This is a genomic window from Paraburkholderia rhynchosiae (genome assembly GCF_002879865.1).
GTDB lineage: Bacteria > Pseudomonadota > Gammaproteobacteria > Burkholderiales > Burkholderiaceae > Paraburkholderia > Paraburkholderia rhynchosiae.
In genome coordinates this window covers 224772-339026 of the sequence record NZ_PNXY01000003.1, presented here as the reverse complement: position 1 = coordinate 339026, position 114255 = coordinate 224772, and the positions used below count along the sequence as shown (strand labels likewise).

Sequence of the window (114255 nt, the reverse complement as noted above, 5' to 3'; positions counted from 1 at the left end):
GTCGATTCGTGGATCGACATGAGCGTGTTCGAAGGCGCGCTGCGCGACGACCTCGATGAGAAGGCACCGCGCATTGCCGCCGTGCTCGATCCGCTGAAGCTGATCATCGACAACTTCCCGAAGGGCCTGAGCGAGCCGTGCAGCGCGCCGGTCCATCCGCATCATCCGGAGCACGGCGTGCGCGAGTTCCCGATTTCGCGCGAGCTGTGGATCGAGCGCGATGACTTCACCGAGGCGCCGCCGAAGGGCTATTTCCGTCTCTTCCCCGGCAACAAGGTGCGCCTGCGCTACGGCTATGTGATCGAATGCACGGGGGCTGAGAAGGACGAAAACGGCAACATTGTCGCGGTGCATTGCAACTACTTCCCGGACAGCAAATCGGGCACCGAAGGCGCGAACAACTACAAGGTCAAGGGCAACATCCACTGGGTCAGCGCGGCAGACGCATGTCCTGCCGAAGTGCGCATCTACGATCGCCTCTTCAAGGAGCCGCAACCGGACGCCGGCGGGCGCGATTTCCTCGATGCGCTGAACCCTCAATCGAAGCGCGTGGTCAGCGCCTATCTGGAACGGGGCGCGCACGGCGCGCTGCCGGAACAGCGCTATCAGTTCGAGCGCCACGGCTACTTTGTCGCGGACCGAGTGGATTCGCAGCCGGGCAAGCCGGTGTTCAACCGGATCGTCAGCTTGCGCGACAGTTGGGGTAAGCCAGCGTAAGCGGCTACGGCTTAACAGCATCCGTGGCCCAATTGGGCGGTTGACCATGGCGTGTATCCGGTTCATCGGATGCACGCCTTTTCGTTGCATCATGTTGAATCACGCTCAGTCAGCAGGAGCAGCGGCGCGTCATGCGCGCCGGTTCGGGAGGTCCCATGACATACGCAGTCCGCGGCGCCGGCGCGGCAAGCAACGCGACAACTAAAGCGACCACCAAAGCGACCACCAAACATGACACCGCCGGGGCCACGCGCGCCGCGCGCTTTGTCACGCGCACGCGTTGTGCGCTCGCTGCGCTGGCTGCGTTCGGCGCGGCATCGCTCGCCTGCCCTGCTCATGCGGATGAACTCACCGGGACGTTGAAGAAAGTTCACGACGACGGCGTGGTCGTGCTCGGCGTACGCGAAGCGTCGATTCCGTTCTCGTATTTCGACGGCACGCGCACGGCGGGCTATTCGCAAACTATCGCGCTGCAGATCGTCGATGAAATGAGGAAAGCGCTGCGCCTTCCGCAATTGAAGGTGCATGAGATCACCGTGACCTCGGCGAACCGCACGCCGATGCTGCTCAATAACCAGATCGATCTGGAATGCGGTTCGACAACCCACACGATCGAGCGCGAAAATGTGGCTGCGTTCTCGAACAGCTTTTTTCAGTACGCGGTACGAATGATCGTGCGCAAGAACAGCGGCATCACAGACTTTCCCGATCTCGCCGGCAAAGCGGTCGTGACAACTGCGGCCACGTCCGATGAGCGCCTGCTGCGCCAGTTGAATTCGCAAAAACATCTGAACATGCGCATCACCAGCGCGCGGGATCACGCGGAAGCCTTCGCGGCCGTCAAGGAAAACCGCGCGGCCGCCTTCGTGATGGACGAGCCGATCATGTATGGTTTCAAGGCGACCGATCCGCATCCCGACGACTTCGTGGTGACCGGCACGCCGCTCGGCTACGAAGTCTACGCGTGCATGTTCCGCAAGGGCGATGAGCCGTTTCGCCAGCTCGTGAACGGTGTGATCGCGCGCGGGCAGCTTTCCGGTGAAGCCGAACGCCTGTACAAGCAATGGTTCACGCGGCCGATTCCGCCGCACGGCATCAATCTGAATTTTCCGCTCTCGGAGCAGAACCGCGCGCTGTTCGCCCATCCGAACGATCACGCGCTCGACTAGCCGCGCGAGCCGCTGCCAACTCCTGGCGCTTCACACCGCTACAGCGACCGATGCAATTCCGAGAGCGAAAGCGTGGTCTGGAAGAGCCGCGTGAGACTGCGGCTCGCGTACTTTTCCACTTCGTCGGGTGCGGTCCAGCGATAGGCGTCCATCTCGGGAATCAGCTGGCCGTCCGAGCGGCGCGGGAACAGCGACGTGCAGGTGCAGTGACTCAGATCGAGTTCATCGGCAGTGGCGCGTGCCGCGAACAGATGCAAATCTTTATCGCGCCGGTAGACGAACAGGCCAAGGTCTTTCAGCCGCTCAGGCCCGATCGCGACTCCGGTCTCCTCGACCATCTCGCGCAACGCCGTGACGTGCGGCGCCTCGCCTTCCTCGCCATGGCCTTTCGGAATGTCCCAGTGCGACGTCTCGGTCGCGTGCGCGAGCAGCACGCGGCCATCGGGGTCCAGCAGCACGATGCCGCACGACACTACTCGCGTACTCATCGCCGCACCGGGCACGCTGGACGCACGGCTTCGAGCCGCGTGCGCGACCCGTCGGTGCGCGTCTTCACGACTCTTTGCATGCTCAGCGCTTTTTCTGCAATTGCCACGCGCCGTTGCCCTGCTTGCAAAACTGCGGGCGCAGGCTCATGGACTGCCCCTTTGCATTGAGCACCACGCCAAGATCGCGGCAGGTGCGCTCGCCGTCCTTCGACGTGCTCGCGAGCGTGATGGTCGCGTCGATCTTCACGCTATTGCCGCTGCCTTCATTGACCCAGGTCGTGCTTTCGCCGTCCTGCTTTTCGTCCAGTGCGGTGGACACGGCTTTCTTGATGGAGTCGACGTCGCGCTGCTTTATGTAGCTGATCGGCGTGTCCCTCAGAAAACCGAGATTCGCCGCTTGCGCACCGAGCGCCGCGCCAAGCAGCAGACCGGCTGCAGTCAGGTGACAGATGGCACGGGTTCGCATCGACATGAAGGGTTCTCCTGAAACGTTTTCGGGCGGTCTTGAGCGCGCTGATTGCCGCTCGTGATCTGGACCCCAAAAGCATAGCATGCCCATTCGACACAGCCAGGCCGCCGCGGCGCTCAGACGCAAGGGGACCGGGCAAAAAACACCGTAGATGATCATTCGCATGCGAGAGGCGGTCGCCACGAGTGCCGTTGCTATTTTTAGGATGGCTCCCATATCGCCGGGCACAACGTCTTCTTAAGATTGGCCGTGTTGCGCTTTCGCGCTGATCCACTTCAAACGCCCAATCATGGACCTCTCTGTCACGCTCGAAACCCTGGCCGTCATGCTCGCTCTGATTTGCGTGGTGCTCGTTCCGATCGCCATTCGACGCGATCCCGGTCTCGCGCGGCCCGTCGTACGGATCGACGGATTTCGCCGGCCTCGTTGGCCGAATCTCGTGACGCGCGCTGGTATCGCCTGCCTGCTTATCTCGTTTGCGCTGCTGCTCACCGATTGCTATTGCATCCTGGCCGGCGCACGCATCTGAAGCGCCCGATCCGCGTCAAGCCGTATTGCGTCACATCCACTTCAATCGCATCAAGCCCGCGTCACAACCCGGCCACGCATTCCCCAGTCACTCGCGCCTCTCACGAGGCCGCTTCGTCAGTTCCCCGCCTTATAACCATCGGTGAGCGTATTCAGAAACGCCACCACGTCCTTGATCTCGGCGGCGTCAAGCGCGGGTTTGTCGCCCGGCTTGCGGTCGAACGGCGGATCGGTATTCAGATTGGTCCAGTAACGCTGCGGCAGATCGTCGAACTTCTGCACCTTGCCTTTCGACACCGGATAGAACTTCTCCGGATTCGTGTCGCGCTCGGCATAGAAATGCAGCACCTGTTCCAGCGAATGATAGATGCCGTTGTGGAAGAAGCTCTTCTTCAGCGCAACGTTGCGCAGCGTCGGTGTACGGAAGATGCCGCAGAACTCGGCGCGCCCATTCAGATCGGTACGCTCCGGCCCGCATGCGCCGAGATCGTGGAACTGCGGATCACGGTTCACGGGCAGCGCGCGATTGCGCGGCACGCCGATCGCGATCAGGCCGAAGTCGCTGAACTGCGGCGGCGCTCCATCCAGCGTGCGCTGGCTGATGTGGCAGCTCGCGCAATTACCCTTCTTCTCGTTGTTGAACAGTTGCAGGCCGCGAAGTTCGGCTTTCGTTAGTTGCGCTTTGCCGGCCAGGTACGCGTCGTATTTGCTGCTGTACGGATAGAACAGTTCGGGCGTCTGCTCGAAGGTTTCTAGCGCTTGCAGCACGGCTTTGAAGGTCGCGTCGTCGCTGTCGAAAATGTGTTCGCCGAACGCCGCGCGGAAGGCGTCGGCATACGGCGCGGCCTTGACCGCGGCGGTGACCTTCGCCGGCGAACTGCCCATTTCAAACGACGACAACAGCGGAATGCGCGCCTGATCGCCACCGCGATCCACGCGGCCGTCCCAGGTCAGGCCGCCGGTCGGGCCGGCATCGACGCTTTCATCGCCTTCGTCGTCCGACTCGTGATAGTGCTCCGCGAACGCCGGTACCGATTGCAGATACTTGAGCGTCGGCGCCGCGCGCATACCGGTGCGATGCATATCGCTGCCGCCCAGTTGCACGGACAACGAGTTGGCCGGTGCAAACGCATGATCGGGGCTATGGCACGATGCGCAAGCGAGCTTGCCCGAGCCCGATAGCGACGGATCGAAGAACAGTTGCTTGCCGAGCGCAGTCATCTGCCGGACGGATTCGTAGACTTGCGCACGCGATTGACCACCGCTCGGTGGGTCCACATGCGCGGCGACCTGCACGACAGACGCCGTCGCACTCGCACTTGCCCCCGCATCCGCAACACCAGCGGATGCGCCGGAATCGCAACCAGCGGGACTCAGGCTCAAGACTGCAGCCGTCAACGCAAGCGCCATCGGGCAGCGACGCTCCGCCACACGCCCCACCGTTTTCCGTATCCCCGAAAGACCGAGCCGCATATGAGTGGTGTGAATGTGCGATATGGAAGTCCGCGAGCGTATTTCATGGATATGTCGTCTAAATGACATTCAGCCGACAGAAATCGCGGCCCCGAAGCGATCCGTAATGGATACATCTCTCTGTCAAATTCCATCGCCACACTTTCGCGGGCGGCCATTGCGGTATGGAGTGCATGCGGCCGGTCCCCAACGCGAGAGAGAGAACCCACATAAATGAACAAGAAACTGATCTGCGCGGCGCCGCTGGCGATCGCAGCAGCGTTAAGCCTATATGCATGCGGCGGCAACGAGATCACGCAACCGGACGTTACGTCCATCAAGACGGTCGTCGTGATCTACGCCGAAAACCGCAGCTTCGACAACCTCTACGGCAACTTCCCGGGCGCTAACGGCCTGCAGAACGTGAGCGCCACGAGCGCCAGGCAACTGGACCGCGACGGCACGACGCTCGCGACGCTGCCGCAGGTCTGGAACGGTCTCACGCAAACCGGCGTGACACCGGTCGTGACGCAGGCCATGACCGCCAGCCTGCCGAACAGCCCCTTCGCGATCGACGACCCCAAGGGTTTCAACACGCCGATCACCGCGACGACACGCGATCTGTATCACCGTTTCTATGAAAACCAGATGCAGATCGACGGCGGCAAGAACGACAAGTTCGCCGCATGGGCGGATTCGGGCGGCCTCGTGATGGGTCACTACACGCTCAATGCCGACAAGCTGCCGCTGTGGAAGATCGCGCAGCAATACACGCTCGCCGACAACTTCTTCATGGGCGCGTTCGGCGGCTCGTTCCTGAATCACCAGTGGCTCGTATGCTCGTGCACGCCGACCTATCCGAACGCGGACAAGAGCCCGGCGGCCGGCTCGATTTCAGCGGTGGAAAGCGACGGCGTGACGCTGAAGCTCGCGTCGAACTCGCCGGCTTCGTCGCTGAGCGGCCCGCCGAAATTCGTGCTGTCGGGCAACCTCACGCCTGACTTCTATGCGATCAACACGATGCAGCCGCCGTATCAGCCGAGCGGCAACAAGGCCGCTTCGGGCGGCGACGCGAATTTCGCCGATCCGAGCGCGGCGACCACGTTGCCGGCGCAGACGCAGCAACACATCGGCGATCTGCTGAATAACGCGAATGTGTCGTGGGCATGGTACGGCGGCGCGTGGGGCGCGGCGTTGTCGGCGGCGCAGAACGGCACGTCCAACGTGATCTACGGCGCGAACCTCACGGCGCCGAACTTCCAGCCGCATCATCAGCCGTTCAACTATTTCGCCGACCTTGCGCCGGGCACGTCGAACCGCTCGCAGCACCTGCGCGACGGCGGCCTTGGCGGCTCGGAGTTCATCAAGGCGATCGACAGCGGCACGCTGCCGCAAGTGACGTTCTACAAGCCGCAAGGCAACCTGAACGAGCACCCCGGCTATACGGACGTCGCATCGGGCGATCAGCACATTGCGGACGTCATCTCGCATCTGCAGAAGAGCCCGCAGTGGAACAACATGCTGGTGGTCGTGACGTACGATGAAAACGGCGGCTTCTGGGACCACGTCGCGCCGCCGAAGGCCGACCGCTGGGGTCCGGGCACGCGCATTCCGGCGCTCATCATCTCGCCGTTCGCGAAGAAGGGTTTCGTCGATCACACGCAATACGACACGACGTCGATCCTGCGCTTCATCACGCACCGTTTCTCGCTGCCGACGCTGCCGGGCATCGCGGCGCGCGACGCGGCGCTCGTTGCCAACGGCAGCAAGCCGATGGGCGATCTGACGGCCGCGCTGAACGTCAGGCAATAAGCGCGAGTCAGTAGACGCAAGCGGACTCAAACGGTAAGCAACAGCCGGCCTCGCGGCACGGCTTTCGACGGGCAGCTTCGGCTGCCCATTTTTATTGGCGCGCGCCGATCATGGCCAGGCTGCTACCTCAAGCCGTGGCAAGCCGCGGCAAGCCATCGCCAGCCGCGTTACTTGCTCAAGGTCCGATACAACTCGTTGGCGCGCGTCAGATGCGCGCGCATCGCTTCGGACGCCTCATCGCCGTCGTGTTTCGCGATCGCGTCGACAATGCGCTGATGCTCGGCCAGCGTCACTTCCTCGGCACCGGGCGCACGCACGAGCGGCCGATAATATTCACCGGCCCAGCGAAACAACGATTCGACGATCGACGGAAAAATCGGATTGCCGCTGATCTTCGCGATCTCGCGGTGAAATGCCATGTCGCGCTCGATAAACTCTTCGAGATTGACCATCGACGCGCGATGCTGCGCCACGCTCAATTGCAGTCGCGCGACATCTTCTTCGGTTGCGCGTTCGGCGGCCATGCGCGCGGTGCCGGTCTCAAGAAAGAGGCGTGCGTGCTTCAGGTGCTCGAGCATGTCCGGATGCGTGCGCAACAGATGCATTGCCCCGCCCGCGAGTTGCCCGATCAACCGGTCCGCTGTCGGCACGACGACGCGCGCCCGTTCGCCATGCACGATCTCGACGATGCCCGAACGCTCCAGCGTTTGCAGCGCCTCGCGCACGGCGGGCCGGCCGACGCCGTAGATTTCCATCAGCTCACGTTCTGACGGCAACTGCGCACCGGGCGCGATTTCGCCCGAGCGAATTCGCTCCATCAAACGGTCCACAACTTCCTGATACAACTTGCGACGCGGGATGATCTCGCCCATTACGTTTCTGCAAAAGCTTCTGGTGTGATGACAGTACCATACACCGGTCGCGCCTTGCGTGAAAAAGCACGGAGCTGTAGCAGACGATTACCGGCCGGTCTCCCGGCCCACCCTTACCGTGCCGAAGAACGCAGCGCCGCCGATCTGCCCGCCCTTCAGCACGATTTCAAGACCGTCGCGGCGAGCCGAACCAGACCACGCTCGACACAGCGGCGCGCCGGGCGCGAGCCCTGCCGCGACGCTCAGCGCATCGATGCCCAGAGTGCTCGCGACCTCGCCGGAGCTGTCGCCACCGGCCACGACCACGCGCCGCAGTTCGACCCGATCCAGCAACTGACGCATCACTTCGGCCAGCGCGCCGCCGACTTTGCGCGCCGCTTCCAGCCGCGACAGGCCCGCATCGTGCGCAATGGCGTCGAATGCCTGCACGGCCGGATCGTCGGGGCCTTCCGCGCTGTGCACGATCACGCTGTAGCCGCGGCGAATCGCATCGGCGGCGACGTCGACGGCACGCTGAATTTCGGCGCTCGCCGTGCGCGAATCGAGCGCGCGCGGCAGGTCGAGCCGTTCGACGTGAAAGCCGTTAGCGCGCGCCCACGCAATCTGCGTTGCCGTGACGGGCGAGCAACTTCCGCTCACGGCGGCAATCTGTTCGACCGGCTGCGCGACAGGCAGCGAAGGGGTCGCCGGCAACCAGCCGCGCGTGCGCCAGTACGCGGCAAGCGCATATTGCAGCCCCGACGACGACGCGCTGAACACACCCTTGCCGCGCTGCTCCCAGACAAGCCGCCCGGCTTCGATGAGCGTGTCGTCGTCGAGCACGTCGATCATCACGACGGGCGTATCTGCCGCGCTCAACGCCTCTACGCGTGCGGCGCCCTCGCCGGCACGCAGTTGCAGCATGTCGATGAGCTCGATGCGCCGCGAGGTCTGCCGGCCGAGATGCACTCGCAGATCTGCCTCGTGCATCGGCGTGGCCGGATGGCGCGACATGGTCGGATGACGGTCGAGCCGGTAACCGATCCCGTCGACCGCGGCAAACAGATTGCCGAACATCTGATAGCGCTTTAGTCGCGGCGCGCCGATCACCATCGGCGACCACTGTGCGGGCATCGCCTTCACGCCGATGTCGATGGCCGCGCCAATCGAGCCGAGTTCCGGCGACGAATCGAACGTCGAGCAGACCTTGTACTGAAGAACAGGCGCGCCAAGTGCAGCGAGACCCGCGAACGCAGCGGGCAGCACATCGCGCATCCACTCAGGACTGCGCCCGCGCGACGAACCCGCGAGGCCGACGCAGCGCGCATCCGGAAAGCGTGTGAGCAGATCCGGCGTCGGCGTGTCGAGGCACAGGACGGTCGGCACGCCGGCCGCGGTCATCGCCTCCATCGCGTCCGTCGAGCCCGTGAAGTCGTCGCCGTAATACGCGAGCAGCAAGCCCTCGCCCAATGCGTGTTTCGCTGGATCGGTCATGGCGGCGCTCATTTCCAGAAGCCGAGCGCCGCGCGCAGCGACGGATGACGTTGCGCATGGCGTTCGAGCGGCACGCCTTCAATCGCCGCGACCCATGCTTCGCGCAACGCGTCGACGCCCGCCGCGACGCCCTGCGGATGCCCGAAGATGCCGCCGCCCGCCGTGTGGATCAGATCGGCGCAGCCAATCGCGGCGTAGGTATCGGCGGCCTGCAAGCCCGTCTGGCCGGAGCTGAACACGGGCATCGCGGGCATCGGCGCTTCGGGCATGACGGGCGCGAGCACGGCGCGCGCGGACGTGATGACGCTGTCGTCGGATTCGCTGAACTTGTTGCGCAAGCCGTTCACGTGCATATGATCCGCGCCCGCGAGACGCCACAGCATTTGCCACGGCGCATAGTCCCAACCCAGCTCGGGACAGCGCGTCAGATAACCCCAGCCCGCGCGGTGCGCATGAATCGGCACCTGTGCATGACGCCGCAGTTCATGCAGACCGACAAGCCCGACAGAATTGAGCACGGCCATCACGCATGTGCCGCCCTGTGCGAGCACGAGGTCGTGGCGCCGCCGCATCTGGTCGAGGTCGCCCGTCACGTTGAAGGCCACCATCACCTTTTTGCCGGTGCGATCCGCGTGCTGATTGACCACGCGCATCACCGCCTTCACGCGTTCGTCGAATGGACAGTGGGAGCCGTCGGCCTGAAGCTCGTCGTCCTTGATGAAATCGATGCCGCCATCGATGAGCTCGCGAACCTGCTGCGCGGTCTGGTCGGGCGACAGGCCCACGCTCGGTTTGATAATCGTGCCGATCAGCGGACCGTGCGTGACGCCGCTCAAGCGGCGCGTGCCTTCAATGCCGAAGGCCGGCCCCGGATAAGCCGCGGCGAACGACAGCGGCAACTTCAAGCCAGTGAGCCGCAGCCCCGACACCTGACGCAGCTCGAACAGATTGCCCGCGATAGTCGACATCAGATTCGGCAACGATGGGCCGAAATTTTCGATGGGCCATGACAGTTCGAGCGTGCAGCGCGTATGGCGATTCGACTCGATTCCGCCCGTAAGACTCGCACGCTCCACCGTCTCGAGAATGTCGAGCCGCTCGACGCGCGCGCCCGAACGCGCCTTCAGTCGCGGCGTCTCGGTCGGCAGCGCGACGAAGGTGCCGCTCGACTGTTCGCCCGCGATGATATCGGCGGCTCGTCGCGGGTCATCGCCCGTTTCGAGCCAGTAAGTCGCGTAGATGCGCTCGCTCACAATGCCATCCTTGTTGGAAGTGACCTCAATGAAGTCACAGAAGTCCACAGACGTCACAGACGTCACAGACGTCACGACAGGATCAGGTAATCCGGCGGATGCTCTCCGCGATCTCCTCGCGCTCGAACACGCCCTTCCAGTCGTCGCGCATCAGTCGCGGCTTGCCGAACTCGATTGCCTTGTTGCACGCATCGGAGAACGCGCCGGGAATCTCGTTGAAGATCACCGCGCTCAGGATGTTCATGTGGCCGAGCAGGAAATCGCGTGCGGCCTCTTTCGGCACTCCGCGCTTTACGGTTTCCTCCATTGCTTCGCGCATCACGTAGAGCAGCGTCGCGCAGATCGTCTCCGAGAGACCGGGTTCGAGCAGCGCCATCTGATCCACGCTCAAACGATACGAACGCAGAATCGGCTGATAGATCGTCTTGGCGACGTCCTCGCCGAGGTCGAATGCCGATTCGGGGCCTTGCATCAACGCGCTGGTGATCGACTGCTTCGCATACGCGCCGCCGAAAAAATCGCGCCGCGCTTTCGGATCGGACTCGTCGTTGAAGATCAGCGGATGGCACGGGTGCGCGACGAAATACGTCAGGTCAGGCCGATTCGGCAGATGGCCCGCGAACGGCGCGGCGGCGTCGAGCGTCATCATCATCGTGCCGGACGGCAGCTTCGGCGCGATGTCATGGCTCAGCTTGCCGATCAACGTGTCGGGCACGGCGAGAATCACGACCTGCGCGCCGTCGATCGCGGCATCGACCGATACGCAATCCACGTCCAGTTCGTCCTTCAGCCGCTGGCGGCCCGCCTCGCTCACCTCCACGTGCGCCACGCGATAATCGGACTTCAACAGGTTGCTCGTCAGACGGAAGCCCATTTTCCCGCCAGCGCCAATCAATGCGATTTTCTCTTTCATTGTCCTATCTCCTTCGAAGGGTTCCGTGTCTCGCGCGACGCTCAGCCCGCGCGCGGGTCGAGCGCGACCGATGCATGTTCATCGACCGCTCGTGGACGCCGCTCGCCGCAGAACGCAAACGCCAGCACCGCGCTCAAGAGCATGAATGCGCCGACGACGAACATCGGCGCCTGATATGAGCCCGTCGCATCCTTCATCGCGCCCGTCACATATGGCGCGACGAAGCCCGCGAGGTTGCCGACCGTGTTGATCAAAGCGATGCCCGCTGCGGCAGCCGCGCCGGACAGAAAGCGCGCCGGCAGTGCCCAGAAGTTCGGCAGCGCGGAGAAGATCGCGCAGGCCGTCACCGCAATCACCGCGATACTCGCCGACGGCGACTTCATGAAGAGTGCGAGCGGAATGCTCAGTGCGCCGATCAATGCCGGGATGCCGATGTGCCAGTTGCGCACGCCGCGCTTTGTCGCACTGCGGCTCCAGAGGAACAGCGCTATCGCTGCAGGCAGGTATGGAATCGCCGTGATCAGACCTTTCTGGAACACGTTGAAATGCGTGCCAAATCTGCCTTCGAAACCGCCGATGATGCTCGGCAGAAAAAACGCGAGCGCATACAGGCCGTAGATGAGTCCGAAGTACATCAGCGAGAACATCCACACGCGACCGCTCGTAAGCGCCGCACCCGCATGGTGACGATGCGCTGACGCATTGGCCTCGCGCATCCGCTGCTCCGCTTCGAGTTCGCCGGTGAGCCACTGCTGCTCGGCGGACGTGAGCCAGCGCGCTTCGGACGGCCTGTCGCTCAGATAGAACCAGGCCACGATGCCGACGACGATCGCCGGCAGCGCGACGCCGAGGAACATCACGCGCCAGCCGGCGAGGCCGAAGAGCCCATGCGCGTCGATCAGGAGCGCGGCAAACGGCGCGCCGATGACGATCGTCAGCGGTTGCGCGAGATAAAACAGCGCGAGGATGTGGCTGCGATGACGCTGCGGCACCCACGTGCTGAGAAAGAGGATTGCGCCGGGAAAGAAGCCCGCTTCGGCGACGCCCAGCAGAAAGCGCAGCGCATACAAGCCCGGCACGCTGCTCACCCACGTGAACAGCAACGCGACGATGCCCCACGTCACCATGATTCGCGCAAGCCAGCGGCGTGCGCCGAATTTATGCAGCGCCAGGTTGCTCGGCACTTCGAGAAAGATGTAGCCGATAAAGAACACGCCCGCGGCGAAGCCGAACTGCGCCGCGCCGAGTCCGAGATCCTTCGTCATGCCGTTGGGTCCGGCGAACGAGATGGCCGTGCGATCCAGAAAGTTGATGAAAAACATCAGGGCGACGAACGGCACGAGCCGCATCGACACCTTCCGTATGGTCGAGCGCTCGAGCTGGCTGGGCCGATCAGGCTGAGCGGCTGGCATTGCAGTGCGCATTGCGTCCTCCGACGTGACTCGCACAGATCACACATGTGCCGTGCTGGTGTGATGAGTAGACCACGATGATTAGGAAGCAGGCACTGGGTTTACTACCGAGAGTACGCAGATCGGGCGGCGGCTGGCTTCTTACGCAGTACCTGCGCCCCCTTTGCCGCTCGCACCGCGGTTCAGGTGGAAAAGCGCAAACGGGGAAGCGTGATGGGGCTGAGCGACTGAAAACGACTCGTGCGCGAGCCATGGAGCGCCGGCGGCTCGCTGCGTCGACCGTTCGTGGCGGTGCAAAAACGCCTGCGAATGCGGCAGCCAGGGCCCATAAAAAAATCCCATCGCCGTTTGTTTTGGCAGATGGGATTCTTGGTATGCAGGCAATGGCGCGGCGGGCGAGGATCGAACTCACAACCTCAGGTTTAGAAGACCTGTGCTCTATCCAATTGAGCTACCGCCGCAATAGGCCGGGCCCGGATTATAACCGATCGTCTCCTGCCCGCCAGAACGCGGCGGGCACGTTCGGTGTCAGACCGGTTGCGGGTAAAGCGCGAACCAGCCGAGGAACACTACGCCCGCGATTACACAGTACACGCCGAACGAAGCCAGACGCCCGCGGCCTTCGAAATAGCGCATCAGGAAACGCACGCTGAGATAGGCGGCGATGGCGGTCAGGACGCCGCCGAGCAGCGCATCCGCGAGCTGACCCGGTGCATGGAACAGCTTCGGCAATTCGAGCAGTCCAGCCGCGAAAATGATCGGCGTGCCGAGCAGGAACGAGAACTCGGCGGCCTTCTCTGCGGTGAGACCCGCCGCATTGCCGGCGATCATCGTCAGGCCGCTGCGCGAAAAGCCCGGAATCAGCGCGCCGACTTGCGCGAGACCAACCAGAAACGCCTGGCGGAAGCTCATCTTCTCCGGCGCCTGATGCGCGCGCGAGCGTTGCAGGCGGTCGCCCACCCACAACAGCACGCCGTTTACGATCAGCGCGATCGCCACAATGCGCAGGTCGTGAAAAATCCGCTCGAGCCGTTTCTCCAGCAACAGGCCGACGATCCCCGCCGGAATCGTCCCGATGATCAGCGCCCACATCATGTGCGCGTCGTCATTGCGGCGGCCGCCGACCGCAGCGAAGAAACCGCGCACGAGCGCACACCAGCGCTCGCGGAAATACCACAGCAACGCGAACGCCGTACCGAGATGCAAGGCGACGAGAAACGGCAGCAACTGCGGCGCATGTTTATCGATATGCATGCCGAACAACGCGGGCACGAGCAGCGTATGACCGAGACTGCTCACCGGAAAGAGTTCGGTGACGCCTTGCAGCACGCTCAGGAAGATCAGAAACGACAGGTTCACGCGGCAGTCCTTGTAAGGAAGATGTCGGGGACAGCGCGCGGCACAACGAACGATCCGGCGCGTCAAAAAGCGCACCGATTATGCCTGGCTGCCAAGTCAGCGCCAAGCGTTTGGGCCACAATCGGGGAAATATTGACGCGGTGCGTGACAACTGGAAACGCTTGTTACGCGAGCGCAAATGAAATGGGCCGCTCCCGAAGCAGCAGCCCTTTCAATCGTCTGACGGCAAGGCGCGGGATTGGCGCGCTCAGAAGGCGCCAAGCTTACGAAACCGCCAGCGGCGTATCGCGCATGTGCCACGCACCCATGCCACGGCGCCTGTTACGACGCCCGTTGCACACAGCGCGGCAAGCGCGCCGAATCAGCGGTCGAGTTTGTAAAAGAAGTACACCGTGCTGGCCGTGAACATGCCGAAGAGAGCGACACCCATTGCCATTGCGAGATCCATAACGCCTCCTGAGCGATCTCGCCCGGCGGTCAATTTCACCGGGCAGTGAGACGGATTATCGGCAAAAACGGCCTTCTTCCGACACCCGCAATTTCCCGAGAAGGGTTTCCCCGTAGCGTAAAGCAGAGCAAAATCGTCGCTTCGGCTAGCGCCGCGCGGGCCGTTTTGCCCGCGCACGAGCCGCACCCGAGACCGCTGCACGTCCACCGCCGAGCCGCCTTAATTGCGTTCATCAACTCTCTCATCACGCCATCAACCATGCCTCTTTCACCGCAGCAGGACATTCTCGAGATTGCCCAGGACGCCTCCGTGCTCCGCTTCGCGCCGCAAGCCGGCGGCCGTCTGCTTTCGTGGATCATCGACGGCGAAGAGGTGATCCATTGGCCCGAACACGCCGACTGGAGTCAGCCCGCGCGGATTCGCGGCGGCAATCCACTACTGTTCCCGTTTCTCGGGCGCCATCGTGTGGACGGCAACATCGGCTATTGGCGCGACGCCAAAGGCACGGTCCGTGAACTGCCCATGCATGGCTTCGCACGCGACCTTCCCTTCGACGCCCATGCCGATGTGCACGGCGCCGGTCTGCGCCTCGTGCTGACCGATAGCGAGGCGACGCGCGGCGGCTATCCGTTCGGCTTCCGCTTTGAAGCGGCCTACACGCTCATCGACGCGCACACGCTCGAAGTCACGCTGACCACCACCAACACCGGGCACACACCGCTGCCTTATTACGCCGGCCATCACTTTTACTTCACGCTGCCGCATACGCAGCGAGGCGAGACAACGCTGGAAATGCCGCGCACCGAGCGGCGCTTCCAGCAGGCGGACGGTTCGATCAGCGCCGCCGAGCCGGGCGAAGCGCGTTACACGCTCGATGAAGCGCGCATTCACGACCGTTTCAATTGCCTCACCGGCACGCCTCAGCAACCCGTTCGGCTGATCGCGCCGGGCCTTAACCGCGTCATCACGATCGACCTGCAACGGCCCGGCTCGGTGCCCTGGTACGCCGTGACGACGTGGACCGAAGCGGCGGAGTCGGACTTCTACTGCGTCGAACCGTGGCTCGGCCTGCCCGACGCAATCCATAATGGCATGGGCCTGCGCTGGCTCGATGCGGGCAAAACCGAAACGGCGGCGCTGCGCGTCAACGTCGCCAAACTAGCCTGATTGCGGCTTGGCAGAGGTGCGGTCAGGCGGCGCGCACGCGTCGCCCCGACTCGCGTTGCATAACGGGCGCGTTGCCGTTTTTTCGATGCTGCAACGCAAAACCGTTAGAATCTGACGCTTTGTATCTACCTGCGGCGTGATCGGGATCGGCGCGCGGCAGCGCTTTGCGAGGTCCAATGCTGGAAACAACAAGAATGATCAAACGACTCGTCTGCGTGTCGTTGGTGGCGCTCATCGCCGCGTGCGGGTCGGCGCCGGTGGCGCCGGGCTTTTATCGGGTCGAACGGGGCGACACGCTATCCAAGATCGCGCGTAGTCATCGGCAATCGGTGCAAAGCATCGCGCGCTGGAACAACCTGAACAATCCGGACAGCCTCGAGATCGGGCAAGTGCTGCGCGTCGCGCCGCCCAATGGCGCGGCGTCGACGAGCGGCGCCGTGCGCAGCGGCAACAGCAACAGTAACGGCAACCCAGGCGCGAGCGCTTCGGCAACACCGCGTTCCGCGCCCGACGACAGCGCGTCCTCGTCCGCGCCGGCTTCGTCGATTTCGCTCGTGTGGCCCACGAACGGCAACGTGATCCGCACCTTCGACGGCGCGAACTCGAAGGGCATCGACATTTCGGCTGCGGCGGGCACGCCTGTGGTGGCGGCGGCGGGCGGCACCGTGGTGTACGCGGGCAACGGGCTGCGCGGTTACGGCAACCTGCTGATCCTCAAGCACAACGCCGAATATCTGACCGCCTATGCACACAACCGCGTGCTGCTGGTGAAGGAAGGCGAATCCGTCGCACAGGGCCAGAAGATCGCGGAGATGGGCGATACGGATACCAATCGCGTCATGCTGCATTTCGAACTGCGCTATCAAGGGCGATCGATCGATCCGTCACGTGCGCTGCCGGCTCGCTAGAGCGTCTGCGGCTCGCGGTTCGCGCGGCGGTCGGCGCTTGCGGTTAGTCCGTGCGCGTGCCGTCGCATCGGGAGGACGGGGAACCCGGCATGCTATAAACGCTCAATTCGACACACGTGGCCCCGCGCCACGTCTTTCAAGTCATCTGTAAGGGAATCTGCAATGAAGAGCGCATTGGCGTCCGTCGCAACGGCCGCGGCGATCGGTGTTGGCCTGCTGACACTCGGCAGCCTGGGCGGCTGCTCTACGACCACGACCATGACCTATCTGCCGAGCGGCGACACCGGCTTTGCGATCAACTGCAGCGGCAGCGACGCCGGCACGAGTTGGGCTGAATGCTACAAGCGCGCGGGCGAAGTCTGCGGCAACTACGGCTACGACGTCGTATCGAAAGATGTGGATAACGGCGCCACGTCGGGCGGCACGGTCGCCGGTATTTTCGGCGCGAACGTGAAGAACCGGTCGATGGTGGTTCGCTGCAAGCAGTAACCCACCGGTACACGCGCCGTGAGATCGGCACCGTTTCGACTGACGGCGCAGCCGGCGTCCCGAGCGCAGTTCGATGCACGCGGCGAAGGGAAGCAGCGCGCCGGATGTAATTGGCCACAGCACGGCGAAAATGATTATCCAGATCATAACGGCGCAAAGACGAAGTAAGACTTTATGATCCGCGCGGCGTGTGATCCGCAGTGACCGCGGCTAAAAAAACAACGCAAAAAAAGCCCGGCGCGAGGCCGGGCTAACGGGGGTTCGGCGCATATCGGCAAAGGACCGGTTCACCATGCGCCAGAACGAAATTTAACAACGCGACTTTACAAGCGCAATGCATTAATTTTCAGGTAAATGTGATGCGGCGTACGGATTCCGCATTAGGTGAACTAAAAGCCTCATGAATAAACGGCAGAACCGGCTGCATATTCACGCGCCGCGCCTTGTCATTGCAGAAATTCCAGACGTCCTGATACACCGGCAAACCCAAGCGGGGCAATGATCTCGCCAATATCCCACCTATTAGGCTGACAATAATAACCGGCTCAATTTTAGTCTCGGGACTAAGCGCCAATCTGGCCTTTCACACGCCGAAAATGCTTTGTGCGCCACCGCACTATTCCGCTCAGATAATCGTTTTCGCTGCATTCGCACGCCCGGGTTTATTCGTCGGCCGAAATTCGCGCATAGCGAATCACGAAGCAGCTTCAAATGAGACGACGAATTACCACACTTATAATCCGTTCGTTTTATCCGCGCCTTAAATCAGATGTTAGTCATTCGTGCCGTGACGCACAAGTCCGACGAAAGCCATACTCCCCCGCCCACTTGCATTCCGCTTTACATCACCCGCAACCCCAATTCGGTGACGAGCACCGCCGCCTGCTGATGTGAAATTGTCGCGCCCTTGAAAAGCGCCGCATCCACGAGCCGCACGCCGCTTAGATCGACTTCGCGCAGATCCGCGCCGTCGAAGCGCGCGCCCTTCAGATGTGCGTCCTTCAGGCTGCCACCATCGAAAATCGCTTCGCGAAAATCGACACCTGCGAGATCGGCGTCGGAGAAATCCAGCTGATCCAGCGTCGCCTTGCGAAACGACAGGCCACGCAAATGCGCGCCGACCAGCAAGGTTTCGACGAAGCTCAAGCCGAGCGCTGTACACCCCTCGAAGCTGGCGCCCGTCAGCTTGCAGCCGTGGAACGACGCCGACGCGAGCTTGGCGCGCCGCCAGCCCGTGTTGTTCAGATCACTCGACTGAAACGCCGCATCGACGAGATCCGCCGACGCGAAGTCGGCCTGCCGGCCACGGCAACGGACCCAGCGCGTTTGCGCGAGCGTCGCCCCGAAAAAAGAAGCCTCGACAATTGCGCAGCGATGAAATTCCGCGCCGCGCAAGTCGAGCCGCGACAGGTCCGCGCCTTCGAAGTCGCAATCGGTGAAGACGAGCGGTGCGCCGTTTGCAGCAGCGCTCGCCGCGCTCGCCAGGATCAGGCGCTCAACGTCGGCGCGGTTGAGTGTGGCGTCGGCCACTTCGTGAGCTTGCACGCCCGGAGCCGGCGCCGTTGAATCGAGTGACATGAAGGTTCAGAATGAATCGGATCTATTGTGAAGGACCCAAGGGTACCGGAAGGCGCGCCGCGCGGGCGGCTCGCACCGATGGTTTATAGTAACGGCCCGCCCAGAAACCGCTTACGATGACTTCCCACGACGCCACCCAGAGCCCCCTCTACGCCCAGCTCCTCGCGGAAACCGCGAAAATCGGCTGGCCAGAACTCGAACGCTTCTTTGCGCGCGGCATGCTGCTGCGCGTCGCAAGCGACCTCGATCTCGTGAGCGTCGCGGAAGCCATCGCCAGTGACGACACCGCGCAGGTCACGCAATGGCTGTCAGCCGGGCTCGTCGAACGCGTGCAGGCGGAAACCGCGGCGGATTTCGCCGCGCGCGATCCCGACCTCTGGGCCGTGGTCGTCTCTCCTTGGGTGTGCGTGCAGGAACGTCATTGAGCCACGCCACGCCTGCCGGCGACGCGGCGCTTGCCGTCCCTGTGCGCTGGCACCGTCGAGTGCTCACGCTCGCGTTTCCAATCGTCCTCGCCAATCTCACGCAGCCGATTCTCGGCGCCGTCGACACCGCCGTCGCGGGGCATTTCGAAGGCGCGTCGTATCTCGGCGGCGTGGCGCTCGGCGGGCTCTTCTTCAACTTCGTGTTCTGGGGCTTCGGCTTTCTGCGCATGGGCACGACAGGCCTTGTTGCCCAAGCGCATGGTTCCGGCGATGACGCCGGGCTGCGCGATAACGTCGTGCGGGCGCTGTTGTTGGCGGCCGCGATCGGCGCCGCGGTGCTCGCGCTGCAAATGCCGCTGATCGATTACGCGCTGCACATGATCGGCGGCAGCGACGCCGTGCAGCGCCATGCCCGCATTTACTGCCACGCGCGAATCTGGGCTGCGCCGTTGGCGCTGGGCAACTACGTGGTGCTGGGCTGGCTGCTCGGCACGCAACGCGTGCGGCTCGCGCTGCTGTCGCAGGTGTTCATCAACGGCGTGAACATCCTGGCCGTGTTCCTCTACGTGTACATGTTCGATTGGGGCGTCGCGGGGATCGGTGCGGCCACCGCGACGGCCGACGCGCTCGGCTTCGTACTCGGCGCGGCGCTGCTCTGGCACGGCAGGCCGCGCGGCCTCCCGGCACTGAACCGCCATGCGCTCCTCGACGCAACGGCGCTCCGGCGTCTGGTCGCGCTCAATCGCGACATCTTCGTGCGCACGCTGTGCTTGCTGCTGTCGTTCGGCTGGTTTGCACATCTCGGCGCGAAACAGGGCGACGCCACGCTCGCCGCGAACGCGCTGCTGCTCAACTTCCAGACCTTCATGGCTTACGGTCTCGACGGCTTCGCGCATGCCGCGGAGGCGCTGGTCGGCGCCGCAATCGGTGCGCGAGACCGGCATGCCTTCGTGCAGGCGATCAAGGTGACGGCGCTGTGGTCCGCGCTCGGCGCACTCGGCTTCACACTCGTGTATGCGGGCGCGGGCTCCTGGATCGTCGAACGTCTGACGGATCAGCTCGCCGTGCGCGCCACCGCCGATCTCTATCTGCCTTGGGCAGCGCTTTCGCCGGTGATTTCGGTGGGCGGCTATGTACTCGACGGCGTGTTCATCGGCGCGACGCGCACGCGCGAACTGATGGCGTCGATGGTCGTTTCGTTCTCGCTCTTCGTGGGCGCGTCGTGGGCGCTGCTCACGCTGTACGGCAATCATGGCCTATGGGCCGCGATGCTCGTTTTCATGGCCGCGCGCGGCCTGACGCTTGGGCGTTATCTGCCGGAACTCATCCGCGGCCTGCCTAGCAGGGGCGGCGTGAGCGCATAGGCGCTGATCGTCCACCGCTCGGCGCTACGCCTTGAAACAAGCGCATACATATCGAGCATGAACGCGGCTCTAGAATGCCTTCAGCCCTCGCACTCCGCGCGAACAGTCTGCGTGGGTCAGGAGCGCCGGCGTGCCCGCGCCGACGCTTCGCTTCTCCGCTGACGCTCAGCGCGCGACCGGCGCGGGCACCATGGCCGGCGGGCGGCTGTCGGTGGGCACGCCGTGATAATCAGCGGGATCTTGCGGCGGACCGGCACGGCCGCTGGACGAATCGTTCGCACAACCGGCGACACTGGCGGCCAACAGCAACGCAATCATTGAAACGCGGAACATAGACGATAGTCTCTCTAACAAAAAGGGAATGCAGCCAGCGGAGCGCCGGCGCGCGGAAGTCTACTCGCAACGCGCATTCCATGACGCCGCGGCGCACACTCGGCCCTGCCATTTCGTGATGCGTGACCTACTATGAAGTCACAACCGAACGTCAAAGGAGACTGCCATGGACGCTGAATCGATTGCGGGTCTGGTCGGACTCGGAATAGGTCTCGCCGTGTTGCTCGCACTCTCGATCTTCGAAACGAGGACCTATCGACGTGAACACGGTGAAGGCATGCTGCATCACTGGATGACTCATCAGCACGTGCATATGCCGCACTGGATGCGTCGCCGGCACTGACACGACGAGCGGGTTCTTCGTTCGCTTGCGCGTTTTCCCGCGGCTGGTGGCCCGGGGGCTGTTGCGTCGCGCGCGTCACGTTCTGGTCGCGTCTTTGCTCCTTCCTGTTTGTCCGCGTGCTTCGGCGGGACTCTGGTTCCACTGTGCTTTCAGGGCGCACCGGCACTTCCTGACACGGCTGGGCATGGGGGTTGCTGAATCGGTGGCTGCAAGGAGCGCGCACATTTCGGGTCGCTTGTCGCGGCAAGCAATGTGCGCCGGATCAACCAGACTATGCGGCCCAGCATCCTTCGGGGCCGGACAGGGAGAACTTAAATGACGATCGGAACCATCCTGCTCATCGTGCTTATCCTCCTGCTGATCGGCGCGCTGCCAACCTGGCCGTACAGTAGCGGTTGGGGCTACCGCCCGACCGGCGTGCTCGGCGTCGTGCTGATCATCGTGATCGTATTGCTGGTGATGGGACGCATATAGCGCTGGTTGTTTTCGCCCCGGCGCAATTCGTGATTGACTCTGGCACCTATTGCCACGTAGAATCTCGGATTCGTCGGAGCGTAGCGCAGCCTGGTAGCGCATCTGATTTGGGATCAGAGGGTCGTAGGTTCGAATCCTATCGCTCCGACCAACGAAAAGCATCACAAACCCGCGTAGCCTTCGGCTTCGCGGGTTTTTGCTTTTTGGGGCCGGCGCCCGGGACCGCGATCTGCTAGTGCAATAAAAACAGCAATAAAAACAGCAATAGAAGCGGCAATAGAAGCAACGGACCCAACGGGCAAACCAGGTCCATCCACTTGCAACCCGACGCGCCCACATGCGACAGTGCGCCGTGGACACTGACCGCCAATCTCCGTCCACCACAACGCGCCACTACGCCACTACTCGCCGCACCCAGAGTCAAGGAGCCACGCATGAATCTGATTCTCTGGCGTCACGCCGAAGCCGAAGAGGTTGCCGCCACGGATCTTGGCCGCGCACTCACCACTCGCGGCCGCAAGCAGGCGCAAAACGTCGCGAAGTGGTTGCGCACGCGTCTACCCGACGATGCCGTGATACTCGCGAGTCCGGCCGTGCGCACCATCCAGACTGCGGAGACGCTGAGCGATCAATACCGCGTCGTGCGCGAACTCGCGCCGAACGCGAGCGCGCGTGACGTGCTCGATGCCGCCGGCTGGCCCAATGGCATCGCCGAAACGGTGGTGATCGTCGGCCATCAACCGACGCTCGGCCACGTCGCCGCGAAGCTGCTCGGCGACAGCGACGCGAGCTGGCCGCTCAAGAAAGCCGGCCTCTGGTGGATCGCGAGCCGTGAGCGCAACGGCGACGAGCAGGCGGTGCTGCGCGCGGCCATGACGCCCGATCTCGTCTGATCCGATTGACGAGTCGCGCCCGCACAACACCGGCACGACATCCGCGCGACATCCGCACAAACGCTCGCACGACGCCGCGCCAACCTCAGCATGCTCGCCGCATGACATAACGGGCGGCGCGCGTCCAGCTTACAGGCAGTCATCCAATCGTCACGTCTTTGCCATGCGAGCGTCATCGCGCGTTACTACATTGGCGAAAAAAGACTCATCCTTTTTTCGACCAGGACCCCCAATGCGAGAACTGCCGACGCCTACCCTGCCCCTCGCTTCGCTCTTCGAGTCGCGTCGCCTGCCCCGCGCCGAAGAGACGGTCACCGCGCAACATCGTCTGCGAGTCACGTGGGCTCGCACCGACGAAGATCTGCGCGAGGCGCAGCGTCTGCGTTACCGCGTGTTCGCCGATGAAATGGGCGCGCGCCTGACAGGCCCCGCGGGTCTCGACGTCGATTCGTTCGATTCGTACTGCGACCACCTGCTCGTGCGCGATCTCGACACGCTGAAGGTGGTGGGCACATATCGCGCGTTGCCGCCGCACCAGGCCGCGCGCATCGGACGCCTGTATGCGGAAAGCGAATTCGACGTCTCGCGTCTCACTCACCTGCGCGCGAAGATGGTCGAAGTGGGCCGTTCGTGCGTGCATCCCGACTATCGCAGCGGCTCGGTCATCATGTCGCTGTGGGCCGGGCTCGCGGCTTACATGAAGCACAACGGCTACGAGACGATGCTCGGCTGCGCGAGCGTCGCGATGGCCGACGGCGGCCACTATGCGGCGAATCTGTACTGCTCGCTGCGCGACAGCGCGCTGACGGCGCCGGAATATCGCGCGTTTGCGCACACGCCGCTGCCCGTGGATGAATTGCAAACCGGCGCCGAAGTCGCCCCCCCGCCGCTCGTCAAGGGGTATCTGCGTCTTGGCGCAAAGATTTGCGGCGCGCCGGCGTGGGATCCCGACTTCAATACGGCCGACTTCCTGACGTTGTTCCGCCTGTCCGACATCAACGCACGCTACGCGCGCCACTTCCTTGGCGATGCCATGCCGCGTTAAGCAAGCTCGAACGCTCTCCCCGCAAACAAGAAAAGCCCTGTAAAACAGGGCTTTTCTTCGTGTGTCGCTCGACTCTCCTCAGGCGCGAGCAGATCGAAAACCGCCATGCGTCACTCGTCCGTATAGACCACTCGATACGGAATGCCAACCTTTTCCCACTCCGCCGCTTCCTGAATCAGGCTGTAGTCAGTCAGCGGATTATTGGCGACCCACTCATTAGGCAAGCGCACCTCGTAACCGCCGTTGACCTGCGCGACGGTGATGCCGGGCAGGCCGACATCCGCGCGCCGGCGGCACAACAGCGCTGCGAGCCGCAGACAGAACAGCAGCGGCCACTCGACTTCACGCGTTTGCGACAGTTTGCCAAGCTTGCCCGCATGACCGAGCACGAGCGCCGCGAGCCGCGCCTGGTCGGTGCGCGAAAAGCCCGGCATGTCCGCGTTGCTCGCGATATACGCCGAATGCTTGTGATACGCGCTATGCGAGATCGACAAGCCGATTTCATGCAGCGCCGCTGCCCAGCCGAGAAACATGCGATTCTCGACGCGCCGTTCTTCGTCGGGCTCGGTGAATTGATTGTAAAAGCGCACGGCAAGTTCGCCGATGCGCCCGGCCTGCGCGCGATCCACGCCATAACGGCGCATGAAGCCTTCGGCCGTAACGGTGCGCATGTCTTCATGCTGCGAACGGCCGAGCAGATCGTAGAGCACGCCGAGACGCAATGCGCCGTCTGTCGTATCGACGTAATCGACGCCGAGTTCGTCGAACACCGCGATCATGATCGACAGACCGCCCGCCAGCACCGGAATCCGGTCGGCCTTCAACGCGACCAGCTTCAAACGATTGACGTTCTCCGCCTTGATCAACGCGCGCTTCAGCCGCTCGAGCCCACCGCGCGAAATACCGTGCGTGACGCCTGCATCGTTGAAGCCGTTTGCCTCGACCAGTTCGGCGAGCGCGCGCGCCGTGCCCGACGAACCGATTGCCTGCTCCCAACCCGTCTTCTTGTATTGGGCGGAAATGATCTGGATCTCGCGGCCCGCGGCGAGTTCCGCCTGACGCATCGTGTATTCGTCGACGTTGCCCGCCGGGAAAAATGCGCGGCTATGGCTCACGCAGCCGATATAGAGACTCTCCATCTTGATCGGCGTGTAATGCGAACCGATGATGAATTCCGTCGAGCCCCCGCCGATGTCGACCACGAGCCGTTTGCCCGGACTCGCGGGCACAGAGTGTGCTGCCCCCGCGTAGATAAGCCGGGCTTCCTCGCGCCCGGCAATCACTTCAATCGGAAACCCGAGCGCCGCTTGTGCCTCGCCGAGAAATTCGCCGGCATTCTTTGCGATGCGCAGCGTGTTGGTCGCGACCGCGCGCACGTGGTCGGGATGAAAGTCGCGCAGCCGCTCGCCGAAACGCTTCAGCGCGTCCCAGCCGCGCACCTGCGACGCGCGATCGAGCATCTTGTCGCGCGACAGACCGGCGGCAAGCCGCACCGGCTCCCGCAACGCATCGACCTGATAAATCTGGCTGCCCGCGTCGGTTTCCTCGACCCGGCCGACGATCAGCCGGAAACTGTTCGAACCAAGATCGACGGCAGCAAGGAGTTGTGGGGTATTGACCATCGGGTATGCGGACTCCATGCGCGCGAGCGCGGCAGCGGTGGATGCGAGCAAGGCCGGACCTCCACCCGAAGCCCCAGGCGCCTTGCGGCCGGCCGCGCGGTTCAAAGACGCCATTCTAAGCGTACCGGAGCTCACGATGTCACCTCGCGGAAATGGGGGTGCCCGATGCTCCCATACAGACTGCGTCATATTGACGACAGGCGAGGAATACAGCGTAGAATTTATAACATCGAGAATGTCATAACAACGTCATCATACTGTGAGAATTTCCGAGCGTCTTTCCGCCTCCCTATCTGACATTCCATTCTCGCTGCCGATGTCCATCCGCTACCCCTTATTGAATCGCGAGCTGGGCATTCTGGGTTTCAACGAGCGTGTGTTGGCGCAAGCCGCCGACCCCGCCGTCCCTTTGCTCGAACGCCTGCGCTTCATCTGCATCACCAGTAGCAATCTCGACGAATTCTTCGAGGTCCGCATGGCCGGACTGCAGGAACAGATGCGCGACAACCCCGGCGCGCTATCACCCGACGGTATGTCTCTTCAGCACGTCTACGACCTCGTGGTCGAGCGTGCGCAGAAGCTCGTGCATCGGCAATACACAATGCTGCATGACACGGTGCTGACCGCGCTCGAAGCGGAAGGCATCTATTTTCATGGCACGGAAGCATGGAACGAAGCGCAGACCGAATGGGCGCGCAACTATTTCTTCGACGAACTGCTGCCGGTGCTCACGCCAATCGGTCTCGATCCGGCGCATCCGTTTCCGCGCGTGCTCAACAAGAGCCTGAACTTCGTCGTCGAACTGGAGGGTAAGGACGCGTTCGGCCGCCAGGCGATGATGGGCATCGTGCAGGCTCCGCGCGCGTTGCCGCGGCTCGTACGCATGCCGCAGGAACTGTCGGGCTATCCGCATGGTTTCGTGCTGTTGAGCTCGCTGCTGCAACGCTTTGTCGGCGAACTGTTTCCTAACCTCGTGGTGCGCAGTTGCAATCAGTTTCGCATCACGCGCAATAGCGAGCTGTTCGTCGACGAAGACGAAATCACCAATCTGCGCGTTGCGCTGCAGGGCGAATTGCCAGCCCGGCATCTGGGCAACGCGGTGCGGCTCGAAGTGTCCGCGGAGACGCCCGCGCACGTCGTGCGGCGCCTGCTCGACGAAAGCGATCTGACCAACAAGGACTGCTATTACGCGGACGGCCCGGTCAATCTCGTGCGTCTCATGCAATTGCCTGAGATGGTGGACCGGCCCGATCTGAAGTTCGTCCCGCACATTCCGGCAATTCCCGCGCCGATCGCCAACAGCGCCAGCATGTTCGACGTAATCGATCAGGGCGACGTGCTGCTGCATCATCCGTACGAGAGCTTTCAGCCAGTGCTCGAACTGCTGTTGCAAGCGGCAAAAGATCCAAATGTGATGGCGATCAAACAGACCATTTACCGGACCGGCACCGACTCACCGCTGATGGACGCGCTGATGCAAGCCGCGCGCAACGGCAAGGAAGTCACGGTAGTGGTCGAACTGCTCGCGCGCTTTGACGAAGAGACGAACATCAACTGGGCCTCGCAGCTCGAAGCGGTCGGCGCGCACGTCGTGTACGGCGTGGTCGGCCACAAGTGCCACGCGAAGATGATGCTGATCGTGCGGCGCACGACGGTGGGCGGTAAGACGACGCTCAAGCGCTACGTGCACCTCGGCACAGGCAATTATCATCCGCGCACCGCACGCCTTTACACCGACTTCGGCCTGATGACCGCAGAGCAGAAGATCTGTGAAGACGTGCATCATGTTTTCCAGCAACTGACCGGCATCGGCGGCGAACTGAAGCTGCATGAGTTGTGGCAATCGCCGTTCACGCTACATCCGAAACTGGTCGACGCGATTCGCGCCGAGGCCGAGCATGCGCGTGCGGGCAAGAAGGCGCGCATCGTCGCGAAGATGAACGCGCTGCTCGAACCCACGGTGATCGCGGAGTTATACGAAGCATCGCAGGCAGGCGTGAAGATCGATCTGATCGTGCGTGGCGTGTGTTCATTGCAGCCGGGCGTGCCGGGCCTATCGGAGAACATCACGGTGCGCTCGATTGTCGGGCGCTTTCTCGAACATCATCGCATCTATTATTTCTACGACGACGGTCGTGAACAGGTCTATCTGTCGAGCGCGGACTGGATGGATCGCAACTTGTTCCGCCGCGTGGAAGTCGCGTTTCCCATCAACAGCCGGCGGCTTAAACGGCGTGTGATCGCGGAGGGTTTGTCGGCATTTCTCGGCGACAATCAGTCCGCGTGGCTGATGCAAAGCGACGGTCATTATCGTCGCCGGCGGCCCGGAAAATCGTCGCGCAATGCGCAGATGAGTCTGTTGACGAAGTTCTGTTCGTGAGCGGCCGGCTCGCTGCGGCGAGCGCGTGAAGGTTGTGATGTGCACAAAAAAGCCCGCTTTTTAGCGGGCTTTCTTGTTTCGTTGAGCCGGGGCCTGTTGTCATGCATGCGCCGGTTGGCGCCGCGCAGTACGATACGACGGAAATCTCACAGTGAAAGTACTGCCGCGCCCTTCCTCGCTTTTCACATCGAGTTGCGCATCGTGCCGTTGCAGCACATGCTTGACGATGGCGAGTCCGAGGCCCGTGCCGCCCGTGTCGCGCGAACGGCTGCGATCCACGCGATAGAAGCGTTCCGTTAGCCGCGGAATGTCCGCTGCGGGAATGCCTAGACCGCTATCCGTAACGGAGAACACGGCAGCACCGCTTTGCGCGTGCCAGTTCACCTTGATCGCACCGCCGTCGGGTGTATAGCGGATCGCGTTGGTCACGAGGTTGCCCAACGCGCTCAGAATTTCGGTTTCGACGCCCGTCACCGTGAGCCCTTCGTCCGCATCGAATACGATATTGTGATTGTCGCTCGACAGGCTTTCCGCGTCGTCGCGCAAATGCCGCAACACCGCGCGCATGTCGATCATCTGATCGCTCGGCGGCTTGTTGTCGCCTTCGAGTTTGGCAAGCACGAGCAGATCGTTCACGATATGACGCATGCGTGACGCCTGCTGCTCCATCAGCTCCAGATAACGCGCGCGTTCAGTTTCGGCCAACGGCAACTCACGCATGGTCTCCAGAAAACCGGAGAGCACCGTGAGCGGCGTCTTCAGTTCATGCGACACATTGGCGACGAAGTCGCGCCGCATCGCGTCGGTGCGCTCGAGTTCAGTAATGTCTTGCGACAGCACCAGCTTGCGGTTCTCGCCATAAGGAAACACTTCCACCGAGAGCACGTTCTGCCGCTTCTCGCCCATGCCGCGCATGATCAGCATTTCTTCGTAGCGGTGCGAGTTCAGGTAACGCACGAAATCCGGCTGGCGCACCAGATGCGTGATGTGCTGACGCAAATCGCGCTTGGCATCGAGACCGAAATGCACTTCGGAGATGGCGTTGCACCACTCGATCTGGTCGTGATCGTCGAGCATCGCGACGCCGTTCGGCGAAGCCTGGATAGCCTGAATGAAACGCGAATGCTGCTGCTCGACCTGGCGCACCTGCGCATGCCAGCGCTTCGCGAGTTTATGCAAACGGTAGTAGATTTCGCCCCAGATACCAGGCGCGCTCGGCACTTCACCGTACACCGGCGCGTCGAGCAAACGCCACAAACGCTCTTTATGGAATGTGCCGAAGAAGCTCTGCACAAGCAGCATGACGACCGCGAGGATCAGTGCTGCCTTCAGGTTCACCAATGCGCCGACCACCACGCAAAGTATGGCGAGCAGCACGATCGAAACGATGGAGCGCGCCCAGATGATGTTCATGGTCTAAACAATCGAAGAGAACGGCGTGCGCGCCGCCGCCCGGAATCAAGCGCTCTTGGCGAGGCGGTAGCCGCTGCCGCGGACCGTTTCGATCATAGCATCGCAGCCGGCCGGCTTAAGCGCAGCGCGCAGACGCTTGATGTGCACGTCCACCGTGCGCTCTTCGACGAATACGTGGTCGCCCCACACCTGATCGAGCAGTTGCGTGCGGCTGTGCACGCGCTCGGGATGCGTCATGAAGAAGTGCAGCAGACGGAATTCCGTCGGGCCGAGATCGAGCTTGATCTCGCTGCCTTCAGCGTGCGCCGCCACACGATGCGTTGCCGGATCGAGCTTCAGGCCGTTGATCGCGACCACGTCCTCGGTCAATTGCGGCGCGCGGCGGCGCAGCACCGCCTTGATGCGCGCCATCAGTTCCTTCGGCGAGAATGGTTTGGTGACGTAATCGTCCGCACCGATTTCGAGGCCGAGCACCTTGTCCTGCTCGTCGCCGCGCGCGGTCAGCATGATGATCGGGATGTGCTTCGTGCGCTCGTTGTTGCGCAGATCGCGCGCGAACGCAATGCCCGATTTGCCCGGCAGCATCCAGTCGAGCAGGACGAGGTCGGGCAATACATCGCTGATCAGGTTCTGCGCCTGCTCCGCGTTGTACGCGCGAATCGGGCAGTGTCCGGCGTGTTGAAGATTCACCGAAATAAGTTCGGAGATCGCGGGCTCATCTTCAATGACGAGAATGCTGCTGGGCATCGGCACCTCTGGTCCTTATCTCTGGATTAACTGAGTGCTTCGCGTTCGAGCGCGTCGCGCGACTTGTGCCGCACGTCCGTACCCTTCACGATGTAAATAATGAATTCGGCGATGTTTTTCGCATGGTCGCCGATCCGCTCGATCGCCTTCGCGATGAACAGAAAATCGAGGCCCACCGAAATGGAGCGCGGATCTTCCGTCATGTACGAAATCAGCTTGCGCACGAATGCGCGGAATTCTTCGTCAATGGCTTTGTCGTCGCGCACGATCTGCGCGGCGGCGACCGTGTCCAGACGCGCGAACGCGTCGAGCGCGCGGCGCAGAATCGACACCGCCATTTCGCCCGACAATTTGATCTCGGCGATATTGATGGTGCGCGACGCGCCGTCTTCCATCAGACGCTTGGTGCGCTTGGCGATTTTCTCGGCTTCGTCGCCGGCTCGCTCGAGATTCGTGATGGTCTTCGAGATCGCGATCAACAGGCGCAAATCGCGCGCGGCCGGCTGACGGCGCGCGATGATGTTGCTGCACTCTTCGTCGATTTCCACTTCCATCTTGTTCAGGCGATCTTCGGCGGCGATCACCTGCTCGGCAATGTCGAGGTCGAATTCATTGAGCGCCTGCATCGCATTGACGATCTGCGATTCGACGAGGCCGCCCATTTCGAGCACCTTCGAGGAAACCAGGTTCAGGTCGGCGTCGAACTGGCTGGACAGATGTTTATCGGACATGTCGTACTCCGTTGTGTTGCCCGGCGATTAGCCGAAGCGGCCAGTAATGTAGTCCTCGGTTTCCTTGCGGACCGGCTTGATGAAGATCTTTTCGGTGTCGCCGAATTCGATCAGTTCGCCAAGGTACATATAGGCAGTGTAGTCCGAACAGCGGGCCGCCTGTTGCATGTTGTGGGTGACGATCACCACCGTGTAATCGCTCTTCAATTCGGCGATCAGCTCTTCGATACGGCCCGTCGAAATCGGGTCCAGCGCCGAGCACGGCTCGTCCAGCAACAGCACTTCCGGACGGATCGCGATGCCGCGCGCAATGCACAAACGCTGCTGCTGGCCGCCCGACAAACCGTAGCCGCTCTGGCCGAGCTTGTCCTTCACTTCATTCCACAACGCAGCCTTGGTCAGCGCCCATTCGACGCGGTCGTCCATTTCCGAGCGCGGCAGCGTTTCGAACATCTTCACGCCGAACGCGATGTTGTCGTAGATCGACATGGGAAACGGCGTCGGCTTCTGGAACACCATGCCGATCCGCGCGCGCAGCAGCGAAATATCGCGCTTGGAGGTCAGCAGGTTTTCGCCGTCCATCAGGATCTCGCCTTCGGCGCGTTGCTCCGGATAGAGCGCGTACATCTTGTTGAAGGTACGCAGCAACGTCGACTTGCCGCAGCCCGACGGACCGATGAACGCGGTCACCTTGCCTTCGGGAATCTGCAGGTTGATGTTCTTCAGCGCGTGATACTTGCCGTAGAAGAAGTTCAGGTCGTTGACCTCGATCTTCGGACGCGACGGCGAAGGCTCCTGGCCGCTTTGCGCGGGATCGAAACCGGCTGGCGCGGTGGGACGCGAGATCGGATTGAGTTGAGTTTCTGCCATGTTCATCGGATTACACTCCGCCCTTACTTGTTCGTGAAGATCGTGCGCGCGAGGATGTTCAATCCCAACACCGCGAGCGTGATCAGGAAGACGCCGGCCCACGCGAGCGATTGCCACTGCGCGAACGGGCTCATCGCAAACTTGTAGATCGTAACCGGCAGGTTCGCCACCGGCTGGTTCATGTCCGCCGAGAAGAACTGGTTCGACAACGCGGTGAAGAGCAGCGGCGCGGTTTCGCCGGCAATGCGCGCAACGGCAAGCAGCACGCCGGTGACGATGCCCGCGATGGAAGCTTTCAGCGTGATCGACAGCACCATCTTCCACTTCGGCGTGCCGAGTGCGAATGCGGCTTCACGCAGCGCATTAGGCACGAGTTTGAGCATGTTTTCCGTGGTGCGGATCACGATGGGAATCTGCAGCAGCGCGAGCGCGAACACGCCGGCCCAACCGCTGAAGTGCCCCATCTTCGCGACGACCAGTGCGTAGACGAACAGACCCACGACGATCGACGGCGCCGACAACAGAATGTCGTTGATGAACCGCGTGACGCTCGCCAGCCAGCCCTTCTGTCCGTATTCGGCGAGGTAGACGCCGGCAAGAATGCCGATCGGCGTACCGACAAACGTTGCGAGCGCGACCAGCATCAAGCTGCCGACAATCGCGTTGGCAAGACCGCCGCCATCGGTGTTCGGCGGAGGCGTGGACTGCGTGAACAGCTCGATGGATAAACCGCCGATGCCGAGGCGCAGGGTCGTGTACAGAATCCAGATCAGCCACAGGAGACCGAACGCCATCGCCGCGAGCGACAGCGTCAACGCCATCGCGTTTTTCATGCGGCGGCGCCCTTGCAGACGCACGCGCATTTTTTCGAGCGCGGCTGCGTCGTTCGAACCCGGCATAGTCATGGTGGACTGGCTCATTTCGCGCCCTCCCCTTTCTCGAGACGAAGCAGCATGACCTTCGAGATTGCCAGCACGATGAACGTAATCACGAACAGGATGAGGCCGAGTTCCATCAGCGCCGACGTATGCAAGCCCGGATCCGCTTCGGCGAATTCGTTGGCGAGCGCCGACGTGATGCTGTTGCCCGGCGAAAACAGCGAGACGTTATCGAGCAGATTCGTATTGCCGATCACGAAGGTCACGGCCATGGTCTCGCCGAGCGCGCGGCCGAGGCCCAGCATCACGCCGCCGATCACACCGCTCTTCGTGAAGGGCAGCACGATCTTCCACATCACTTCCCACGTCGTGCAGCCGATGCCATAAGCCGATTCCTTCAGCAGGACCGGCGTCACTTCGAACACGTCGCGCATCACCGAAGCGATGTACGGGATGATCATGATCGCGAGAATCACACCCGCGCACAGAATGCCGATGCCGATGGGCGCGCCCTGGAACAGCGCGCCGAGCACCGGAATGCCGCCGAGCACCGCGCCGAGCGGCTTCTCGAACCACGTTGCGAAGATCGGCGCGAACACGAGCAGCCCCCACATGCCGTAGACGATCGACGGAATGGCGGCGAGCAGTTCGATCGCGATGCCGAGCGGTCGGCGCAGCCACGCGGGCGAGAGTTCGGTGAGGAAAAGCGCGATGCCGAAGCTGACGGGCACCGCGATGATGAGTGCAATGATCGACGTGGCGACCGTGCCGTAGATCGGCACCAGCGCGCCGAACTGCTTGCTCGGCGGATCCCATTCGGCGCTCCACAGGAAGCCGAGGCCGAATTGTTTGATCGACGGCATGGAAGCGACGATCAGCGAAACGATGATGCCGCCGAGCAGCAACAGCGTGACGATAGCGGCGAGGCGCGCGAGGCCGCCGAAGATCAGGTCGCCGGCGCGGCTGGGCGCTCTTTGCTGCGACGCGCCGCCGGGCGGTGTCGCCCTCGAAGCGCCTGACGCGAGTTGGATGTCGGACATAAGAGCCTGATGGACCTTTTCCAGTTGCCGTACGACGTATGTCGCGCGGCGGTGATGCATGTATGTCGTACTAACGCTGCTTGATAGCGGGGCACCGCCGGGGCAGTGCCGGTCAATGCCATTGGCCGTCCTCACATGAGGACGGCCAATGTGTCACGTGAAGCTGTTGCCGATTACAGGAAGGGCAATGCTTACTCTGCGAGCGGCTTGCCCGATGCGTCCTTCACCTTCGACTTCCACTGCGTCTTGATTTCCGAAACGACCGATTCCGGCAGCGAGATGTAGTCCAGATCGTTTGCGGCTTGCGTGCCGTTCTTGAACGCCCAGTCAAAGAACTTCAGCGTTTCGGTGCCTTGCGCCGGCTTGTCCTGCGCCGTGTGCAGCAGCACGAACGTTGCGCCGACGATCGGCCATGCGTTCTTGCCCGGCTCGTTCGTCAGGATCTGGTAGAACGACTTCGACCAGTCCGCGCCTGCTGCCGCTGCCTTGAACGTGTCCGTCTTCGGCTCGACCACTGTGCCCGTCGAATTCTTCAGTGCCACGTACGTCATGTGGTTCTGCTTCGCGTAGGCCCATTCCACATAACCGATCGCGCCCGGCAGACGTTGCACGAAAGCGGCGACGCCGTCGTTGCCCTTGCCGCCCGTACCCGTCGGCCAGTTGACCGTCGAGCCTTCACCGACCTTCGACTTCCACTCGGTGTTGACCTTCGACAGATAGTTCGTCCAGATGAAGCTGGTGCCCGAACCATCGGCGCGGCGAACCACGGCGATGTCCGTGTCCGGCAGCTTCGCCTTCGGGTTCAGTGCAACGATCGCCGGATCGTTCCACTTCTTGATCTTGCCCAGATAGATGTCGCCGAGCACTTCGCCCGACAGAACCAGTTCAGCCGGCTTCACGCCCGGCACGTTGACGACCGGCACCACGCCGCCGACCACCGTGGGGAACTGGAACAGGCCGTCCTTCGCGAGTTCGTCGTCCTTCAGCGGAGCGTCAGAGCCGGCGAAATCAACCGTCTTCGCGACGATCTGCTTCACGCCGCCCGACGAACCGATGCCTTGATAATTGACCTTGCCGCCGCCGGACTTCTGGTAGGCGTCGGCCCACTTCGTGTAAATCGGTGCTGCGAAGGTGCTGCCCGCGCCGGTGATGTCTGCGGCTTGCGCTGCGATCGCGAAGAACGCGCCAGCGACGCCAGCGAACACGGTTTGCATCAATTTCATGAGACCTCCAAGGTGTGAGCGGTGTGAGCGAGTAACACGAACACCGCGAAGCTTAGGGTCTCTTTATGACAGTAACGTGACTAACCGTGAAACGCATGTGACAGTGCGTTTACTAAGTGAAAGGCGTTCCGGGGGATAAATCGCCGCCAGGACGGTGTTCTCGCCGGTGCTTGTACAGATTAGGCGAAAAAGATGGGGCGCGAACGTTTGCGTGCGGGTTGGGCGGAGTGTGGCGCAGACGCGTTCGGTCGCGCGGCGCAGGTTGGACGGGAGAGGTGATGCGCAATCGGTGGGTCTGGCGTGCTTACAGCGTCCTGCAGCCGCCCGCGGCGGGGCGACTATAGTCTGGCCCGCCGCCGCATGTGAAACGCCGCCTAAGCCGTCGCCTGATTCACGGCAGCCGCAATCGACTCCGCGTGGCGAACCGCGTCGTCGACATGTTCGGCCTCCACCATCACGCGCAGCACGGGCTCGGTTCCCGAAGCGCGAATCAGCACGCGTCCGCGGCCATTGAGTGCATCTTCGGCGTTGCCGATGGCGCGCCGGATCGCCTCGCTGCCCTTCCAGTCCGCGTCCGGTTTCATCCGCACATTGATCAGCTTCTGCGGGAACAGTGTGACGCCATCGAGCAGTTCGGCCAGCGCCTTGTCGCTACGCTTCATTGCAGCAAGCACGAGCAGCGCTGACACGATGCCGTCGCCAGTGGAATGGCGGTCAAGCGAAAGAATGTGGCCCGAACCCTCGGCCCCGAGTTGCCAGCCGTGCTCGCGCAACTGTTCGAGCACGTAGCGGTCGCCCACTGCCGCACGCACAAACTTGACGCCCGCCGCTTGCAACGCGACCTCGACGGCCATATTGGTCATCAAGGTGCCGACCGCGCCTTCGACCTTGCCGTCGGTCGCGATACGGTCCTTGACCAGCACGTACAGCAGCTCGTCGCCGTTGTAGAGGCGGCCGGCCGCGTCGACGACCTGCAGACGGTCGGCGTCGCCGTCAAGCGCAATACCGAGATCGGCATGATTCGCGCGCACCGCGCGCACGAGCGCATCCGGCGCGGTCGCGCCGACACCGTCGTTGATGTTGAAGCCGTTCGGCGCGACGCCGATCGGGATGATTTCAGCGCCAAGTTCATGGAACACGTGCGGCGCGACGTCATACGCGGCACCATGCGCGCAATCGACCACCAGCTTCAGCCCGCGCAGGTCGAACGTGGCCGGAAAAGTGCTCTTGCAGAACTCGATGTAGCGGCCCGCCGCGTCGTCCAGACGCCGCGCCTTGCCGAGCTGCTCCGACGCCGCGCAAGCGAGCGGCAGCTCCAGTTGCTCCTCGATCTGCGATTCCACTTCGTCGGGCAGCTTATTGCCGTCGGCGGAAAAGAATTTGATGCCGTTGTCGTAATACGGATTGTGCGACGCGCTGATGACGACGCCCGCGGCGAGCCGCAACGCGCGCGTCAGATAGGCGATGCCGGGCGTGGGCATCGGGCCGGCCAGCATCACGTCGACGCCGGCTGCGGAAAAACCCGCTTCGAGCGCGGCCTCGAGCATATAGCCCGACACCCGCGTGTCCTTGCCGATCAGTACCGTTGGCCGCGTGCCTGTGCGCGCCCAGCGGTCCGCGCCGACCAGTACCTTGCCGGCCGCGTAGCCGAGCCGCAATACAAATTCCGGCGTAATAGGCCCTTCGCCGACCTTGCCCCGAATTCCGTCCGTACCGAAATAACGACGTGCCATCTTTTATGTTCCTCCTTGGCTTTGGGTTCAACCGAGCGCGCTGGCGTGCTTCGCCGCGTCGCGCAGGGCCGCCCATACTTTCAATGCGTCTACTGTTTGCGCGACGTCGTGCACGCGCAGGATAGCGGCGCCCCGTTCGGCCGCGCACACCGCCGCGGCGACGCTGCCGGCGACGCGCTGGGGCGCCGGGCGCCCGATGACGGCGCCGATCATCGACTTGCGCGACATGCCCGCGAGAATCGGATACGGCGGCTCGGCGCGCGGCGCCGTATCCGGCAGGCGCGCGAGCAGCGCGTAATTATGCTCGACCACCGCCTTGCCGAAACCGAAACCGGGGTCGACGCTGATACGGCCGCGAGCGATGCCTGCCTGCCTGAGCGCCGTGACCCGCTCTTCCAGAAACTGCCGGACTTCGCTCACGACGTCGTTGTAAGCCGGCTCACCCCGCTGCATGGTCTGAGGCTCGCCGAGCATGTGCATCACGCACAGGCCGCAGTCGCTTTCGCGGACCGCATCGACGGCGCCGGGCATCCGGAAGCCCCAGACGTCGTTGATCAGGTCGGCGCCCGCGGCGAGCGCGCGCCGCATCACTTCGGGCTTATAGGTGTCGACGGAGAGCGGCACATTGGCGCCGCGCAGTTGCTCGATCAGCGGGATCACGCGCTCAAGCTCTTCGTCGAGCGGCACCGGCGGCGCGCCGGGCCGCGTCGATTCGCCGCCAATGTCGACGATGTCCGCGCCTTCGAGCATCATGCGCTCCGCCTGGCGCAACGCGTCGCCGCGCATCGCGTACTGGCCGCCGTCGGAGAATGAATCAGGCGTGACGTTGAGGATGCCCATTATCAACGGGCGTTCAAAGGTCAGCTTGAACCGGCCGCATTGCAACGGTTCCGGGATGGGTAGAGAAGGGAAAGCGACTGTGGGCACGTAGCGTTACATCACATAAGACGGACAAATGCAAAACGGGCCGGTGTGAATCACACCGGCCCGCACTTTCTACTGATAGCCGATCAGGCCGGCGCGGTCGCGCTACCCGGCTTGACCTCGGTGCCGGGGCTACCGCCCGACGAGGCGTCGCTTGCCGACGGCGGCGAGCTCTTCGGCGAGCGCGGCGGACGACCCGCCATGATGTCGTTGATCTGATCGGCGTCGATCGTTTCCCACTCCATCAGCGCGGCGGTCATTGCTTCGACCTTGTCGCGGTTTTCTTCCAGCAGGCGCTTCGCGAGATTGTACTGCTCGTCCAGGACGCGACGGATTTCCGCGTCGACCTTCTGCTGCGTCGCTTCCGAAATGGTGCGCGTGAAGCCGCGACCAAACGGTGTGGCGTCGTTTTCGTCGTCCACGTAGACCATCGGTCCCAACGCGTCGGTCATGCCGAAGCGAGCCACCATGGCGCGCGCGGTTTGCGTCGCCTTGTTGAAATCGTCCGATGCGCCGGTGCTGATCAGGTTCAGGAACAGCTCTTCCGCGACGCGGCCACCGAACAGGATCGCGAGACGATCCAACAGGTAGTCTTTCGAATACGTTTCGTTGTCATGCTCCGGCAACTGCCACGTGACGCCCAACGCACGGCCACGCGGAATGATCGTGACCTTATGCACCGGATCGGCCTTCGGCAGCAGCTTAGCAATAACCGCATGGCCCGACTCGTGATACGCGGTGGCACGCTTCGATTCTTCGCGAATCACCGCCGACTTGCGTTCGGGACCCATGAAAATCTTGTCCTTCGCGTCTTCGAAGTCCGTCATTTCGACGATGCGCTTGCCGCGGCGCGCCGCGAACAATGCCGCTTCGTTCACGAGGTTCGCCAGATCGGCGCCCGAGAAGCCCGGCGTGCCACGCGCGATAACCGCGGCGTCGACGTCGTTCGAGATCGGTACCTTGCGCAGGTGAACCTTCATGATGTGCTCGCGGCCGCGGATGTCCGGCAGACCGACATATACCTGGCGATCGAAACGACCGGGACGCAGCAGCGCCTTGTCGAGCACGTCCGAACGGTTGGTTGCGGCGATCACGATCACGCCCGAGTTCGCCTCGAAGCCGTCCATCTCGACCAGCATTTGATTCAACGTCTGTTCGCGCTCGTCGTTGCCGCCGCCCATGCCGGCGCCGCGATGACGGCCGACCGCGTCGATTTCGTCGATGAACACGATGCACGGTGCGTGCTTCTTCGCCTGCTCGAACATATCGCGCACACGAGCCGCGCCGACACCTACGAACATTTCCACGAAGTCCGAACCCGAAATGCTGAAGAACGGCACTTTCGCTTCACCGGCAATGGCGCGTGCGAGCAGCGTCTTACCCGTTCCCGGCGGGCCGACGAGCAGCACGCCACGCGGAATACGCCCACCCAGCTTCTGGAACTTCTGCGGGTCGCGCAGGAAATCGACCAGTTCGGAGACTTCTTCCTTCGCTTCGTCGCAACCGGCGACGTCGGTGAAATTGATTGCGTTGTTGTTTTCGTCGATCAGACGTGCGCGGGATTTACCGAATGAGAAGGCGCCGCCTTTCCCGCCTCCCTGCATCTGTCGCATCATGTAGAACCAGAAACCGATGATCAGGATCGTCGGCCCGAGGTAATACAGCGCGGACACCAGCGCATTGGGTTCGTCATCAGCCTTGCCGCTTACCTGAACGCCATACTTCATCAGATCGCCGACCATCCAGATGTCGCCGGGCGACACGATCTGGTACTTCTGGCCGTCTGCTGGAGTGACCGTGAGGTTCCGCCCCTGGACAATGACGTTCTTGACTTTGCCGTTCTTCGCGTCGTCCATGAACTGCGAATAGGAAACGCCTTCCTGGACACGGGGCTTGTCGAACTGCTTGAACACCGTAAATAGCACCAGTGCGATAACCAGCCACACTGCTGCTTTCGAAAACATATTGTTGTTCAAAGCACCACTCCTTCACTTAGACGGGCGCCTACATTTGCCTTGCGGCACCACTAAAGCATTCTAATCCAGTCCGCAGACCCCTGCCATAAGGTTTCGCTACCACAGAAATAGCATAGCGGGCTGTTACGGCGCCAATTTCGACGCCATCAGCACATTTATCGACAGATGCGGAACTGTTCTATAGCGCCCTACGCAGGCCGCTTCAGATGCTTACCCAAAATAAACGTTTCTGACGACTTGTCCCGCGAAGCTTTGGGCTTGCGGGCAGCCACCACCTTGAACTGGCGCTTGAACTTTTCGACAATCTGGCTGTAACCGCTGCCGTGAAAGCATTTGACTAAAAGGGCTCCATCCCGCTTCAGGTGATTTTGCGAGAATTCCAGCGCGAGATCGCATAGATGCTCGATTCGCGCGGCATCCGCCAAGGCCACCCCCGACAGGTTGGGCGCCATGTCCGAAATTACAAGATCAACCTGGCGTTCTCCGACTAATTCTTCCAGTTGGGTGAGCACCGAGTCTTCGCGGAAGTCGCCCTGAATGAAGTGCACGTCGGCGACCGGCTCCATCGGCAGAAGATCCAGCGCGATGATCGTGCCGTCAATCCCGCCCTCGCGCTCGGCGTCGCGCTGCGAGCCCTTGGCGAGTTTGTTGCGCGCGTACTGGCTCCAGCTGCCCGGCGTGGAGCCCAGATCGACGATGACTTGCCCCGGGCGAATCAGCTTGTCCTGCTCGTCGATTTCCTTCAGTTTGTAGGCGGCGCGGGCGCGATAGCCCTCCCGCTGCGCCATTTTCACGTACGGATCGTTGATGTGGTCATGCAGCCACGCCGTGTTGAACTTGTTTTTTGCCATTAAACGTTGAACTCTTGCTGCGTCATGTCACGCTTTAGGGGATAATACGCGGTTAATTCGCGCGGCCACCGCCAAAAAACCGGCAGTTATCCGCGATTCTGTTGTTCTGACGCGCCGCCTGCCGAATCGTCCCAATTGCGCCCCAATCGAACCAATCGAAAGACGGGATGGGGAACGCAGGTCAGCCATTTTAGTCGAGTCTCCCACTTTCCATGCCCGCCCTCAAAGTCTCTTCCGACCAACGCGCCGAGTTGCGCTCCCAGGCACATGCGCTCAAACCGGTCGTGCTCGTCGGCGCCGAAGGTTTGACCGACGCCGTGCTCGCCGAGATCAAGGTTCACCTCGCCGCTCATCAGCTCATCAAAATCCGTGTGTTCGGCGACGAACGCGAAGAACGCCTCGCCATCTACGAACAGATTTGCGACACGCTGAACGCCGCGCCGATCCAGCATATCGGCAAGCTGCTGGTAATCTGGAAGCCGGAAGCCGCTGCACAACCGGCGGCGAAGAGCAAGCGCGGTGCACTGCCGAGCGCCCGGGAAGCGGCTGTGGAAGCCAAGCCCGGCAAGGGCCGCGCGCCGCGCGTGGTCAAGGTCGTGAAGCCTAGCGAAGTCCCCATGCGCAAGCCGAAGGCAAAAGCCGTGCTGGTGCGCGGCAATGAACGCGTCACGCAAGGCGGCAACATCAAGCGCGCAAAGAAGCGGCAAACCAGCGCAAAGCGCTCGCATCAGTCGAAATAAGCAAGCGGATGAGGGTGCGGCCAAGTCCGCACCCGGCATGCGAGCGGCTCGAAAACTTCGCGGTTTGGCGACCCGCGCCTGCCATGGCGCTGACGGCGCAAGCAGGCACCGGGAGGCCAGTCAGCGCTTTCAGCCGGCCATCTTCCCGGAGGTACCGCGCGCACCTTGTTGCGCGGACCCGGTGCCCGCGCCCACCGGCAGTTTCCACACCAGCGCTATGCCCAGCAGGCTTTCGATCAGGTAAAACACGCTCGAAACGCCATGCAGCATGCCGAAGCGCGCCGCATAAGCGGAATGCCCGACGTCCGTACCCGCTTCGAGCGCCGCGACACGCATCGCATTCATGAACGGCTGCAGCGCGAAGTAACCCACCAGCACGCAAATCAGCATACCGGCCACCAGCCAGCGCAACCGACGATACGCACTGCCGCCTCGCCGGATCACCACGTTGGCGAGGCCGAGCAGCAAAATGCCGCATACAGCGCCCAGCACACCCTCGATGCGAAACAATTGCGCAGCCACTGCGCCCGCCGTCGTCCGGTCGAGCGAAGTAAACAGCACAGGAGCGACGGCATAGCCGATAGTCAGCAGACTACCGACCCATACGACCGTCAACAGACGGAAAATTCGATGCGGCATCAAGGACACCGGAGCCGCCTTTAAACGTAGCTAACCGCGATGATTTCATATTCGCGCACGCCGCCCGGCGCCTGCACCGACGCCACGTCGCCTTCCGACTTGCCGATCAGCGCGCGCGCAATCGGCGAGCTGATGGAGATCAGACCGTGGTCGATGTCCGCTTCGTCGTCGCCAACAATCTGATATTTGACCGATGCGCCCGATGCCAGGTCTTCCAGTTCGAGCGTCGCGCCGAAGACCACGCGGCCATCCGCGTCCACCTTGGACGGATCGATCACCTGCGCGCCGGCCAGTTTCGATTCGATTTCGGCGATGCGGCCTTCGATAAAGCCCTGTTTTTCCTTCGCTGCGTCGTATTCCGCGTTTTCCGACAGATCGCCCTGTGCACGGGCTTCAGCGATGGAGTTGATCACGGCGGGACGCTCAACCGATTTCAGGCGCTGCAATTCGTCGCGCAACATGTCCGCGCCGCGCTTAGTCAATGGAATAGTGCTCATAAACAACTCTCGAGAAAACGCCGGGCCGCCCCAAAATTTTCTCGCCTCCTCGGGGCCCTGGCGCGAAAGCGACAGGTTCGGGGGCGCTCTGGGACAAAAAACGGCCGTAAAAAAAATCACCGCGGTTAAGTGCATTCCGTGGGAGCCGGCAGCCGGGGGAAACCCGGATCACAGCACCTGCGGAACGCCGCTTAACCGCGGCACTTACATCTTGGACAGGTATTCGAAGCCTTAGTTTAGGCGAGCGTGCAGGCCTTGTAAATCGTAGACTTCGAGGTCCTTCAGGTAGCGCAAACCCTCGACGGCCGCGCGCGCGCCCGACATGGTCGTGTAGTACGTGACCTTGTTCGCCTGCGCGCTCATGCGAATCGAGCGCGAATCGGCGATCGCGGCGCGCGTTTCGTCGACAGTCGTAAAGACCAGCGCGATTTCGCCGTTCTTGATCATGTCGACGATGTGCGGACGGCCGTCCTTCACCTTGTTGACGACTTTCACCGGCACGCCGGCCGCTTCGATTGCAGCAGCCGTGCCCTTGGTCGCAACGATCGGATAACCGAGTTCGTGCAGCATGCGCGCGACTTCGACTGCCTTCGGCTTGTCGGCGTCCATTACGGTCAACAGCACCGTGCCCGACTCCGGCAAACGCGAACCCGCCGCCAGCTGCGACTTGAACAGCGCCTCACCGAACGTTTGGCCCACGCCCATCACTTCGCCGGTCGAACGCATTTCGGGTCCGAGCACCGGGTCGACCGCCGGGAACTTGACGAACGGGAACACCGCTTCCTTCACACTGAAGTACGGCGGATCGATTTCCTTCGTCACCCCTTGCTGCGCGAGCTTCTGACCGACCATGGCGCGCGCCGCGATCTTCGCGAGCGGCAGGCTGGTCGCCTTCGACACGTACGGGACCGTACGCGAAGCGCGCGGATTCACTTCCAGCACGTAGATGATGTCTTCTTTCGAGCCGTCCGCCTGCGGGACCTGCTGAATCGCGAACTGCACGTTCATCAGGCCGATCACGTTCAGCGCCTTCGCCATTGCGCCAGTTTGACGCTTCAGCTCAGCCACGGTTTCTTTCGACAGCGAGTACGGCGGCAGCGAGCAAGCCGAGTCGCCCGAGTGCACGCCCGCCTGCTCGATGTGCTCCATCACGCCGCCGATGAACACCGCTTCGCCATCCGAGATGCAATCCACGTCGCATTCGATCGCGTCGTTCAGGAAGCGGTCAAGCAGCACCGGCGAATCGTTCGACACCTTCACGGCCTCGCGCATGTAGCGTTCGAGATCGCGCGGCTCGTGGACGATTTCCATCGCGCGGCCGCCCAGCACGTACGACGGACGCACCACCAGCGGATAACCGATTTCATTCGCGAGCTTGAGCGCTTCGTCTTCAGCTCGCGCGGTGCGGTTCGGCGGCTGACGCAAGCCGAGGTCCTGCAACAGTTTCTGGAAACGCTCGCGGTCTTCGGCCGCGTCGATCATGTCCGGCGACGTGCCGATGATCGGCACACCGTTCGCTTCGAGGTCGAGTGCGAGCTTCAGCGGCGTCTGGCCGCCATATTGCACGATCACGCCGACCGGCTTTTCCTTGTCGACGATTTCCAGCACATCTTCCAGCGTGAGCGATTCGAAGTACAGACGGTCGGACGTGTCGTAGTCGGTCGAAACGGTTTCAGGGTTGCAGTTGACCATGATGGTTTCATAGCCGTCCTCGCGCATGGCGAGCGCAGCGTGCACGCAGCAGTAGTCGAACTCGATGCCCTGGCCGATCCGGTTCGGGCCGCCGCCCAGCACCATGATCTTCTTGTTGTTCGTCGGGTTCGCCTCGCACTCTTCCTCGTAGGTCGAGTACATGTAGGCGGTTTTCGTGGCGAATTCCGCAGCGCACGTATCGACGCGCTTGTACACCGGGCGTACGTTCAACTCGATACGGCGCGCACGCACTTGCGCCGGCTTAGCGCCGACGAGCTTCGCCAGACGCCGATCCGAGAAGCCGCTTTGCTTCAGGTATTTCAGTTCTTCCCTCGAGAGGCTCGCGAGCGTACGGCCGGCCAGCGCGTTTTCCTTCAGGACGATCTGTTCGATCTGCGCGAGGAACCACGGGTCGATCGACGTCTCTTCGAAAATCTCGTGCGCCGTCATGCCGATACGGAACGCGTCGCCCACGTACCAGATGCGGTCCGGACCGGCTTCGCCAATCTCGCGGATGATCTCGTCGCGGTTATCGGTCTTTTCGTCCAGACCGTCGACGCCGACTTCAAGACCGCGCAGCGCTTTCTGGAACGATTCCTGGAACGTGCGGCCGATCGCCATGACTTCGCCGACCGACTTCATTTGCGTGGTCAGGCGCGAATCGGCTTCGCGGAATTTCTCGAACGCGAAACGCGGGATCTTCGTGACGACGTAGTCGATAGTCGGTTCGAAAGAGGCCGGGGTCTGGCCACCGGTGATTTCGTTCTTCAGCTCATCCAGCGTGTAGCCGACTGCGAGCTTCGCCGCGACCTTGGCGATCGGGAAGCCGGTTGCTTTCGACGCCAATGCCGACGAACGCGACACGCGCGGGTTCATTTCGATAACGATCATCCGGCCGTCTTCCGGATTAATCGAGAACTGCACATTCGAACCGCCGGTGTCGACGCCGATCTCGCGCAGCACCGCAAGCGACGCGTTGCGCAGGACCTGATATTCCTTGTCGGTGAGCGTTTGCGCAGGTGCGACGGTGATCGAGTCGCCGGTGTGAATGCCCATCGGATCGAGGTTTTCGATCGAGCAAACGATAATGCAGTTGTCCTTCTTGTCGCGGACCACTTCCATCTCATACTCTTTCCAGCCGAGCAGCGATTCTTCGATCAGCAGCTCGCGCGTGGGCGACAGGTCGAGACCGCGCTTGCAGATTTCTTCGAACTCGTCGCGGTTGTACGCGATCCCGCCACCCGAGCCGCCGAGCGTGAACGACGGACGGATCACGACCGGGTAGCCGCCGCTGCCGGTTTCCGCTGCGATGCTGGCCTGCACCTGCAGCGCTTCTTCCATGGAATGCGCGGTGCCCGATTTGGCCGAACCGAGGCCGATCTTCGTCATCGCGTCTTTGAACTTCTGGCGGTCTTCCGCCTTGTCGATTGCTTCCGGGGACGCGCCGATCAGCTCGACCTTGTACTTTTCCAGCACGCCGTGCGCGTGAAGATCGAGTGCGCAGTTCAGCGCGGTCTGGCCGCCCATCGTCGGGAGGATCGCGTCCGGGCGCTCCTTTGCGATGATGCGCTCGACCACTTCCCACGTGATTGGCTCGATGTAGGTCACGTCGGCCGTGTTCGGGTCGGTCATGATCGTCGCCGGATTGCTGTTGACGAGAATGACTTTGTAGCCTTCCTCACGCAACGCCTTGCATGCCTGCGCGCCCGAGTAGTCGAACTCGCACGCCTGGCCGATGATGATCGGACCCGCGCCGATAATGAGAATGCTCTTGATGTCTGTCCGCTTGGGCATAACGCTCTCGCTAATGTATTCCTGAATTCTTTCCGTCAGCGCGCGCCGCGTGGGCGTCGCGCGCGCTTTGCTTCTCGCCGCTTTTTGCTGTGCTTTTTGCTGTGCTTCCCGCCCGGCTTCTTAGGCCGCCGCGGTCTTGCCGGCCTTCTTCGCGTCCATCAACGCGGTGAAGCGGTCGAACAGATAGGCGATGTCGTGCGGGCCAGGCGACGCTTCCGGATGGCCCTGAAAGCAGAATGCCGGCTTGTCGGAGAGCGCGAAGCCTTGCAGCGTGCCGTCGAACAGCGACACGTGCGTCACGCGGGCGTTGGCGGGCAGCGTGTCGGCATCCACTGCAAAGCCGTGGTTCTGCGACGTGATGACCACGCGGCCGTCTTCCAGATCTTTCACCGGATGGTTCGCGCCGTGGTGGCCCGTCTTCATCTTCACGGTTTTGGCACCGAGCGCGAGGCCCATGATCTGATGGCCGAGGCAGATGCCGAAGGTCGGAATGCCGCGCTCGATCAGTTCTTTGGTAGCCGCGATCGCGTAGTCGCACGGCTCGGGGTCGCCCGGGCCGTTTGACAGGAAGATGCCGTCCGGATTGAGCGCGAGCGCTTCGGCCGCGGAGGCTTGTGCCGGCAGCACGGTGACGTGGCAGCCGCGCTCAGCGAGCATGCGCAGGATGTTGTACTTGACGCCGTAGTCGAATGCGACGACGCGGTACTTCGGCGCATTCAGCTTGCCGTAGCCGCTGCCTAGACGCCATTCGGTCTGCGTCCATTCGTACGTTTCCTTCGTCGACACGACTTTTGCGAGGTCCATGCCCGAGAGGCCCGGGAACGAGCGGGCGAGTTCGATTGCGCGCGCTTCGTCGTCCGAACCGGCGAGGATGGCGCCGTTCTGCGCACCCTTGTCGCGCAGAACGCGGGTCAGCATGCGCGTATCGAGACCGGCGATGGCGACCACGCCTTCGTCCTGCAAGTATTGCGTGAGCGTGCGCTCCATGCGGAAGTTCGACGCAAGAACCGGCAGGTCGCGGATGATCAGCCCGGCGGCATGGACTTTCGTTGCTTCGACGTCTTCGGCGTTCACGCCGACGTTGCCGATGTGCGGATACGTGAGGGTAACGATCTGGCGCGCGTAGCTCGGGTCAGTGAGAATTTCCTGATAGCCGGTGATGGCGGTGTTGAACACGACTTCGCCGATGGTATGCCCGGGGGCGCCGATCGAATAACCACGAAAGACCGTGCCGTCGGCGAGCGCGAGCAGAGCGGGAGAAAATGACGGCAACACGGGAGACTCCTTGGGGGAACACCCTGTTGCCGACCTGCCTATCCGGTTTGCGAGCCGCAGCGAAAAGCATCGACGGGATGCGCGCGCAGACTCGCTCGCGTGCTGCCGTTGACGCTGCAAGGGGTGCGCGATTCTCCAGCGTGTCCATTGTGCGGACGGATCGGCTGGGGTGCGGGCCCTTCTTGCTACGCCAGTGGCGCGCGGCGGATGAACGGTATGGGAGAGGTAGGCGCTAGGGTGCGGGTTGATAAGCTCAAACCTTGGAATTATAGCGTGAAACTGCCCTTCCCTCCAAATCCGAGATGGCTCACCGGCTGGATGGCGCGCGCTACCGGACCGCTAAAAGCCTTACCAGTCGGGGCTTCAAAACGTTTGACGAAGTTTACACTCGCCCATTTCGGATAGCCTCAGTCTATGGGCCCGCAGGCAAGCAGCGTCGTGTAAATGGCCTCGCGAAAGCTCAGGCGTCCTGTTCCGCATGGCGCGCGGTGGCCCGAACTGGCGTGCGCCCCGGCAACACGTACCAGACCGCGCTCAACGCCTGCAATGCAATCAGAATGCCCCAGGCGGTCAGATGCGCAGCCGCCGGATAATGGCCGCCGTTCGCCGGCCAATGCGACAGAATCGCGCCGACGCCGATCTGAAAGCCGAAGATCAGTAGAAAGATGATGAGCGTGAGCGTGGTATTCACGCGGCCGATCATCTGCGCGGGGAAACTGCGCGCCATCACGGCGTAGGTGAGAATGCCCGTGCCGCCGAACATGCCGTACGCCGCCCACAGCAAACTCGCCGGAAGCGGCGCATTGAACACGATCAGCAGTTGCGTCAGGACATACAGCGCCATGCCGATGCCGCAAAAGGCCTGCAGCGATACGCCGCGCCGCTCCAGACTACGTGCCGCGGCGCCGAAACCGACGCAGCCGGCCATCATCGCGAAGCCAAGAATCGATACCAGCCCGGCGGCTTCACGCGCGTCGAAGCCCTGCACGTCGCGCAGCCACGCGCCGACCCACAGCGACTGCATCGCGTAAAAAACGCCTTGCGTGACGACTGAAAATGAAGCGATTTTCCAGAATGCCAGGCTGCGGACTATATGCAGCGTGCCTTGGAACTGCGCGCCGAGACTTGCCTGATGATGGGGCTCCTTCGTCTCGGGTGCGAGCGTCCACTGTGCAAACGCCACCGCCACCGTCAGCAAACCCAGACCGATGCACACCGAACGCCAACTGCTAAAAGTCAGTATCCAGGTGAGCGGAGAACCGACCATCACTCCGCCAAAGCCGCCGATCGCCATTACCAACCCGTTCATCAGCGGCAGACGCGCCGACGCGAAATGCTGCGCCAACGCCTTGAATGCGGCACCGAGACACACGGAGACACCGACGCCGATCAGCAGCCGCCCGGCCATCATCATGCCGAGGCTGTGGGCCGCGCCGAACATCCAGATTCCCGCGGCGGCGAACAGCAAAGTGACAGCCGTGACGCGCCGGGCACCGAAATGATCGAGCAGCACGCCGGCCGGGATCTGCGCGCCCGCAAAGCCGAGAAAGTACAGACTGGTCAGCACGCCGAGATCGGCTGCGGACAAACCGAGATCGCGCGTGATGAACGGCGCGAAACCTAGATTGACGCCGCGGAACACGTACGACACGAAATAACCGGCGGAAAACAGCAGAAAGACGCGCAACTGGGTCGACGACATACGCTCTTTTGATCCGGATGGCGTTGGCCAAAGGACGAACATTATCGGATTTCCGCGGAACTCGCCGACCGCTGCCGACCGCTGATCGACCGCTCAGCGCTCAACGCGGCGTCCCTCGCCGACGATCCGCACAATGGAAAACGCCGTCACCAGAAGGTGACGGCGTTGAAAAATGCACGGCGCGACTGGAGCGGACTGGACGCGTTGGTCTGACCCACAGACGGCTGTCGCATAGCCGCTTATTGCGCTACTTATCCTTCTTCGCGCTGGCCGCGGTCTTCGTCGCCTTGCTGGACGTGGAAGCCGATACTTTAGTCACCTTGCCGGCGCTCGCGGTAGATGCTTTCGACTTGCCGGCCTTGCTCACCGGCTCGGACACCTTCACCACCGCCGACTGGCCGCGCCCCTTCTTCCTGTCGTAGCGCGACTCGCTTTTCGTGCCGCCGACGCGAGTACCGATCTTCTGGACGCCGCCGCCCTGGACGTCGGTCGCGATGCGCTCGGGGCCCGGTTCGCTCGGGACAGCCCTGCCAACCGGCACGTGCAGCACGACGACCTGGCCGCGCGATACGCTATCGCGGTGCGTGCGGTTCCACGCCTTCAACTGACCGACGGACACGCCATAACGCATCGCGAGCGCCGCCATCGACTGATTGCGGCGCACGCGGATCAGCATTTTACGTGTGTCGGGGACGTCGGGCTCCATGGCGAGGACCGCGCTTTCGGCAACGTCCGCGCTGATGTCCTCGTCGTCATCCGAACCGCGCGGCACAACGATGGTGGAACCGGGTTTCAGACGCATGCCGACTGGAATCTTGTTCACTTCCATCAGCGTGTCGGCGTCGACGCCGATTTTTTGCGCGATTGCCGCCGGCGCCGAACGCTCGGTGACCGTGTACGTGGTCCACGAAGACAGCGAACCCGAATACGTTTTCAGATTGCGCTCGAATGCGCTGGCGTTGTCGAACGGCAGCAAAATCTGCGGCTGCGTCGCGCCAAGGATCACGGGCTTCCTGAACGACGGGTTCAGCGAACGGAATTCGTCGAGCGACAGGTTGGCCAGTTTGGCGGCCGTGTCTACGTCGATATCGTGCGACGTGGTGACGGTCACGAAGTACGGGTGATTCGGAATCGACGGCAGTGCGAGCCCGTACATTTGCGGGTTCGTCACGATGTTCTTCACCGCCTGCAGCTTCGGCACGTAGTTGCGCGTTTCGTTCGGCATGCGCAGGCTTAGGTAATCCGTGGGCAAACCCGCCGCTTCGTTACGCGCGATCGCGCGCTGCACGTTGCCCTCGCCCCAGTTGTATGCGGCCAGCGCGAGTTGCCAGTCGCCGAACATATCGTGCAGACGCGACAAGTAGTCGAGCGCGGCGCTGGTCGACGCCAGCACGTCGCGGCGCTCGTCCTGCCACATGTTCTGCTTGAGGTTGTAAGTGCGGCCGGTGCCCGGCATGAACTGCCACATGCCGGCCGCCTTCGCCACCGATAACGCCTGCGGGCTATACGCCGATTCGATGAACGGCAGCAACGCGAGCTCGGTTGGCATACGGCGCGCCTCGAGCTCTTCGACGATGTGATACAGGTATTTCTGCGAACGCTCGGTCATGCGCTGCACGTAGTCCGGACGCTGCGCGTACCAGTTGACCTGCATGTCGACGAGGTCGGTCTGCAAGTCCGGCATCTGGAAACCACGGCGAATACGGCCCCACAAGTCGGCGTCCGCGCTCGTCAACTGAGTGACCGAACCCTGGTCGACGTTGATCGTTTCCTTGGCGGTGGCGGTCTTGCGAAGGGCGTCGGCTACGGCTTGCTGGCTGGCGGGATTTGCTGCGGTGGTGGGGCTGACCGTCGTTGGTCCCTGGCTCGCGCAGGCGGCGAGCGTCAGGACCAGCAACGCACTGAAGATAAATCGCATGAACGTCTCGGCTTCCACAAGGGCTGGAATTTGCAGCCGATAGTACGAAACCGCAACGTCTACGTCAATCGAAAAGTGACCAAAAAGATCAAGCAAATCTAGGGCTTGGCGAATTCTTCCGATTCTTCGCCTGAGGAAGACCCTAACGCGAACCCGGTCACCGGAAGCGGTTCTTCCATTCGCGCATCAATGTGAACGCCGCCAGCCGGTCGGATACCCTTTCGTGCAGTTGCTCCTGCAGGGTCGCCTGGACGGCGGGATTGTCCGCGCGAAGGAACGGATTCACGGCACGTTCGTGGGCAATCGTGGTGGGCAGCGTCGGCACGTTGCGGGCTCGCAACTCGCTCGCCTTGTCGCGCCAGGCCTGAAGCTCGGCATTACCGGGCTCGCAGGCGAGCGCGAAGCGGATGTTGGAAAGCGTGTATTCGTGCGCGCAGTGGACCTCGGTCGCGCCGGGCAGCGCGGCGAGCGAGTCGAGCGACGCGAGCATCTGACCGGGCGTGCCCTCGAACAGCCGGCCGCATCCGCAGGCGAACAAGGTGTCGCCGCAGAACACATGCGGCGTGCCATTCGGGTCCGCCGCCTGGAAATAGGCAATGTGACCGCTCGTATGACCCGGCACGTCGAGCACGCTCAATTCGAGCGCGGGGGCCGCAATCGTCACGCGATCGCCATTTTTCAGACGATGCGTGAGATGCTGGATCGCTTCCCCGGCGGGCCCGTAGACGGGAACGGCCTGGCCATTCAGCAGATCGGTCACCCCGCCGACGTGGTCTTGATGATGGTGCGTGAGTAAAATAGCGCTCAACCGCCAACCGCGTTTCGCAAGATACGCGCGAACGGGGGCGGCCTCACCCGGATCGACGACCACCGCATGGCGTCCGTCGGAAACGACCCAGATGTAATTGTCTTCAAACGCCGGGACCGGTACGTACTCGAGCGCATTCATAGGCGACGCATTCTTAGATATGACTGACCGAGCGATTATAGACTGGCCCGCCTGGACGGATTCGCCGCCGGGCCGTTACGTGCTGGAGTGGGAACAGACGCAGCTCGACCGGGTGGTGTCGGACATATTCGGCTACCACGCGCTGCAACTCGGCTTGCCGCAGCTCGACGCCTTGCGCGAAAACCGCATGCCCTGCCGCGGCCTCGTGCTCGATGCCGCAAGCGGCGCGAGCGCGCCCTACAGTTTTCCACGCGCTCAGGCGCATGCCGGCAATGGCGCGAGACGCGACTTTGGCAACGGCCCCGCACGCGGCGGATTTGCGCCGCTGCCCTCGCCCGCCGGACGCAGCGCGGTCTGGTGCGACCTGCTGGATTTGCCATTCGAGGCCCAAAGCGTCGACCTGATCGTAATGCCCCACACGCTGGAATTCACGAGCGACCCGCACCGCCTGCTGCGTGAAGCCGAGCGTGTGCTGATGCCGGAGGGCCAGCTCATCATTCTCGGCTTTAACTCGCTGTCGCTGTGGGGCGCGCGGCAATCGGTCGGCAAGATGACCGGGCGGCCGTTCGTACCCGCTGCCGTCGATCTGATCGCCTTCACGCGCCTGAAAGACTGGATCAAGCTGCTCGGATTCGACCTTGAACGCGGGCGCTTCGGCTGCTATCGTCCGCCGCTCGACAGCGATCAGTGGCTGTCCCGCTACGGTTTCATGGAAGCCGCCGGCGACCGCTGGTGGCCGATTTTCGGCGCGACCTACATGATCAAGGCGATCAAGCGCGTGCGCGGCATGCGCCTCGTCGGGCCGTTGAAGGTGAAAAAACCCGTCCTCGCCGCGGGCCTTGCGCCCGCCGCCACACCGAACACACGCAACCACACTCAATGACAGCGAACATCATCGACATTTATACCGACGGCGCCTGCAAGGGCAACCCCGGCCCTGGCGGCTGGGGCGCGTTGCTGCGCTTCGGCGATCAGGAAAAAGAGCTGTTCGGCGGCGAAGCGAACACCACCAACAATCGCATGGAACTGATGGGCGTCATCTCCGCGCTCGAAGCATTGAAGCGCCCATGTAAAGCCGTCGTGCACACCGATTCGCAATACGTACAGAAAGGCATCAGCGAGTGGATTCACGGCTGGAAAAAGAAAGGCTGGATCACCGCCGCCAAACAACCGGTGAAGAACGCCGATTTGTGGAAGCGGCTCGACGCACTGGTCGCTCAACACGAGATCGAATGGCGCTGGGTGCGCGGGCATAACGGGCATCCCGAAAACGAGCGCGCCGATCAACTCGCCAATCGCGGTGTCGCGTCGCTCGCGGAACTGTGACACGTGGCCGCCGGCGCACGCACTGCGCCAGCGTGCAAGATACCGTTCTGTTTCCCGCTATTTTCCCGGCTGCAATTTCTGAGGCAAGCTAATCCGAATGCGTCAACTTATCCTCGATACCGAAACGACCGGCCTGAATGCCCGCACCGGCGACCGCATCCTCGAACTGGGTTGCGTCGAACTGGTGAACCGGCGGCTCACCGGCAACAATCTGCACTTCTACATCAACCCGGAACGCGACAGCGATCCGGGCGCATTGGCGGTCCACGGGCTGACCACCGAGTTTCTCAGCGACAAACCGAAGTTCGCCGAAATCGCCGACCAGTTGCGCGACTTCATTCAGGGCGCGGACCTGATCATCCACAACGCGCCGTTCGACATCGGCTTTCTCGATGCCGAATTCGCGTTGCTCGGCCTGCCGCCGGTCAACGCCTGTTGCGGCGAGATCATCGACACGCTCGCGCGCGCCAAGCAGATGTTCCCCGGCAAGCGCAATTCACTCGATGCACTGTGCGATCGCTTCGGCATCAGCAATGCACACCGTACGCTGCACGGCGCGTTGCTTGACTCGGAACTGCTCGCCGAGGTCTATCTTGCGATGACGCGCGGCCAGGAAAGCCTCGTCATCGACATGCTCGGAGAATCGCACGGTGGCGGGGAAGCAAATGCGCCGCGGGTCGCCATCGACTCGCTAGAACTCGTGGTCATCGCGGCGAGCAACGACGAACTCGCCGCGCATCAGGCGGTCCTCGACGGACTGGACAAGGCGATCAAAGGCACGAGCGTCTGGCGCCTTGAACCCATGCCCGTTTCGGATGAGCAAGCCGCTTAAAAAGTGCTGGACGAGCTGGAGAATCCCTGACATAATTCGAAGCTCTTCGGGTGGTTAGCTCAGCGGTAGAGCACTGCCTTCACACGGCAGGGGTCACTGGTTCGATCCCAGTACTACCCACCAGAATTTTGGTGTGTCGATCACCGAAGACAAAAGGGCTTACGCAGGAATGCGTAAGCCCTTTTCCATTTGGTCGTTCGAAGTCGCTTTTGTGGAAATCGTTGTTCGAAGCGGCCTTTCGAAGTCGACGCCGCTTTCCCCGCCAGTGTTCACCACGCGTTCGCGCGATCAGCGGCGCCGTCAACACCGAAACTTCGTCGATTGCGACTGCAAAACAGTGCTGATATAGTCGGTTCTCGGGCATTCGCCCTATCTACTTTCTCTACCTCATCGACCACAGGGAGGCGCCACATGTTCGCAATGCGTATCGCCGTCCCTCACATGGTCTCGCGACGTTGACTCGTCGCTCACGCGGTTCAGCCTGAACAGGCGTCCCGCGCAATTCCAGACAGTCCGCAGCTCAGCCTCGCAGCGTTATCGCCCGAAGTGTTGTCGCCGTCTCATGGCGCGCTTCGACTGTCTGTTCCTTTCGCCTCTGACTGGAACCCCGGTGCGCATCTGCGCTACCGGGTTGTCGCAAATGACCAGAAAAAGACTCGACTTTCGCGGACAAGCCTTCAAGGACGTCCTCGGCTTTACCTTCCATCACTGGGCGCAGCAGCCGTGGCGCATCGTCGTCATTGCAACGCTCGTCATGCTCTCGGCGGTAGCGGATGTGCTCACGCCGATGTTCGCGGGCCGCCTCGTCGATGCGATCGCCTCCGGCGCGACCGCACGTGCAAGCGCATGGCATGCCGCCATTACGGCCTTCTGCGTGCTCGGTGCGCTGGGACTCAGCGCGACTTTGCTGCGGCAATGCATGTACTTCAACATCATCAAACTGACGCTGAAGATGATGAGCGAGATCGCCGCCAACGCGTTTCACCGCGTTCAACGCTTTTCGACCGACTGGCACGCCAACAGCTTCGCCGGCTCCACGGTGCGTAAGATCACGCGCGGCATGTGGGCGCTCGACCTGCTCAACGACACGCTGCTGATCGCGTTGTTTCCGTCGCTAATCATGCTGGTGGGCGCAACGCTGTTGCTCGGCTGGCGCTGGCCGATGATGGGCGCGGTGGTCGGGATCGGCTCCGTGCTGTATATCGCGGTGACCGTGGCGCTATCGCTTGGCTTCGTTGCGCCGGCCGCACGCCTCGCCAACGCGTGGGACACGCGCATGGGCGGTGCGCTCGCGGACGCAGTCAGCTGTAACGGCGTGGTGAAGGCCTTCGGCGCAGAAGAACGCGAAGAACTGCTGCTTGCGCGCGTGATCGGCAAATGGCGGGACCGCACGCGGCGCACGTGGATTCGCGGCACCATCAACGGCGGCGTGCAGGGCGCCATGCTGGTCGCGATTCAGACCGCCATTCTCGGCGCCGCACTGGTGTTGTGGCTGCGCGGCGAGGCGGGCGTCGGCGATATCACGTTCGCGTTGACGATGTTCTTCATGCTGCAAGGCTATCTGCGCGAGGTCGGCATGCACATCCGCAACTTGCAGCGCTCCGTCAACGACATGGAAGAGCTCGTCTCCCTGGAGCGCCAGCCGCTCGGCATCGAGGATCGTCCGGGTGCCGGCCCGATCGCCATCGGCAAAGGCGAGATCCGTTTTGAGCATGTGACGTTTCACTACGGTGCGAACGCCACACCGCTCTACCACGACTTCTCCGTGCGCATCGCGCCTGGAGAACGCGTTGGACTGGTCGGCCATTCGGGGTCCGGCAAGACGACATTCATCAAGCTGATCCAGCGTCTCTATGATGTGTCCGAAGGCCGCATCACGATCGACGGTCAGGACATCGCGCAGGTGAAGCAAGCGTCGTTGCGCAGCCAGCTTGCAATCGTGCAGCAAGAGCCGGTGCTGTTTCACCGCTCGCTGGCGGAGAACATCGCGTATGCGCGACCGGGCGCAAGCCATGCCGAGATCGAGCGCGCCGCGCGGCTCGCGAACGCGCATGAGTTCATCAGCGCGTTGCCCCACGGTTATGAGACGCTGGTCGGCGAGCGCGGCATCAAGCTCTCGGGCGGCGAACGTCAACGCGTGGCGATCGCGCGGGCCTTTCTCGCCGACGCCCCGATCCTGATTCTCGACGAAGCGACGTCGAGCCTAGACAGCGAAAGCGAGGTGCTCATCCAGCAGGCCATGGAGCGGCTGATGTTGGGACGCACGACGCTCGTGGTCGCGCACCGACTTTCGACCGTGCGCGCGCTCGACAGATTACTGGTGCTCGACAAAGGCAAGGTCATCGAAGAAGGCAGTCACGAAACGCTGATCGGCCTCGAGAACGGACTGTACCGGCGCCTGTTCGAACGTCAGGCGCTGGAGTTGATCAAGGGCTTGAGCGAGCCACCGGCAATGCACGGAGCAACACGCATGCGCACCCACGTTACGGACGATTCAAGCTTGCTGGTCGGGAAGTAAGGACGGTGAAGATATGGCGCGTCACGCGGAATAGGCCTTTATTAAAGGCACTTTCTGGTGGCGCGCCGCGCGGTCAAACCACGCCCGAGGGCAATCCGATACCGCGCGCCATTCCGGTCGCGGCGAACACCATCAACACGAGCAAGACAGTTTGAATCACGCTCAAGTGCGCATACCGGCGCGCGTTGCGCAACTCCGGCACGGCGCCTTTTCGCACTGCCGCGCGCCAGCGCATCAATGCGAGCATCGACGGTACTTCAAGCGCGAGAATTAGCACGAGCAGCGTCATCTTGACGTGAAAGAGCGGCTCGTGGAGATAGTAGTCGGCGCCCTTTTCGTAACTACCGAACACGCGCATCAAGCCGGTGACGATCAGCACCAACGCAGAGAGGCCCCACCGCGTATCCGCCCGGAATACGGAGCGCAACGCGGCAGGCACCGTCGCGCGGCGCAGCGCCCAGGTGCGTCGGAGAATCGACGCAAGGGCAAAGCCATAAGCAAGCAAATGGAGGGCGGCAAGCAACCAGCGAACCAGCATAGCGACTCCTGCGAACGACGCGGCACCATCGATTGTTGTCTCACTCGCCCGCCGTCAAGCGCGGGCGGCATCTTTATTTCATTATCGACTACGGCTTACTTTACAACGTGCGTGTCGGTCACCGCATGTGCCCGACGACACAAAGCGCCTGGCTCAGACTTGCCGCAGCGTGGTATCGAGCGCGCGTGCGGCGACGCGATCGCCTTCAGTCGTCAGCGCGGTGCTAAATACGGTTTGCCGGTTGTGGCCCGCCGCAGCCGGTGAGTCCCACAGCAATTCGATCTTCGGACGCCGGCCGAATGTGGCGCGAGCCAGCGACGGAGCGCCAGGCGAGCGTGACGGCGTAGCCGAAGCTGCCGTATCACCCGCCGCGCCGGCTGCGCCGAACGCGACCACCGGTGCGGGCGGCGGCGCAGGGCGCGTGCCTGGACCGTCCGCCCAACGCACGGACAGCTCCCGTGCATCGTACTGCCCCACCTTGCGACGCTCTGCCCACACGCTCACAGTGCGCGTGAGCGGATCGAGCGAGACTGCATAACGGCCAATCGCAAAGCGGCGCGCGGCGATGTTGGTGCGCCAAAGCGCACGCGGACGACAGATCCACAGAACGGCCGCATACAGCGCCGGCGCCGCTAGCAACCAGCCGTTGGTCGCCGCCACCGCTTGCGCGGCACGGCGCCAGCCGGCGCTCGCCACAAACGCGCCGACCGACCACACCGCGAAGATAAACCCGAGGAACGCAAAGAGACGCAGCGTTTGCCGCAACCATTGCGGCAGCGGATGAAAAGGACGCTCGGCAACCGCGCGCGCGCCCGGCAGAAAAATCAGCAGGAACAGGAAGACAAGGTTGACGCACGCCCAGGGCGAGGACGCCATGGCCGATAACGACGCGCCCAGATCCATGTCGGACATCGAAAACAGCCAGCGGGCGAGAAGCACGAGACCGATAGCGCGCAACGCGAAAATCGTTCCGGCGCCAGGCGCGGCATTCGCACGCGTCTCTTTCGTTCTCGGCAAGGCATCCTCCTGTCGTCGGCGGCGCCGCAGCCAAATTCGCGGCACGGCCATTATAGGGATATTACGAAGAGCGGCTCGCTCCGGCGGGCCCGAAACCACCACTTTCCATCGCAGAACGCGAAAAACGCGGCGCGCATGCAACAACGCCCCGCGAGCGGCTTGCGCGCGGGGCGTTGCTGGTGGCTGCGGAAGCGCCTAAGGCGGCCTTGTTCAGCCAGCTATCTGCCTGGACCGGGACTTTCCGGCCTGGCTCACACTTAGTTCGCGTTGACTTCGCGCAGCACGGTACGGTGCTTCCGACGCAGCAGCTCTTCGTACGTGGCGACGTAGTTCTGCGCCATCACCTTCGAGGAGAAGCGCGCTTCGAATGCCTTGCGCACCGTTTCGCGCGGCAGCGTATGCAGGCGCTTGACCGCCGCGACCGCGCTGATTTCGTCTTCGACGACAAAACCCGACACGCCGTTTTCGATCACTTCAGGCACCGAACCGCGGTTGAACGCGATCACCGGCGTACCGCAAGCCATCGCCTCGATCATCACGAGACCGAAGGGCTCAGGCCAGTCGATCGGGAACAGCAGCGCGTGCGCGTTACCGAGGAACTCGGTCTTTTCCGCTTCGCTGATTTCGCCGATGTATTCGACGTGCGGCAGCGACATGAGCGGCTTGATGACTTCGTCGTAATACGCGCGGTCGGCTTTGTCGAGCTTGGCGGCCACCTTGATCGGCATGCCGGCTTGCTGGGCGATGCGGATTGCCGTGTCCAGACGCTTTTCCGGCGAGATACGGCCGAGGAACGCGAGATAGCCCGGCTTGACGTCCTTGATCGGCGTGAGCAGGTTTTCCGGCAGGCCGTGATAAACGGTTTGCAGCCAGTGCGCCTGCGGCAGCGGAATGCGCTGGTTGTCCGAGATCGACACCACCGGCACGTCGTTGAACGTGTTGAAGATCGGCTGCAGTTCGGGCAGATCGAGACGGCCGTGCAACGTGGTCACGAACGGCACCGGTTGGCGCGCGAACAGCGAGAACGGGTAGTAGTCGATATGGAAATGCAGTACATCGAATTCGTCCGCGCGGCGGCGCACTTCTTCAAGCAGCAGCATGTGCGGCGCCATCACGTCGCGGATGGTCGGGTCCAGGCGCAGCGCTTGCGGCCAGAACGCTTCGAGCTTTGCCGAGGTTTGTGAATCGCCGCTCGCAAAGAGCGTGACGTCGTGGCCCTGTTCGACCAGCGCTTCGGTCAGATAGGACACCACCCGTTCCGTACCACCATACAGCTTGGGAGGAACCGCCTCGTGCAACGGAGCGATTTGAGCGATTCGCATAATGAAGAACTCCTCGTAAAAAACCGGCAAAAGTACTGCGTTTGGTAAAAGCGACTCGCTTGCTCGCCAGGGCAGTCGGGCCGGACATACCGGCGCGGGCCTGATTCTTTCGAGAAATCCTGCGATGGATCGCTTCAGGTTAAAAGCCCAGACGACGATCACCGTCCGCGCCTGTGCGGTAAACGCACAAACGTCACCGACGTTGACAAACTGTCAGAAATTTCGGCGGGACATAGAGCGCATGCATTATCGATGCCGGCATTCTCGCTGCACCACAACATTTCAAAGTCTTTACGTTGTTACAAGGGGGATACACTTTGCAAACCCTTGTTTTGCAAGACAGTTCTAAAGTGACAACTGGCTGACGACAGCGGCCGGCCCTGGCTCGCCCGGTGGCCCCTGGTAGGTGGGCTGCGTCAACCTTGCCGGCATACGTTGAAGAGACTCCAGCACCCGGCTGAATGCAATTTGTAATTATATCCCGAAATAATCCGCGATCCGCGTGAACCGCCGCCAGCGCGGTGGGTCGAGCAAGAGTACATCGCGGATGTCCATCGCGAAATCATCGCGCCAAAGGCCCGGATACACAGGGCGCAATCGCTTTTGCATGTTTACAATGCGAAGCATTGGCTTCGCCGCGAACTTTTCGCGTGGCCCAGGCTTTGCATGCACACCCCCGAACCACACCAACCTCACGATCAATTGGAACATTTGACCATTGCCCAGCGTAACGCCGAGAACGCAAAGCTAGCGAGCTATGCGCATAGGCCGCTTGCGTTTCTTTTTCGCTTTATCCGCCGCCATCCGCTCGCCCACGCGATCGTACTCGGCAGTGTGATAGCGGCCGTGGGCTGTGCGCTCGCTTCGCAATACGCGATCAAGCACCTGATCGACGTGCTCGGCGCAGGCCGGCATCATCCCGGTCCGCTGTGGGGCGCATTTGCGATCCTCGTCGGGCTGATCGCTGCGGACAACCTGCTATGGCGGGTCGGCGGCTGGGTCGCCGCGCACACGTTCGTCGCCGTGACGGGCGACTTGCGGCGCGACCTTTTCCAGTATCTGAGCGGACATTCGCCGACCTACTACTCCGAGAAACAGCCCGGCATGCTGGCGAGCCGGATTACCGCGACCTCGAACGCCGTCTACACCGCCGAGAACACCACCGCCTGGAACGTGCTGCCGCCGTGCATCGCGGTGCTCGGCGCAATCGTCATGATCATCGCGGTCAATCCGCTGATGGCGGGCGGCCTGATGCTGTGCTCGGCCATTCTGTCGGTTGTGCTGTACAAGCTTGCCGGCCGCGGTTCCGCGCGTCATCACCATTTCGCGACCAAAGCGGCCTCGGTGGACGGCGAACTGGTCGACGTGATCAGCAATATGGGCCTCGTGCGCGCGTTCGGCATGACGTTTCGCGAGCAGCAGCGCTTCGGCGCGACGGTCAAGGCCGAGATGGACGCGCGCCAGCAAAGCCTGCTGTATCTGGAAAAGCTGCGCCTGCTGCATGCGGTGATCACCGCGCTGCTGTCGGCGGGTTTGCTTGGCTGGGCGCTCGTACTGTGGGATCAAGGCAAAGCGACCTCCGGCGACATCGTGCTCGTCAGCTCGCTCGGCTTCACCATTCTGCACGGCACGCGCGACCTGGCCGTTGCGCTGGTGGATGTCACGCAGCACGTGGCGCGTCTCGCGGAAGCCGTGCGCACGCTGCTCGAGCCGCATGGCATGCCCGACCGCGACGGCGCGAGCGAACTGGTGCCGCAAGGCGGGCGCGTCGATTTCGAAGGCGTGACGTTTGCGTACCCGCGCCGCCGGCCAATTCTCGATCATTTCGATCTGCATATCGAACCGGGCCAGCGCGTTGGGCTCATCGGCAAGTCGGGTGCGGGCAAGTCGACTGTGCTCGCCTTGCTGCAGCGTTTCTATGAAACGCAAGGCGGCGCGATCAAGATCGACGGCCAGGACATCGCCACAATCACGCAAGACAGCCTGCGCCATACGATCGCGCTGGTGCCGCAAGACATTTCGCTGTTCCATCGCACGGTGTACGAGAACATTGCCTATGGACGTCCCGAAGCAAGCCGCGAGGAAGTCCTGGCCGCGGCACGCGAGGCACGTTGCACCGACTTCATCGAGGCGATGCCGGAAGGCTTCGATACGATTGTCGGCGATCGCGGCGTGAAGCTGTCGGGCGGCCAGCGTCAGCGGATCGCCATTGCGCGCGCCATTCTGAAGAACGCGCCGATTCTGCTGCTCGACGAAGCCACGTCCGCGCTCGACAGCGCCTCGGAAGAAGCGATCCAGAAAGCGCTCGACCGGCTGATGGTGGGCCGCACGGTGATCGCGATTGCGCACCGGCTGTCGACGCTGAACAACTTCGACCGGATCATCGTGATGAGCGCGGGCAAGGTCATCGACGACGGCAGCCCCGAAGAGCTGCGTCAGCGCCCCGGCCTCTATCGCGACCTGCTCTCCAAGCAATATGGCAAGGGCACCACGCTGCATGTGGGCGGCAAGAAGGTCGACGAACAGCACGTGATGTGAGATGCGATCCAGTCCGCGCACGGGACGCGGCGCGGACTGAACAACAAAAAAGCCGCTTCGAGCGGCTTTTTCATTTTCCAGGTCAGTCTGATGCGGCAGCGCCCATAAGCGGTTAGCCGACGGTTAGCTGACGAGAACCTCGCGCGCGGTTTTCTTCCCCGATGCGGCACGCGCACGCCCGCCTCTGGTGCGCGTTGCACCAGAGGCGCTCTGCAGATCGCGCATGAAGTTATCGCGCCACACCGACACGTTGTTCTCGCGCAATTGCGCCATCATGTCCCGATGACGCGCCTGGCGCTCCGCGAGCGGCATGTCGAGCGCGCGGGCGAGCGCATCGGCCATACCATCAATGTCGACCGGATTCACGATCAGCGCGCCATCCAGTTCCTGGGCAGCGCCCGCGAAGCGCGACAGCACGAGCACGCCCGGATTCTCCGGGTCCTGCGCCGACACGTATTCCTTCGCAACGAGGTTCATGCCGTCGCGCAGCGGCGTCACATAGCCGACGTGCGCCGTACGAAACAGCGCGGCGAGCACCGAGCGTTCGTATTGCTTGTGAATGTAGAGAATCGGCGTCCAGTCGAGCTCTGCAAAACGCCCGTTGATGCGGCCCGACTCGCCTTCCAGCTGCAAGCGGATGTCCTGATAGGCGTGCAGGTCCGCGCGCGTAGGCGGAGCGATCTGCAGGAACGACACCTTGTTGCGCTGCGCGGTGGCATGTTCGAGCAGACGTTCGAACGCGCGGAAACGCTCGACCAGTCCCTTCGAATAGTCGAGCCGGTCCACGCTCATGATCAGCTTGCGCGAATGCAGCGTCGCCTTCATCGTGCGGACCGGCTTGCCGCGTTCGCCCGCTTTCGCGAGTTCGGCGATCTCGTCCGGATAGACGCCGATCGGGTAAGCCGCGGCATGCAACGTATGACCAAACGCATGGATGGCAAGCGGGCCGCCGGACGATGCGTCGACCGTGCCGTTCGCCTCGTTGACGATGTAATCGCAAAACGCGCGCAGATCGGGCGCGGTCTGGAAGCCCAGCAGATCGAATGAACACAAGGCTTCGACCAGTTCCCGATGCGGCGGCACCGCCAGCAGCACTTGCGAAGCCGGAAACGGAATATGCAGGAAAAAGCCGATCCGATTCTTCACGCCCGCCGCGCGCAACGCCTGGGCGAACGGAATCAGGTGATAGTCGTGGACCCAGATGACGTCCTCCTCGCGCAGCAGCGGCACGAGTTGCTGCGCGAGCCACGCGTTGACGCGGCAGTAGCCTTCGAAGTCGTGACGGTCGTAGTGCAGCAGATCCGCGCGGTAATGAAACGCCGGCCACAGCGTGGCATTCGAGAAGCCGCGATAGTACTGGTCGTAATCGCGGCGCATCAACGCAATCGTTGCGAAAGTCACGGGGCCGCGCTCTTCGACCTTGATCTGCGGCTGGCCCGAACTCAGCACGTCGCCGCTCCAGCCGAACCACATGCCGCCGGTTTCCTTCAGCGCGTCATACACGCCGACCGCGAGACCGCCCGCCGCCGGACCGCCCTCCGAGATCGGCGCGACCCGGTTCGAAACGATAATCAGTCGGCTCATGACACGCGGTCCCCGATGCAATACGTTGTTGTTGCAATACTTTGTGAATTCGACGCTGTGGCCGTCATGCGGCACGCGCCGCCGCAACCACCGTCTCCAGCCAGTCGAGCAGCGCGGACACCGACTCGATACGCGCGCGCGCCGTGGACTCGCCCACGCCGACTTTGATGGACAGCCCGTCGCGCTCGTTGACGACGGCAAAGCCCTTCTCGTCGGTCAGGTCGTCGCCAGCAAAAACCGGCATGCGACCGACGAAGGGCGGCTCGTCGAGGAACGCGCGCATCGCACGGCCTTTGTCGACATCCTTCGGCTTGATTTCGTAGACCATCTTGCCCGGCTGCAGCACGTACGAGTTCGGGTAGTCTGCGACCAGCCGCTGGGTCGCCTCACGCGCCACCGGCTCGCGGTCCGGCGCGTTGCGGTAGTGCAGCGCGACGGCTGCACCCTTGATTTCAAGCAGCAGGCCGGGATTCGCATTGACCACGTCAGCCAGCGCCTGCTCCATGCGCAGAAGCCGCTCGTCATGAAAGCCGATGCGCTGCGTGTCGCCGTTCGCGTCGCGTCGCTCGGCGCCATGGAGACCCGCAATCGGCAGGTCGGGCATGCCGAGAAAAGCATCGATACTGTCAATGCCACGCCCCGATACCACCGCGACCGCGCCATTCGTCAAACGCCGCAATTCGCCTAGCAGTTCGATGACGCGAGGTTGCACCAGCACGCCGTCCGGCGTGGGCGCGAGTTCAACGAGCGTACCGTCGAAATCGAAGAAAAATGCCGTCTCGCTCGGAGACAGGAAACCCGGAAGTGCTTGCATCGCGTAATTTGCCTTTCGGCCTTTTGCAGCCGGAAAAGTGTGCGCATCTTACCGCGCATCCGTCGATTTTTCGAGAAAGTAAGCCAGGCCACAAGAGCGGCCGGGCAGCGCGTAAGCCCGGTGGCGGCGCGCTTGCTGCCCGCTCGCTGCCTGCTTACCTCCATTACGTTCAAAACGGGAACAATCGGGCGTCAGGCAGCTTTCAGCCGCGTGCGTCAAATTGCCTCGCCAACCGCGCGCGCGTGGGCTGCAGGCGACGCCATCCGCCATTTTGCGATACAGTCGCAGCCACACGAGCCATTGGCGTTACGCCGATATTTGTCCACTATCGCGAACCGCTCGCCACCGCAAGCCCGTACGTAAAACGGCACTCAATCGGCGCCAATCGGCGCAGGCCACGCGGACGCGAGCAACCGCAACGCGTCGCGCCGCTCTTCAATCGAGTCATTGACACCCGCTTTGTTCCCGATCATCTCACTGCGACGGCTGCAACCGAATCTTGCCCCATCGCGTCGCGCCCGGCGCGCGCGCCTTTTTGCGTCGACGCTACGAACGAGCGCGATGATCGCGCTGATTGCGATTACCGGCTGCACGAGTCGCGCGGAACCCTGGCATCTGACCAATGTGACCGGCCACTTGCCCGACCTCGATTTCACGCTGACCGGCGACGACGGTCGTCCCGTCAACGGCGAATCGTTCAAGGGCCGCACGTCGCTCGTCTATTTCGGCTACACGCATTGCCCGGACGTTTGCCCTGAAACCATGGGGCGGCTGATGCAGGTGCTGGACAAGCTCGGCCCCGACGCGCAAAAGGTGCGCATCCTCTTCATTACCGTCGATCCCGCGCGCGACACGCCGCAGGCTTTGCGAGATTACGTCGGCGCGTTCGATCCGCAACATGCCGAAGGACTGACCGGCACCGACTGGCAGATCGAGTCGCTCGCGAAACGCTACCGAGTCGCGTATCAGATGGAAAAGCGCGACCCTAACGGTAGTTATGAAGTCACCCATAGTTCCGCCGTCTACGTGTTCGACGCGCGAGGCCGCGCGCGCCTGCTCGCCACCGATCACGACACGCCCGATGCGATCGCGCAGGACTTGCGCCGTATCGTCGATCAACGCTCCTGACCTTTACCGATGACCCAAATGACGACCAACCGCAGAACGCTGTTTGTCTTTGCCGGCGCCCTTACTCTCTCGCTCGCTTTCGCCAGCTCGGCCCAGGCCGCCGGCGCGCAGACCATCACCGCAAAAAATGCATGGGTGCGCTGGCTGCCGAACAACCTGCCCGCGGCCGGCTACGTGACGCTCGTCAATGCGAGTGACAAGCCAGTCGATCTCGTCGATATTTCGAGCAGCGATTACGGCGACGCGATGTTGCATCAGACGGTCTCGAACGGTTCGTCGCAGAAAATGGTAATGGTCGACAAGCTGACGGTCCCCGCCCACGGCCAGGTCGCCATCGCGCCGGGCGGTTATCACGTGATGCTCGAAGACGCGAAGCACAAAGTCGCGCCGGGCGACACGGTGCATCTAAGATTGAAGTTCTCCGACGGCGAAACCCTCGACACACCGTTCGCGGTCAAATCGCCCGCGCAGACCAAGTAACCCGGCAACCCCGCAGCAATGAACCTGCTCTACTGGCTCGATCCCTGGGAGTTCTCGCCGACCGTCGTGATCGCCCTGCTGCTGCCGGCGATCCTGTTCGTGCGCGGCGCGCGCAAAGCGAACGTGTCGCTCGCGCGGCGCGTTTCGTTCTGGTTCGGGCTCGTGGCGTTGTACGTCGCGTTGCATACGCGGCTCGACTATTTCTTCGAGCATGAGTTCTTCATGCATCGCGCGCAGCATCTGGTGCTGCATCATCTCGGACCGTTTTTTATCGCGCTGTCGTATCCGGGCGCGGCATTGCGCGCGGGCATTCCTCTTAGCTGGCGCCAGCGTTTCGTGCAGCCCGCGCTACGTACGCCGCTTGTTCGCACGCTGCTCGACGTGGTGATGCATCCGGTCGTCGCGGTGACATTGTTCGTTGGACTGATTTACTTCTGGCTGATGTCGCCGGTTCATTTCGTCGCGATGCTCGACTGGCGGCTTTATCGCGTGATGAACTGGAGCATGGTGATCGACGGCCTGCTGTTCTGGTGGCTCGTGCTCGATCCGCGTCCGGCGTCGCCTGCGCGTTTGTCGCCAGGCAAGCGCGTGCTCGTGGTGATCGCCGCGATTCCGCCGCAGATCATCCTCGGGGCATTCATCTTTTTCACGCCGCACGAGTTGTATCCGATCTATTCGATTTGCGGCCGCGCATTCACATGGCTGAGCCCGATGCGCGATCAACAGATCGGCGGGCTGCTGCTGTGGATTCCTGGTTCGATGATGAGCGTGATCGGCGCGCTAGTGGCCTTGCGTCACTGGATGCGGCTCTCGGCACGCGGGCGTCTGCGCGGCGAACAGCGCGCGAAGATTGCCAACGCAACCAATGCGGCTGCCGCGAAATCTGCTTCGTCGACTGCGGCAGGCCATCGCTGATGCCTGTTGATATTTAGGCCGAACGCATCCACACGTGGGGGATGCCGTCCTCTTCGTGAATCTCGGACACCGGCGTAAAACCGAACGCGCCGTAGAAGCCTTGCAGATGCGCCTGCGCATGCAAACGAATCGGCGTACCAGGCCACTGTTTCCTGATATGCGCGATCGCGCGATCCAGCATCGCATTGCCAAGACCGATGCCGCGAAATTCCGCGGTCGTCAGCACTCGTCCGATACGGATGTCGCTGTCGTCGGCGCCGGGTAGTAGTACGCGCAGATAGCCGGCTAGTGGCGGCCGCGCTACGCTTGTAGTTGCGCTTATAGTTGCGCCCCGAGCCGCGCCGAATGCAAGCAGATGCCAGGCGTCGAGATCGAGGCCGTCGATATCGCCGTACAAACAGTTTTGCTCGATCACGAAGACGGCGCTGCGCGCGGCGAGCATCGCGTAGACCTCGGCGCTGGTAAGGTCATCGAATGCCTTCCAACGCCATTCGAGTTCTGCAAGCCTGGAGGCGGCGGTGGTTTGCGTTTCAGTCATGAGAGGCTTTCAGAAAGAGGCACGCCGTCACGGACGACGGCGAATACGCAATTATGCCGTGCGCCGCGGTGTTGAACCCATCACGCGCTTTTGACGCCTGCTCGTGGCTGTACATCGCGGCGTCGGCTGCGGAAAGCAACTCGGCAATGGGAACCGTACCGTTCGGCATCGTATTGAATCTGGCCGACGCCATAGCGGATCCCATAGCCGCGTTGCGCCTCGTCGTTGCGCTCTTCAAGCAACTGCATGAGACGCTGCGTCACTTCCTGCTTGGCGACCGAGTCCGCGTCGCTTAGCAACGCAACGAACTCGTCGCCGCCGAGCCGTCCGATCACGTCGCTTTCACGCGGTGCGGTGCGGTGCGCAGCGCGTCGGCGAAAGTCTTCAGCGCGTGATCGCCTTCAGCGTCACCGAGCGTGTCGTTGATCTGCTTGAAATCGTCCGATCGAAAAACAGCAGCGACGCCGGCTTGTCGACATTTGCTGTTCGTGGTCCACGAGGCTCACGAGCGCGGTCGGCACACTGAACAGGCGCTTCGCGAGCGGTGTCAGGCGATCAAAGCGCTCTTCAGGCGACGTATCGAGGATATGCAGCGCACTTAAGTGTTCAGACGCGGGCCTTCATCGCTGCGTGTGTGGGTGGCACATGCATGGCGTCCTCTGAAACCATCTCATGCAACGGCAGATGGTGATGTGGCGATTCGCGGCATCTAACCTGTGCAATTTTGCCCGCCTCGGTAAGTTCCGCGCGCGTCGCCTCCCTATTCGCTTGTGACGACCGGTTGGACAGGTTGCGCGAGACGTTCGATCAGGTTGCCCGGTCCGCATAGATGCAGCGCGCCGACCACCACCAGCGTTCGCTCGGGCCGCGCGAGCAACGCGCTCAGGCGCGCAGCCCAGATGCCATTGCGCGCATCGAGTATTGCTCGCCGGATTTCCGGCAGATTGAACATGGGCGATTCGACGGCAATGCGATGCACGGCGGACAGATCGCCTTCGAGCCAGGCCGCATGCATGCGCTCGAGCGTACGTCGCGGTTCGTCGAGGTCGGCCATCAGCACAGCGAGCGCAGCACCGACAGCATCGAGCGGAATCGATTCGAGCGCGGCGGCGACTTCCCCCGCTGTCTCGATGTAACCGTACGGTTTGCCCTGCGCAATCGCCGAGCGAAGCATGCGCGGCTCGACGCCTTCAACGACCTGCTGGAACAGCGTGGGCGCAACGATCAGCGCGGCCCACGGACGCAGATCGACGAACGGCGCCAACGGGCCTTCCTTCGGCCATGCCGCTTGCAGGCGAGTCCAGGCATCGGCGGAAAGCAGAGGCTGCAGGCGTTGCGCGCCAGCGCGAGGATCGGCCTTCAGGAAAGGCAGAATCGTCGGCGGGTCAGACTCGAACACCAGCATGTCAGCCCAGTCATACGCTTGCGCGATCCAGGGCGGCGTTCTGCGACTCGATGCGGGAAAGAGATGCATCGAGCCGAGCAAGCGCACATTCGTGCCGGTCAGTTGTAGGTACATGCACGTTTGGGAGCGAGGAACAAACACGCATTGTGCGCCATGTCGACGCCGTCTCACGTTGACGTGCGGCGCAGAGCCGGCGCGCGCGCACAACTGATTGCGAAAGCGCAAAAAGAAAAGCCCCGACATGTCGGGGCTTTTCTGTACAGCAACTACTGGAGGCGCGAGCCGGAGTCGAACCGGCCTAAACGGCTTTGCAGGCCGCTGCATAACCGCTTTGCTATCGCGCCGCAAGCGGATCGGAATCTAGCTGCAGATTCGCTGACTTGTTTGATGGCCAACCATCGGCCCACCAAACAAAAAGGGAAGCGCTGCTTCCCCTGATGTATGGAGCGGGAGACGAGGCTCGAACTCGCGACCTCAACCTTGGCAAGGTTGCGCTCTACCAACTGAGCTACTCCCGCATTGCACTGCTTCGCAACGCCTTGCAGTTTTACTTCGCCAAACCACTTCACTAGACAACGCGCTGCTTCAAAATCTGGAGCGGGAGACGAGGCTCGAACTCGCGACCTCAACCTTGGCAAGGTTGCGCTCTACCAACTGAGCTACTCCCGCATAGTGCTGCTTATGTACCGCCGCTTATCTACTGCTTTACCGGCTTATTGCTGCCTTTTTGCTTCTACCTGCTTCTACCGCAACCGATGTTTCGAACCGCTCGCATCGGAGAAACGAGATTATGGAGAAACGACAGAAACGTGTCAACCCCTTTTGCGAATCTCTTTAACTGAACAGATTTCACTCACGAGTTCGCCACATTTCATCGCAATCAAAGCGCTTCCCACAATCGCACGCGGCGGTCAAACCGCGCCGCCCCGCTCGCGAATTTGCGGCCACGCGAGCTTCATGTAATAGAGCATCGACCAGATGGTCAGGAATGCCGCGAGGTAGATCAACCACAAGCCCCATGTCCGCGTGTCGATCACCACGCCGCCGCCGAACGACAGCGGACCGTGGAACAGCAGCATGGGAATCGCCACCATCTGGCAAGCGGTCTTGAACTTGCCGAGCGAATTCACGGCAACGCTCTTCGACGCGCCGATCTGCGCCATCCATTCGCGCAGCGCCGAGATCGCGATCTCGCGTCCCACAATCACGAGCGCGATTGCCGAATCGATTCGCGCGAGCTGCACGAGCACGAGCAAGGCGGCGGTCACCATCAGCTTGTCCGCGACCGGATCGAGAAACGCGCCGAACGCCGAGGTCTGATTCCACTTGCGGGCAAGGTAGCCGTCGAACCAGTCGGTCAGCGCGGCAAGCACGAAGATCGTGGCCGCCGCGAGATTGCGGTGCGCGGGGCTCATCATCATGTCGGGCAAATAAAACACGCCGACGACCAGCGGGATCAGAACGATCCGCAGCCAGGTCAGGAAAATCGGGAAATTAAACGGCATGGGCAGGCGCAGCGTCTGACGGGAGAGATGCAATTGTGCCGTGTCATAGTGCCTGCCACAAGCAAAGCGGCTGCAGGAGCGAGGCGCGCGCCGCTTGCGCGAGTCACTTCGCGCGGGGCCAGCGTGCGAAGCCGGGCCAGGTGCGCATGTCCGCCAGCGGATCCGGCTCGTAGTGCAAGGTGCTGCGGCAAGACCTTAGCGGCTGCGTCCAGCTACGGGCCTAACCCGCGCGCCGCGAATCAGTGCAATTGCCGGTAGATCTGTTCCGCGAGCGCCTGCGAAATGCCTTCGACGCTCGCTAGATCCTCGACGCTCGCCGCGACCACGCCGCGCAGTCCGCCGAAGCGCGCGAGCAGCCGCTGACGCCGCTTCGCGCCCACGCCTTCGAGCTCTTCGAGCCGCGACGTCTGACGCGTCTTGCCGCGTTTCGCGCGCATGCCGGTGATGGCGAAACGGTGCGCTTCGTCGCGAATCTGCGCGACCAGCATCAGCGCGGCGCTTTCCTTGCCGAGTTCCAGCGGCGCGCGGCCGTCGGCGAAAATCAGGGTTTCGAGGCCGACCTTGCGCCCCTCGCCCTTCGCGACGCCGACCAGCATGCTGGTGTCCAGCCCCAGTTCCGTGAACACCTGCCGCGCGATTTCGACCTGGCCCTTGCCGCCGTCGATCAGCACGATGGTGGGCAAGATGCCGCCCGACGCGACAGGTTCCGCGGCTTCGGACGCCAACGACGGATCGGCGGCCGCGTCGCTTTGCAATTCGGCGGCTTCGTCGGTGGCGTTCGCGGCGGCCTGCGCGACCATCTTCTCGTAGCGGCGCGTGAGTACCTGGCGCATCGCCGCGTAGTCGTCGCCGGGTGTAATGCCGGTGATGTTGTAGCGGCGATATTCCGACGACTGCATCTTGTGATGGTGATACACGACGCACGACGCCTGCGTCGCCTCGCCCATCGTGTGGCTGATGTCGAAACATTCGATCCGCACGTGCGCCAGGTCGTCGCATTCCATGCCGAGCGTGTCGGTGAGCGCGCGCGTGCGGGCCTGCTGCGAGCCCTGTTCGGAGAGCAGCCGCGCGAGCGCTAGCCGCGCGTTCTGTTCGGCCATCGCGAGCCACGCGCGCCGTTGGCCTTGCGGCTGGCGCAGCACGGTGACCTTGTGGCCGGCCTGCTCGATCAGCACGTCGACGAGTTCGCGCGTGGCCGGCGCGTGGCTGACCACCAGCACGGGCGGCACGCGATTGCCGAGATAATGCTGGGCGATAAACGCTTCGAGCACCTCCGCTTCGATGCCGCCCGACGCGCGGCCTTTGCGCCGCTTCGACGGCTCCGGATCGGAATCGGAATCCGCGTTGGGCTCGGTTGCATCGCTGGTGTCATCGGCGGATTCGCCGTCTTCTTCTGGCGGCAAGTCTTGCGCGATTGCAAGCGCGTCCGCTGCCTCGGACGATAGCGCCTGCTTGCTCACATCGTTGCTGACGTCTTCCTCGACGGCCAAGCCCGCATGCGGGGCGATGTCGCCCAATATGTCACCGCTGCCCTCGTCCTCGAGACCGCCCTCATCCGCCGTCAACGCGCTTTCCACGTGCGCGGGGAAATACGCCTTGTCGCCAAGATGCCGGCCGCCGCGCACCATCGCGAGATTCACGCAGACGCGCCCGCCCAGCGCAACGACCGCAAGAATGTCGACGTCGCTATCGCTGCCCACTTCAATGGCCTGCTGATGCAGCACCGTCGACAGCGAACTCATCTGGTTGCGCACCGCGGCAGCCTGCTCGAACTTCAGCTCGCTCGCGAACGCGTGCATCTTCTCCTCCAGTTCCTTCATCACTTCGCCTTGGCGGCCGAGCAGGAAGCGCGAGGCATTCGCGACGTCGCGTGCGTAGTCCTCTTCGCTGATGTTCGCGACGCACGGCGCCGTGCAGCGGCCGATCTGATGCAACAGACACGGCCGAGTGCGGTTGTTGAAGACGGAGTCCTCACAGGTGCGCAACTGGAACACGCGCTGCAGGATCTGGATGCTTTCGCGCACCGCCCAAGCGCTCGGAAACGGCCCAAAGTACTGGTTCTTGCGATCCACCGAGCCGCGGTAATACGCCATGCGCGGAAACTTATGGCCGGTCAGCTTCAGATACGGATACGACTTGTCGTCGCGAAACAGAATGTTGTAGCGCGGCGCGAGCGCCTTGATCAGATTGTTTTCCAGCAGCAGTGCTTCGGCCTCGGAACGCGTGACGGTCGTCTCGATACGCGCGATGCGCGTCACCATCATCGCGATGCGCGGCGACAGCAGCGTCTTCGTGAAATAGCTGGACACGCGCTTCTTGAGATCGCGCGCCTTGCCGACATACAGCACCGCGCCGTGCGTATCGTAATAGCGATAGACGCCGGGCAGATGCGGCAACTGGACGAGCACTTTCTTGGGCTCGAATGCGATGCTTGCTTCGGGTTCGGTCATGCAGAGTCGGTTGGATGGAATGGTCTCGCGGGCGGGTTGCGCCGTCTGGCCCCGTCTGGCCCGGTCTGGCCCGGTCTCGCCCAGTGTGTCGGGCGCCCGAACGAGTCCGGCGCGAGAAGGTCGAACGGGCTTTAGAATCGCCAGTTTAGAACATTCCGCGCTCGTCCGAGCCTTGCCGATGCCCTCTACTGCGCCCGCCACCATCCCATCCGCCGCGCCATCGGCCGCGCCGCCAACAGCGATTGCCTGCGATATCTTTTGCGCGGTGATCGACAATTTCGGCGACATCGGCGTCTGCTGGCGCCTTGCGCGCCAGCTTGCGAGCGAGCACGGCTGGCAAGTGCGCGTATTCGTCGACGATCTGCATGCGTTCCAGAAGTTGTGCCCGTCGGTCGCACTGGATCGCGCGCGGCAGACAGTCGGCGGCATTGTCGTCGAACATTGGCACACGCCGGCGCATGCAGGTGACACGCTCGAAGTCGCCGACGTCGTGATCGAGGCGTTCGCCTGCGAACTGCCGCCCGTCTACGTGTCGGCGATGGCGCGACGCGAGCGCGCGCCCGTCTGGATCAACCTCGAGTATCTGAGCGCCGAGGATTGGGTCGCGGACTTCCATCTGCGACCGTCGCCGCATCCGCGTTATCCGCTCGTCAAGACGTTCTTTTTTCCAGGGCTCGGACTGGGCACCGGCGGTGTGCTGAAGGAACGGCATCTGGATGCCGCACGTGCGGCGTTCGAGGCGTCGCCGGCCGCGCGCGAAGCGTGGTGGCTGAAAACCGTGGGCCGCGCGCCGCCGCCCGCCGCGGCGACCGTCGTCTCGCTCTTTGCCTACGAAAATCTCGCCGTCGACAGCCTTCTCGAACAATGGCGCGACCGCGCCGAGCCGGTCGTGCTACTGGTGCCGGAAGGCCGCATTTCCGGCGCGCTCGCGCGTTTTTTTGGAATGCCGTCCTTCTCTGCGGGTGCCCATGCGGAGTGCGGCGGCTTAAGGGCCCACGGCCTCCCGTTCACTGAACAATCCAGCTACGACGCGCTGCTGTGGGCAAGCGACCTCAATTTCGTGCGCGGCGAAGATTCGTTCGTGCGCGCGCAGTGGGCCGGCAAGCCCTTCGTCTGGCACATCTACCCGCAAGCCGACGACGCCCATCTGCCGAAACTCGACGCCGCGCTCGCGCACTACGCCCGTACGCTTCCCGCCGACGCCCGCGCCGCGCTTGCGGGCTTCTGGCACGCGTGGAATGGCGCGGGCGAGCCTGATTGGGCGGCATTGCGCCGTCACCACCCGGCGTTGCAGCGGCGCGCGGCCGAATGGGCCGGCGAACTCGCGCAAGTTGGCGACCTCGCCGGAAATCTGGCCTTGTTCACAAAAACTCAGTTAAAATAAGCGGTTATCCAACGGCCGACGACGCAAGCGCGGCCCGATCGCAGCAAAAAATCCTGGCTTTGTCTGGCTTTCCCGCCTTACCGGCATCGGAAGATGCGAAAGATGTCGACGAGGCATCAGGCGCCCCGAATCGCTACTTGAGTCTACGTAACGGGGGCATCCGGAAAAGGTGGAAAGGTCGAAAAGACGCACGTCAGGACGCAGGTTGCCGATCGGCGCCACTCGTGTACACGCCCGCATCGGGTAAAAGCAGGTAACGGATTGCGGGAATTGCGGAACGCGCTGCACCGGCAACTTCATCGGCAGTGCCACCGTGAACCCCGCAGCAAGCCAACCACGCTTCATTCACCGCTTCTCGCCGGACCGCCTTGCCGCGGCGCGGCGCAAGGCGCAGGAAACGTCGAAGCCGCTTGCGCCGTATGCCGTTGAGCAAAAGTTGAAGCTACTTATTTCGTACAGGACAGTTTTATGAAGACCGCACAAGAACTCCGCACCGGCAACGTCGTGATGATCGGCGCAGACGCAATGGTCGTGCAAAAGGCCGAATACAACAAATCGGGCCGCAACTCGGCCGTCGTCAAGATGAAGTTCAAGAACCTGCTGACCGGCGCAGGCATGGAAAGCGTCTACAAGGCAGACGACAAGTTCGACGTCGTCGTGCTCGAGCGCAAGGAAGTGACGTACTCGTACTTCGCCGACCCGATGTACGTGTTCATGGACGCCGACTACAACCAGTATGAAGTCGAAGCCGAAATGATGGGCGACGCGATGCACTACCTCGAAGACGGCATGACTTGCGAAGTCGTGTTCTACAACGAGAAGGCCATCTCGGTCGAACTGCCGACCACGCTGGTCCGCGAGATCATCTACACGGAACCGGCTGTCAAGGGTGACACGTCGTCGGGCAAGGTGCTGAAGAACGCCAAGCTGAACACCGGCTTCGAACTGCAAGTGCCGCTCTTCTGCAGCATCGGCGACAAGATCGAAATCGACACGCGTACGCACGAGTACCGCAGCCGCGCCTAAGCGCCGGCAAGCCCTTTCCGGCGCGACGCGACTCGCGCTGAGAAAAAATCCGAAAGCGCCCAATTGGGCGCTTTTTCTTTTTTGTGCCGCCGAGTATCGTTGAGGAAAACTTTACCGGCAATTTTCTCCAATTTGCCAGCCGAAGCGCCCGTTCTTGCCGCCCTCACGACGATAAACCTTTGATATATCGCATCAAATGTTTTTGGCACAGGTCCTGCTTATCCCCACATACCTTATCTGTCTCGACAAGGAGATGCGATATGAACAACGACATCGCCGAAGGCAAGTGGAAGCAGCTGGTTGGCAAAGCAAAGGCGGCGTGGGGCGAATTGACAGACGACGAGCTGACCCAGGCCGAAGGCCGCGCCGACCGGCTCGCGGGCCTGATCCAGGAACGCTATGGCAAGAGCCGCGAAGACGCGGAACTCGAAGTGCGGCGCTTTTTCGACAGCAATCGAGATTTTTGACGGAAGAAATGAAGGAAGTACAGGCGCCCTTGCCGGTCGCATCGCGGCCGTCACAGGGCCTGCGGATAGAACCGGGCGGATTGTGACGGAATTAGCAAAGTCGCGAACTGCCCGCCAGACATAGCATAGGACCAGAACAACGTGAGTCGACTCGCCGCCCGCTTCGCCCGGTGTCATGGACGCCGGGCACCATGCTCATGCCGACTGGACGGCCGCTTTTGCGCCGCCTCGGCTGACGCTGCCCGCGTGGCGCCGCCGTCGACCGACAGTACCGGCCGGCCATCGTGCCTGCACCGCGCGCCGCAATCCGGGCGCGGCGAGGCGGGCATTCCATCCATTTACAAGTTGCGCTCGCCATGCCACACGCCCTGATTGTTGAAGACGACCCCAATAGCCTGTCAGGCCTGTCCGCCATTCTTGCCGCGGACGGCTTTTCCGTCGACACGGCGACGACCATTGCAGAAGCGCGGTCCGCGCTGACGCGCTTCATCCCCGATGTCGTGCTCGTCGACCTGAATCTGCCGGACGGCAGCGGGCTCGATCTGTTGCAGCATCTGCCCGCGCATCCGCCAGGCGGGGCATTACCCGTCATCGTCATGACAGGCAACGCGACCGTCGAAAGCGCAATCGAGGGCTTGCGGCACGGCATCTGGGACTATCTGCTAAAGCCCGTCAACATTCCGCGCCTTCGCAGTCTGCTCGCGCGGATTCCGCGTCCGTACGAGCTAACTGAGGAAGTGCAGACGCTTCGCGCGTCTTTGCGTCAACTCGGCCGGTTCGGCTCGATGCTCGGCCGCAGCGGGGCGATGCAGCACGTCTACGACACGGTCGAACATATCGCGCCGACGGAAGCAGCCGTGCTGATTTCGGGCGAAGCCGGCACTGGCAAGCAGGTGGCGGCCCGCACGACGCATGACATGAGCCGGCGCCGCAAAGGTCCGTTCGTCACACTCGATTGCCGGAGCGCGGCCGGCGGGGCGGGGCTTCGTTCGCTGGATGGCATGTTGTTCGGTCACGAACGCGGTGCGTTCGGCGGAACGGAGCAGCGCGAGCCGGGCCTGTTCGAACAGGCGAGCGGCGGGACGCTTTTCATCGACGAAATCGCGGAATTGCCGCGCGCTCAGCAGGAAGCACTGCTACGCGCGCTCGATTCGCAGACGTTCATGCGAGTGGGCGGTACGAGCCAGGTCGTCACGGACTTCCGGCTGATCGCGTCCACGCGCAAGGCGCCGCGCGCCGCCGTCGCCGACGGCAGCCTGCATGAAGACCTCGCGCTGCGCCTGGAGGCCGCCGCCGTGACGCTGCCGCCGTTGCGCGAGCGCGGCGAAGATCCGGCGCTGATCGCGCAGGCGATCGTCGACGAGTTGAATCACGACGCCGCGACGCGCGGCACGTCGGACGTCGCCAAGCAGATCGGGCCGAACTTCCTGCGCGAATGCCTCGGCTACGAATGGCCGGGCAATGTGCGCGAATTGCAGGACCGCGTGCGGCGCGCGTATCACGCGTCGGGAGATGTGCTGGAGTCGTTGCGTGCCGACGAGGCCGGCTCCGTCAACGGTCGCGATCTCAATGGCAGCCGCGTTCAGGTCACGGTCGGCACGCCGCTCGCGGATGTCGAAGAAATGCTGATTCGCGCGACGCTCGATGCAGTGGGCGGCACGCGCCATCGGGCCGCATCGCTGCTCGGCATTAGTCCTAAGACGCTGTACAACAAGCTGCAACGGATGCGGCTGAACTGACGCTGGTCTCGCGCGCCGGAAAAGGCGCGTGTCTATCCAACAAAAAACGGCGCCTTTCGTTTGAAGGCGCCGTTTTTTTGCCTACCGCCTACCGCCTGCTGCCTACTGCCTGCTGCCACTGCCTTTGCGCGCCCCTCAGGCGAACACACTGCGCAGCAAAGACTGCGCTTGCAGGTATTGCGGCTCGGCCACCAGCTTGCTCCACTTCAGCGCCTTGCCGCGCGGACGCATGCGCTTGAGCCGCTGCTGCGATTCCTTCGACGGCGTGAAGCGCAGTGCGTCCAGCACCTTCCCGGCCTCCTCTGGCTGATTGCAGATGAGCACCATGTCGCAGCCCGCCTGCAGCGCGGCGGTCGCGCCTTCGGTCAGCGTGCCACCCTGGCGCGCGGCTTCCATTGAAAGATCGTCGCTAAAAATGGTGCCTTCGAAGCGCAGCTTGCCGCGCAGAATCTCCTGCAGCCACACGCGCGAGAAGCCCGCCGGCTTCGGATCGACTTTCGGATAGATCACATGCGCTGGAATCACCGAGCCCAGCGACAAGCCCAGCCAGTCATACGGCGCCACGTCGTCGCCCAGGATCTCGTCGAGCGAGCGGTTGTCGACCGGCATTGCAACGTGCGAATCGGCGTGCGCGAATCCGTGCCCCGGAAAATGCTTGCCGCAGTTGCTCATGCCGGCGAGCGCGAGGCCGTGGTTAAGACTCTTCGCGAGCATCGCCACCACGCGCGGATCGCGGTGAAACGCGCGGTCGCCAATCACCTGCGACTGCCCGTAGTTCAGATCCAGCACCGGCGTAAAGCTCATGTCGATGCCGCAAGCGCGCAACTCCGACGCGAGGATATAGCCCACCGCGGTCGTGACCTTGGTGGCGTGCAGAACGTCGCTGTCCCAGAGCGCGCCGAGCTTGCTCATCGCCGGAAGCACCGTGAAGCCGTCGGTGCGAAAACGCTGCACGCGCCCGCCTTCGTGATCGACGGCGATCAGCAGATCCTCGCGAATCGCACGGATCGAATCGGTCAGCGCAATGAGCTGCGCGCGGCTCTCGTAGTGGCGCGCGAACAGGATCACGCCGCCGGTCATCGGATGGGCAAGGCGGCGCTTGTCGTCGTCGTTCAGCGTTTTGCCCACAACGTCGAGCATCACCGGTCCGGGATTGGTTTTCATCGAATTTCGCTTGAAGAATGCTGGAGCAAGGAGACACGCGGCCGGCGTGGGCCGCGTTCACGATTATTTCGTTTGACGGCTTATTTGATAGAAGTCGACGGGCTCGAGCCGCTCGCCTCTTCGGCTTGCGCGCTTTCGGCGATCACGAACGACACCGCGTAATCGCGTTCGTCGCTAATCGTGACGCGTGCCGTGATGCCACGCGCGTCGAGCCATTCGGCGAGCTCGCCGGACGCCACCACCATCGGTTCGCCGCTCGGCTTGTTGAGCGTTTGCAACGCGCGCCAGGTCATCGGCCAGCGCATGCCGAGGCCGATCGCCTTCGAAAACGCTTCCTTCGCCGAGAAGCGCGTGGCGAGAAACGCGAGCCCGCGCGCCGCCGAGCGAGCATGGCGCGCGTAGTAGACGCGCAGTTCGTCGGGACCGAGCACCTTCTCCGCGAAGCGGCCGTTGGTGCGCGTCATGACCGCCGCGACGCGGCTGACCTGCACGATGTCCGTGCCGATGCCGTAGATCGCCATACGTGAAGCCGGTGCCTCAGGCCGCATCACGCGCGCGCGCCAAGACGCGCGGCGACCATGATCGCCTTCATCTCGCGCACCGCGTTGTCCCAGCCGGCGAAAATCGCATGCGCGACGATCGCGTGACCGATATTCAGTTCGACAATGCCGTCGATCGCCGCGATCTGCTGGACGTTCGTGTAATGGAGGCCGTGGCCGGCATTCACCTTGATACCGAGCGTCGCGCCAAACTCGACCGCGCGAACCACGCGCTCGTATTCGCGCTGCTGCTCGGCGGGATCGTGCGCCTCGGCGTAACGTCCGGTGTGCAGTTCGATCACCGGCGCGCCCGCCTCATGCGCGGCGCGAATCTGCGTCTCGACGGGATCGATGAAAAGCGACACGCGCGAGTTCGCGTCGGCGAGCTGCTTGCACGCGGCGCGCACGGCCTCGAACTGGCCGGCGACATCGAGACCACCTTCTGTCGTCAATTCCTGGCGCTTTTCCGGCACGAGGCAAACGTCGTGCGGCTGGACTTCGCAGGCGATGTCGAGCATCTCGTGCGTGACTGCGCATTCGAGGTTCATCCGCGTCTTCAGGAGCGGACGCAGCGCGCGCACGTCGGTGTCGACGATATGGCGGCGGTCTTCGCGCAGATGCAACGTGATGGCATCGGCACCGGCCTCTTCCGCCATCAACGCGGCGCGGATCGGATCGGGGTACGAGGTGCCGCGCGCGTTGCGCAGCGTGGCGACGTGATCGATGTTCACGCCCAGGTCGATTACATTAGGCGACGTTAGAAAGAAGCTCATAAGTTCTGCAAGTCGATCAGAATCTGGCGCGTCGCGAGCGGCGTGCCGCCAAGGTAAGTGTTAAGCAGAAAGCGCATCAGCGTTTTGCTTTGCGCCACGGTCTGCGCCCGATGGTAATCGTCCTTTTCCATATCGAGCAAGGTCTGGCCCATAACCACTGGCCATTGCACGGGCAGATCGTCGGTTGCTTCGCGCACACCGCGCTCCGGGTCGAACACATAACGGCTGCCAGCTTCGACCGCCTTACGCGCGACCGTGCGATCGAGCGCCATCGCGTAACCGGTCTCGCGCAGCAGAACCCGCTCGAACGAACGCAGCACCTGCACCGGCGGCTCATCGTGCGCGAGGCGCGTCATGGTGACGACATAGTGATGGAACAGTTGCGGATGCGGATCTTCACGTGCGCAGAACTTCACGAGAAGTTCGTTGACGTAGAAGCCGCACAGCAGCGCGCCGCCAGTCAAAGGCAACATGCCGCCGACCCATTCCGCGCCCGTGAGCGTGCGCACTTCGCCCTTGCCCGACCACGACAGCGCGAGCGGCTGGAACGTCTGTAACACGCCGCGCAGTGCAGAGTGCGGGCGCTTCGCGCCCTTTGCGACGAGTGCGAGACGGCCGTGATCGCGCGACAACACGTCGATGATCAGGCTGGTCTCGCGATATGGATAGCTGTGCAGAACGAACGCCGGTTGCTCGGCGATCCGGTATTCGGAAGCGGAACTGCGCGAGGGCCGGCGAGCCGGCGCCTTGCGCGGCTCGTCACCGGCGCGGGCGTCGGACGTGCTTTTAGTGGAAGATTTGCGGCTACTGCGAGCCGGCTTTGACGGCTCGCGCGCCGGCGCGGCCGGCTCGGCGTCGTCCGGGTCGGTGTCGGAATTCAGCGTTACCCACGCGTCATTCGTACCCATACGCACGAAGTCCCGCTTCGTTGTCGGCCCAGCCGCTCTTCACCTTGATGAAGGTTTCGAGATAGATGGGGCCGTCGAACAGCTTCTCCATGTCGAGGCGCGCCTCGGTGCTGATCTGCTTCAGCTTGGCACCCTTCTGGCCGATGATCATTGCCTTGTGCGTGTCGCGTTCGACCAGGATCGTCGCGAAGATGCGGCGCAGGCGTCCTTCCGTTTCGAACTTGTCAATCAGCACCGTGCTCGTGTAGGGCAGTTCGTCGCCGGTCCAGCGGAACACTTTTTCGCGCAGGATCTCTGCGGCGAGAAAGCGCTCGCTGCGATCGGTGAGGTCGTCTTCGCCATAAATTGGCGCGCCTTCCGGCAGGTATGGCTTGACGGTCGCCATCAGACGCTTGATGTCGTCCGGATTCTTGGCCGACAGCGGCACGATTTCGCTGAACTGGCGCAACGCGCTGATTTGCTGCATAAACGGGAACAGCGAATCTTTATCCGACACGCGATCGAGCTTGTTCGCAATCAGCAGCGTAGGCACCGACGGCGGAATCAGGTCGAGCACCTTCTGGTCGTCCGGGCCGAAACGGCCAGCTTCGATCACGAACAGAATCGTATCGACGGAAGTGAGTGTCGACGTCACCGCACGGTTTAGCGAACGGTTCAGCGCGCCGCTGTGTTTGGTCTGAAAACCGGGCGTGTCGACGAAAATGTACTGCACGTCTTCTAGCGTATGAATGCCGGTGATGCGATGGCGCGTGGTCTGCGCCTTACGCGACGTGATGCTGACTTTCTGGCCGACCAGCGCGTTCATCAGCGTGGATTTGCCGACGTTCGGACGGCCGACGATCGCGACCATGCCGCAGCGAAAACCAGTGGGAGTGGGAGCGTTCATATTGGGGCTACGGCAGGTTCGGATCGACGCGCGAAGTGGGCGCGCCGATGGCAATCAATGGCCCGCATCGGCGACGCGCGTTTGCACCGCGTCGGCTACGCCGGGTTCGTGTTCGGTGGGCGCCGCAGCGTTCGTCGCGGGCGAAACCGCGGCTGCGCCGGCCGCTGCTTCGCGGCTGCGGTGCGGTTTGTCCATGTTGCGGACCGCGGCGGATTCGGCCTTGGGTTCTGCGGGTTTCGGTTCGGCCGGCTTCGCGTCCGGCTTTTCCGCTGGCTTGTCCCCTGCTACTTTTTCCGTGGATTTCTCGCCCGCTTGTGCGGCGGCTTTCTCCGCTTTATCGGGCCTTTCGGCTTTGTCCGCGCGTTCGACTTTTTCCGGAGCGCTGTACTCGACGTGTGCGGCGCGAATTACCGCGAGAGGCGCAACTGCGGCCGCGACCGCGGCTGCTAGTGCCCCGCGTTCGATTGCAGGCTCCGTCGCTGACGCCGCCCGCGTCTCAACCCGCGCTGCGCCGCGTTCGTTCTTGCGGTCCGGGCTGCTGCGCAAATCGAGCGCGGTCTGAACGCCTGTCACGCCGGGCACGATCTCGAGCTCGGCGTTTTTCGCCGCGCGGGCACCCTTCGAGCGCTTCGACTTGCCCACCACGGCGGGCGCTGCGGCCATGACTTCATCGAGCGCCTTTTTGGCTGCGGCTTGCTCAGCCGCGCGACGGCTCGCGCCGGAGCCGGCCACCTTCACGTCCAGCTTGGGAACCGTGCACTCGACTTCGAACTGCTGATTGTGCGCTGCACCATGAGTCGCAACGACCGTGTATGTGGGCAACGCGATCTTGTGACCCTGCAGATACTCCTGCAGAAGCGTCTTTGCATCCTTGCCAAGCGTGCGCGGGTCGATGTGGTCGAGGATCGGCACATAAAGGCGCTTGATGACCGTTTGGGCCGCTTCGAAGCCACCGTCGAGGAATACTGCACCTAGCACCGCTTCGAGCGTGTCGGCAAGGATTGAAGGCCGACGGAAGCCGCCGCTGCGCAGTTCGCCCTCCCCCAACCGGAGCCCTTCCGAAATATTCAGGGCCTGAGCGATTTCATACAGCGATTGCTGTTTGACCAGATTGGCGCGGACACGAGACAGGTCGCCTTCGTCCAGCTTGCCGAAACGTTGGAACAAAAGCGCAGCCACCGCGCAATTCAGAACGGAGTCGCCGAGAAATTCGAGCCGTTCGTTATGCGTGGCACTGTGACTGCGGTGCGTTAAAGCCTGGCGCAGCAATTCCGCATTGCGAAATTCGTAGCGCAGACGGCTTTCCAACGGAGATAGGGGCATGGGCAGAGTATAACGCGGCGCCGGACCGGGCGAAAACGCGGGTCGGCCGGCGGAAAAAGCGTGGTGAAGCGACGTTACCGGAGTTTCTTAAAGTGTCGCGATAACACGCCGCGGCTCACGGGGTCGCTCAGGCGATCGTTGGGCGATCGATAAACGACCACACGCGGCGTGTCATGCAGTCAACGCACAGATCACTGGAATGAGCCGATGCGTTTGAGATTGCTGAAGTTCATCCAGATAAAAAACGCACGGCCGACGATATTCTTGTCCGGCGCAAATCCCCAGTAACGGCTGTCCGCGCTGTTATCGCGGTTGTCGCCCATCATGAAGTAGTTGCCCGGCGGCACTTTGCAGACAACGCCGCGTGCGTTGTATGTGCAGTTATCGCGAAACGGATAGTCTTCCGCGCCGACGATAAACGGGGGCACCGCGGGATTGTTCAGGATCGCATTCTTGCGGCCGTCGATATTCTCTTCGAACTGCTTCGCGTAGCCCAGACGTTCCTCGTCGAGATAATCGGGCAACGGCGTTTCAGGCACCGGCTTGCCGTTGATCGTCAGTTGCTTGTCCTGATAAGCGATCGTGTCGCCCGGCAAGCCGATCACGCGCTTGATGTAGTCGACGGACTCGTCTTTCGGATAGCGGAACACCACCACGTCACCGCGCTCGAGCGGACGACCCTCGGTCATTTTCGTATTGATGATCGGCAGACGGATACCGTAATCGAATTTATTGACGAGAATGAAGTCGCCTACCAGCAGCGTCGGCACCATTGACCCCGACGGAATCTTGAACGGCTCGACGACAAACGAGCGCACCACGAAAACCACCAGAATCACCGGGAAAAAGCTCGCCGAATACTCGAGCCACCACGGTTGGCGCAGTTTGTCGTCGCGCAGACGGGCGCGCGTTTGCGCCGCATTTTCGTCCGCGAAACGCTCGCCGACGCGTGCCTGCTGACGGTCGAACTCGGCCACCGCGGCTTCCGCCGCGCGCCGCCGTTGCGGCATGAACACCAGTTTGTCTGCGACCCATGCGACGCCCGTCAAAACGACGAGCACAAAAAGAATCAGCGCAAAATTCATAGAGTTCCGTTGTTCGTCTTATTTGTCTTCGACACGCAGGATGGCGAGGAAAGCCTCTTGCGGAATCTCGACGGACCCCACTTGCTTCATTCGCTTCTTGCCTGCCTTCTGCTTTTCCAGCAGCTTTTTCTTACGTGAAATGTCGCCGCCGTAGCATTTTGCCAGCACGTTCTTACGCAAGGCTTTAATGTTTTCACGCGCGATGATATTCGAGCCAATGGTGGCCTGGATCGCAACGTCGTACATTTGGCGCGGAATCAGTTCGCGCATTTTCGCCGCCACTTCGCGGCCGCGATACTGGCTTTGCGAACGGTGCACGATGACCGACAGCGCGTCGACCTTGTCGCCGTTGATCAGCATGTCGACCTTCACGACGTCGGACGCCCTGTATTCCTTGAATTCGTAATCCATCGACGCATAACCGCGCGAGATCGACTTCAGACGATCGAAGAAATCGAGCACGACTTCGCCCATCGGGATCTCATAGGTCAACTGCACCTGACGGCCGTGATACTGCATGTTGATCTGATTGCCGCGCTTTTGCGTACACAGCGTGATCACCGAGCCGACATAGTCTTGCGGCATGTACAGATTCACGGTGACGATCGGCTCGCGCACTTCTTCGATCTTCGAAGGCTCCGGCATCTTGGCCGGATTTTCGACCATGATGGTTGTGCCGTCGCGTTGCAGGACTTCGTACACCACGGTCGGTGCCGTGGTGATCAGGTCCATGTCGAATTCGCGTTCGAGACGTTCCTGGACGATCTCCATATGCAGCAGACCGAGGAAGCCGCAACGGAAACCGAAACCGAGCGCCTGCGAAACTTCCGGCTCGTATTGCAGCGATGCGTCGTTCAGCTTCAGCTTTTCAAGCGAGTCACGCAACGCGTCGTACTGGTTCGCTTCAACGGGATAGAGGCCGGCGAACACCTGCGGCTTCACTTCCTTGAAGCCCGGCAGCGGCTCGGCAGCCGGACGATTCACCAGCGTGACGGTGTCGCCCACCTTTGCGGCGGCCAATTCCTTGATGCCCGCGATGATGAAGCCCACCTGCCCAGCCGACAATGATTCGAGATTCTTCGATTTAGGCGTGAAGACGCCGATGTGCTCGACCGGATACTGCGCGCCGGTGGCCATCATGCGGATCTTGTCTTTCGGACGCAGCGTGCCGTTGACGAGGCGCACCAGCATCACGACGCCGACATAGTTGTCGAACCACGAGTCGATGATCAGCGCCTGCAACGGCGCTTCGGGATCGCCCTTCGGCGGCGGCACTTTCGCGATCAGTGCTTCGAGCACGTCTTCGACGCCCAGGCCCGTCTTCGCGCTGCAATGCGTGGCGTCCGTTGCGTCGATGCCGATCACGTCTTCGATCTCGGCGATCGCGCTTTCGGGGTTGGCTGCCGGCAAATCGATCTTGTTCAGCACCGGGACGACATCGACGCCGAGTTCGATTGCGGTGTAGCAATTGGCGACCGTTTGCGCCTCCACGCCCTGACTTGCATCGACAACCAGCAGTGCGCCTTCGCATGCGGACAGCGAGCGACTGACTTCGTACGAGAAGTCGACGTGGCCCGGCGTGTCGATCATGTTCAGGTTGTAGACCTTGCCGTCGCGCGCGCGATAGGTCAGTGCAGCAGTTTGCGCCTTGATGGTAATGCCGCGCTCGCGCTCGAGATCCATCGAGTCGAGCACCTGAGCTTCCATCTCGCGGTCGGACAGGCCGCCGCAAATCTGGATGATGCGATCGGCAAGCGTCGACTTGCCATGGTCGATGTGCGCAATGATCGAGAAGTTACGAATATGATCCATTCAGTACCGATCAAGCAAAAAAGGCGCGCTCGGACAATAGCGGAGCACGCCTTGTAAGTAGGTGAAAAACTTATCTATTTTAGCCGAAAAGGCCGGCGCCCGGCGCATCTTGCGAGGCCTTGGGACTTAGACAGTACGCAACGGACTTGTGACTCGAGCTTTGCCTCGGCCTTTGGGTCGTCCTCGAAAATGCACGTTGGCGCCTCGCCAAAAAGCCTGGCCGGTTTCAGGATGCCGCAATGGCACCATCGGCACCAGCGGCACGGGCGGCCAGCGCGCGGCGCACCCGCACTTCATCGAGACGGTAGTGACACAACTCCACGCCATCGCACAGCAGAACGGGCACCACTTCGTTGTATCGGGCTTCGAGCGAGGGATCGCTGTCCACGTCGACGACTTCCACCTGCGCACCAAATTCGGCCAGCAATGGCTGAAGCGCGGTACGCATGTCGTCGCAAAGGTGGCACCACGCGCGCCCGTAGAGCGTGAGCGGCGCCACGTTCGTCATTTCTGACCGCTGCGCGGACGGACCGGCACGAACTGCGTGTTCTCGCCGCGGCGAACGAGTAGCGCGACCATTTTCTGCGAGTCCAGATGCGAGGTCAGCTCGTCGAACTGCTTCGCGCTCGTGATGTCGGTGTCGCCCACCCGCAGAATGATGTCGCCCTTTTGCAGACCGACGCGCGCTGCGGGACCATCTACCGCGTCGATCTGCACGCCGTTGCGCAGTTTCAGCGCCTTCAACTGGTCGGCGGGGATATCGCTGACGGCGAGGCCCAGCACATTGGTGGCGCGCTGCTTCGGCGGTTGCGGCTTTTTCTGATCGGCCTTCGCGGTCTTGTCCGGCTGCATTTCGGCGATCGTGATTGGCAGATCGCGCGTCTGGCCCTTGCGCCAGACGGTGATGGTGGCCTTGGTACCCGGCTTGGTGTCGCCGACCATGCGCGGCAGGTCTGTCGCCGTATCGACCGAATGGCCGTTGAACTTCAGGATGATATCGCCCGGCTGCACGCCGGCCTTGTCCGCCGGGCCGCCCGGCTCCACGCTGCTGACGAGCGCGCCCTGCGACTTCGGCAGGCCGAGCGAATCGGCGACGTCTTTAGTCACTTCGCCAATCGCCACCGCGATCCGGCCGCGCACCACCTTGCCCGACGCCTTCAACTGATCGGCCACGCGCATCGCTTCATCGATCGGAATCGCGAACGAAATGCCCATGAAACCGCCCGTGCGGCTGTAGATCTGCGAGTTGATGCCGATCACCTCGCCCTGCATGTTGATCAGCGGTCCGCCGGAATTGCCCGGATTGACGGCTACATCTGTCTGGATGAACGGCAGATAGTCGCCGGTGTCACGCCCCTTCGCGCTGACGATGCCGGCCGTCACTGTATTTTCGAGGCCGAACGGCGAGCCGATCGCGACGACCCACTCGCCCACGCGAACCTTGTTCGAATCGCCGATAGTGATGGTTGGCAGATTCCCGGCGCTGATCTTCACGACCGCAACGTCGGTCCGATCGTCCACGCCGATAAGCTTCGCCTTGAATTCGCGCTTGTCGGTCAGCGTGACGTAAATGGTCTCCGCGTCGTCGATGACGTGCGCGTTGGTCATCACGTAGCCGTCCGCCGACAGAATGAAGCCCGAGCCGACGCCGCTGTTCTGTTCGGGGTCGTTGCTGTCCGGTGCGTCCTGGCTGCCACCGCTTCCGCCGTTATCGCCCCCGCGCGGCGTACCCGGCGATTGCGGCGACTGCGGCAACGGAATCCCAAAAAAGCGCCGGAAGAACTCCGACATGTCACCGTCGTCCATGCCGGGCGGCAACCCGCCGCGCGCGCCGCCGCTCGATACGCGCGTGGTCGTGCGAATGTTGACGACCGCCGGACCGACCTTGTCGACGAGGTCAGTGAAGTCGGGCAGATTGGCTGCGGAAGCCGCCGACGCCGTATGCGGCATGAGCGGCAAACAGGCCGCCAGCACCGCGGCCGCGAGGAATTTGCGCACCGAGAAAATCGTCATATCGTAGGAAGCCGAGGGATTCAGGATTCGAAGGATTACTTCGGAGCCTTGTATTCTATGGCAGACGCAAATTGCTGCAACGTGGTCTGGGGCACTTCACCGAGCAGGGTAATCCAGAAGTCGCCGCGCCGCTTGACCAGCACATGCGTGGCGCCGCTGCTGCCCGCACCTTCCTTGCGCGTATTGTTCTCGACCGGTTCAACGAACACCGAAACGGCGGCAAGACCATCGGAGAACACGGCCTGATCCACCGGAATGGTCGGCTGGCCTGCTTCGCGTGCTGCCATGGGACGGCGCAATTCGCGGATCTTGCGAAAGCCCGGCACCGTGGGCGCGAACTGCCAGCCTTGCGCGGCCATGTCGACCGGCTCGACCGGCGGATGCACCACGGTCCACCCGGCGGTGTTGCGAATACCGTTGACAATGCCTGTCTTGTCGGTGGGCACGCCGATGCGAATCTGCGAGAACGACAGTTGCTCGAGCACCTGGCCGTTCGGATCGAGCGTCTGGGCGCGCAGCAGCAGGCCGGTCTTCTTGTCAGCCCAAAGCTTATAAGCGAAGCGATAGGCGTCTTTCGGATCAAGTTCGATCACCTGACTTTCGATGCCCGCCACCCGATCGTCGCCGAGCAGTTTGGGCTCATACACTGACAGCACCTGTTCGCCGCTTACAGCCAGCAGCGCCGGGAACGAGTCTTTATTCTGGCGTTTCTCGACCACGCACAAACGCCGCTCGGGCACGAACGTGTAGAGTTCGTCGTTATGACGAAGCATTTTGCGCGGCTTGCCGTCGAGGCTTTCGAGTTGCTCGAACTCACCGTCTGTCCGGGTTGCGTAGTGCGCGATCCGCGACGTTTGAACGAAGTTGCCCCGCTGATAGACGAACGCGCCCTCGTAGTTTTGTTGCTGCGCGGCGTGGTGAATGCGATCGAGGAGATCGGCGGCCGTACGACGAGCGATGAGCGGATCGTCAGTTTGTGCAAAGGCCCGCGGTGCCGCAGACAACAATACGGCTGCACACAACAGAAATGCCGGCAGCCGCCCCCAGATAGTCGTTTTATTCAACCGCAGAGTCTGCATCAAACTATTGGCCTTGCGTAGAGACTGCGGCAGCGCGAATCAGCGGCATCGAACCCGGCATGACCGGTTGTTGCGCGAATTGCTGATGAGCTTCCAGATACTGATCGAGACTCGCGTCGCGAATGATATTGGCGTCTTGCGCGACAGGCATCACGGTAGCCGTAGGCACGGACGCCATGGCGACCTTCCGCAGCGCGTCGCCATGCGAGGTCACCGAAGCGACCTGCGTCACGCCGGAACCGCCGGGCACGCCTTGCAGTTGCGGTACCACGATCCACGTCAAGGTGGCGGCCGCGGCAGCCACCGCGAAGGCCGGCACGACCCGGCGACGCAGCGCCAGCAGACGCCGTGCAACCGGCAATGCGGCGGGCGCAAGCAAGTGCGGCTCGCTTTCGAAGCGCGACGCGAATCCGCTCAGGAACGCGCCGCTCGCCGCGGAACTGACCGCGAGATCGTCGGAGCGCATTGCGTCGCCGATCAGGTGATAGCTGGACCACGCGGCGCGATCTTCGCCGTCCAGCCCGGACAGAAACTTATCCAGATTCAGATGCTCTTCGCGGAACAACTCCCCGTCGACAAAAGCGGACAGACGCTCGCCGCGCGAGCTGACTTGCGATTGCATCGAGACCGACCCCATGATGCTCCCCATCTTACAAAGACCCCATAGTGACACCACTAATCCAGATATTGCACCCGCGCCCCGTTCGGCCCGCCGGTGATTTACCAGCGCTTGCCTTCAGGTGTGTCAAGCAACGGACGCAATTTTGCCGCAATGGCTTCGCGAGCGCGGAAAATTCGCGATCTGACGGTGCCGATTGGGCAGCCCATCATCTCAGCGATTTCCTCGTAGCTCAAACCTTCAATTTCACGAAGAGTAATGGCGGTACGCAGCTCTTCCGGTAAAACCGCCATTGCAGCATTGACCGTCTCGGCGATCTGCTTGCTCATCAACATCGACTCAGGCGTGTTGATATCCCTTAGTTGGTCGGCGTCCGAGAAAGTTTCAGCTTCTTCAGCATCTGCTTCCGTCGAAGTCGGCGCGCGCCGGCCTTGGGTCGCAAGGTAGTTCTTTGCCGTGTTGACCGCAATCCGGTACAACCACGTATAAAAAGCCGATTCCCCGCGAAATTGCGGCAACGCGCGGTACGCCTTGATAAAAGCGTCTTGCGCAACGTCTTCCACTTCGGCCGGGTCGCGCACGAGGCGCGAGATCAGCCGGAGAATCTTGCGGTGGTATTTGGAGACCAGAAGCTCGAACGCGGCCTTGTCGCCCTTCTGGACGCGCTCGACCAGCACCTGATCAATTTCTTTTTCGCTCACCTGATAAATCCGTTAACTATAGGGCGCATGACGGGGCACCATTGTAGCGTCCCGCTCAATGGGGCACGTTACCGCGGTAATGGCGCGCGGTAACAGCGGTTACAGCCGTTACAGTCAGGCCCCGGCGCGGCGCCGGCCGCGCACCGCCAATTCGCGGAAAACGGCTGGCGGAACCGCATCGGCGGGAACGAGCAGCGCTTGCCGGCGGCCCTCATCCGGTGTCACGGTGAGTACCAGCAAACGGTCGCTCCAGTGCGCGCAGCCGGTAATGCGCCCTTGCACAGACAGAACGCCGGTTCGTCCCCAGGCAGCGATGCCCTCGCGTCCGATTTTCAGTGCGACAGGTCGTGTCTGATCGTGCCGCACCGAACAAAGCGCGAGGAGCGCAAGCGCGGCAAGCGTCAACGGAACCGCCTGCCACGCGCCAAGCCACGACGCTACGCAGCTATAAACGGCCCATGACGCCGTCAGCGCGAAAACAGCCAACGCAGCGCGCATGGCAATGGAGCGCCGCAGCGCGATTCGCTGCGGCGCTCCATCGGGCGTAGCCGTTTCACGGGAAAGCGCCGGCATAGCCGGCGCCGTCGGCTGGCGCGTCATCCGGCCGGCAGGGATCAGGTGCGCTTGAAGACGAGCGTGCCGTTCGTGCCGCCGAACCCGAACGAGTTCTTCAGCGCGACGTCGATCTTCATCTCTCGTGCGGTGTTAGCGCAGTAGTCCAGGTCGCATTCCGGGTCCTGGTTGAAGATGTTGATCGTAGGCGGCGACACTTGATGATGCACCGCAAGCACCGTGAACACGGACTCGAGACCGCCGGCGCCACCGAGGAGGTGACCCGTCATCGACTTGGTCGAATTCACGACGATGTCTTTGGCGTGGTCGCCGAAAGCGCGCTTGATGCCGGTCGTCTCTGCCAGATCGCCGAGCGGTGTGGACGTGCCGTGCGCGTTCAGGTAATTCACCTGATCGGCGTTGATGCCCGCGTTCTTCATGGCCGCGAGCATGCAGCGGCGCGCGCCGTCGCCGTCTTCCAACGGTGCAGTCATGTGATAGGCGTCGCCGCTCATCCCATAGCCGCCGACTTCGGCGTAAATCTTCGCGCCGCGAGCCTTCGCGTGCTCATACTCTTCGAGCACCATCACGCCGGCGCCTTCGCCGAGCACGAAACCGTCGCGATCCTTGTCCCACGGACGGCTCGCCGTCGCCGGGTCGTCGTTGCGTTGCGACAGCGCACGCGCCGCCGCAAAGCCGCCGATCCCGAGCGGCGACACCGTCGATTCCGCACCGCCCGCGATCATCACGTCGGCGTCGCCGTATTCGATCAGGCGCGAAGCCTCGCCGATACAGTGCAGACCCGTGGTGCACGCGGTGACGATAGCGAGATTCGGACCCTTGATGCCGAACTTGATCGACAGATGGCCCGAGATCATGTTGATGATCGACGCCGGCACGAAGAACGGCGAGATGCGGCGCGGGCCGCGATTGAGCAGTTCGGTTTGCGTGACCTCGATCATCGGCAGACCGCCGATGCCCGAACCGACCACGACGCCGATGCGCTCCGAATTCTCGTCGGTGACTTCAAGGCCGCTGTCCTGCATCGCCTGGATGCCTGCAGCCACGCCGTAATGGATGAACGTATCCATGTGGCGCGCTTCCTTACCGGGGATGTAGTCCTCGATATTGAAGCCCTTCACCTCGCCGGCGAAACGAGTCGAAAAGTTCGACGCGTCGAACTTCGTGATATTGGCAATACCCGACTTGCCGGCGACCAGATTGGCCCAGCCGTCGGCAACATTATTGCCAACAGGCGAAATCAGCCCCAGGCCTGTAACAACAACACGACGGCGGCTCACGGTAACCCCTTTTTCATAGATGACAAAAGCAAAAGCCACAGCGGCCACAGGAACCTGCCCTGTGCACCCTGTGGCTGTTAAGTCGGTAATCGCGCGGAAAGTTGCGCTGTCAACATCGCAGGCTCCTGCACGGCAGACGGCGCGCCAAAAAATGCCAGCCCCGCAGGCGTCGGCAACCGACACGGCAGGGCGTCATACGCCGCACACGCAGAAACGCAGGCGCGAATGACTTTAGGCCTTGACGTTCGCGCGAGCGTAGTCGATCGCTTGCTGAACAGTGGTGATCTTCTCGGCTTCTTCATCCGGAATTTCCATGCCGAATTCGTCTTCGAGGGCCATCACGAGTTCAACCGTGTCCAGCGAGTCGGCGCCGAGGTCGTTCACGAACGAAGCTTCGTTCTTGATTTCCGCTTCGGCCACGCCCAGTTGTTCTGCGACGATCTTCTTGACGCGCTGTTCGATATTGTCCATTACCCCTCCAAGGGAAAGAAGTTCAAAAATACAGGTGCGCGCATTTTATCAGGTTTGACCCGGCAAAAAAGCGGCGCATCAGGTTGCTGTCAAGGCATGCGCCTTACGCATTTGCAAACGCATCAAGGCGCGGATAGTAACCGAATTTGGTTACGACATGTACATTCCGCCGTTCACATGCATCGTCGTGCCGGTGATATAACCCGCTTGCGGCGACGCGAGGAATGCGACAGCGTGTGCGATATCTTCAGGGCTGCCGAGGCGGCCCAGCGGAATCTGCGTTTTCAGCGCGGTTTGCTGCTCTTCCGGCAACGTGCGCGTCATGTCGGTGTCGATGAAGCCAGGCGCGACGCAATTGACCGTGATGCCTCGACTGCCGATCTCGCGTGCAAGCGCGCGCGTCATGCCGGCCACGCCCGCTTTCGCCGCGGCGTAGTTGATCTGCCCGGGGTTGCCCGCCGAACCGACCACCGACGTAATGTTGATGATGCGGCCGCCCTTCGCCTTCATCATCGGACGCAGCACCGCGCGCGACAGACGGAACACCGACTTGAGATTGGTGTCGACCACCGCGTCCCAGTCGTCGTCCTTCATGCGCATGGCGAGTTGGTCCTGGGTGATGCCGGCGTTGTTCACGAGCACGTGCAGCGCGCCGAATTCCTTCACCGTGCCGTCGATCAGCGCTTCCGCAGCAGCCGCATCGTTCACGTCGAGCACGGCGCCGCGGCCGCTCACGCCGGCCGCGTTAAACGCTTCGCTGATCGCTGCCGCGCCGCTTTCGCTGGTCGCCGTGCCGATCACCGTTGCGCCCTGGCGCGCGAGTTCCATAGCGATGGCGCGGCCAATGCCGCGCGAGGCGCCCGTTACGATTGCGATCTGCTTATCGAGAGTCTTTTCCATCTGTCGGTCCGGATGCCCTTCGGAGGGCTGATTGATTGCTGATGCCTGTTGCTGCGTCTTTGCGATGCCGTGCTCAGCCTGCCGTCACGAGCTTGAGCGTTTCTTCGAGAGAGGCAGGATCGGACACGGAAGCGCCAATCAGATTGCCGTCGATACGCTTCGTCAGGCCCGCAAGGACCTTGCCAGGCCCGCATTCGACGACGTGTGTGGCGCCTTGAGCCGCCATGGCCTGCACGCTCTCAACCCAGCGCACCGCGCCGGCCGCCTGGCGCACCAGTGCGTCTTTGATCTGCGCGGGCTCGTTCACGATGGCGACGTCGACATTGTTGATGACGGGGATCGACGGCACCTGAACATTCACGCTTGCCAGATACTCGCGCAACTGGTCAGACGCGGGCTTTAGCAGCGATGAGTGGAACGGCGCGGAAACCGGCAGTGGCAACGCACGCTTCGCGCCCTTCGCCTTCGCTACTTCGCAGGCCTTCTCGACGGCCGCCTTGTGGCCCGCGATCACGACCTGCGCCGGTGCATTGAAATTGACCGCTTCGACGACGCCCGTCGCCGACGCTTCAGCGCACACCGCGCGCACCGTGTCGTCGTCGAGACCGAGAATCGCCGCCATGCCGCCTTCGCCGACCGGCACAGCCGTTTGCATGGCCTGCGCGCGAAAGCGCACCAGCGGCACGGCATCGCGAAATGCGAGTGCACCGGCCGCGACGAGCGCCGTGTATTCGCCGAGACTATGACCGGCGACGATCGCCGGCACGGGGCCGCCCGCCTGCTGCCACGCGCGGTAGATCGCGTAGGCGGCCGTCAGCATGACCGGCTGTGTATTTGTAGTGAGATTCAGATCTTCGGCGGGGCCTTCGGCGATCAGCTTGCGAAGGTCCTGATTAAGCGCGTCGGACGCTTCCTGAACCGTCTCGCGCACAATCGCCTGATCGGCGAAAGCGTTGAGCATGCCGACCGATTGCGAACCCTGTCCGGGAAAAACGAACGCAAATTTCATATCGTCCCCAAAATCGATTTAGTCAGATGTGAGTTGCGCGCGGCTCAAAGGCACGCGGCGCGGGGCGCCCTGAACGGCGCCCGAACTCAGCCGCGCTATCAGTAGCGGATGACCGATGCGCCCCACGTGAAGCCGCCGCCGACGCCTTCGATCAGCACGTTCTGGCCGCGCTTGATGCGGCCGTCGCGCACCGCGACGTCGAATGCGAGCGGAATGGACGCAGCCGACGTATTGCCGTGCTCGCCCACCGTGACAACCATGCGTTCCTGCGGCAAGCCGAGTTTGCGGCAAGTGCTTTGCATGATGCGGATGTTGGCCTGGTGCGGAATTAGCCAGTCGATCTGGTCGGCCGAAAGATTCGCTTTCTCGAGCGCCTCGACCGCGACCTTTTCGAGCACGTTGACGGCCAGCTTGAATACCGCTTGCCCGTCCATGTGCAGGAACGCGCTGCCGGCCACGATGCCCCCGTTCACGTTGCCCGGCGTGCAGAGAATGCTCGAATGGCTGCCGTCCGCGTGCAATGCGCTCGCGAGCACGCCCGGCTCTTCGGACGCCTGCAGAATAACCGCGCCAGCGCCGTCGCCGAACAGCACGCACGTGGTGCGGTCATTGAAATCCAGAATGCGCGAGAACGTTTCCGCACCGATGACGAGCGCCGTGCGATGCTGGCCGCCGCGAATCAGGCTGTCCGCCATGGCTACGGCATAGGCGAAACCGGAGCAGACGGCCTGCACGTCGAAAGCAGCGCCGTGATTCTTGATGCCGAGCTTGTTTTGCAACAGGCAAGCCGTGCTCGGGAACACGAAGTCAGGCGTGGAGGTAGCAACGATGATCAGATCGATGGCTTGCGGGTCGATGTCCGCCGCTTCGATCGCCCGCTGCGACGCGAACAGTGCGAGGTCGCTCGTGGTGACGTCAGGATCCGCGAAGTGACGTGCATGGATGCCCGTGCGGGCCACGATCCATTCGTCGCTCGTCTCGACGCCTTGCTTCGCCAGACGCTCAGCGAGGTCCTGATTGGTGACGCGCGCGGGCGGCAGATAGCTGCCGGTTCCGAGGACGCGGGAATAAATTGTCGATTGAGCCATTATGCCTTCGAGGATTGCGCAGCGTAGGGCTCGGCCGGCTGGCCTGCAATGGGGCTTGCGTGGCCCGCACCGCTCGCGTCGCGCGCTGCCGGTTCAAGAGAACCGGCGTTCTCTTCCATCGCTTGCGCAAGGCGCTCCAGCACGCCGTTTTTGACGGCATCATACCCGCGTTTGATAGCCCACTCAAACGCGTAGGCATCCGCGGAACCGTGGCTTTTGATCACCAGTCCGCGCAGCCCAAGCAACGCGGCACCATTGTATTGCCGATGATCGACGCGCTTCTTGAAGCGCATCAATACGGGCAACGCGAGGACCGCCATCACTTTGGTGAGCCATGAACGGCCGAACTCTTCCTTGATGATGTTCGACAGCATCTGCGCGAGGCCTTCTGACGTCTTCAGCGCCACGTTGCCGACGAAACCGTCGCACACGATCACGTCGACCGTGCCCTTGAAGATGTCGTTGCCTTCAACGTTGCCGTGAAAGTTCAGCGTGCTGGCGCGCAGCAGCTCGCCGGCACGTTTGATGGTGTCGTTGCCCTTGATGACTTCTTCGCCGATATTCAGGAGCCCGATGGTGGGCCGCTCGCGGCCTTCAAGCGCAGACACGAGCGCGTGCCCCATTTCCGCGAACTGCAGCAAATGCTGCGGTTCGCAGTCGACGTTGGCGCCCAGGTCGAGCATCATCGTGTAGCCATTGGGGTTCGGCAAGGCGGACGCAATTGCCGGGCGCTCGATGCCCGACAGCGTTTTCAGCACATAACGCGAGACCGCCATCAGCGCGCCGGTGTTGCCGGCGGAAATGCAGGCTTGCGCCTCGCCTTCCTTGACGCGATTCAGCGCGACGCGCATGGATGAGTCTTTTTTCTTGCGCAGCGCGACTTCGACCGAATCGTCCATGGCGACGATCTCGGAAGCGGATACGACTGTCAGCGCCGGCAGGTCCTGAGCCTTCAACTTCTTCAGCTGCGCACGAATCGCACTTTCAATGCCGACGAGCAGCAGCTGCGCGTCGGGATGCGAGCGAACGAAGTTGACGGCAGCGGGAACGGTCACGGACGGGCCGTGGTCGCCTCCCATGCAATCTATCGTGAGCTTTACTGTCATGGAGTGCGGCGAATTTCAGACGCTCTGCATGGGATTGCAGTCAGCGTTGAAGCTCAAACTGCGATCGACACAAAAAAGCGGCAGTTGAATGCCGCCTTTTTGCCGAGCCGGGAAAATGTCAAGCGAGCTGATCGCCACGCGAAACGCCGGTGGGCGCAACGCAGTGAAACGATTAGTCGTTCTTCGTCTTGACGACTTTCTTACCGCGATAGTAGCCGTTCGGGCTGACGTGGTGACGCAGATGCACTTCGCCCGTGCTCGGTTCCACGGCCAGCGGCGCCGCCGTCAGGAAATCGTGCGAACGGTGCATGCCGCGCTTCGACGGCGACTTCTTATTTTGCTGAACTGCCATGACTAACTCCTAAAAATTTTCCGAATTCTAACACAGCCCGATCCGGTCTCCGCCACTGGCCGAATGGCCAATGCGCCCGCATCGCGCTTCCATGCAACTGTTCAGTGCTTCTTGTCGTCCGGCTCACCGCGCTTGAGACTTTCGAGCGCCGCAAACGGATTCGGCCGCTCGGGCTCGCTGCCCTCACCGGCTTCGTCCACCGCAGCTTCGTCGCCCTCGCCTTCTGCACCGGCCACACCAGAGACAAGACTCTCGTGCACCTCGGGACAAACCTCGTGCTTGGGCACGAGCGGCAAGGAAAGCAGCAACTCTTCTTCGATCAAGTCGACGAGATCGAACTGGCGCGAGCCCACGATCACTTCGACTTCGTCCTCATCGAGCGGAAACTCTTCGGCTTCCGCCTCAGTGCTGACGATCCTATAGGTTGCGTCGACGTTGAACGCCTGCGAATACGGTGTCATGCACCGCTGACATTCGAGCCATGCAGCGCCGTGAATCGCCAACCTCAAATACGGCTGGGGGCCCTCGGTGCCGTCGTCCTGCAATTCCGGCTGCGTCGCCCCTTCCGCTTGCCAGGTGAACGCTGTGTCGCGGTCTGGCGCTTCTGCCGGGACTTCGTTTAACATGCGCGGCAGTTGCGAGACGCGCACGACACCCGCGGCCTGCCGCCCACTCCGCGCAAATTCGAAAAGATCAAGCTCATGCGGGTCGGACAGACCAGCAGGTTTGCCAGGATGTTGAGTCATGTGCGCTCCTGCGTCGGCAAGGATTTCGCCGGGTAAATCACGGGTTAAACCAGTTTGCAAGGCAGCCCGCGAAACTTCAGCGCCGCGCCATTAAGCATTGTCGCCGCGCTGTATTTGCAACCGCAGCAAACCGCGCGACTCTGGCACGCACCGAGGCCCGCTTGACGCAAGCATACCGATGAAAAGCCCGAAATCATATCCGTTTTGTCTTTTCGAGTCAAACACTTAAGCCCGTACAAGCGCGATTCGCGCGCAACCTGGTACGCCCCGCCCTTTTAGCCGTTGATCGACCATGCCAGATTCCCCCAAACGCCCGCCACGCCTGATTCTGGCGTCGAGCTCGCCGTATCGCCGCGAGCTGCTTGAACGCCTGCGCATTCCGTTCGACGTGGCCGTGCCCGCGATCGACGAAACTCCGCGCGCCGGCGAAACGCCCGACGCCACCGCGTTGCGGCTCGCCGAAGCAAAGGCACGCGCGGTGGCCGACGGACTGCCCGCCGACGAAGCCGCTCTCGTCATCGGTTCGGACCAAGTCGCCACTTACGACGGCCTGCAAATCGGCAAACCGGGCACTCACGACAAGGCGCTAGCGCAGTTACAGGCTATGCGAGGCCGCGAAGTGCTGTTTCATAGCGCGCTGTGCCTGTTCGACAGCCGCTCGGGCGCGGCGCAAACCGTCGATGTCATTACCCGCGTGCAATTCCGTAATCTGCCGGATGCCGCGCTCCAATCCTATCTGCTCGCCGAAACGCCTTACGACGTCGCGGGTAGCGCGAAATCCGAGGGGCTCGGCATCGCGCTGCTCGAAGCGATCCATTCCGACGATCCGACTGCCCTCGTCGGCCTGCCGCTGATCGCGCTGTCGCGCATGCTGCTGACGGCGGGTTATCCGCTATTGGGGGCGCAATGAGCGGCACGCTCTATTTGATCCCGAATACGCTTGGCGAAGGCGACGCTGACGCGCTCGACGCCGTCCTGCCCGCCCCGGTGCGCGCCCGCGCCGCGGCGCTTCACTACTACATCGGCGAAAACGCGAAGACCACGCGCGCATTCCTGAAGAAAGTCGGCACCGATCGGCCGATTCAGGAAATCCAGATTCGCGAACTGAACGTCAATACGCCGGCCGGCGAGATCGACAAGCTGCTCGCGCCGGTTCTGGCCGGCACGGACGCCGGTCTCGTATCCGAAGCCGGTTGCCCGGCGGTCGCCGATCCGGGCGCGCTGCTGGTGCGCCGGGCGCACGAGCGTGGCGTGAAGGTCGTGCCGTTTGTGGGACCAAGCTCGATTCTGCTGGCCTTGATGGCTTCCGGGCTCAACGGCCAAAGCTTCGCGTTCCACGGCTATCTGCCGGTCGACGCAGCCGAGCGGGCCAAGCGCCTGCGCGATCTCGAAACGCAGTCGCGCAAGGGCAAGCAGACGCAGATCTTTATTGAGACGCCTTACCGCAACCGCGCGCTGCTCGACACGTTGCTGGCGAGCTGCGCGCCGTCCACACTCGTTTGCGTCGCGGTGGATTTGACGCTGGAGAGCGAAACCATCCGCAGTCACACGGTGACCGACTGGAAAAAGAAACCGGCGATCGACCTGCACAAGCGGCCGGCCATTTTTCTGATATTGGCCGTTTGAGCGAGCCTGGCCGTGTTCGCTTGCAAAAAGCCCCGCGCGATCTGACGGACCGCGCGGGGCTTTAAGGTATTCGGGAAAGCTTCAGGCTCAACGCAAATTCAGCTTCCCGCCAAGTGCCATCGCATGCACGGCGCCGCTGCCCACCGCCGCGCCAAATTTACGCGCGACGCGATCCGTAATGCTCTCCTTGACCGTGTAGTCGACGATGTCCGGCGCCTTGATAATCTCGCGCGCCACGTAGTTCGCATCGCCCAGACCGTCCGCGAGACCAAGTTCGATGCTCTTCTCGCCGGTCCAGAAAAGCCCGGAGAACATGTCCGGCGTTTCGTGGAGGCGCTTACCGCGGCCCTGGCGCACCGCCTCGATAAACTGCGCGTGAATCTGATCGAGCATGTCTTGCGCGTGCTGGTCCATCTTCGGTGTTTCGGGGGAGAACGGGTCAAAAAAACCCTTGTTCTCGCCCGATGTGTGCAGTCGACGCTGGATGCCCAGCTTGTCCATCAAGCCGGTGAAGCCGAAACTGTCCATCAGCACACCGATCGAGCCCACGATGCTCGCCTTGTCGACGTAAATCTTGTCGCCGGCAGCCGCCGCGTAATATCCGCCTGACGCGCACATATCCCCAACCACCACGTAGAGCGGAATTGACGGATGTTTCGCGCGCAATCGCCGGATTCCGTCGTAAATGATGCCCGCCTGAACCGGACTTCCGCCTGGACTATTGCAGCGCAGGATGACGCCCGCCGTACCGGCATCGTCGAACGCGCTTTCCAGCGCCGTGTTGATATCTTCAGCGTTCGCGTTGGAACCTGCGGAAATTTCCCCATCGAGCGCGATCAACGCCGTATGACGGCCCGTGGCCGCAAGCTTGTCGCCGGAAAAATCGAGCGCGCCCCAGATCAGCAGCCCGAGTATCGCCAAGGCAAGGAAGCGGAAAAAAATCTTCCACCGGCGCGCAGCCCGCTGTTCGTCAATGGCGGCGAGCGCAATGCGTTCGAGCGCGGCGCGCTCCCAGCCGGGTTCATCGGCGGGAATGCGGGACCGACCGGTCATAGACGGGTCCTTTGTCTCAGGAGTCAAATTGTCGGACATGCGGGCAGTGGAATATTTCAGGAAGACAAATCAGGACTCGGCCGGGAGGAGTTCGCCGTCGGGCAGCCAGAAAACCGCGCGGCCTTCGGGCGTATCACGCTCGTCCACGTGAAGCGCTCGCAGCCGGCCGCCACGACACGGACCGCCGACGCATTTGCCGGTATCCGGCGCGTAAATCGCCCCATGGGTGGCGCACATCAAGTATAAACCGGACGATTCGAAGAACTGGCCCTCGGCCCAATCCAGCTCCATGGGCACGTGGGCGCAGCGGTTCAGGTAACCGTACGCGCGGCCGTCGTAGCGGACGAAAAATACCACCACTCCTTCAGCGCCAACCCTGGCGGCACGCCGAACGCCGGCGCCGCCGTCGACCAGTTCCTCCGACGCGCAGATGCGCACGGCGTGCACCGCCGCTTCGGTTGCCGCCCTGTTCGCATCCGCACTCATGCGTTTTCTCTCAACCAGCCCGACAGTGCATTGACGCTCGACGCAACGTATTTCGGCGAGAGCGCGCTCAACGATCCGGCCGGATGCGCGCCGTAGGTCACACCGATGCCCGCGACTCCGGCGTTGATCGCCATCTGCAAATCATGCGTCGTGTCGCCGACCATCACCGTGCGCACCGGGTCCTGCCCGAGCTCGCGCGTCAATTCGTGCAACATGGCGGGATGCGGCTTGGAAAACGTCTCGTCCGCGCAACGCGTGCCGTCGAACAGGCTGGTAAGCCGCACCTGGTCGAGCGCGCGATTCAGCCCCACGCGGCTTTTGCCCGTCGCCACGGCCAGCAGATAGCCCTGATCGCGCAGTTCCTGCAGCATCTCGCGCACGCCGACGAACAATTCCGTAGTCTGGTCTTTTACCAGATAGTGAAAACGGTAGCGCTCGGCGAGGCGCGGATAGTCGCTCGGATCGAGCGTGGGCGCGGCGATTTGCAGCGCGTCGCGCAGGCCGAGGCCGATGACATAGCTCGCCGCTTCGTCCGCTGGAACCGGCAGACCGAGATCGCGGCACGCCGCCTGGATGCTGCGCGTGATGTGCGCGGTCGAATCCATCAGCGTCCCGTCCCAGTCGAAGACAATCAGGTCAAATTGCTCTCTAGCCATGCGGTGCCGTCTCCGGGTGTGACCCATTTCGTAATTCGTTGAGCTGCGCGATGAAGCTGCGGCATTCCGCCGGCAACGGCGCCTCGAACTGCAGCGGCGCGCCGGTTGCCGGGTGCGTCAGCTTGAGCCGGTAAGCGTGCAGGAACATGCGCTTCAGGCCGGGCTTCGCATTCGCGCGAGCCAGCGCCTTGTTCAGCGCGAAGTCCCCGTATTTAGCGTCTCCAACGATTGGCAGTTCCAGATGCTGCAAATGGACGCGAATCTGATGCGTGCGGCCCGTCTTCAGTTCCGCCTCCAGCAGCGCGTACTCCGGCCAGCGGTCGATCAGATTGAAGACCGTGTGCGACGCCAGGCCGTCGGCCTGGACACGAACGCGCCGCTCGCCGTCCGCGGTCAGATATTTGTGCAGCGGCTCCTTGACGGCCCGGCGGCGGCCCCAGTCGCTCGCCCAATCGCCGTGAACGCAAGCATAGTAGCGCTTATCCATCTTGTTCTCGCGAATCTGGTCGTGCAGATGCACGAGCGCCGAGCGCTTCTTTGCGAGCATCAGAATGCCGGACGTTTCGCGGTCCAGCCGATGCACGAGTTCGAGGAACTTCGCCTGCGGGCGCGCCTCGCGCATCTGCTCGATCACGCCGAACGCGACGCCGCTGCCGCCATGGACAGCCACGCCAGCCGGTTTGTCGATCACCAGCAGATGGTCGTCTTCGAAGATGATCCTGAACTCCGCGCTCGGCACGGCCGTCCGAGCGGCCGCCTCGTTGGGCTGCGCGACACGAATGGGCGGCACGCGCACCAGATCGCCCAGTTCCAAACGGTACTGCGCGTCTATCCGCCCCTTATTCACGCGCACTTCCCCGCTGCGCAAGATGCGGTAAATATGGCTTTTCGGGACGCCTTTACAGACGCGCAAGAGAAAATTGTCGATGCGCTGTCCGGCCGCACTATCGTCGATCTCGATCATCGAGACCTGGTCGCTTGCGACCGATTTCTGGGATATTTTGCCTAACTCTTTCATTCTGAATATAATTTGCCCAGCAGTCTGCGGCGGCCGGCGCAGTGTCCGGAATTCGGGCGGATTGCGCAGGCGCAAGCGATAAACCGTTATTTTACTTGCGCCGGGGTCTGGTTGCTCACCCTTTAAATGAGATGCAACAAGTTGCACGCACGAGGTCGGTCCCCGGCAGGGACGGCGCCCACAGGCGCGTTCGGTCAAGGTCGGCCTCGACGGTAACGGAATTTTGGTAAAAAAGAATTTAACTTCCAGCTTCGGTATCGGGCGGTCTCACGCCCTGCTGTACGAAGCTGCAGGTTGCGAAAATACGGCGTGCGCCCATGGCGTCTTGTAGAAAGTACAAGACTTGGCGACGTCAAAATGAGGCGAGACACCCCCAGCAGGAAAAGACGCGCCGCCTGCGCGAACTTCCCGTTGCGGCACGACCGCAGCCTTCGACCCTCCGGTCACGCGCCCAGTTGGCGCACCGGCGAGAGGGGACGGAGGCTTATGAAGGTCTGCTGGCAGAACCCGCGGCGTGTCGGGTCGTTATTTGAAGCCGTGTTCGCATGTGCCCTGCGGCACCGCGCCCCTTTTTCCTGGGGCGGGGCCCTCTCAGGCAATTCTCCCGCCATTCTTCCCGCTCCAGCGTGCTTGTGAAAACACAATAAGGCGCGGCTGCCGCTGCCCGCTTCGCTTTCGCGACTGACAACCGCGTAAGCGACGGGCCGGCCAGGCCGCTCTGGAGCCGTTCAATGAAACGCATGTTGTTTAATGCGACGCAGCAGGAAGAACTGCGCGTCGCCATCGTCGATGGGCAAAAACTCATCGACATCGACATCGAAACCGCCGGGCGCGAACAGCGCAAAGGCAATATTTACAAGGGCATCATTACCCGCATCGAGCCGTCGCTCGAAGCCTGTTTCGTCAACTACGGCGAAGACCGCCACGGCTTTCTGCCGTTCAAGGAAGTCGCCCGCCAGTATTTCCGCGACGGCGTCGACATGCGCTCCGCGCGCATTCAGGACGCGCTGAAGGAAGGCCAGGAACTGATCGTTCAGGTCGAAAAGGAAGAGCGCGGCAACAAGGGCGCCGCCCTCACCACGTTCATTTCGCTCGCCGGCCGCTATCTGGTCCTGATGCCGAACAACCCGCGCGGCGGTGGTGTGTCGCGCCGGATCGAAGGCGACGATCGTCAGGAACTGCGCGAAACCATGGCGCAGCTGCAATTGCCGGAAGGCATGAGCATCATCGCGCGCACGGCCGGTATTGGCCGCAGCGCCGAAGAGCTGCAGTGGGACCTGAACTACCTGATGCAGTTGTGGCGCGCGATCGAAGCCGCGTCGCAAAGCGGTTCGGCCGGCCAGCCGATGCTGATTTATCTCGAATCAAGCCTCGTGATTCGCGCGATTCGCGACTATTTCCAGCCGGATATCGGCGAAATCCTGATCGATACCACTGAAATTCATGACCAGGCGCGCGCCTTCATGGATATCGTGATGCCGGACAATGTCAGCAAGGTGAAGCGCTATCACGACGATGTGCCGCTTTTCTCGCGTTTCCAGATAGAACACCAGATCGAAACGGCGTACTCGCGCACGGTACCGCTGCCCTCGGGCGGCGCCATCGTGATCGACCACACCGAAGCACTGGTGGCGATCGACGTGAACTCGGCTCGCGCCACGAAAGGCGCCGACATCGAGGAAACGGCCGCGCGCACCAACCTCGAAGCCGCGGACGAAGTCGCGCGCCAGTTGCGTCTGCGCGACCTGGGCGGCCTGATCGTGATCGACTTCATCGACATGGAGTCGGCCAAGAGCCAGCGCGAAGTCGAACAACGCCTGAAAGACGCGCTCAAGCACGACCGTGCGCGCGTCCAGATGGGCAAGATCTCGCGCTTCGGCCTGATGGAACTGTCACGTCAGCGTCTGCGCCCGGCGCTGTCGGAAGGCAGCCACGTGACCTGCCCGCGCTGCAACGGCACGGGACACATCCGCGATACCGAATCGTCCGCGCTGCAAGTGCTGCGGATCATTCAGGAAGAAGCGATGAAGGAAAACACCGCGGCGATCCATTGCCAGGTGCCTGTCGAAGTGACGGCCTTCCTGCTCAACGAAAAGCGCTCGGAAATCAACAAGATCGAATCGCGCTTCAAGGTCAACGTCGTGCTGGTGCCGAACAAGCACCTCGATACTCCGCATTACAAGCTCGAACGTCTGCGCCACGACGACGCTCGCCTCGACGAACCGCGCTCTTCCTGGAAGATGGCAGAAGAAGCGGCTCGCGAACTCGAGTCGGAAACTGGCTACAGCAAGCGCACGGAAGAAGTGAAGCCGAAGCAGGAAGCGGCGGTCAAGGGCATCACGCCCGAGAAGCCGGCGCCGAGCGCGCCGGTTCGCCCGGTCGCAGCGCCGGCTCCGGCCATGGTGACGCAGGCAAGCGGCGGCTTCATCGGCTGGTTGAAGAATCTGTTCGGCGTGCAGCCGGCGGCGCCGGCGCCTGTCGCACCGGCTGCGACCGAAAAGCAGGCGCGTCCGCAACGCGGCGAGCGCCCAGAGCGTGGTGAGCGCACCGGCGAACGCGGCGGCGACCGCAACCGCAACCGCCGTACTGGCGCGGGCGGCCGCGATGCAGCCGGCCGTGGCGAGGGTGCGAACGGCGGCCGTCAAGGCCAGCAGCCGTCGCAGCGTCGCGAGGAACGCGAACCGCGTGAAGGCCGCGAGGTACGCGAACCACGCGAAGGCCGTGAACCGCGCGAGGCGCGTGAGGGCCGCGAACCGCGTGGCAACCGCGAAGCACGTGAAGGCCGCGAACCGCGTGAAGCACGGGAAGGCCGTGAAAGCCGCGACCGCGACAATCGCGGCAGCGAGCGTGCAGAAACGGTGGAAAGCGCACCGCGCGGCGAACGCCAGGAACGCGGTGAGCGCCGTGAACGTGGCGAGCGCGCTGAGCGCGGCGAGCGTCGCAAGCAGCAGACCGAAACCGCGGATGCGTTGACGCAAGCCGACGCGCCAACCGCGGAGGAACTGGCGCAACACCAGGTCACCGTGGGCGAAAACGCAGCGCCGGCCGATCAGGAAGCGGTGGCGCGCGAAGGTGAAGAGCGCCGTCGCCGCCGTCGCGGCCGTCGCGGCGGTCGTCGTGAGCGCGAGGAAGACGTGAACGGCAACCTGGCAGCGGACGTCGCGGAAGCTGAAGGCGACAACGTCAACGTGGGCGATGAAGCACCGGTGCGCACGGCGCATCAGCCGGCGGAACGCAAGGCCGAAGTCGAGCAAGCGAAGGAAGTGGCGCCGGTCGAAGTCGTCGTGGCCGCTGTCGCTACGGAGAAGGCTGTCGTCTCGGAATTGCACGCTGCAACGGAAACGCCGGCTCTCGCCGCCGAGAAGGCAGCGAAGACGGAAACGGTCGTACCGGTCGCTGAAGTGCCGGCTGCTCCGGCTGCCGTCGAGCCGGTCGTGGAAACGCCTGCCGCGCAAGCCGCGGCGCCGGTCGAACCGGCGCAAGCTGCACCTGCGGCTGCGGAGACGGTTTCGTTGGTGGAACCGGTCGTTCGTGAAGAGACGGCGGCTGTTGCGCCGGCCGCCGAAGCGCAAGCCGCGCCGGCTCCGTTCGAGACCGCGGCTCCGGCTGAGGTCATCGCAGCCCCGGCCGCTGAACCGGAGCCGCAAGCAGAGATCGTCGAACCGAAGCCTGTCGTGGCGGCGGTTGCGCCGGCGGTGGAATCGGCAGCCGTAGAACCGGCGCCCGTCGCCGTCGCGCCGCACGCCGCGCAGCCCACGCAAGCAACGCAAGCAACGCAAGCAACGCAAGCAACGCAGGCATCGTTCAATGGCGGCGTTTCGGCGGAAGCCCTGAAGCCGGTGCTGGAACAGGCCGGTCTCGTCTGGGTGAATACCGACGCCGAGAAACTGCGCGCCGCACAGGAAGCCGCCGCACAAACGGTCAGGCCGCCTCGCGCCGTTCGCGAGCGCAAGCCGTTGCCGCCGGCCGACACCGCGCCAATGCAGCAAGTGGAAACAGGCAAGCATCCGCAGTAAGTTTGCCCCGCCGCTTCAAAAAGCCCGCCCTCACCGGCGGGCTTTTTTTCTGCGCGCGCGCGAAAACTGACCGCCCGTGCTGCGCTTGCCCTCCCCGTAAACCCCGACAGCGCTTGCCATCGCCCTGCCGTCACAAGCATTTCCGATAGAATGAAGAACTCGCTTTTCCAGTTCGGCGCAACTCAAGCAACGCAAATATCCCATGTCCCGACGCGTCATCCCTGTTGCCGATTTCAGCGCGGCGCCGGTCATTTCCGGCCCGGTGCAGACGCCTAGCGGCGCGCTGCACGATACGCTCGCGCGCCCGCTGCGCGATTTGCGTATTTCGGTGACGGACCGTTGCAATTTCCGTTGCGTCTACTGCATGCCGCGCGCTGTATTCGATAAGGACTATGCGTTCCTGCCGCACAGCGCTTTGCTGAGCTTCGAGGAAATTGAACGGCTGGCGCGGCTCTTCGTCGCGCATGGTGTGGAGAAGATTCGTCTGACGGGCGGCGAGCCGCTGTTGCGCAAGAACCTGGAATTCCTGATCGAGCGGCTCGCGCAACTGACCACGCCTGCGGGCCGCCCACTGGATCTGACACTAACCACCAACGGCTCGCTGCTCGAACGCAAGGCGCGCAGCCTCAAGGACGCCGGCCTCACGCGCGTCACCGTGAGCCTCGACGCGCTCGACGACACGCTGTTTCGCCGTATGAACGACGCCGACTTCGCGGTGGCCGATGTGCTCGATGGAATTGCCGCTGCCCACGGGGTGGGCCTCGCGCCCGTCAAAGTCAACATGGTTGTCAAGCGCGGCACGAACGACAGCGAAATCGTGCCGATGGCACGCCATTTCAAAGGCTCGGGTGCGGTACTGCGCTTTATCGAATACATGGACGTCGGGACATCGAACGGCTGGAATATGACCGAAGTGTTGCCGTCCGCCGACGTGATCGCGCGCATCGCCGGGCATTTCCCGCTTGCGCCGCTCGAAGCACATAGCGCGGCCGAAACCGCGCAGCGCTGGGGCTACGCGGACGGCAGCGGCGAGATCGGCGTGATTTCGAGCGTGACGCGCGCGTTCTGCGGAAGCTGCACGCGGGCCCGTCTGTCGACCGAAGGCAAGCTGTACCTGTGCCTGTTCGCGTCGGCGGGTCATGACTTGCGCGCCTTGCTGCGCGGCGGCGCAAGCGACGCCGACATTGCGACCGCCGTCGCCGAAATCTGGCAAGGCCGCGGTGACCGCTACTCGCAACTGCGCGGCAGCAATGCAGCCGACTCACGCGCACAGGACGCCCGCCGCGTTGAAATGTCGTACATCGGCGGCTGATCGGCGGGTATGGAGCCAACACGCGAACAGATCACGGGCCTGCTGCTCGCGGGCGGCCGCGGCATGCGCATGGGCGGTGCCGACAAGGGGTTGCAAACGCTGCACGGCGAACCGCTCGCCGTGCATGTGCTGAAGCGCCTCGCGCCGCAAACCGGCGGGCTGCTGATCAGCGCCAATCGTCACCCTGAGACCTACGCGGCGCTCGGCGCGCCGTTTGGCGCACTAGTGATCGCCGATACCCTGCCTGATTTTCCCGGACCGCTGGCGGGTTTGTTCGCCGGTCTGCGCGCGTCCCCGGGCGAATACGTGCTCAGCGCGCCGTGCGATACGCCGTGGCTGCCCGCCGATCTGGCCGCGCGCCTCGCGCAGGCGCTCGAGTCGAACGGGGCCGACATCGCCACCGTCACGACCTCGGACGCTGACGGCAACGTGTCGCTTCATCCGGTGTTCGCGCTGTTGCGCACCGGTCTCGCCGACGACCTCGCGGCCTTTCTGCAAGCCGGCGGGCGTAAGGTTCGCGCGTGGTACGCGCGCCACAAGACGGTGGAAGTCGCCTTTACCGACGAGCGCGCGTTTTACAATATCAATTCGTTACAAGAACTCGCCGACCTCGAACATTATCGAGGCCCCGGCTGAAATCCCGCTCCGCCGCACGGCAAGCGCCGCTCCCGCCGCCGGCCGCGACGTCCAGCTCTTCATGACCAGGCATAACCAATTTTCCAGCTGCGTCGCGCAGTACGATCCTCATGCGCTACCCGTTTCGGCCGCTCAGGCGATCGTCCGCGAATGGGCCGCGCCGGTTGCGGCCGTCGAACGCGTGGCTTTGCGCGACGCACTCGACCGCGTGCTCGCCGCCGACATCATGTCGCCTATCGACGTGCCTTCGCACGACAATTCCGCGATGGACGGCTACGCGTTCAATCGCGCGGCATTGACGAGCGGCGCGCCGGCCGTCGAGCTGGCGGTCGTCGGCAAGGCGTTGGCGGGACATCCGTTCGCGGGCCGCGTCGAAGGGGCACAGTGCGTGCGCGTGATGACCGGCGCCTGTATCCCGGAAGGCTGCGATACCGTCGTGCCACAGGAACTGGTGGAGCGCAGCGCCGACTCGGCGTCGATTCAGTTCCCGGCCGACGCCGTGGCCGCCGGCGCAAACCAGCGACTCGCCGGCGAAGACCTCGCCCGTGGCCATGCGGCGCTGCGCGCGGGCCGCGTGATCTGTGCGTCCGACCTCGGCTTGCTAGCTTCCCTCGGCATCGGCGAAATCAATGTTCGGCGGCGTTTGCGCGTCGCGTTCTTTTCCACCGGCGACGAATTGCGCTCGCTCGGCGAGCCGCTCGACCCGGGCTCGGTGTACGACAGCAATCGCTATACGCTCTTTGCCATGTTGCGTCGCATGAACGTGGACACGCTCGATCTCGGCGTGATCCGCGACGAACCCGCGGCACTCGAAGCCGCCTTGCGCAGCGCCGCCGCGAGCGCGGACGTGGTGCTGACGTCCGGCGGCGTCTCGGTCGGCGAAGCGGATTTCACGAGGCAGTTGCTGCAGACCTTCGGCGATGTCGCGTTCTGGAGTCTCGCGATGCGGCCAGGCCGGCCTCTCGCGTTTGGCCGCGTCTGGTCCGGCGAGCGGCCGGGTGTCGGGCTGCCCGCGTTATTCTTCGGTCTGCCGGGCAATCCGGTTGCCGTCATGGTGACGTTCTATCAGATCGTGCGCGAGGTCCTGCTGCTCATGTCCGGTGCCACGCCGCAGCCGCTGCCGGTGATCCACGCCGCAAGCCTGCGGGCGATCCGCAAACGCGCCGGGCGCACCGAGTTCCAACGCGGCATAGCCGGCCAGGACGCAAACGGCCAGTGGCACGTCACGCCCACAGGCTCGCAAAGCTCCGGCGTATTGAGTTCGATGAGCGAGGCCAATTGCTTTATCGTGCTCGGCCATGAAGAAGGCGATATTGCCGAAGGCGAACGGGTCAGTATCATGCTGTTCAACGGCCTGATCTAACGCTTCCAACGCTTATCCGACGCGACGTTTTCATCCACGGGTCACATTCAGCTTTACCCACTACCACTACGACATACGGGTTTGACTTACATGAAAAAACAGATCTCGTTCATCGCACCGGGACAGACCGCCAAAGCACTTATCCTCGTCTATCTGACGTTCTCGGTACCGATCGTGCTGCTGGGCGTGCTCGTCGCGTTCGTGCGCTACGGTTCGGTCGAATTGAGCACCGTGTTCAGCGCGCTGCTGCTGAATGCGATTCTCGGTTTCATCCTGCTGTGGATCGCGTGCCACGCATATAACTGGGTTGCGTCGCGTTTTGGCGGCATTGAAATCCAGTTGACGGACGCGCCGGAAGAAGCGTGACATCCGTCATGATCCGCGCCACCGCCGCCGCCACTGCCGCCGCACTCGCGGACCCGGCAGGCGCGGACTGCTGACGCACACGAGGCGCCAGCCGCACTGCCTTATTGCTCGTCGGGTTCCACGCCCGACAACGCATCGCCTATCAGACCATTCGCCTCCTCGCCGGGCAGCGCCTCCACATCGCGCAGCTTGCGGTTCATGGCGCGAGTGCGCGTCTCCGCCGCCTCAATCGACCGCGTCACCGTTTCGAGCTGAGCCTTAGTCTTCGCCAGCACGTCGCCGAATTTGCCGAACTCGGTCTTGATCGCGCCGAGCACCTGCCACACCTCGCTCGAACGTCTTTCGATGGCGAGCGTCCTGAAACCCATCTGCAAACTGTTGAGCAGCGCGGTGAGCGTGGTGGGGCCTGCAATCGTCACGCGGTAATCGCGTTGCAGCAGATCCGATAGACCTGGCCTACGCAGCACTTCGGCGTACAGGCCTTCGGTCGGCAGGAACAACAGCGCGAAATCGGTCGTATGCGGCGGCGACACGTATTTTTCGGCGATGGTGCGCGCCTCCGCTCGAATCCGCGCTTCGAGCGCGCGCGACGCTTCTTCGACGGCAACCGGATCGGCTCGCTCCTGCGCGTCGATCAGGCGCTCGTAGTCTTCGCGCGGAAACTTGGCGTCGATAGGCAGCCACACGGGCGCAGCCGCGCCGCCCGCCTCCGCCCGCCCCGGCAAGCGGATCGCGAACTCGACGCGATCCGTACTTTTCGGTACCGTCGCCACGTTCTTCGCGTATTGATCCGCGGTGAGCAGTTGCTCGAGCAACGCTTCCAGTTGCACTTCGCCCCACGTGCCGCGCGTCTTGACGTTGGTCAGCACCTTCTTCAGATCGCCGACGCCGGCCGCCAGCGTCTGCATTTCCCCCAAGCCGCGATGCACCTGTTCGAGCCGGTCCGACACGAGCTTGAACGATTCGCCGAGGCGTTGCTCGAGCGTGGCGTGCAGTTTTTCGTCGACGGTGCGGCGCATTTCCTCCAGCTTGCTCGCGTTGTTCGCCTCGATGTCCTTCAGCCGCTGCTCGATGGTCGCGCGGACTTCGGCGAAGCGGCGATCATTCGCCTCCGTGAGTTGCCCGAGCTGCAGGCTAAGCGTATCGCCGAACTGCTTGAGCGAGCGGCCCTGTTCGTCGCGCGCCTGCTGCGCCTGCTGCTGCAGACTGTGACGCACGGCGTCCAGTTGTTGCGCGAACCCGTCGATCTTGCCGCCCTGCACGGTCGTCATGCTGCTGAATTGCGACGCCAGCGTTTGTTGAAAATGCGCAAAGCCACTGCTCTGCTCGGTACGCGATACGCGCGCCGTCTCAGTGATGTCATTGCGCAGTTGCCTCTCGAGGCGCTCGTAAGCGTGCGCCTGCGCATCGGCTGCGGCATCGATGCGTTCGTTGATCAGATCGAACTGCTCATGCTCATTAGCGCGGCCATGCCCGCGCATCAGTAACGTCAAAGCGAGCACGAGGGCGACCGCCAGCACTGCGACGGCCGCTACCAGAATCATCGTCATGAACGCGCCTTGCCGATGACCTCGGCGTTGATTGGATTCGGCGGCCGGCCCGCGCGTGGACCTTCACCGAGACCGGCGGTCAGATTGTCCGCGGCGAGGTTCGCCATCGCGCGGCGCGTCGCTTCGGTTGCGCTCGCAATGTGCGGCGTCAACACGACGTTCGGCACGCTCAACAGATCCGGGTTCAGATTCGGCTCGCCTTCGAAGACGTCGAGACCGGCGGCCGCGATCTGCTTCGCGCGCAGCGCCTCGACGAGCGCCGCGTCGTCGACAATGCCTCCACGCGCAATGTTGGTCAGCGTGGCAGTCGGCTTCATCAGCGCGAGTTCAGCGGCGCCGATCGTGTGATGGCTCTCTTTCGTGTAGGGCAACACCAGCACGACATGATCGGCGCGCCGCAACAGGTCCTGCTTCGACACATATGCGGCATTCAGGTCGGCTTCAATCTCGGGCGCGACGCGCGAACGGTTGTGATAGATGACCTGCATGTTGAAGCCTCGCGCGCGGCGCGCGAGCGCCTGACCGATCCGGCCCATGCCGATCACGCCGAGCGTGGAGCCGTGGACATCGCCGCCGAGAAAGCCGTCGTATGCCCATTTCTGCCATTTGCCCGCGCGCAGCCAGTGCTCGGACTCGGCGATGCGCCGGGCCGCGGCCATCATCAACGCCCAGCCGAAGTCCGCGGTCGATTCGTTCAGTACGTCCGGCGTATTGGTGCCGAGCACGCTGGCTGCGTTGAACGCGGCCATGTCGAAATTGTTGTAGCCCACCGCCATATTCGACACCACGCGAAGACGCGGCGCGGCCGCGAGAAGGTCCGCGCCAATCGGATCGCCCGCGGTCAGCGCGCCATCTTTGTCCGCGAGACGGCGCTTCAACTCTTCAGCGGACAACACGTCGCCCTGATTCCAGTCGACGTCGAAATACTGTTGGAGCCGTTCGATCACATCGGGAAAAATCGGACGGGCGACCAGGATCTTCTGCATTGCATTCTCCGTGTAGCGAGTCGAGTTCGATTGCCTCGGCGTCAAGCTCAGTGTCAGAAAAACAGCCAGCCGGTGACGAGAAAAAGCGGCAGCAGCACCGCGCCAGACCAGCCCAGATACGCGAAAAAGCCTGGCATGCGAACGCCGCGCGACTCCGCGATGGCCTTCACCATGAAGTTCGGGGCGTTGCCGATATAGCTGTTCGCGCCCATGAACACCGCGCCCGCCGAAATTGCGGCGAGCGTGGTCGCGCCCGTGGTCATGAGCGAACCGGCATCGCCGCCGGCCAGGTTGAAGAACACGAGGTACGTGGGCGCGTTGTCGAGAAACGAAGATAGCAGGCCGGTCGCCCAGAAGTACATGGTGTCATGCGGACGGCCCGCCGGGTCGTTGACCAGATGGACAATGCCGGCAAACGCGCCGGCCTCGCCCGCGCGCAGGATCGTGATGACCGGCGCGATCGTCACGAAGATGCCGGCGAATAGTTTGGCCACTTCTTCGATCGGCGCCCAGTTGAAGTCATTGCCCGCGCGAGCGGCGCGCGGCGTCAACGCCAGCGACAGCAACGCGACGCCGAGGAGCGCGACATCGCGCACGGCATTCTGCAAAGCCACATGCGTACCGAGCAGGTCGAAGCTTACGCCCGGTTTCCACAGTCCGCTCATCAGCACGAGCCCGACGACCGCGGCGAGCAACAGGAAATTGACCTTACCGTCGATGCCCAGTTGCGGCGAGTCAGGCGTGGGATCCAGAAAACGCGAGCGCTCTTCCTCACGCCGATGAAAATAATACGAGTCCAGGAAATAGAACGCAGTGAGCAGCACGGCGCAAACAAACAACATGGGCAGCGCGAGATGCGTGGTAGTCCAGAAGAAATCGACACCCGCGAGGAAGCCCAGGAAAAGCGGCGGGTCGCCCAACGGCGACAACGAACCGCCGGCGTTCGCGACGAGAAAGATGAAGAACACGACCACATGGACGACATGTCGCCGATTGTCGTTCGCGCGCAGCAATGGGCGGATGAGCAGCATGGCCGCGCCGGTCGTGCCCATGACGCTCGCCAGCACCGTGCCGAGCGCAAGAATCGTCGTGTTCAACCGCGGCGTGCCGTGCAGATTGCCGCGGACACAGATGCCGCCCGCGACCGTATAGAGCGCAGTCAGCAATACGATGAACGGAATGTACTCTTCCAGCAACGCATGGATGAGCGTGCCGAACGCGACGCCCGCGCCGAAAACAAATGCGAATGGAACCAGAAAAACCAGCGCCCACGCCGCCGCGATCTTGCCGAAATGGTGATGCCAGAACGCTGGCGCGACGAGCGGAAATGCGGCGATCGACAGCAGCACACCGGCGAACGGCAGCCCCCATAGCGCGGAGAGCGATGCGCCGTCGAGCGTAGCGGCAGACGCGAGTTGAGGCCAGCACGTCAGCGTCAATGCAGCGCCGAGCACCATGCTCGTCGACACGGCACGTCTATTCATATCCTCAAAGTCCCTGGTTTTTGAAAATGGCAGCGGGCGGCGGCCAGCCGCGTGCGCAGTGAGAAACAGCGGCCCTTCTACTCAGGCGCCGAGTACGACGATCACGTGAACGCGGTACGGCCCATGCGCGCCAAGCACGATGGTCTGTTCGATATCGCCGGTGCGCGAAGGCCCCGAAACGAAGTTGACCGCGCGCGGAAACTCGCCTCGCTCGCTGCGGATCAATGCGAATGCTTCTTCATGTCCCGCGACGATGCGCGAAGCCGGCACGATAGCAATGTGCGTTTCCGGAAGCAGGCCGGCTGACGCATAAGTCTGCGGACCGGAGAGCAACACGAGCGTGCCCGTCTCGGCAGTCGCGCAGAAACAGCCGGTGAGACCCACCACGTCGCCGTCTTTCGGCTTACGAAATTCCACAGTGAGGCCCGCGTCGTTCCAGCGCAGATCCTGCAGCGTTTGCCAGGCAATCGCCTGCAACGGCAAAGCGTTTTGCGCGAGATAGCGATGGGCCGCAGCCGGCACGTCGCCCAGTGCCTGGACCGTGTCGACCGTGGTCGACATTTTCTGCGCTTCTTCGATGAAACGCGCGGTCAGGTCCGCGGGCATATCTGGGCGCGGACCCTGCGGATGGCGCGCCAGATAGTCCGCTACGGCTTCGCGCTCGGATGCGGACGGCTCAGGCTCACGGCCTTGCGCCGCGCGGATGCGCGCCAGAATGTTGCGGCGGGCAATCGATGTGTCCATATGCAAAAGTCCTCGTGTCGACAGCCGT

104 protein-coding genes and 6 tRNA genes (1 of these 110 cut by a window edge) are annotated in these 114255 nt (G+C 62.7%); 36 read left to right on the top strand and 74 right to left on the bottom strand.

Going from position 1 to position 114255, the window contains the following annotated elements; genetic code table 11:
* Positions 1-717: the end of a glutamine--tRNA ligase/YqeY domain fusion protein gene (locus C0Z16_RS06265; protein ID WP_102631295.1), read on the top strand. Its footprint begins 993 nt before the window's first position; the window shows 717 of its 1710 coding nt (coding positions 994-1710); its start codon lies beyond the left edge, outside the window; the stop codon is at positions 715-717.
* A 155-nt stretch (positions 718-872) separates the two neighbouring features.
* Complete coding sequence (locus C0Z16_RS06260) at positions 873-1886, top strand: transporter substrate-binding domain-containing protein (protein ID WP_102631363.1); 1014 nt, start codon at positions 873-875, stop codon at positions 1884-1886.
* Positions 1887-1924: 38 nt separating this feature from the next.
* On the opposite strand, the gene C0Z16_RS06255 is transcribed toward C0Z16_RS06260, so the two are convergent.
* Both C0Z16_RS06255 and C0Z16_RS06250 read right to left on the bottom strand, forming a co-directional pair.
* Complete coding sequence (locus C0Z16_RS06255; protein ID WP_102631294.1) at positions 1925-2374, bottom strand: NUDIX hydrolase; 450 nt, start codon at positions 2372-2374, stop codon at positions 1925-1927.
* An 82-nt stretch (positions 2375-2456) separates the two neighbouring features.
* Complete coding sequence (locus C0Z16_RS06250) at positions 2457-2846, bottom strand: RT0821/Lpp0805 family surface protein (protein ID WP_102631293.1); 390 nt, start codon at positions 2844-2846, stop codon at positions 2457-2459.
* Positions 2847-3132: 286 nt separating this feature from the next.
* Between C0Z16_RS06250 and C0Z16_RS06245 the strand changes: the two genes are divergently transcribed.
* The gene (locus tag C0Z16_RS06245) at positions 3133-3372 is read left to right on the top strand and encodes a hypothetical protein (protein ID WP_102631292.1); all 240 of its coding nucleotides are present in this window, start codon (positions 3133-3135) and stop codon (positions 3370-3372) included.
* 116 nt (positions 3373-3488) lie between these two features.
* On the opposite strand, the gene C0Z16_RS06240 is transcribed toward C0Z16_RS06245, so the two are convergent.
* On the bottom strand, positions 3489-4844 hold the full coding sequence (locus C0Z16_RS06240; protein WP_102631291.1) for a cytochrome-c peroxidase: 1356 nt from the start codon (positions 4842-4844) through the stop codon (positions 3489-3491).
* 213 nt (positions 4845-5057) lie between these two features.
* Here C0Z16_RS06240 and C0Z16_RS06235 point away from each other — a divergent pair, with 213 nt between their 5' ends.
* The gene (locus C0Z16_RS06235) at positions 5058-6635 is read left to right on the top strand and encodes an acid phosphatase (protein ID WP_102631290.1); all 1578 of its coding nucleotides are present in this window, start codon (positions 5058-5060) and stop codon (positions 6633-6635) included.
* A gap of 167 nt (positions 6636-6802) precedes the next feature.
* Here C0Z16_RS06235 and C0Z16_RS06230 read toward each other — a convergent pair whose 3' ends face one another.
* The 7 genes from C0Z16_RS06230 to C0Z16_RS06200 form a co-directional block, all read right to left on the bottom strand.
* Positions 6803-7507 (bottom strand): transcriptional regulator NanR, encoded by a 705-nt coding sequence (locus tag C0Z16_RS06230; RefSeq protein ID WP_102631289.1) that lies wholly within the window; start codon positions 7505-7507, stop codon positions 6803-6805.
* Positions 7508-7594: 87 nt separating this feature from the next.
* Positions 7595-8980, bottom strand: a complete 1386-nt coding sequence (gene oiaK, locus C0Z16_RS06225) for a 3-oxo-isoapionate kinase OiaK (protein WP_102631288.1) — start codon at positions 8978-8980, stop codon at positions 7595-7597.
* An 8-nt stretch (positions 8981-8988) separates the two neighbouring features.
* Complete coding sequence (locus tag C0Z16_RS06220; protein WP_102631287.1) at positions 8989-10233, bottom strand: ribulose-bisphosphate carboxylase large subunit family protein; 1245 nt, start codon at positions 10231-10233, stop codon at positions 8989-8991.
* A gap of 82 nt (positions 10234-10315) precedes the next feature.
* Entirely contained in the window at positions 10316-11146 is an 831-nt protein-coding gene (locus C0Z16_RS06215) for a phosphogluconate dehydrogenase C-terminal domain-containing protein (protein ID WP_102631286.1), read from the bottom strand.
* Positions 11147-11187: 41 nt separating this feature from the next.
* Complete coding sequence (locus C0Z16_RS06210) at positions 11188-12570, bottom strand: MFS transporter (protein ID WP_102631285.1); 1383 nt, start codon at positions 12568-12570, stop codon at positions 11188-11190.
* Positions 12571-12942: 372 nt separating this feature from the next.
* Positions 12943-13019: transfer RNA gene (locus C0Z16_RS06205), tRNA-Arg, on the bottom strand.
* Between the two features lie 67 nt (positions 13020-13086).
* A complete protein-coding gene (locus C0Z16_RS06200; protein ID WP_102631284.1) occupies positions 13087-13917 on the bottom strand; it encodes an undecaprenyl-diphosphate phosphatase in 831 nt (276 codons plus the stop codon).
* Between the two features lie 706 nt (positions 13918-14623).
* On the opposite strand from C0Z16_RS06200, the gene C0Z16_RS06195 reads away from it, so the two are divergent.
* The 3 genes from C0Z16_RS06195 to C0Z16_RS06185 all read left to right on the top strand — a co-directional run bounded on the left by C0Z16_RS06195 (position 14624) and on the right by C0Z16_RS06185 (position 16929).
* Complete coding sequence (locus C0Z16_RS06195; protein ID WP_102631283.1) at positions 14624-15532, top strand: aldose epimerase family protein; 909 nt, start codon at positions 14624-14626, stop codon at positions 15530-15532.
* 176 nt (positions 15533-15708) lie between these two features.
* Positions 15709-16440 (top strand): peptidoglycan DD-metalloendopeptidase family protein, encoded by a 732-nt coding sequence (locus C0Z16_RS06190; RefSeq protein ID WP_102631282.1) that lies wholly within the window; start codon positions 15709-15711, stop codon positions 16438-16440.
* 162 nt (positions 16441-16602) lie between these two features.
* A complete protein-coding gene (locus tag C0Z16_RS06185; RefSeq protein WP_102631281.1) occupies positions 16603-16929 on the top strand; it encodes a hypothetical protein in 327 nt (108 codons plus the stop codon).
* 840 nt (positions 16930-17769) lie between these two features.
* Here the strand turns inward: C0Z16_RS06185 and C0Z16_RS06180 are convergent.
* Positions 17770-18507 carry a pentapeptide repeat-containing protein gene (locus C0Z16_RS06180; RefSeq protein WP_102631280.1) on the bottom strand — a complete coding sequence of 246 codons (738 nt, stop codon included), beginning with the start codon at positions 18505-18507 and terminating at the stop codon, positions 17770-17772.
* A 116-nt stretch (positions 18508-18623) separates the two neighbouring features.
* Between C0Z16_RS06180 and C0Z16_RS38645 the strand changes: the two genes are divergently transcribed.
* The 7 genes from C0Z16_RS38645 (at position 18624) to C0Z16_RS06150 (ending at position 23384) form a co-directional block, all read left to right on the top strand.
* Positions 18624-18932 carry a DUF2288 domain-containing protein gene (locus tag C0Z16_RS38645; protein ID WP_102631279.1) on the top strand — a complete coding sequence of 103 codons (309 nt, stop codon included), beginning with the start codon at positions 18624-18626 and terminating at the stop codon, positions 18930-18932.
* A complete protein-coding gene (locus C0Z16_RS06170) occupies positions 18929-20296 on the top strand; it encodes an MATE family efflux transporter (protein ID WP_244201187.1) in 1368 nt (455 codons plus the stop codon). The genes C0Z16_RS38645 and C0Z16_RS06170 overlap by 4 nt, the downstream gene beginning before the upstream one ends.
* A 499-nt stretch (positions 20297-20795) precedes the next feature.
* Positions 20796-20972 (top strand): hypothetical protein, encoded by a 177-nt coding sequence (locus C0Z16_RS38080; protein WP_167403487.1) that lies wholly within the window; start codon positions 20796-20798, stop codon positions 20970-20972.
* A 315-nt stretch (positions 20973-21287) separates the two neighbouring features.
* Positions 21288-21446 carry a DUF3309 family protein gene (locus C0Z16_RS06165; RefSeq protein WP_035466507.1) on the top strand — a complete coding sequence of 53 codons (159 nt, stop codon included), beginning with the start codon at positions 21288-21290 and terminating at the stop codon, positions 21444-21446.
* Positions 21447-21520: 74 nt separating this feature from the next.
* Positions 21521-21597 (top strand) — tRNA-Pro (locus C0Z16_RS06160).
* Positions 21598-21880: 283 nt separating this feature from the next.
* The gene (gene sixA, locus C0Z16_RS06155; protein ID WP_102631277.1) at positions 21881-22339 is read left to right on the top strand and encodes a phosphohistidine phosphatase SixA; all 459 of its coding nucleotides are present in this window, start codon (positions 21881-21883) and stop codon (positions 22337-22339) included.
* 232 nt (positions 22340-22571) lie between these two features.
* Positions 22572-23384 carry a GNAT family N-acetyltransferase gene (locus tag C0Z16_RS06150; protein ID WP_102631276.1) on the top strand — a complete coding sequence of 271 codons (813 nt, stop codon included), beginning with the start codon at positions 22572-22574 and terminating at the stop codon, positions 23382-23384.
* A gap of 110 nt (positions 23385-23494) precedes the next feature.
* Here the strand turns inward: C0Z16_RS06150 and ppx are convergent, their stop codons facing one another.
* A complete protein-coding gene (gene ppx, locus C0Z16_RS06145; protein WP_102631275.1) occupies positions 23495-25120 on the bottom strand; it encodes an exopolyphosphatase in 1626 nt (541 codons plus the stop codon).
* Between the two features lie 202 nt (positions 25121-25322).
* On the opposite strand from ppx, the gene ppk1 reads away from it, so the two are divergent.
* A complete protein-coding gene (ppk1, locus tag C0Z16_RS06140) occupies positions 25323-27386 on the top strand; it encodes a polyphosphate kinase 1 (protein ID WP_102631274.1) in 2064 nt (687 codons plus the stop codon).
* 99 nt (positions 27387-27485) lie between these two features.
* Here ppk1 and phoR read toward each other — a convergent pair whose 3' ends face one another.
* The 11 genes from phoR to C0Z16_RS06080 form a co-directional block, all read right to left on the bottom strand.
* Positions 27486-28799, bottom strand: coding sequence for a phosphate regulon sensor histidine kinase PhoR (phoR, locus tag C0Z16_RS06135; protein WP_102631273.1), 1314 nt, complete (start codon positions 28797-28799; stop codon positions 27486-27488).
* Between the two features lie 45 nt (positions 28800-28844).
* The gene (phoB, locus tag C0Z16_RS06130) at positions 28845-29546 is read right to left on the bottom strand and encodes a phosphate regulon transcriptional regulator PhoB (RefSeq protein WP_006051991.1); all 702 of its coding nucleotides are present in this window, start codon (positions 29544-29546) and stop codon (positions 28845-28847) included.
* Positions 29547-29572: 26 nt separating this feature from the next.
* The gene (gene phoU, locus C0Z16_RS06125; protein WP_042322168.1) at positions 29573-30277 is read right to left on the bottom strand and encodes a phosphate signaling complex protein PhoU; all 705 of its coding nucleotides are present in this window, start codon (positions 30275-30277) and stop codon (positions 29573-29575) included.
* A gap of 27 nt (positions 30278-30304) precedes the next feature.
* Positions 30305-31153: a phosphate ABC transporter ATP-binding protein PstB gene (gene pstB / locus C0Z16_RS06120; RefSeq protein WP_102631272.1), complete on the bottom strand. Its 849-nt coding sequence runs from the start codon at positions 31151-31153 to the stop codon at positions 30305-30307.
* 17 nt (positions 31154-31170) lie between these two features.
* Entirely contained in the window at positions 31171-32067 is an 897-nt protein-coding gene (gene pstA, locus C0Z16_RS06115; protein WP_102631271.1) for a phosphate ABC transporter permease PstA, read from the bottom strand.
* Positions 32064-33065, bottom strand: a complete 1002-nt coding sequence (gene pstC, locus C0Z16_RS06110; RefSeq protein WP_102631270.1) for a phosphate ABC transporter permease PstC — start codon at positions 33063-33065, stop codon at positions 32064-32066. The genes pstA and pstC overlap by 4 nt, the downstream gene beginning before the upstream one ends.
* Before the next feature lie 191 nt (positions 33066-33256).
* The gene (gene pstS, locus C0Z16_RS06105; RefSeq protein WP_102631269.1) at positions 33257-34288 is read right to left on the bottom strand and encodes a phosphate ABC transporter substrate-binding protein PstS; all 1032 of its coding nucleotides are present in this window, start codon (positions 34286-34288) and stop codon (positions 33257-33259) included.
* Positions 34289-34662: 374 nt separating this feature from the next.
* The gene (gene glmM / locus C0Z16_RS06095) at positions 34663-36021 is read right to left on the bottom strand and encodes a phosphoglucosamine mutase (protein ID WP_102631268.1); all 1359 of its coding nucleotides are present in this window, start codon (positions 36019-36021) and stop codon (positions 34663-34665) included.
* A 27-nt stretch (positions 36022-36048) separates the two neighbouring features.
* The gene (gene folP / locus C0Z16_RS06090; protein ID WP_102631267.1) at positions 36049-36948 is read right to left on the bottom strand and encodes a dihydropteroate synthase; all 900 of its coding nucleotides are present in this window, start codon (positions 36946-36948) and stop codon (positions 36049-36051) included.
* 83 nt (positions 36949-37031) lie between these two features.
* Positions 37032-38921, bottom strand: a complete 1890-nt coding sequence (gene ftsH / locus C0Z16_RS06085) for an ATP-dependent zinc metalloprotease FtsH (RefSeq protein ID WP_027804124.1) — start codon at positions 38919-38921, stop codon at positions 37032-37034.
* 188 nt (positions 38922-39109) lie between these two features.
* The gene (locus tag C0Z16_RS06080; RefSeq protein ID WP_102631266.1) at positions 39110-39772 is read right to left on the bottom strand and encodes an RlmE family RNA methyltransferase; all 663 of its coding nucleotides are present in this window, start codon (positions 39770-39772) and stop codon (positions 39110-39112) included.
* Positions 39773-39984: 212 nt separating this feature from the next.
* On the opposite strand from C0Z16_RS06080, the gene C0Z16_RS06075 reads away from it, so the two are divergent.
* Positions 39985-40512: a YhbY family RNA-binding protein gene (locus C0Z16_RS06075; RefSeq protein ID WP_102631265.1), complete on the top strand. Its 528-nt coding sequence runs from the start codon at positions 39985-39987 to the stop codon at positions 40510-40512.
* A 129-nt stretch (positions 40513-40641) separates the two neighbouring features.
* On the opposite strand, the gene C0Z16_RS06070 is transcribed toward C0Z16_RS06075, so the two are convergent.
* The 7 genes from C0Z16_RS06070 to gloB form a co-directional block, all read right to left on the bottom strand.
* Positions 40642-41151, bottom strand: coding sequence for a DUF4149 domain-containing protein (locus C0Z16_RS06070; RefSeq protein WP_102631264.1), 510 nt, complete (start codon positions 41149-41151; stop codon positions 40642-40644).
* 20 nt (positions 41152-41171) lie between these two features.
* Positions 41172-41648: a transcription elongation factor GreA gene (gene greA / locus C0Z16_RS06065; protein WP_102631263.1), complete on the bottom strand. Its 477-nt coding sequence runs from the start codon at positions 41646-41648 to the stop codon at positions 41172-41174.
* A 231-nt stretch (positions 41649-41879) separates the two neighbouring features.
* Positions 41880-45134: a carbamoyl-phosphate synthase large subunit gene (gene carB, locus C0Z16_RS06060; protein WP_102631262.1), complete on the bottom strand. Its 3255-nt coding sequence runs from the start codon at positions 45132-45134 to the stop codon at positions 41880-41882.
* 120 nt (positions 45135-45254) lie between these two features.
* Positions 45255-46409 (bottom strand): glutamine-hydrolyzing carbamoyl-phosphate synthase small subunit, encoded by a 1155-nt coding sequence (gene carA, locus C0Z16_RS06055; RefSeq protein WP_102631261.1) that lies wholly within the window; start codon positions 46407-46409, stop codon positions 45255-45257.
* Positions 46410-46869: 460 nt separating this feature from the next.
* Positions 46870-48111, bottom strand: a complete 1242-nt coding sequence (locus C0Z16_RS06050) for an MFS transporter (RefSeq protein WP_102631260.1) — start codon at positions 48109-48111, stop codon at positions 46870-46872.
* Between the two features lie 247 nt (positions 48112-48358).
* Positions 48359-50029: a transglycosylase SLT domain-containing protein gene (locus C0Z16_RS06045; RefSeq protein WP_102631361.1), complete on the bottom strand. Its 1671-nt coding sequence runs from the start codon at positions 50027-50029 to the stop codon at positions 48359-48361.
* 157 nt (positions 50030-50186) lie between these two features.
* The gene (gloB, locus tag C0Z16_RS06040) at positions 50187-50978 is read right to left on the bottom strand and encodes a hydroxyacylglutathione hydrolase (protein ID WP_102631259.1); all 792 of its coding nucleotides are present in this window, start codon (positions 50976-50978) and stop codon (positions 50187-50189) included.
* Between the two features lie 19 nt (positions 50979-50997).
* Between gloB and C0Z16_RS06035 the strand changes: the two genes are divergently transcribed.
* The 5 genes from C0Z16_RS06035 to C0Z16_RS06010 all read left to right on the top strand — a co-directional run bounded on the left by C0Z16_RS06035 (position 50998) and on the right by C0Z16_RS06010 (position 55654).
* Entirely contained in the window at positions 50998-51861 is an 864-nt protein-coding gene (locus C0Z16_RS06035; protein ID WP_102631258.1) for a class I SAM-dependent methyltransferase, read from the top strand.
* On the top strand, positions 51858-52304 hold the full coding sequence (gene rnhA / locus C0Z16_RS06030) for a ribonuclease HI (protein WP_102631257.1): 447 nt from the start codon (positions 51858-51860) through the stop codon (positions 52302-52304). Before C0Z16_RS06035 ends, rnhA begins: the two co-directional genes overlap by 4 nt.
* Positions 52305-52401: 97 nt before the next feature.
* Positions 52402-53136, top strand: coding sequence for a DNA polymerase III subunit epsilon (gene dnaQ, locus C0Z16_RS06025; protein ID WP_102631256.1), 735 nt, complete (start codon positions 52402-52404; stop codon positions 53134-53136).
* A gap of 48 nt (positions 53137-53184) precedes the next feature.
* Positions 53185-53259, top strand: a tRNA-Val gene (locus C0Z16_RS06020).
* Between the two features lie 517 nt (positions 53260-53776).
* The gene (locus C0Z16_RS06010; RefSeq protein WP_102631360.1) at positions 53777-55654 is read left to right on the top strand and encodes an ABC transporter ATP-binding protein; all 1878 of its coding nucleotides are present in this window, start codon (positions 53777-53779) and stop codon (positions 55652-55654) included.
* A gap of 73 nt (positions 55655-55727) precedes the next feature.
* Here C0Z16_RS06010 and C0Z16_RS06005 read toward each other — a convergent pair whose 3' ends face one another.
* The 3 genes from C0Z16_RS06005 to C0Z16_RS05995 form a co-directional block, all read right to left on the bottom strand.
* Positions 55728-56192 carry a DUF2214 family protein gene (locus C0Z16_RS06005; protein WP_102631254.1) on the bottom strand — a complete coding sequence of 155 codons (465 nt, stop codon included), beginning with the start codon at positions 56190-56192 and terminating at the stop codon, positions 55728-55730.
* A 153-nt stretch (positions 56193-56345) separates the two neighbouring features.
* Positions 56346-57209, bottom strand: a complete 864-nt coding sequence (locus C0Z16_RS06000; protein ID WP_102631359.1) for a hypothetical protein — start codon at positions 57207-57209, stop codon at positions 56346-56348.
* 257 nt (positions 57210-57466) lie between these two features.
* Positions 57467-58531: a glycosyltransferase family 4 protein gene (locus tag C0Z16_RS05995; protein ID WP_102631358.1), complete on the bottom strand. Its 1065-nt coding sequence runs from the start codon at positions 58529-58531 to the stop codon at positions 57467-57469.
* A 666-nt stretch (positions 58532-59197) separates the two neighbouring features.
* Here C0Z16_RS05995 and C0Z16_RS05985 point away from each other — a divergent pair.
* A complete protein-coding gene (locus C0Z16_RS05985; RefSeq protein WP_175130614.1) occupies positions 59198-61069 on the top strand; it encodes an ABC transporter ATP-binding protein in 1872 nt (623 codons plus the stop codon).
* 123 nt (positions 61070-61192) lie between these two features.
* Here the strand turns inward: C0Z16_RS05985 and otsA are convergent, their stop codons facing one another.
* Positions 61193-62653: an alpha,alpha-trehalose-phosphate synthase (UDP-forming) gene (gene otsA, locus C0Z16_RS05980; protein ID WP_102631357.1), complete on the bottom strand. Its 1461-nt coding sequence runs from the start codon at positions 62651-62653 to the stop codon at positions 61193-61195.
* Positions 62654-62717: 64 nt separating this feature from the next.
* Positions 62718-63467: a trehalose-phosphatase gene (gene otsB, locus C0Z16_RS05975; protein ID WP_102631251.1), complete on the bottom strand. Its 750-nt coding sequence runs from the start codon at positions 63465-63467 to the stop codon at positions 62718-62720.
* A 459-nt stretch (positions 63468-63926) separates the two neighbouring features.
* On the opposite strand from otsB, the gene C0Z16_RS05970 reads away from it, so the two are divergent.
* Genes C0Z16_RS05970 through C0Z16_RS05960 form a run of 3 tightly spaced genes read left to right on the top strand, consistent with a single transcriptional unit; the run spans position 63927 to position 65990 of the window.
* Entirely contained in the window at positions 63927-64595 is a 669-nt protein-coding gene (locus C0Z16_RS05970; RefSeq protein WP_407070653.1) for an SCO family protein, read from the top strand.
* Between the two features lie 9 nt (positions 64596-64604).
* Positions 64605-65075 carry a copper chaperone PCu(A)C gene (locus C0Z16_RS05965; protein ID WP_102631249.1) on the top strand — a complete coding sequence of 157 codons (471 nt, stop codon included), beginning with the start codon at positions 64605-64607 and terminating at the stop codon, positions 65073-65075.
* 18 nt (positions 65076-65093) lie between these two features.
* Positions 65094-65990 carry a cytochrome c oxidase assembly protein gene (locus tag C0Z16_RS05960; RefSeq protein ID WP_102631248.1) on the top strand — a complete coding sequence of 299 codons (897 nt, stop codon included), beginning with the start codon at positions 65094-65096 and terminating at the stop codon, positions 65988-65990.
* A gap of 13 nt (positions 65991-66003) precedes the next feature.
* Here C0Z16_RS05960 and C0Z16_RS05955 read toward each other — a convergent pair whose 3' ends face one another.
* From C0Z16_RS05955 to uvrC, 9 genes are all read right to left on the bottom strand, one after another.
* On the bottom strand, positions 66004-66528 hold the full coding sequence (locus C0Z16_RS05955; protein ID WP_102631247.1) for a GNAT family N-acetyltransferase: 525 nt from the start codon (positions 66526-66528) through the stop codon (positions 66004-66006).
* A gap of 80 nt (positions 66529-66608) precedes the next feature.
* Positions 66609-66863, bottom strand: a complete 255-nt coding sequence (locus C0Z16_RS38640; protein WP_244973303.1) for a nucleotidyl cyclase domain-containing protein — start codon at positions 66861-66863, stop codon at positions 66609-66611.
* Positions 66860-66955 carry a hypothetical protein gene (locus C0Z16_RS39305; RefSeq protein ID WP_279635051.1) on the bottom strand — a complete coding sequence of 32 codons (96 nt, stop codon included), beginning with the start codon at positions 66953-66955 and terminating at the stop codon, positions 66860-66862. Before C0Z16_RS39305 ends, C0Z16_RS38640 begins: the two co-directional genes overlap by 4 nt.
* Positions 66956-67288: 333 nt before the next feature.
* Entirely contained in the window at positions 67289-68047 is a 759-nt protein-coding gene (locus tag C0Z16_RS05945) for a TraB/GumN family protein (RefSeq protein WP_102631246.1), read from the bottom strand.
* Positions 68048-68203: 156 nt separating this feature from the next.
* Positions 68204-68277, bottom strand: a tRNA-Cys gene (locus C0Z16_RS05940).
* A gap of 98 nt (positions 68278-68375) precedes the next feature.
* Positions 68376-68451: transfer RNA gene (locus C0Z16_RS05935), tRNA-Gly, on the bottom strand.
* 75 nt (positions 68452-68526) lie between these two features.
* Positions 68527-68602 (bottom strand) — tRNA-Gly (locus C0Z16_RS05930).
* Between the two features lie 242 nt (positions 68603-68844).
* Positions 68845-69438: a CDP-diacylglycerol--glycerol-3-phosphate 3-phosphatidyltransferase gene (pgsA, locus tag C0Z16_RS05925; protein ID WP_102631245.1), complete on the bottom strand. Its 594-nt coding sequence runs from the start codon at positions 69436-69438 to the stop codon at positions 68845-68847.
* A 239-nt stretch (positions 69439-69677) separates the two neighbouring features.
* Positions 69678-71888 (bottom strand): excinuclease ABC subunit UvrC, encoded by a 2211-nt coding sequence (gene uvrC, locus C0Z16_RS05920; RefSeq protein ID WP_102631244.1) that lies wholly within the window; start codon positions 71886-71888, stop codon positions 69678-69680.
* A 178-nt stretch (positions 71889-72066) separates the two neighbouring features.
* On the opposite strand from uvrC, the gene earP reads away from it, so the two are divergent.
* The 4 genes from earP (at position 72067) to C0Z16_RS05900 (ending at position 76504) form a co-directional block, all read left to right on the top strand.
* Positions 72067-73272, top strand: coding sequence for an elongation factor P maturation arginine rhamnosyltransferase EarP (gene earP / locus C0Z16_RS05915; protein ID WP_102631243.1), 1206 nt, complete (start codon positions 72067-72069; stop codon positions 73270-73272).
* Between the two features lie 468 nt (positions 73273-73740).
* Positions 73741-74298, top strand: coding sequence for an elongation factor P (gene efp, locus C0Z16_RS05910; RefSeq protein WP_102631242.1), 558 nt, complete (start codon positions 73741-73743; stop codon positions 74296-74298).
* A gap of 260 nt (positions 74299-74558) precedes the next feature.
* Positions 74559-74765 (top strand): CsbD family protein, encoded by a 207-nt coding sequence (locus tag C0Z16_RS05905; protein WP_102631241.1) that lies wholly within the window; start codon positions 74559-74561, stop codon positions 74763-74765.
* A 356-nt stretch (positions 74766-75121) separates the two neighbouring features.
* Complete coding sequence (locus tag C0Z16_RS05900; protein ID WP_102631240.1) at positions 75122-76504, top strand: sigma-54-dependent transcriptional regulator; 1383 nt, start codon at positions 75122-75124, stop codon at positions 76502-76504.
* A gap of 135 nt (positions 76505-76639) precedes the next feature.
* On the opposite strand, the gene nagZ is transcribed toward C0Z16_RS05900, so the two are convergent.
* The 22 genes from nagZ to C0Z16_RS05785 form a co-directional block, all read right to left on the bottom strand.
* The gene (gene nagZ / locus C0Z16_RS05895) at positions 76640-77668 is read right to left on the bottom strand and encodes a beta-N-acetylhexosaminidase (protein WP_102631239.1); all 1029 of its coding nucleotides are present in this window, start codon (positions 77666-77668) and stop codon (positions 76640-76642) included.
* Between the two features lie 80 nt (positions 77669-77748).
* Positions 77749-78189, bottom strand: coding sequence for a holo-ACP synthase (gene acpS, locus C0Z16_RS05890; protein WP_102631238.1), 441 nt, complete (start codon positions 78187-78189; stop codon positions 77749-77751).
* Positions 78190-78215: 26 nt separating this feature from the next.
* Positions 78216-78980 (bottom strand): pyridoxine 5'-phosphate synthase, encoded by a 765-nt coding sequence (gene pdxJ / locus C0Z16_RS05885; RefSeq protein ID WP_102631237.1) that lies wholly within the window; start codon positions 78978-78980, stop codon positions 78216-78218.
* The gene (gene recO / locus C0Z16_RS05880) at positions 78977-79888 is read right to left on the bottom strand and encodes a DNA repair protein RecO (protein WP_102631236.1); all 912 of its coding nucleotides are present in this window, start codon (positions 79886-79888) and stop codon (positions 78977-78979) included. Before recO ends, pdxJ begins: the two co-directional genes overlap by 4 nt.
* Positions 79875-80774 carry a GTPase Era gene (gene era, locus C0Z16_RS05875; RefSeq protein ID WP_102631235.1) on the bottom strand — a complete coding sequence of 300 codons (900 nt, stop codon included), beginning with the start codon at positions 80772-80774 and terminating at the stop codon, positions 79875-79877. Before era ends, recO begins: the two co-directional genes overlap by 14 nt.
* 54 nt (positions 80775-80828) lie before the next feature.
* Positions 80829-82097, bottom strand: a complete 1269-nt coding sequence (rnc, locus tag C0Z16_RS05870) for a ribonuclease III (protein ID WP_102631234.1) — start codon at positions 82095-82097, stop codon at positions 80829-80831.
* A gap of 191 nt (positions 82098-82288) precedes the next feature.
* A complete protein-coding gene (gene lepB / locus C0Z16_RS05865) occupies positions 82289-83182 on the bottom strand; it encodes a signal peptidase I (RefSeq protein ID WP_102631233.1) in 894 nt (297 codons plus the stop codon).
* An 18-nt stretch (positions 83183-83200) separates the two neighbouring features.
* Complete coding sequence (gene lepA, locus C0Z16_RS05860; RefSeq protein ID WP_102631232.1) at positions 83201-84994, bottom strand: translation elongation factor 4; 1794 nt, start codon at positions 84992-84994, stop codon at positions 83201-83203.
* 226 nt (positions 84995-85220) lie between these two features.
* The gene (locus C0Z16_RS05855; protein WP_102631231.1) at positions 85221-85502 is read right to left on the bottom strand and encodes a glutaredoxin family protein; all 282 of its coding nucleotides are present in this window, start codon (positions 85500-85502) and stop codon (positions 85221-85223) included.
* The gene (locus C0Z16_RS05850) at positions 85499-87007 is read right to left on the bottom strand and encodes a DegQ family serine endoprotease (RefSeq protein ID WP_102631230.1); all 1509 of its coding nucleotides are present in this window, start codon (positions 87005-87007) and stop codon (positions 85499-85501) included. Before C0Z16_RS05850 ends, C0Z16_RS05855 begins: the two co-directional genes overlap by 4 nt.
* 35 nt (positions 87008-87042) lie before the next feature.
* Positions 87043-88086: a MucB/RseB C-terminal domain-containing protein gene (locus C0Z16_RS05845; RefSeq protein ID WP_102631356.1), complete on the bottom strand. Its 1044-nt coding sequence runs from the start codon at positions 88084-88086 to the stop codon at positions 87043-87045.
* 4 nt (positions 88087-88090) lie between these two features.
* Positions 88091-88723, bottom strand: a complete 633-nt coding sequence (locus C0Z16_RS05840; protein ID WP_102631355.1) for a sigma-E factor negative regulatory protein — start codon at positions 88721-88723, stop codon at positions 88091-88093.
* Positions 88724-88806: 83 nt separating this feature from the next.
* On the bottom strand, positions 88807-89406 hold the full coding sequence (rpoE, locus tag C0Z16_RS05835; protein WP_006051939.1) for an RNA polymerase sigma factor RpoE: 600 nt from the start codon (positions 89404-89406) through the stop codon (positions 88807-88809).
* Positions 89407-89520: 114 nt separating this feature from the next.
* Positions 89521-89979 carry a protein YgfX gene (locus C0Z16_RS05830; RefSeq protein ID WP_322788907.1) on the bottom strand — a complete coding sequence of 153 codons (459 nt, stop codon included), beginning with the start codon at positions 89977-89979 and terminating at the stop codon, positions 89521-89523.
* Between the two features lie 41 nt (positions 89980-90020).
* Positions 90021-91259: a beta-ketoacyl-ACP synthase II gene (gene fabF / locus C0Z16_RS05825; protein WP_102631353.1), complete on the bottom strand. Its 1239-nt coding sequence runs from the start codon at positions 91257-91259 to the stop codon at positions 90021-90023.
* Between the two features lie 231 nt (positions 91260-91490).
* Positions 91491-91730: an acyl carrier protein gene (gene acpP, locus C0Z16_RS05820; RefSeq protein WP_004197638.1), complete on the bottom strand. Its 240-nt coding sequence runs from the start codon at positions 91728-91730 to the stop codon at positions 91491-91493.
* Positions 91731-91880: 150 nt separating this feature from the next.
* The gene (gene fabG, locus C0Z16_RS05815; RefSeq protein ID WP_102631229.1) at positions 91881-92630 is read right to left on the bottom strand and encodes a 3-oxoacyl-ACP reductase FabG; all 750 of its coding nucleotides are present in this window, start codon (positions 92628-92630) and stop codon (positions 91881-91883) included.
* A 73-nt stretch (positions 92631-92703) separates the two neighbouring features.
* Positions 92704-93639 carry an ACP S-malonyltransferase gene (gene fabD, locus C0Z16_RS05810; protein WP_102631228.1) on the bottom strand — a complete coding sequence of 312 codons (936 nt, stop codon included), beginning with the start codon at positions 93637-93639 and terminating at the stop codon, positions 92704-92706.
* A gap of 98 nt (positions 93640-93737) precedes the next feature.
* Entirely contained in the window at positions 93738-94727 is a 990-nt protein-coding gene (locus C0Z16_RS05805; protein ID WP_102631227.1) for a beta-ketoacyl-ACP synthase III, read from the bottom strand.
* A complete protein-coding gene (gene plsX, locus C0Z16_RS05800) occupies positions 94727-95833 on the bottom strand; it encodes a phosphate acyltransferase PlsX (protein WP_102631226.1) in 1107 nt (368 codons plus the stop codon). Before plsX ends, C0Z16_RS05805 begins: the two co-directional genes overlap by 1 nt.
* A gap of 172 nt (positions 95834-96005) precedes the next feature.
* Positions 96006-96185 (bottom strand): 50S ribosomal protein L32, encoded by a 180-nt coding sequence (gene rpmF, locus C0Z16_RS05790; RefSeq protein WP_006051932.1) that lies wholly within the window; start codon positions 96183-96185, stop codon positions 96006-96008.
* A gap of 101 nt (positions 96186-96286) precedes the next feature.
* A complete protein-coding gene (locus C0Z16_RS05785) occupies positions 96287-96931 on the bottom strand; it encodes a DUF177 domain-containing protein (protein ID WP_102631225.1) in 645 nt (214 codons plus the stop codon).
* A gap of 292 nt (positions 96932-97223) precedes the next feature.
* Here C0Z16_RS05785 and C0Z16_RS05780 point away from each other — a divergent pair, with 292 nt between their 5' ends.
* Positions 97224-97841, top strand: coding sequence for a Maf-like protein (locus C0Z16_RS05780; RefSeq protein WP_102631224.1), 618 nt, complete (start codon positions 97224-97226; stop codon positions 97839-97841).
* A complete protein-coding gene (locus C0Z16_RS05775; protein ID WP_102631223.1) occupies positions 97838-98557 on the top strand; it encodes an SAM-dependent methyltransferase in 720 nt (239 codons plus the stop codon). The genes C0Z16_RS05780 and C0Z16_RS05775 overlap by 4 nt, the downstream gene beginning before the upstream one ends.
* 87 nt (positions 98558-98644) lie before the next feature.
* Here C0Z16_RS05775 and C0Z16_RS05770 read toward each other — a convergent pair whose 3' ends face one another.
* From C0Z16_RS05770 to C0Z16_RS05755, 4 genes are read right to left on the bottom strand one after another with little or no spacing between them, the layout of a single operon-like run.
* Positions 98645-99649 carry a S49 family peptidase gene (locus C0Z16_RS05770; RefSeq protein ID WP_102631222.1) on the bottom strand — a complete coding sequence of 335 codons (1005 nt, stop codon included), beginning with the start codon at positions 99647-99649 and terminating at the stop codon, positions 98645-98647.
* A gap of 30 nt (positions 99650-99679) precedes the next feature.
* Positions 99680-100096 carry a Rieske (2Fe-2S) protein gene (locus C0Z16_RS05765; RefSeq protein ID WP_102631221.1) on the bottom strand — a complete coding sequence of 139 codons (417 nt, stop codon included), beginning with the start codon at positions 100094-100096 and terminating at the stop codon, positions 99680-99682.
* On the bottom strand, positions 100093-100752 hold the full coding sequence (locus tag C0Z16_RS05760; protein ID WP_102631220.1) for an HAD-IA family hydrolase: 660 nt from the start codon (positions 100750-100752) through the stop codon (positions 100093-100095). Before C0Z16_RS05760 ends, C0Z16_RS05765 begins: the two co-directional genes overlap by 4 nt.
* The gene (locus tag C0Z16_RS05755) at positions 100745-101770 is read right to left on the bottom strand and encodes an RluA family pseudouridine synthase (protein WP_102631219.1); all 1026 of its coding nucleotides are present in this window, start codon (positions 101768-101770) and stop codon (positions 100745-100747) included. Before C0Z16_RS05755 ends, C0Z16_RS05760 begins: the two co-directional genes overlap by 8 nt.
* 731 nt (positions 101771-102501) lie before the next feature.
* Between C0Z16_RS05755 and C0Z16_RS05750 the strand changes: the two genes are divergently transcribed.
* From C0Z16_RS05750 to C0Z16_RS05730, 5 genes are all read left to right on the top strand, one after another.
* Positions 102502-105786, top strand: a complete 3285-nt coding sequence (locus C0Z16_RS05750) for an Rne/Rng family ribonuclease (protein WP_102631218.1) — start codon at positions 102502-102504, stop codon at positions 105784-105786.
* 202 nt (positions 105787-105988) lie between these two features.
* Positions 105989-107098, top strand: coding sequence for a GTP 3',8-cyclase MoaA (moaA, locus tag C0Z16_RS05745; RefSeq protein WP_102631217.1), 1110 nt, complete (start codon positions 105989-105991; stop codon positions 107096-107098).
* Positions 107099-107107: 9 nt separating this feature from the next.
* Positions 107108-107734: a molybdenum cofactor guanylyltransferase MobA gene (gene mobA, locus C0Z16_RS05740; protein WP_102631216.1), complete on the top strand. Its 627-nt coding sequence runs from the start codon at positions 107108-107110 to the stop codon at positions 107732-107734.
* A 61-nt stretch (positions 107735-107795) separates the two neighbouring features.
* Complete coding sequence (moeA, locus tag C0Z16_RS05735; protein WP_102631215.1) at positions 107796-109097, top strand: molybdopterin molybdotransferase MoeA; 1302 nt, start codon at positions 107796-107798, stop codon at positions 109095-109097.
* 90 nt (positions 109098-109187) lie between these two features.
* The gene (locus C0Z16_RS05730; protein WP_006053283.1) at positions 109188-109463 is read left to right on the top strand and encodes a hypothetical protein; all 276 of its coding nucleotides are present in this window, start codon (positions 109188-109190) and stop codon (positions 109461-109463) included.
* Between the two features lie 101 nt (positions 109464-109564).
* On the opposite strand, the gene C0Z16_RS05725 is transcribed toward C0Z16_RS05730, so the two are convergent.
* The 4 genes from C0Z16_RS05725 to C0Z16_RS05710 form a co-directional block, all read right to left on the bottom strand.
* Complete coding sequence (locus C0Z16_RS05725) at positions 109565-111013, bottom strand: DNA recombination protein RmuC (protein ID WP_102631214.1); 1449 nt, start codon at positions 111011-111013, stop codon at positions 109565-109567.
* Positions 111010-111999, bottom strand: a complete 990-nt coding sequence (locus C0Z16_RS05720) for a 2-hydroxyacid dehydrogenase (protein WP_102631213.1) — start codon at positions 111997-111999, stop codon at positions 111010-111012. Before C0Z16_RS05720 ends, C0Z16_RS05725 begins: the two co-directional genes overlap by 4 nt.
* Before the next feature lie 53 nt (positions 112000-112052).
* Positions 112053-113483 (bottom strand): sodium:proton antiporter, encoded by a 1431-nt coding sequence (locus tag C0Z16_RS05715; protein ID WP_102631212.1) that lies wholly within the window; start codon positions 113481-113483, stop codon positions 112053-112055.
* A gap of 81 nt (positions 113484-113564) precedes the next feature.
* Entirely contained in the window at positions 113565-114227 is a 663-nt protein-coding gene (locus tag C0Z16_RS05710) for a LutC/YkgG family protein (RefSeq protein WP_102631211.1), read from the bottom strand.
* Positions 114228-114255: the final 28 nt, after the last annotated feature.

Excerpts from the sequence above, each read along its gene's own strand:
- C0Z16_RS06010 (WP_102631360.1), top strand. The coding sequence starts at position 53,777 with ATGACCAGAAAAAGACTCGACTTTCGCGGACAAGCCTTCAAGGACGTC.
- C0Z16_RS06230 (WP_102631289.1), bottom strand. The coding sequence starts at position 7,507 with ATGGGCGAGATCATCCCGCGTCGCAAGTTGTATCAGGAAGTTGTGGAC.
- C0Z16_RS05905 (WP_102631241.1), top strand. The coding sequence starts at position 74,559 with ATGAACAACGACATCGCCGAAGGCAAGTGGAAGCAGCTGGTTGGCAAA.
- C0Z16_RS05770 (WP_102631222.1), bottom strand. The coding sequence starts at position 99,649 with ATGTCCGACAATTTGACTCCTGAGACAAAGGACCCGTCTATGACCGGT.
- otsA (WP_102631357.1), bottom strand. The coding sequence starts at position 62,653 with ATGAGCCGACTGATTATCGTTTCGAACCGGGTCGCGCCGATCTCGGAG.
- C0Z16_RS05850 (WP_102631230.1), bottom strand. The coding sequence starts at position 87,007 with ATGACGATTTTCTCGGTGCGCAAATTCCTCGCGGCCGCGGTGCTGGCG.
- C0Z16_RS06235 (WP_102631290.1), top strand. The coding sequence starts at position 5,058 with ATGAACAAGAAACTGATCTGCGCGGCGCCGCTGGCGATCGCAGCAGCG.
- C0Z16_RS06005 (WP_102631254.1), bottom strand. The coding sequence starts at position 56,192 with ATGCTGGTTCGCTGGTTGCTTGCCGCCCTCCATTTGCTTGCTTATGGC.
- C0Z16_RS38645 (WP_102631279.1), top strand. The coding sequence starts at position 18,624 with ATGACTTCCCACGACGCCACCCAGAGCCCCCTCTACGCCCAGCTCCTC.
- oiaK (WP_102631288.1), bottom strand. The coding sequence starts at position 8,980 with ATGACCGATCCAGCGAAACACGCATTGGGCGAGGGCTTGCTGCTCGCG.
- C0Z16_RS05775 (WP_102631223.1), top strand. The coding sequence starts at position 97,838 with ATGAGCGGCACGCTCTATTTGATCCCGAATACGCTTGGCGAAGGCGAC.
- moeA (WP_102631215.1), top strand. The coding sequence starts at position 107,796 with ATGACCAGGCATAACCAATTTTCCAGCTGCGTCGCGCAGTACGATCCT.
- C0Z16_RS06045 (WP_102631361.1), bottom strand. The coding sequence starts at position 50,029 with ATGCGATTTATCTTCAGTGCGTTGCTGGTCCTGACGCTCGCCGCCTGC.
- C0Z16_RS06190 (WP_102631282.1), top strand. The coding sequence starts at position 15,709 with ATGCTGGAAACAACAAGAATGATCAAACGACTCGTCTGCGTGTCGTTG.
- plsX (WP_102631226.1), bottom strand. The coding sequence starts at position 95,833 with ATGACAGTAAAGCTCACGATAGATTGCATGGGAGGCGACCACGGCCCG.
- C0Z16_RS05840 (WP_102631355.1), bottom strand. The coding sequence starts at position 88,723 with ATGGGGTCGGTCTCGATGCAATCGCAAGTCAGCTCGCGCGGCGAGCGT.
- era (WP_102631235.1), bottom strand. The coding sequence starts at position 80,774 with ATGAACGCTCCCACTCCCACTGGTTTTCGCTGCGGCATGGTCGCGATC.
- C0Z16_RS06240 (WP_102631291.1), bottom strand. The coding sequence starts at position 4,844 with ATGCGGCTCGGTCTTTCGGGGATACGGAAAACGGTGGGGCGTGTGGCG.
- C0Z16_RS05965 (WP_102631249.1), top strand. The coding sequence starts at position 64,605 with ATGACCCAAATGACGACCAACCGCAGAACGCTGTTTGTCTTTGCCGGC.
- C0Z16_RS06185 (WP_102631281.1), top strand. The coding sequence starts at position 16,603 with ATGAAGAGCGCATTGGCGTCCGTCGCAACGGCCGCGGCGATCGGTGTT.
- C0Z16_RS05995 (WP_102631358.1), bottom strand. The coding sequence starts at position 58,531 with ATGCGAATCGCTCAAATCGCTCCGTTGCACGAGGCGGTTCCTCCCAAG.
- rnhA (WP_102631257.1), top strand. The coding sequence starts at position 51,858 with ATGACAGCGAACATCATCGACATTTATACCGACGGCGCCTGCAAGGGC.
- C0Z16_RS05845 (WP_102631356.1), bottom strand. The coding sequence starts at position 88,086 with ATGCAGACTCTGCGGTTGAATAAAACGACTATCTGGGGGCGGCTGCCG.
- phoB (WP_006051991.1), bottom strand. The coding sequence starts at position 29,546 with ATGCCCAGCAGCATTCTCGTCATTGAAGATGAGCCCGCGATCTCCGAA.
- dnaQ (WP_102631256.1), top strand. The coding sequence starts at position 52,402 with ATGCGTCAACTTATCCTCGATACCGAAACGACCGGCCTGAATGCCCGC.
- uvrC (WP_102631244.1), bottom strand. The coding sequence starts at position 71,888 with ATGACCGAACCCGAAGCAAGCATCGCATTCGAGCCCAAGAAAGTGCTC.
- C0Z16_RS06260 (WP_102631363.1), top strand. The coding sequence starts at position 873 with ATGACATACGCAGTCCGCGGCGCCGGCGCGGCAAGCAACGCGACAACT.
- C0Z16_RS05785 (WP_102631225.1), bottom strand. The coding sequence starts at position 96,931 with ATGACTCAACATCCTGGCAAACCTGCTGGTCTGTCCGACCCGCATGAG.
- C0Z16_RS06070 (WP_102631264.1), bottom strand. The coding sequence starts at position 41,151 with ATGCCGCATCGAATTTTCCGTCTGTTGACGGTCGTATGGGTCGGTAGT.
- pstA (WP_102631271.1), bottom strand. The coding sequence starts at position 32,067 with ATGAGCCAGTCCACCATGACTATGCCGGGTTCGAACGACGCAGCCGCG.
- phoU (WP_042322168.1), bottom strand. The coding sequence starts at position 30,277 with ATGTCCGATAAACATCTGTCCAGCCAGTTCGACGCCGACCTGAACCTG.
- glmM (WP_102631268.1), bottom strand. The coding sequence starts at position 36,021 with ATGGCACGTCGTTATTTCGGTACGGACGGAATTCGGGGCAAGGTCGGC.
- sixA (WP_102631277.1), top strand. The coding sequence starts at position 21,881 with ATGAATCTGATTCTCTGGCGTCACGCCGAAGCCGAAGAGGTTGCCGCC.
- carB (WP_102631262.1), bottom strand. The coding sequence starts at position 45,134 with ATGCCCAAGCGGACAGACATCAAGAGCATTCTCATTATCGGCGCGGGT.
- earP (WP_102631243.1), top strand. The coding sequence starts at position 72,067 with ATGCCCTCTACTGCGCCCGCCACCATCCCATCCGCCGCGCCATCGGCC.
- C0Z16_RS06150 (WP_102631276.1), top strand. The coding sequence starts at position 22,572 with ATGCGAGAACTGCCGACGCCTACCCTGCCCCTCGCTTCGCTCTTCGAG.
- C0Z16_RS05805 (WP_102631227.1), bottom strand. The coding sequence starts at position 94,727 with ATGGCTCAATCGACAATTTATTCCCGCGTCCTCGGAACCGGCAGCTAT.
- C0Z16_RS06255 (WP_102631294.1), bottom strand. The coding sequence starts at position 2,374 with ATGAGTACGCGAGTAGTGTCGTGCGGCATCGTGCTGCTGGACCCCGAT.
- fabG (WP_102631229.1), bottom strand. The coding sequence starts at position 92,630 with ATGGAAAAGACTCTCGATAAGCAGATCGCAATCGTAACGGGCGCCTCG.
- C0Z16_RS05985 (WP_175130614.1), top strand. The coding sequence starts at position 59,198 with ATGCACACCCCCGAACCACACCAACCTCACGATCAATTGGAACATTTG.
- C0Z16_RS05725 (WP_102631214.1), bottom strand. The coding sequence starts at position 111,013 with ATGACGATGATTCTGGTAGCGGCCGTCGCAGTGCTGGCGGTCGCCCTC.
- rpmF (WP_006051932.1), bottom strand. The coding sequence starts at position 96,185 with ATGGCAGTTCAGCAAAATAAGAAGTCGCCGTCGAAGCGCGGCATGCAC.
- greA (WP_102631263.1), bottom strand. The coding sequence starts at position 41,648 with ATGAGCACTATTCCATTGACTAAGCGCGGCGCGGACATGTTGCGCGAC.
- C0Z16_RS06215 (WP_102631286.1), bottom strand. The coding sequence starts at position 11,146 with ATGAAAGAGAAAATCGCATTGATTGGCGCTGGCGGGAAAATGGGCTTC.
- C0Z16_RS05715 (WP_102631212.1), bottom strand. The coding sequence starts at position 113,483 with ATGAATAGACGTGCCGTGTCGACGAGCATGGTGCTCGGCGCTGCATTG.
- C0Z16_RS06245 (WP_102631292.1), top strand. The coding sequence starts at position 3,133 with ATGGACCTCTCTGTCACGCTCGAAACCCTGGCCGTCATGCTCGCTCTG.
- C0Z16_RS06195 (WP_102631283.1), top strand. The coding sequence starts at position 14,624 with ATGCCTCTTTCACCGCAGCAGGACATTCTCGAGATTGCCCAGGACGCC.
- C0Z16_RS05900 (WP_102631240.1), top strand. The coding sequence starts at position 75,122 with ATGCCACACGCCCTGATTGTTGAAGACGACCCCAATAGCCTGTCAGGC.
- ppk1 (WP_102631274.1), top strand. The coding sequence starts at position 25,323 with ATGTCCATCCGCTACCCCTTATTGAATCGCGAGCTGGGCATTCTGGGT.
- rnc (WP_102631234.1), bottom strand. The coding sequence starts at position 82,097 with ATGCCCCTATCTCCGTTGGAAAGCCGTCTGCGCTACGAATTTCGCAAT.
- C0Z16_RS05955 (WP_102631247.1), bottom strand. The coding sequence starts at position 66,528 with ATGACTGAAACGCAAACCACCGCCGCCTCCAGGCTTGCAGAACTCGAA.
- C0Z16_RS06180 (WP_102631280.1), bottom strand. The coding sequence starts at position 18,507 with ATGTCACTCGATTCAACGGCGCCGGCTCCGGGCGTGCAAGCTCACGAA.
- C0Z16_RS05760 (WP_102631220.1), bottom strand. The coding sequence starts at position 100,752 with ATGGCTAGAGAGCAATTTGACCTGATTGTCTTCGACTGGGACGGGACG.
- efp (WP_102631242.1), top strand. The coding sequence starts at position 73,741 with ATGAAGACCGCACAAGAACTCCGCACCGGCAACGTCGTGATGATCGGC.
- acpP (WP_004197638.1), bottom strand. The coding sequence starts at position 91,730 with ATGGACAATATCGAACAGCGCGTCAAGAAGATCGTCGCAGAACAACTG.
- otsB (WP_102631251.1), bottom strand. The coding sequence starts at position 63,467 with ATGCAAGCACTTCCGGGTTTCCTGTCTCCGAGCGAGACGGCATTTTTC.
- C0Z16_RS05755 (WP_102631219.1), bottom strand. The coding sequence starts at position 101,770 with ATGAAAGAGTTAGGCAAAATATCCCAGAAATCGGTCGCAAGCGACCAG.
- phoR (WP_102631273.1), bottom strand. The coding sequence starts at position 28,799 with ATGAACATCATCTGGGCGCGCTCCATCGTTTCGATCGTGCTGCTCGCC.
- gloB (WP_102631259.1), bottom strand. The coding sequence starts at position 50,978 with ATGAATGCGCTCGAGTACGTACCGGTCCCGGCGTTTGAAGACAATTAC.
- C0Z16_RS06080 (WP_102631266.1), bottom strand. The coding sequence starts at position 39,772 with ATGGCAAAAAACAAGTTCAACACGGCGTGGCTGCATGACCACATCAAC.
- lepB (WP_102631233.1), bottom strand. The coding sequence starts at position 83,182 with ATGAATTTTGCGCTGATTCTTTTTGTGCTCGTCGTTTTGACGGGCGTC.
- C0Z16_RS05710 (WP_102631211.1), bottom strand. The coding sequence starts at position 114,227 with ATGGACACATCGATTGCCCGCCGCAACATTCTGGCGCGCATCCGCGCG.
- acpS (WP_102631238.1), bottom strand. The coding sequence starts at position 78,189 with ATGGCGATCTACGGCATCGGCACGGACATCGTGCAGGTCAGCCGCGTC.
- C0Z16_RS05945 (WP_102631246.1), bottom strand. The coding sequence starts at position 68,047 with ATGTACCTACAACTGACCGGCACGAATGTGCGCTTGCTCGGCTCGATG.
- C0Z16_RS05830 (WP_322788907.1), bottom strand. The coding sequence starts at position 89,979 with ATGCCGGCGCTTTCCCGTGAAACGGCTACGCCCGATGGAGCGCCGCAG.
- C0Z16_RS06210 (WP_102631285.1), bottom strand. The coding sequence starts at position 12,570 with ATGCGCACTGCAATGCCAGCCGCTCAGCCTGATCGGCCCAGCCAGCTC.
- pgsA (WP_102631245.1), bottom strand. The coding sequence starts at position 69,438 with ATGCCGTTTAATTTCCCGATTTTCCTGACCTGGCTGCGGATCGTTCTG.
- fabD (WP_102631228.1), bottom strand. The coding sequence starts at position 93,639 with ATGAAATTTGCGTTCGTTTTTCCCGGACAGGGTTCGCAATCGGTCGGC.
- pdxJ (WP_102631237.1), bottom strand. The coding sequence starts at position 78,980 with ATGAGCTTCTTTCTAACGTCGCCTAATGTAATCGACCTGGGCGTGAAC.
- C0Z16_RS06050 (WP_102631260.1), bottom strand. The coding sequence starts at position 48,111 with ATGTCGTCGACCCAGTTGCGCGTCTTTCTGCTGTTTTCCGCCGGTTAT.
- C0Z16_RS06035 (WP_102631258.1), top strand. The coding sequence starts at position 50,998 with ATGACTGACCGAGCGATTATAGACTGGCCCGCCTGGACGGATTCGCCG.
- C0Z16_RS05765 (WP_102631221.1), bottom strand. The coding sequence starts at position 100,096 with ATGAGTGCGGATGCGAACAGGGCGGCAACCGAAGCGGCGGTGCACGCC.
- C0Z16_RS05720 (WP_102631213.1), bottom strand. The coding sequence starts at position 111,999 with ATGCAGAAGATCCTGGTCGCCCGTCCGATTTTTCCCGATGTGATCGAA.
- mobA (WP_102631216.1), top strand. The coding sequence starts at position 107,108 with ATGGAGCCAACACGCGAACAGATCACGGGCCTGCTGCTCGCGGGCGGC.
- pstC (WP_102631270.1), bottom strand. The coding sequence starts at position 33,065 with ATGTCCGACATCCAACTCGCGTCAGGCGCTTCGAGGGCGACACCGCCC.
- C0Z16_RS05730 (WP_006053283.1), top strand. The coding sequence starts at position 109,188 with ATGAAAAAACAGATCTCGTTCATCGCACCGGGACAGACCGCCAAAGCA.
- C0Z16_RS06165 (WP_035466507.1), top strand. The coding sequence starts at position 21,288 with ATGACGATCGGAACCATCCTGCTCATCGTGCTTATCCTCCTGCTGATC.
- recO (WP_102631236.1), bottom strand. The coding sequence starts at position 79,888 with ATGGGTACGAATGACGCGTGGGTAACGCTGAATTCCGACACCGACCCG.
- pstB (WP_102631272.1), bottom strand. The coding sequence starts at position 31,153 with ATGAACATGGCAGAAACTCAACTCAATCCGATCTCGCGTCCCACCGCG.
- C0Z16_RS38080 (WP_167403487.1), top strand. The coding sequence starts at position 20,796 with ATGGACGCTGAATCGATTGCGGGTCTGGTCGGACTCGGAATAGGTCTC.
- lepA (WP_102631232.1), bottom strand. The coding sequence starts at position 84,994 with ATGGATCATATTCGTAACTTCTCGATCATTGCGCACATCGACCATGGC.
- C0Z16_RS06075 (WP_102631265.1), top strand. The coding sequence starts at position 39,985 with ATGCCCGCCCTCAAAGTCTCTTCCGACCAACGCGCCGAGTTGCGCTCC.
- nagZ (WP_102631239.1), bottom strand. The coding sequence starts at position 77,668 with ATGAAAACCAATCCCGGACCGGTGATGCTCGACGTTGTGGGCAAAACG.
- pstS (WP_102631269.1), bottom strand. The coding sequence starts at position 34,288 with ATGAAATTGATGCAAACCGTGTTCGCTGGCGTCGCTGGCGCGTTCTTC.
- ppx (WP_102631275.1), bottom strand. The coding sequence starts at position 25,120 with ATGGCGTCTTTGAACCGCGCGGCCGGCCGCAAGGCGCCTGGGGCTTCG.
- C0Z16_RS05855 (WP_102631231.1), bottom strand. The coding sequence starts at position 85,502 with ATGACGAACGTGGCGCCGCTCACGCTCTACGGGCGCGCGTGGTGCCAC.
- moaA (WP_102631217.1), top strand. The coding sequence starts at position 105,989 with ATGTCCCGACGCGTCATCCCTGTTGCCGATTTCAGCGCGGCGCCGGTC.
- C0Z16_RS05780 (WP_102631224.1), top strand. The coding sequence starts at position 97,224 with ATGCCAGATTCCCCCAAACGCCCGCCACGCCTGATTCTGGCGTCGAGC.
- C0Z16_RS06250 (WP_102631293.1), bottom strand. The coding sequence starts at position 2,846 with ATGTCGATGCGAACCCGTGCCATCTGTCACCTGACTGCAGCCGGTCTG.
- C0Z16_RS05750 (WP_102631218.1), top strand. The coding sequence starts at position 102,502 with ATGAAACGCATGTTGTTTAATGCGACGCAGCAGGAAGAACTGCGCGTC.
- C0Z16_RS05960 (WP_102631248.1), top strand. The coding sequence starts at position 65,094 with ATGAACCTGCTCTACTGGCTCGATCCCTGGGAGTTCTCGCCGACCGTC.